This window comes from Pseudomonas sp. B1(2018), from assembly GCF_003097365.1.
GTDB classification, from domain to species: domain Bacteria; phylum Pseudomonadota; class Gammaproteobacteria; order Pseudomonadales; family Pseudomonadaceae; genus Aquipseudomonas; species Aquipseudomonas laurylsulfatiphila.
In genome coordinates, this window is record NZ_PYUK01000004.1 from 282,846 (window position 1) to 396,057 (window position 113,212).

Annotated in this window: 115 protein-coding genes and 1 pseudogene (2 of these 116 only partly in view); 81 read left to right on the top strand and 35 right to left on the bottom strand. The window is 60.7% G+C overall.

The window, feature by feature from the left end:
- Nucleotides 1–1,345, bottom strand: partial view of a hypothetical protein gene (locus C9422_RS08370; protein WP_116580312.1) — the 5' portion only. The gene continues 1,025 nt to the left of window position 1, outside the view; 1,345 of the gene's 2,370 nt are visible here — the first part of the coding sequence; the start codon lies at nt 1,343–1,345; its stop codon lies beyond the left edge, outside the window.
- Nucleotides 1,346–1,812: 467 nt separating this feature from the next.
- Here C9422_RS08370 and C9422_RS31990 point away from each other — a divergent pair, with 467 nt between their 5' ends.
- Entirely contained in the window at nt 1,813–2,832 is a 1,020-nt protein-coding gene (locus C9422_RS31990; RefSeq protein ID WP_133249000.1) for a hypothetical protein, read from the top strand.
- A gap of 57 nt (nt 2,833–2,889) precedes the next feature.
- Here C9422_RS31990 and lapD read toward each other — a convergent pair whose 3' ends face one another.
- The 4 genes from lapD to C9422_RS08400 form a co-directional block, all read right to left on the bottom strand.
- Nucleotides 2,890–4,830: a cyclic di-GMP receptor LapD gene (gene lapD / locus C9422_RS08385; RefSeq protein WP_116580315.1), complete on the bottom strand. Its 1,941-nt coding sequence runs from the start codon at nt 4,828–4,830 to the stop codon at nt 2,890–2,892.
- A gap of 22 nt (nt 4,831–4,852) precedes the next feature.
- Nucleotides 4,853–5,560 (bottom strand): cysteine protease LapG, encoded by a 708-nt coding sequence (gene lapG / locus C9422_RS08390; protein ID WP_116580316.1) that lies wholly within the window; start codon nt 5,558–5,560, stop codon nt 4,853–4,855.
- Nucleotides 5,561–5,783: 223 nt separating this feature from the next.
- Nucleotides 5,784–6,179 (bottom strand): YbaN family protein, encoded by a 396-nt coding sequence (locus tag C9422_RS08395; RefSeq protein ID WP_007975274.1) that lies wholly within the window; start codon nt 6,177–6,179, stop codon nt 5,784–5,786.
- 10 nt (nt 6,180–6,189) lie between these two features.
- Nucleotides 6,190–6,777, bottom strand: a complete 588-nt coding sequence (locus C9422_RS08400; RefSeq protein ID WP_007975277.1) for a YecA family protein — start codon at nt 6,775–6,777, stop codon at nt 6,190–6,192.
- 407 nt (nt 6,778–7,184) lie between these two features.
- On the opposite strand from C9422_RS08400, the gene recQ reads away from it, so the two are divergent.
- The 4 genes from recQ (at nt 7,185) to C9422_RS08420 (ending at nt 11,565) form a co-directional block, all read left to right on the top strand.
- On the top strand, nt 7,185–9,311 hold the full coding sequence (gene recQ / locus C9422_RS08405) for a DNA helicase RecQ (RefSeq protein WP_116580317.1): 2,127 nt from the start codon (nt 7,185–7,187) through the stop codon (nt 9,309–9,311).
- Nucleotides 9,312–9,430: 119 nt separating this feature from the next.
- Nucleotides 9,431–9,865: a MarR family transcriptional regulator gene (locus C9422_RS08410; RefSeq protein WP_007975279.1), complete on the top strand. Its 435-nt coding sequence runs from the start codon at nt 9,431–9,433 to the stop codon at nt 9,863–9,865.
- Nucleotides 9,866–9,993: 128 nt separating this feature from the next.
- Nucleotides 9,994–11,244 (top strand): hypothetical protein, encoded by a 1,251-nt coding sequence (locus C9422_RS08415; RefSeq protein WP_116580318.1) that lies wholly within the window; start codon nt 9,994–9,996, stop codon nt 11,242–11,244.
- Nucleotides 11,245–11,277: 33 nt separating this feature from the next.
- The gene (locus C9422_RS08420) at nt 11,278–11,565 is read left to right on the top strand and encodes a SelT/SelW/SelH family protein (protein WP_116580319.1); all 288 of its coding nucleotides are present in this window, start codon (nt 11,278–11,280) and stop codon (nt 11,563–11,565) included.
- Here C9422_RS08420 and C9422_RS08425 read toward each other — a convergent pair.
- Both C9422_RS08425 and C9422_RS08430 read right to left on the bottom strand, forming a co-directional pair.
- Nucleotides 11,559–12,452 (bottom strand): DMT family transporter, encoded by an 894-nt coding sequence (locus tag C9422_RS08425; RefSeq protein WP_116580320.1) that lies wholly within the window; start codon nt 12,450–12,452, stop codon nt 11,559–11,561. The genes C9422_RS08420 and C9422_RS08425 overlap by 7 nt on opposite strands.
- Nucleotides 12,453–12,523: 71 nt before the next feature.
- The gene (locus C9422_RS08430; RefSeq protein WP_116580321.1) at nt 12,524–13,288 is read right to left on the bottom strand and encodes an AraC family transcriptional regulator; all 765 of its coding nucleotides are present in this window, start codon (nt 13,286–13,288) and stop codon (nt 12,524–12,526) included.
- Nucleotides 13,289–13,422: 134 nt separating this feature from the next.
- Here C9422_RS08430 and C9422_RS08435 point away from each other — a divergent pair, with 134 nt between their 5' ends.
- Nucleotides 13,423–14,238 carry a UDP-2,3-diacylglucosamine diphosphatase gene (locus C9422_RS08435; protein ID WP_007984154.1) on the top strand — a complete coding sequence of 272 codons (816 nt, stop codon included), beginning with the start codon at nt 13,423–13,425 and terminating at the stop codon, nt 14,236–14,238.
- A 146-nt stretch (nt 14,239–14,384) separates the two neighbouring features.
- Here C9422_RS08435 and C9422_RS08440 read toward each other — a convergent pair whose 3' ends face one another.
- Together C9422_RS08440 and C9422_RS08445 are read right to left on the bottom strand one after the other, a co-directional pair.
- On the bottom strand, nt 14,385–14,975 hold the full coding sequence (locus C9422_RS08440; protein ID WP_116580322.1) for an HD domain-containing protein: 591 nt from the start codon (nt 14,973–14,975) through the stop codon (nt 14,385–14,387).
- A 27-nt stretch (nt 14,976–15,002) separates the two neighbouring features.
- A complete protein-coding gene (locus C9422_RS08445; RefSeq protein ID WP_116580323.1) occupies nt 15,003–15,314 on the bottom strand; it encodes a DUF962 domain-containing protein in 312 nt (103 codons plus the stop codon).
- A gap of 160 nt (nt 15,315–15,474) precedes the next feature.
- Here C9422_RS08445 and C9422_RS08450 point away from each other — a divergent pair, with 160 nt between their 5' ends.
- A complete protein-coding gene (locus C9422_RS08450; RefSeq protein ID WP_116580324.1) occupies nt 15,475–16,536 on the top strand; it encodes an AraC family transcriptional regulator in 1,062 nt (353 codons plus the stop codon).
- Here C9422_RS08450 and C9422_RS08455 read toward each other — a convergent pair.
- The gene (locus C9422_RS08455; RefSeq protein ID WP_116580325.1) at nt 16,493–17,947 is read right to left on the bottom strand and encodes a TrkH family potassium uptake protein; all 1,455 of its coding nucleotides are present in this window, start codon (nt 17,945–17,947) and stop codon (nt 16,493–16,495) included. The genes C9422_RS08450 and C9422_RS08455 overlap by 44 nt on opposite strands.
- Before the next feature lie 121 nt (nt 17,948–18,068).
- Here C9422_RS08455 and C9422_RS08460 point away from each other — a divergent pair, with 121 nt between their 5' ends.
- Nucleotides 18,069–18,635: an NAD(P)H nitroreductase gene (locus C9422_RS08460; RefSeq protein WP_116580326.1), complete on the top strand. Its 567-nt coding sequence runs from the start codon at nt 18,069–18,071 to the stop codon at nt 18,633–18,635.
- 79 nt (nt 18,636–18,714) lie between these two features.
- Here C9422_RS08460 and C9422_RS08465 read toward each other — a convergent pair whose 3' ends face one another.
- The 6 genes from C9422_RS08465 to C9422_RS08490 form a co-directional block, all read right to left on the bottom strand.
- Complete coding sequence (locus C9422_RS08465; RefSeq protein WP_116580327.1) at nt 18,715–20,058, bottom strand: HAMP domain-containing sensor histidine kinase; 1,344 nt, start codon at nt 20,056–20,058, stop codon at nt 18,715–18,717.
- 187 nt (nt 20,059–20,245) lie between these two features.
- Entirely contained in the window at nt 20,246–20,695 is a 450-nt protein-coding gene (locus C9422_RS08470; protein ID WP_116580328.1) for a Spy/CpxP family protein refolding chaperone, read from the bottom strand.
- Between the two features lie 237 nt (nt 20,696–20,932).
- Entirely contained in the window at nt 20,933–21,610 is a 678-nt protein-coding gene (locus C9422_RS08475; RefSeq protein ID WP_007975295.1) for a response regulator transcription factor, read from the bottom strand.
- Nucleotides 21,611–21,617: 7 nt separating this feature from the next.
- Nucleotides 21,618–22,031: a translation initiation factor 2 gene (locus tag C9422_RS08480; protein WP_116580329.1), complete on the bottom strand. Its 414-nt coding sequence runs from the start codon at nt 22,029–22,031 to the stop codon at nt 21,618–21,620.
- Between the two features lie 111 nt (nt 22,032–22,142).
- Nucleotides 22,143–22,442, bottom strand: coding sequence for a YciI family protein (locus C9422_RS08485; protein ID WP_007975297.1), 300 nt, complete (start codon nt 22,440–22,442; stop codon nt 22,143–22,145).
- A gap of 1 nt (nt 22,443) precedes the next feature.
- Nucleotides 22,444–23,040 (bottom strand): septation protein A, encoded by a 597-nt coding sequence (locus tag C9422_RS08490; protein WP_007975298.1) that lies wholly within the window; start codon nt 23,038–23,040, stop codon nt 22,444–22,446.
- An 87-nt stretch (nt 23,041–23,127) separates the two neighbouring features.
- Here C9422_RS08490 and C9422_RS08495 point away from each other — a divergent pair, with 87 nt between their 5' ends.
- The 7 genes from C9422_RS08495 to arfB all read left to right on the top strand — a co-directional run bounded on the left by C9422_RS08495 (nt 23,128) and on the right by arfB (nt 30,790).
- Nucleotides 23,128–23,991, top strand: coding sequence for a PHP domain-containing protein (locus tag C9422_RS08495; protein WP_116580330.1), 864 nt, complete (start codon nt 23,128–23,130; stop codon nt 23,989–23,991).
- 13 nt (nt 23,992–24,004) lie between these two features.
- On the top strand, nt 24,005–24,634 hold the full coding sequence (locus C9422_RS08500) for an L-threonylcarbamoyladenylate synthase (RefSeq protein ID WP_033047950.1): 630 nt from the start codon (nt 24,005–24,007) through the stop codon (nt 24,632–24,634).
- Between the two features lie 60 nt (nt 24,635–24,694).
- Nucleotides 24,695–25,453, top strand: coding sequence for a ScpA family protein (locus C9422_RS08505; RefSeq protein WP_172435665.1), 759 nt, complete (start codon nt 24,695–24,697; stop codon nt 25,451–25,453).
- Nucleotides 25,454–25,464: 11 nt separating this feature from the next.
- Nucleotides 25,465–26,421 carry an SMC-Scp complex subunit ScpB gene (scpB, locus tag C9422_RS08510; RefSeq protein WP_116580331.1) on the top strand — a complete coding sequence of 319 codons (957 nt, stop codon included), beginning with the start codon at nt 25,465–25,467 and terminating at the stop codon, nt 26,419–26,421.
- Nucleotides 26,422–26,657: 236 nt separating this feature from the next.
- Nucleotides 26,658–27,878, top strand: coding sequence for a 23S rRNA pseudouridine(2605) synthase RluB (rluB, locus tag C9422_RS08515; protein WP_116580332.1), 1,221 nt, complete (start codon nt 26,658–26,660; stop codon nt 27,876–27,878).
- A gap of 870 nt (nt 27,879–28,748) precedes the next feature.
- The gene (locus C9422_RS08520) at nt 28,749–30,161 is read left to right on the top strand and encodes an amino acid permease (protein ID WP_116580333.1); all 1,413 of its coding nucleotides are present in this window, start codon (nt 28,749–28,751) and stop codon (nt 30,159–30,161) included.
- 215 nt (nt 30,162–30,376) lie between these two features.
- The gene (gene arfB / locus C9422_RS08525) at nt 30,377–30,790 is read left to right on the top strand and encodes an alternative ribosome rescue aminoacyl-tRNA hydrolase ArfB (RefSeq protein ID WP_007984117.1); all 414 of its coding nucleotides are present in this window, start codon (nt 30,377–30,379) and stop codon (nt 30,788–30,790) included.
- Here arfB and C9422_RS08530 read toward each other — a convergent pair.
- The 6 genes from C9422_RS08530 to phhA form a co-directional block, all read right to left on the bottom strand.
- Nucleotides 30,787–31,986 carry an MFS transporter gene (locus C9422_RS08530; protein WP_116580334.1) on the bottom strand — a complete coding sequence of 400 codons (1,200 nt, stop codon included), beginning with the start codon at nt 31,984–31,986 and terminating at the stop codon, nt 30,787–30,789. The genes arfB and C9422_RS08530 overlap by 4 nt on opposite strands.
- 99 nt (nt 31,987–32,085) lie before the next feature.
- Nucleotides 32,086–32,283 (bottom strand): hypothetical protein, encoded by a 198-nt coding sequence (locus C9422_RS08535; RefSeq protein WP_102699463.1) that lies wholly within the window; start codon nt 32,281–32,283, stop codon nt 32,086–32,088.
- A gap of 74 nt (nt 32,284–32,357) precedes the next feature.
- Complete coding sequence (locus C9422_RS32495; RefSeq protein ID WP_007975308.1) at nt 32,358–32,489, bottom strand: hypothetical protein; 132 nt, start codon at nt 32,487–32,489, stop codon at nt 32,358–32,360.
- A 264-nt stretch (nt 32,490–32,753) separates the two neighbouring features.
- The gene (locus C9422_RS08540) at nt 32,754–33,947 is read right to left on the bottom strand and encodes an amino acid aminotransferase (protein WP_116580335.1); all 1,194 of its coding nucleotides are present in this window, start codon (nt 33,945–33,947) and stop codon (nt 32,754–32,756) included.
- Nucleotides 33,947–34,303 carry a 4a-hydroxytetrahydrobiopterin dehydratase gene (locus C9422_RS08545; protein WP_007975310.1) on the bottom strand — a complete coding sequence of 119 codons (357 nt, stop codon included), beginning with the start codon at nt 34,301–34,303 and terminating at the stop codon, nt 33,947–33,949. Before C9422_RS08545 ends, C9422_RS08540 begins: the two co-directional genes overlap by 1 nt.
- A gap of 106 nt (nt 34,304–34,409) precedes the next feature.
- Nucleotides 34,410–35,201, bottom strand: a complete 792-nt coding sequence (gene phhA / locus C9422_RS08550; RefSeq protein WP_007975312.1) for a phenylalanine 4-monooxygenase — start codon at nt 35,199–35,201, stop codon at nt 34,410–34,412.
- Nucleotides 35,202–35,611: 410 nt separating this feature from the next.
- Between phhA and C9422_RS08555 the strand changes: the two genes are divergently transcribed.
- From C9422_RS08555 to C9422_RS08805, 51 genes and pseudogenes are all read left to right on the top strand, one after another.
- Entirely contained in the window at nt 35,612–37,174 is a 1,563-nt protein-coding gene (locus tag C9422_RS08555) for a sigma-54-dependent transcriptional regulator (protein WP_116580336.1), read from the top strand.
- A 263-nt stretch (nt 37,175–37,437) separates the two neighbouring features.
- On the top strand, nt 37,438–38,178 hold the full coding sequence (locus tag C9422_RS08560) for a flagellar basal body rod protein FlgF (RefSeq protein WP_007975314.1): 741 nt from the start codon (nt 37,438–37,440) through the stop codon (nt 38,176–38,178).
- A gap of 45 nt (nt 38,179–38,223) precedes the next feature.
- A complete protein-coding gene (flgG, locus tag C9422_RS08565) occupies nt 38,224–39,009 on the top strand; it encodes a flagellar basal-body rod protein FlgG (RefSeq protein ID WP_007975316.1) in 786 nt (261 codons plus the stop codon).
- Between the two features lie 52 nt (nt 39,010–39,061).
- Nucleotides 39,062–39,757 carry a flagellar basal body L-ring protein FlgH gene (gene flgH / locus C9422_RS08570; RefSeq protein ID WP_007975317.1) on the top strand — a complete coding sequence of 232 codons (696 nt, stop codon included), beginning with the start codon at nt 39,062–39,064 and terminating at the stop codon, nt 39,755–39,757.
- An 18-nt stretch (nt 39,758–39,775) separates the two neighbouring features.
- Nucleotides 39,776–40,885 (top strand): flagellar basal body P-ring protein FlgI, encoded by a 1,110-nt coding sequence (locus C9422_RS08575; protein ID WP_095963833.1) that lies wholly within the window; start codon nt 39,776–39,778, stop codon nt 40,883–40,885.
- Between the two features lie 11 nt (nt 40,886–40,896).
- On the top strand, nt 40,897–42,183 hold the full coding sequence (gene flgJ, locus C9422_RS08580) for a flagellar assembly peptidoglycan hydrolase FlgJ (RefSeq protein ID WP_116580337.1): 1,287 nt from the start codon (nt 40,897–40,899) through the stop codon (nt 42,181–42,183).
- 23 nt (nt 42,184–42,206) lie between these two features.
- Complete coding sequence (flgK, locus tag C9422_RS08585) at nt 42,207–44,219, top strand: flagellar hook-associated protein FlgK (protein WP_116580338.1); 2,013 nt, start codon at nt 42,207–42,209, stop codon at nt 44,217–44,219.
- A gap of 13 nt (nt 44,220–44,232) precedes the next feature.
- Nucleotides 44,233–45,822, top strand: a complete 1,590-nt coding sequence (locus tag C9422_RS08590) for a flagellar hook-associated protein 3 (protein WP_116580339.1) — start codon at nt 44,233–44,235, stop codon at nt 45,820–45,822.
- 315 nt (nt 45,823–46,137) lie between these two features.
- Complete coding sequence (locus C9422_RS08595) at nt 46,138–47,067, top strand: ketoacyl-ACP synthase III (protein ID WP_116580340.1); 930 nt, start codon at nt 46,138–46,140, stop codon at nt 47,065–47,067.
- 252 nt (nt 47,068–47,319) lie between these two features.
- Nucleotides 47,320–48,753 carry a flagellin gene (locus C9422_RS08600; RefSeq protein WP_116580341.1) on the top strand — a complete coding sequence of 478 codons (1,434 nt, stop codon included), beginning with the start codon at nt 47,320–47,322 and terminating at the stop codon, nt 48,751–48,753.
- 75 nt (nt 48,754–48,828) lie between these two features.
- Nucleotides 48,829–49,179, top strand: coding sequence for a flagellar protein FlaG (locus C9422_RS08605; RefSeq protein WP_116580342.1), 351 nt, complete (start codon nt 48,829–48,831; stop codon nt 49,177–49,179).
- Between the two features lie 81 nt (nt 49,180–49,260).
- A complete protein-coding gene (fliD, locus tag C9422_RS08610; RefSeq protein WP_116580343.1) occupies nt 49,261–50,646 on the top strand; it encodes a flagellar filament capping protein FliD in 1,386 nt (461 codons plus the stop codon).
- A gap of 156 nt (nt 50,647–50,802) precedes the next feature.
- Nucleotides 50,803–51,192 (top strand): flagellar export chaperone FliS, encoded by a 390-nt coding sequence (gene fliS, locus C9422_RS08615; protein WP_116580344.1) that lies wholly within the window; start codon nt 50,803–50,805, stop codon nt 51,190–51,192.
- A gap of 24 nt (nt 51,193–51,216) precedes the next feature.
- Entirely contained in the window at nt 51,217–51,513 is a 297-nt protein-coding gene (gene fliT, locus C9422_RS08620) for a flagellar protein FliT (protein WP_077045766.1), read from the top strand.
- A gap of 172 nt (nt 51,514–51,685) precedes the next feature.
- Nucleotides 51,686–53,161: a sigma-54 dependent transcriptional regulator gene (locus C9422_RS08625; protein WP_007975331.1), complete on the top strand. Its 1,476-nt coding sequence runs from the start codon at nt 51,686–51,688 to the stop codon at nt 53,159–53,161.
- A gap of 128 nt (nt 53,162–53,289) precedes the next feature.
- Complete coding sequence (locus C9422_RS08630) at nt 53,290–54,495, top strand: PAS domain-containing sensor histidine kinase (RefSeq protein ID WP_165824759.1); 1,206 nt, start codon at nt 53,290–53,292, stop codon at nt 54,493–54,495.
- Nucleotides 54,496–54,500: 5 nt separating this feature from the next.
- Entirely contained in the window at nt 54,501–55,886 is a 1,386-nt protein-coding gene (locus C9422_RS08635) for a sigma-54 dependent transcriptional regulator (protein WP_116580346.1), read from the top strand.
- A 246-nt stretch (nt 55,887–56,132) separates the two neighbouring features.
- The gene (gene fliE, locus C9422_RS08640) at nt 56,133–56,459 is read left to right on the top strand and encodes a flagellar hook-basal body complex protein FliE (protein ID WP_008021337.1); all 327 of its coding nucleotides are present in this window, start codon (nt 56,133–56,135) and stop codon (nt 56,457–56,459) included.
- Nucleotides 56,460–56,475: 16 nt separating this feature from the next.
- The gene (gene fliF / locus C9422_RS08645; RefSeq protein WP_116580347.1) at nt 56,476–58,263 is read left to right on the top strand and encodes a flagellar basal-body MS-ring/collar protein FliF; all 1,788 of its coding nucleotides are present in this window, start codon (nt 56,476–56,478) and stop codon (nt 58,261–58,263) included.
- Entirely contained in the window at nt 58,256–59,275 is a 1,020-nt protein-coding gene (gene fliG / locus C9422_RS08650) for a flagellar motor switch protein FliG (protein WP_007983391.1), read from the top strand. Before fliF ends, fliG begins: the two co-directional genes overlap by 8 nt.
- 4 nt (nt 59,276–59,279) lie before the next feature.
- Complete coding sequence (gene fliH, locus C9422_RS08655; RefSeq protein ID WP_116580348.1) at nt 59,280–60,077, top strand: flagellar assembly protein FliH; 798 nt, start codon at nt 59,280–59,282, stop codon at nt 60,075–60,077.
- Nucleotides 60,067–61,425, top strand: a complete 1,359-nt coding sequence (gene fliI / locus C9422_RS08660; protein ID WP_007975340.1) for a flagellar protein export ATPase FliI — start codon at nt 60,067–60,069, stop codon at nt 61,423–61,425. The genes fliH and fliI overlap by 11 nt, the downstream gene beginning before the upstream one ends.
- 6 nt (nt 61,426–61,431) lie before the next feature.
- Nucleotides 61,432–61,881 (top strand): flagellar export protein FliJ, encoded by a 450-nt coding sequence (fliJ, locus tag C9422_RS08665; protein WP_102699429.1) that lies wholly within the window; start codon nt 61,432–61,434, stop codon nt 61,879–61,881.
- 138 nt (nt 61,882–62,019) lie between these two features.
- Entirely contained in the window at nt 62,020–62,319 is a 300-nt protein-coding gene (locus C9422_RS08670) for an STAS domain-containing protein (RefSeq protein WP_007975342.1), read from the top strand.
- Nucleotides 62,320–62,324: 5 nt separating this feature from the next.
- Nucleotides 62,325–64,031, top strand: a complete 1,707-nt coding sequence (locus C9422_RS08675; protein WP_116580349.1) for a fused response regulator/phosphatase — start codon at nt 62,325–62,327, stop codon at nt 64,029–64,031.
- A gap of 84 nt (nt 64,032–64,115) precedes the next feature.
- Entirely contained in the window at nt 64,116–64,415 is a 300-nt protein-coding gene (locus tag C9422_RS08680) for an Hpt domain-containing protein (RefSeq protein WP_116580385.1), read from the top strand.
- A gap of 100 nt (nt 64,416–64,515) precedes the next feature.
- Nucleotides 64,516–65,889: a flagellar hook-length control protein FliK gene (locus C9422_RS08685; protein WP_116580350.1), complete on the top strand. Its 1,374-nt coding sequence runs from the start codon at nt 64,516–64,518 to the stop codon at nt 65,887–65,889.
- Between the two features lie 235 nt (nt 65,890–66,124).
- Nucleotides 66,125–66,625, top strand: coding sequence for a flagellar basal body-associated protein FliL (gene fliL / locus C9422_RS08695; RefSeq protein ID WP_116580351.1), 501 nt, complete (start codon nt 66,125–66,127; stop codon nt 66,623–66,625).
- Nucleotides 66,626–66,634: 9 nt separating this feature from the next.
- Nucleotides 66,635–67,603 (top strand): flagellar motor switch protein FliM, encoded by a 969-nt coding sequence (gene fliM / locus C9422_RS08700; protein WP_015096242.1) that lies wholly within the window; start codon nt 66,635–66,637, stop codon nt 67,601–67,603.
- A 66-nt stretch (nt 67,604–67,669) separates the two neighbouring features.
- Complete coding sequence (gene fliN / locus C9422_RS08705; protein ID WP_015096241.1) at nt 67,670–68,116, top strand: flagellar motor switch protein FliN; 447 nt, start codon at nt 67,670–67,672, stop codon at nt 68,114–68,116.
- The gene (fliO, locus tag C9422_RS08710; RefSeq protein ID WP_116580352.1) at nt 68,117–68,572 is read left to right on the top strand and encodes a flagellar biosynthetic protein FliO; all 456 of its coding nucleotides are present in this window, start codon (nt 68,117–68,119) and stop codon (nt 68,570–68,572) included.
- Complete coding sequence (gene fliP, locus C9422_RS08715) at nt 68,572–69,330, top strand: flagellar type III secretion system pore protein FliP (RefSeq protein WP_116580353.1); 759 nt, start codon at nt 68,572–68,574, stop codon at nt 69,328–69,330. Before fliO ends, fliP begins: the two co-directional genes overlap by 1 nt.
- Nucleotides 69,327–69,596, top strand: coding sequence for a flagellar biosynthesis protein FliQ (fliQ, locus tag C9422_RS08720; protein ID WP_116580354.1), 270 nt, complete (start codon nt 69,327–69,329; stop codon nt 69,594–69,596). The genes fliP and fliQ overlap by 4 nt, the downstream gene beginning before the upstream one ends.
- 3 nt (nt 69,597–69,599) lie before the next feature.
- Nucleotides 69,600–70,385, top strand: coding sequence for a flagellar biosynthetic protein FliR (fliR, locus tag C9422_RS08725; RefSeq protein ID WP_116580355.1), 786 nt, complete (start codon nt 69,600–69,602; stop codon nt 70,383–70,385).
- Between the two features lie 3 nt (nt 70,386–70,388).
- Nucleotides 70,389–71,528, top strand: a complete 1,140-nt coding sequence (gene flhB / locus C9422_RS08730) for a flagellar biosynthesis protein FlhB (RefSeq protein WP_116580356.1) — start codon at nt 70,389–70,391, stop codon at nt 71,526–71,528.
- A gap of 348 nt (nt 71,529–71,876) precedes the next feature.
- Nucleotides 71,877–74,006 carry a flagellar biosynthesis protein FlhA gene (gene flhA, locus C9422_RS08735; RefSeq protein WP_007975358.1) on the top strand — a complete coding sequence of 710 codons (2,130 nt, stop codon included), beginning with the start codon at nt 71,877–71,879 and terminating at the stop codon, nt 74,004–74,006.
- 11 nt (nt 74,007–74,017) lie between these two features.
- On the top strand, nt 74,018–75,346 hold the full coding sequence (gene flhF / locus C9422_RS08740; RefSeq protein ID WP_116580357.1) for a flagellar biosynthesis protein FlhF: 1,329 nt from the start codon (nt 74,018–74,020) through the stop codon (nt 75,344–75,346).
- Nucleotides 75,347–75,462: 116 nt separating this feature from the next.
- Nucleotides 75,463–76,293: a flagellar synthesis regulator FleN gene (gene fleN, locus C9422_RS08745; RefSeq protein ID WP_007975361.1), complete on the top strand. Its 831-nt coding sequence runs from the start codon at nt 75,463–75,465 to the stop codon at nt 76,291–76,293.
- Nucleotides 76,290–77,030 (top strand): RNA polymerase sigma factor FliA, encoded by a 741-nt coding sequence (gene fliA, locus C9422_RS08750; protein WP_007975362.1) that lies wholly within the window; start codon nt 76,290–76,292, stop codon nt 77,028–77,030. The genes fleN and fliA overlap by 4 nt, the downstream gene beginning before the upstream one ends.
- 167 nt (nt 77,031–77,197) lie before the next feature.
- Entirely contained in the window at nt 77,198–77,569 is a 372-nt protein-coding gene (locus tag C9422_RS08755; RefSeq protein WP_003183998.1) for a chemotaxis response regulator CheY, read from the top strand.
- Nucleotides 77,570–77,590: 21 nt separating this feature from the next.
- Nucleotides 77,591–78,379: a protein phosphatase CheZ gene (locus C9422_RS08760; protein ID WP_104449902.1), complete on the top strand. Its 789-nt coding sequence runs from the start codon at nt 77,591–77,593 to the stop codon at nt 78,377–78,379.
- 46 nt (nt 78,380–78,425) lie between these two features.
- On the top strand, nt 78,426–80,693 hold the full coding sequence (locus tag C9422_RS08765; protein ID WP_116580358.1) for a chemotaxis protein CheA: 2,268 nt from the start codon (nt 78,426–78,428) through the stop codon (nt 80,691–80,693).
- 48 nt (nt 80,694–80,741) lie between these two features.
- Complete coding sequence (locus C9422_RS08770) at nt 80,742–81,872, top strand: chemotaxis response regulator protein-glutamate methylesterase (RefSeq protein ID WP_116580359.1); 1,131 nt, start codon at nt 80,742–80,744, stop codon at nt 81,870–81,872.
- Nucleotides 81,872–82,612 (top strand): flagellar motor protein, encoded by a 741-nt coding sequence (locus tag C9422_RS08775; protein WP_007980738.1) that lies wholly within the window; start codon nt 81,872–81,874, stop codon nt 82,610–82,612. The genes C9422_RS08770 and C9422_RS08775 overlap by 1 nt, the downstream gene beginning before the upstream one ends.
- Nucleotides 82,613–82,624: 12 nt before the next feature.
- On the top strand, nt 82,625–83,515 hold the full coding sequence (motD, locus tag C9422_RS08780; protein ID WP_008052273.1) for a flagellar motor protein MotD: 891 nt from the start codon (nt 82,625–82,627) through the stop codon (nt 83,513–83,515).
- Nucleotides 83,516–83,558: 43 nt separating this feature from the next.
- A complete protein-coding gene (locus C9422_RS08785; RefSeq protein WP_007980740.1) occupies nt 83,559–84,347 on the top strand; it encodes a ParA family protein in 789 nt (262 codons plus the stop codon).
- Between the two features lies 1 nt (nt 84,348).
- Nucleotides 84,349–84,462 (top strand): annotated as a pseudogene (locus C9422_RS32840) (outer membrane lipoprotein carrier protein LolA); the annotation flags it as partial.
- A gap of 11 nt (nt 84,463–84,473) precedes the next feature.
- Nucleotides 84,474–85,409: a CheW domain-containing protein gene (locus tag C9422_RS08790; RefSeq protein WP_116580360.1), complete on the top strand. Its 936-nt coding sequence runs from the start codon at nt 84,474–84,476 to the stop codon at nt 85,407–85,409.
- A gap of 73 nt (nt 85,410–85,482) precedes the next feature.
- Nucleotides 85,483–85,968 (top strand): chemotaxis protein CheW, encoded by a 486-nt coding sequence (locus C9422_RS08795; protein ID WP_007980742.1) that lies wholly within the window; start codon nt 85,483–85,485, stop codon nt 85,966–85,968.
- Nucleotides 85,969–86,361, top strand: a complete 393-nt coding sequence (locus tag C9422_RS08800; protein WP_116580361.1) for a DUF2802 domain-containing protein — start codon at nt 85,969–85,971, stop codon at nt 86,359–86,361. It begins immediately after the preceding gene.
- A gap of 290 nt (nt 86,362–86,651) precedes the next feature.
- Nucleotides 86,652–87,152, top strand: coding sequence for a hypothetical protein (locus C9422_RS08805; protein WP_116580362.1), 501 nt, complete (start codon nt 86,652–86,654; stop codon nt 87,150–87,152).
- Between the two features lie 60 nt (nt 87,153–87,212).
- Here C9422_RS08805 and C9422_RS08810 read toward each other — a convergent pair whose 3' ends face one another.
- A complete protein-coding gene (locus C9422_RS08810) occupies nt 87,213–87,542 on the bottom strand; it encodes an EscU/YscU/HrcU family type III secretion system export apparatus switch protein (RefSeq protein WP_116580363.1) in 330 nt (109 codons plus the stop codon).
- Nucleotides 87,539–89,113: a flagellar hook-length control protein FliK gene (locus C9422_RS08815; protein ID WP_116580364.1), complete on the bottom strand. Its 1,575-nt coding sequence runs from the start codon at nt 89,111–89,113 to the stop codon at nt 87,539–87,541. The genes C9422_RS08810 and C9422_RS08815 overlap by 4 nt, the downstream gene beginning before the upstream one ends.
- A 199-nt stretch (nt 89,114–89,312) precedes the next feature.
- Between C9422_RS08815 and ccmA the strand changes: the two genes are divergently transcribed.
- From ccmA to phnN, 11 genes are all read left to right on the top strand, one after another.
- On the top strand, nt 89,313–89,948 hold the full coding sequence (ccmA, locus tag C9422_RS08820) for a cytochrome c biogenesis heme-transporting ATPase CcmA (protein ID WP_116580365.1): 636 nt from the start codon (nt 89,313–89,315) through the stop codon (nt 89,946–89,948).
- Nucleotides 89,945–90,613 (top strand): heme exporter protein CcmB, encoded by a 669-nt coding sequence (ccmB, locus tag C9422_RS08825; RefSeq protein ID WP_007980754.1) that lies wholly within the window; start codon nt 89,945–89,947, stop codon nt 90,611–90,613. The genes ccmA and ccmB overlap by 4 nt, the downstream gene beginning before the upstream one ends.
- 73 nt (nt 90,614–90,686) lie before the next feature.
- Complete coding sequence (locus C9422_RS08830) at nt 90,687–91,442, top strand: heme ABC transporter permease (protein WP_046037680.1); 756 nt, start codon at nt 90,687–90,689, stop codon at nt 91,440–91,442.
- Complete coding sequence (gene ccmD, locus C9422_RS08835; protein WP_007980758.1) at nt 91,439–91,615, top strand: heme exporter protein CcmD; 177 nt, start codon at nt 91,439–91,441, stop codon at nt 91,613–91,615. Before C9422_RS08830 ends, ccmD begins: the two co-directional genes overlap by 4 nt.
- The gene (ccmE, locus tag C9422_RS08840; protein ID WP_116580366.1) at nt 91,612–92,067 is read left to right on the top strand and encodes a cytochrome c maturation protein CcmE; all 456 of its coding nucleotides are present in this window, start codon (nt 91,612–91,614) and stop codon (nt 92,065–92,067) included. Before ccmD ends, ccmE begins: the two co-directional genes overlap by 4 nt.
- A gap of 3 nt (nt 92,068–92,070) precedes the next feature.
- Nucleotides 92,071–94,059 (top strand): heme lyase CcmF/NrfE family subunit, encoded by a 1,989-nt coding sequence (locus tag C9422_RS08845; RefSeq protein WP_116580367.1) that lies wholly within the window; start codon nt 92,071–92,073, stop codon nt 94,057–94,059.
- Nucleotides 94,056–94,592: a DsbE family thiol:disulfide interchange protein gene (locus C9422_RS08850; RefSeq protein ID WP_116580368.1), complete on the top strand. Its 537-nt coding sequence runs from the start codon at nt 94,056–94,058 to the stop codon at nt 94,590–94,592. The genes C9422_RS08845 and C9422_RS08850 overlap by 4 nt, the downstream gene beginning before the upstream one ends.
- Entirely contained in the window at nt 94,589–95,062 is a 474-nt protein-coding gene (locus C9422_RS08855) for a cytochrome c-type biogenesis protein (RefSeq protein WP_116580369.1), read from the top strand. Before C9422_RS08850 ends, C9422_RS08855 begins: the two co-directional genes overlap by 4 nt.
- Nucleotides 95,055–96,257, top strand: a complete 1,203-nt coding sequence (gene ccmI / locus C9422_RS08860) for a c-type cytochrome biogenesis protein CcmI (RefSeq protein WP_116580370.1) — start codon at nt 95,055–95,057, stop codon at nt 96,255–96,257. Before C9422_RS08855 ends, ccmI begins: the two co-directional genes overlap by 8 nt.
- A 15-nt stretch (nt 96,258–96,272) precedes the next feature.
- Nucleotides 96,273–96,680 carry a hypothetical protein gene (locus C9422_RS08865; protein ID WP_007980770.1) on the top strand — a complete coding sequence of 136 codons (408 nt, stop codon included), beginning with the start codon at nt 96,273–96,275 and terminating at the stop codon, nt 96,678–96,680.
- Nucleotides 96,681–97,444: 764 nt separating this feature from the next.
- Nucleotides 97,445–97,996, top strand: a complete 552-nt coding sequence (gene phnN / locus C9422_RS08875; protein ID WP_116580371.1) for a phosphonate metabolism protein/1,5-bisphosphokinase (PRPP-forming) PhnN — start codon at nt 97,445–97,447, stop codon at nt 97,994–97,996.
- Nucleotides 97,997–98,107: 111 nt separating this feature from the next.
- Here the strand turns inward: phnN and C9422_RS08880 are convergent, their stop codons facing one another.
- Nucleotides 98,108–98,995, bottom strand: a complete 888-nt coding sequence (locus tag C9422_RS08880) for a LysR family transcriptional regulator (RefSeq protein WP_116580372.1) — start codon at nt 98,993–98,995, stop codon at nt 98,108–98,110.
- Between the two features lie 46 nt (nt 98,996–99,041).
- Complete coding sequence (locus C9422_RS08885; RefSeq protein WP_116580373.1) at nt 99,042–100,247, bottom strand: MFS transporter; 1,206 nt, start codon at nt 100,245–100,247, stop codon at nt 99,042–99,044.
- Nucleotides 100,248–100,482: 235 nt separating this feature from the next.
- On the opposite strand from C9422_RS08885, the gene C9422_RS08890 reads away from it, so the two are divergent.
- A complete protein-coding gene (locus C9422_RS08890) occupies nt 100,483–101,112 on the top strand; it encodes a hypothetical protein (protein ID WP_116580374.1) in 630 nt (209 codons plus the stop codon).
- 106 nt (nt 101,113–101,218) lie between these two features.
- Nucleotides 101,219–101,662, top strand: a complete 444-nt coding sequence (locus C9422_RS08895; RefSeq protein ID WP_116580375.1) for a hypothetical protein — start codon at nt 101,219–101,221, stop codon at nt 101,660–101,662.
- A 167-nt stretch (nt 101,663–101,829) separates the two neighbouring features.
- Here C9422_RS08895 and C9422_RS08900 read toward each other — a convergent pair whose 3' ends face one another.
- From C9422_RS08900 to gcl, 8 genes are all read right to left on the bottom strand, one after another.
- On the bottom strand, nt 101,830–102,828 hold the full coding sequence (locus C9422_RS08900) for a sulfate ABC transporter substrate-binding protein (protein WP_116580376.1): 999 nt from the start codon (nt 102,826–102,828) through the stop codon (nt 101,830–101,832).
- 180 nt (nt 102,829–103,008) lie between these two features.
- On the bottom strand, nt 103,009–103,833 hold the full coding sequence (locus C9422_RS08905; protein WP_007971419.1) for an ion transporter: 825 nt from the start codon (nt 103,831–103,833) through the stop codon (nt 103,009–103,011).
- A 21-nt stretch (nt 103,834–103,854) separates the two neighbouring features.
- On the bottom strand, nt 103,855–104,769 hold the full coding sequence (locus C9422_RS08910) for an urea transporter (protein WP_116580377.1): 915 nt from the start codon (nt 104,767–104,769) through the stop codon (nt 103,855–103,857).
- A 145-nt stretch (nt 104,770–104,914) separates the two neighbouring features.
- The gene (gene pyk, locus C9422_RS08915) at nt 104,915–106,330 is read right to left on the bottom strand and encodes a pyruvate kinase (protein WP_007971417.1); all 1,416 of its coding nucleotides are present in this window, start codon (nt 106,328–106,330) and stop codon (nt 104,915–104,917) included.
- Entirely contained in the window at nt 106,320–107,600 is a 1,281-nt protein-coding gene (locus C9422_RS08920) for a glycerate kinase (RefSeq protein WP_116580378.1), read from the bottom strand. Before C9422_RS08920 ends, pyk begins: the two co-directional genes overlap by 11 nt.
- 170 nt (nt 107,601–107,770) lie before the next feature.
- Entirely contained in the window at nt 107,771–108,664 is an 894-nt protein-coding gene (locus tag C9422_RS08925; RefSeq protein ID WP_095963879.1) for a 2-hydroxy-3-oxopropionate reductase, read from the bottom strand.
- 135 nt (nt 108,665–108,799) lie between these two features.
- Complete coding sequence (gene hyi / locus C9422_RS08935; protein WP_007971414.1) at nt 108,800–109,582, bottom strand: hydroxypyruvate isomerase; 783 nt, start codon at nt 109,580–109,582, stop codon at nt 108,800–108,802.
- A 48-nt stretch (nt 109,583–109,630) separates the two neighbouring features.
- Complete coding sequence (gcl, locus tag C9422_RS08940) at nt 109,631–111,406, bottom strand: glyoxylate carboligase (protein WP_007971413.1); 1,776 nt, start codon at nt 111,404–111,406, stop codon at nt 109,631–109,633.
- A 268-nt stretch (nt 111,407–111,674) separates the two neighbouring features.
- Between gcl and C9422_RS08945 the strand changes: the two genes are divergently transcribed.
- Nucleotides 111,675–112,115, top strand: coding sequence for a heme-binding protein (locus C9422_RS08945; protein ID WP_007971412.1), 441 nt, complete (start codon nt 111,675–111,677; stop codon nt 112,113–112,115).
- Nucleotides 112,116–112,308: 193 nt separating this feature from the next.
- Entirely contained in the window at nt 112,309–112,767 is a 459-nt protein-coding gene (locus C9422_RS08950; RefSeq protein WP_116580379.1) for a transposase, read from the top strand.
- 110 nt (nt 112,768–112,877) lie between these two features.
- On the opposite strand, the gene C9422_RS08955 is transcribed toward C9422_RS08950, so the two are convergent.
- Nucleotides 112,878–113,212, bottom strand: the 3' portion of a protein-coding gene (locus tag C9422_RS08955; protein WP_007971410.1) for a TetR/AcrR family transcriptional regulator. Its footprint extends 274 nt past the window's final position; only the last 335 of its 609 coding nucleotides appear in the window; the start codon falls outside the window, past its right edge; it ends in the stop codon at nt 112,878–112,880.

The window sequence follows — 113,212 nt, forward strand, 5'->3', positions numbered from 1 at the left end:
CGCCATTGAATAGCTGAATGCTCTCACCGGGCCGGGCCTTTCCAAGGATGAGCAACGGACTCTTGTTGGTGGTCTCACCTTCATCGACAGGGGTGCCGTCTTCGGATACGAGGACGTTATCCAGGCTCAGCGTGACGTCCAGCACCACGTGAAAGGTGTGGGGCGGGGTGGAAGTCTCGCCATTGCCATAAAGCGCCTCGACGGTAAGTTTGTAGGTGCGCGGAGTCACATCAAGTAAGATTTCCCAGTATCCGCTCTCCTCGTCGGTGGGTGTGATTGTTTCACCGATAGGCTTGTCATGATCGCGCAATTGCACACGTCTGCCTGGCCTGGCATAGCCGCTGATCTTTACCTTTTTCTCGTAGGTGGTGTCGCCGTCAAGGATCGGCCCCTTGGAGCCGACGACTTCATCCAGGCTCAGCTTGACATCCTCCTTCACGAAAAAGGGATAGGGCGGCTCGGAAATTTCACCCTCGCCATAAAGCGCCTTGGCTCTAAGGCGGTACTCATTGGGGGTGGGCACCTCAAGATCGATTTCCCAGAGTCCGTCTTCCTCCCGGGCGGTCCCTGTTGCTCCGTCGATAAGGGTGTCGTAATTGAGCAGCTGCACCTGTTCGCCGGGCCAGGCATTGCCGCGGACCGTAACCATTTCATCGTAGGTGTAGCCGTCTTCAGGGATCACCCTCTGGGAGTCGGAGACCTCATATAGAATCAGTTTTACATCCGATACGACACGGAAGTTGAACACATCGGACTCTTTACCATTGGCTGCCCTGATCTTGATCTTGTAGGTGCCAACGGCGAGTCCATCGAGGGTGAGTCTGAAAAAGCCGTCAGGCTTAACGTTGATTTTGTCGCCCGTGGTTGTGTCGCCATTGAACGCTTCAACTTCCATATCGGGAGGTGCGAAGCCGGAGAACTCCAGCGAGTCACCGGGGTAGGGATCGCCATCGTTAATCGGGCCATTCTCGCCGATGACTTTATCGATGATCGGCGTCTCGCTCGCCAGGACGATCTCATACGCTGGGCGGGAGAAGTTATAAGGCGGATCCAGCTCCGCAGCGATAAGTTTGTAGCGCTTGAAGGCCGACAGTGTGTGCGATTTGATCCAGCTTCCTGAACTTCCGCTGGTCACCTCAGTGAGGTGATCTATGTCATCGCGAATCTCGAGTTTCCTCACTGAGTTGCCCGTACCCTTGAAGGTCAGGGTTTTGGAATAAGTTATGGCGCCTCTGCCAACGGTGCTACCTTCTTCGTCCAGGACTGCTTCGAAGATTAATTCCGCTGTTGTTTCACTCTGTGTTTCTGACGTAATTGTGGAAGTATTCGGTGGTTTAGCAGTCATGATGATGACTCCGGGCATGAAAAGTGAATGTGCCCGAGTGATTTAAAACCTGGTCCGAAAGCTTGCCTACTGTCATAAATAACAGGTGCGAGGTGGTTTCCGATCAATGGTCGACATGCATTGGCTGCATTGGTTTCGGCAGCCCGATCAGTTGCCTCCCGTCCCGAATACAACCAGCTCCCGGATGAGACCACTTTTCCGTTCGGTGTTTTGCTGGATGTATTTAACTCCACTTGCTGTTGAGGGGGACGAAGTAGACTAAGGCTCAAGTATTCCGGGTGGCTGCTGTGATAGTTGCCAGGTGTTTGTTGTTTTTGGGGAGTGGCTGGCGTTACTGGCATGGAAAGATGTTTTCTTATTGCTATTTATTCTGATGTAACTGGTATTTTTGACAGTGACGCTTATGTGTATGTCTTTTTAGAGTGGTGTTTCTTCTTTTGGATGTATAGATTTTAAGAGGTGGCATCATGACGGCTGCAGCTGGTTTTTCAAAAACTAAAAGTTCTCCCTGGGAGGAGGCAATTTTTTGTATTAATGATGCAAACGTACCGTGGAACTCGCCAGGTATCGGACTTCGTCGCGGGCAGTCAAATAAATTAACCGTCCAAGCGCCCTGGCTTAACGGAACTCAAATCAATCTGGGGTTGGTGAGTGACGAAGGACTGGTCATCGGAGCCTCGCCTGAATTCGGTAAATGGGTGCCAGAGAACGGCGATAAAGCAGAGTGGGAACTGAAGCCTGATAATGTAAGCGGGCGTGTCAGACTGGTGTTTTTTAGCCGGAAGTTTGAGCAGATTCATGAGTTTCCGTGTTGGGTACTGTCGTCCAACCTGTCTGATGAAGGGTACGCTACATTGGGTAGTACCGTTACACCAATACCGGCAGACGCGAAAAAGTTTTGGCCGGGCACAGGCAGAACCCTCAATTTTCGGGCTAAACCCGGTAGCCCCATCGCAGGCTTTCCACTGATGTTGAAGGTGCAAGCCAAACAGCCCGGGGCCGATCCGGTGACCAGCAGACCCCTCGTGATGACACCCACCACGGATCAGGAGTGGTCTCTGACCGCCGTAACGGAAGCCCGAGAGGTCGCTTTTGATCTCATCATTTCGGGGCAAGGGATGACGCCCCTTACAGTATCGGACTGCTTCAGGTTCTCCTCAAACCTTTTGGATTACGCCACGATCAAGCTGAATGGCGTGGAGGTTCCTGCTGACGGAGCACGGTTCAAGGGCGATACACCAGGAACGCTGAGTGTCGCTGCTAAACCGGGCGGCCCATCACTGGATTCATTGTATTTATACTGGGAAAAAGGCGGTGGACAGCTCAATGGAAATTACTTCAAGAGCGATCCCGGCTTCACTTTTCCAAACGGCAGTATGACTTGGGATATAACTTGCCCAGAACGAACGAGTGGTGAGTTTGCATTGAGGATTAGAAAGGTTTTTGGTGCCACACAGACCAGCTTTCGTTGTTTGCTGGTGCCATAATCCATGTAGTTGATGCATTTGGGGATGGCTCCGTTGATTGGGGCATCCCCAAATACTTCACATCGGCTGCGGCGGTCCGATCAAACGCCCCATTACGCCAAATACCCCCAGCGCCCTGATCTCCTCCAACTCCCCTTGGGTTTCTACCTGCTCCGCAATCAACGGCAAATCAATGCTGTGGGTTGCGCGAAAGATCGCGTCGATGAACAGTCGTTTGTCAGGCTGTTCGTCGATGTTGCGAATGTACGCCCCATCGATTTTCAGGTACGCCAACCCCAATTGGGTGAGGTTGCCGATCTGGCTGAAGCGCCCGCCAAAGTGTTGCAGGCCGATGCGATAACCGGTGTTCAGCAGGCTGTGGCTCAAACGCTGCAGTTCTTCGGGGGAGGGCAACTGGCGCTCGTCGATTTCCAGGGTCAGCAGCGGTGCCAGCTCCGGAAGGGAGTCGAGCAGGTCGAGGATTGTTCGCCATTGCACCGGATCGCGCAGGGTGCTCCCGTACAGGCTCAGTGCCAAGGGCCTGCGGTTGACCACCAGCTCGTCCAGCGTGGCTTCGAGCATGGCCAGGTCGAAGCGTGCGGACCAGCCGAGACGCTCGATCCACGGCAGGAAATGCCCGGCGGCAATCGCTTCGCCCTGTGGATCGAGCAGGCGTGCCAGCACTTTGTTATGCAGCACCTGGCGGGTGTCGGCGCATTGCACGACGGGCTGGAAGTACAACTGCATCTTGCCTTCGGTCAAGGCGTCGTCGATCCAGGTGCGCCAGTCGTGCTGGGAGTGATTCGGCGCGGTGTCATGGTGGCCCAGATATACCCAGGGTCGCTCGGGACGCTGCCGGGATTCGGTCAATGCCTGATCAAGGCGCAGCAGTACGTTGCCCATCGGCTCTCCGGGGCGATAGGCGACAACGCCCAGATGGGCGACGGGCATGCAATCGCTGGCGCCGGTCAGGCGCAGGTTTTCCAGGCTGATGCTGACATCGGCGGCCAGGCGCGCGGCGCTTTCGGCGTCCAGACCCGGCGTCAGCAGGCTGAACTCCCCACCGCGATTGCGCGCCGCCAGCCAGGTGCGACGTTCCGGCAATTGAGTCAGGCGTCTGAGCAGTTCGCCGGCGGCGCTGATCAGTGCGTCCGTTCGTTGGCCCCCCAGTCGCTGGTTGAGCCCGTTCAGGTCATTGATCCGCAACATCAGCAGATGGCCATCGCGGCTCTGTTCGCACACTCTCAAGTGGTCGGCCAGTTGTTCGTCGAGCAGGCGCCGGTTGGCCAGGCCGGTAAGGCTGTCCAGATAGGATTCGGCCCGCAGTTTTTCGCTGCGTGCAGCCTCTTCGACAAATAGCGCCTTGAGCTTTTCGACCATCTGGTTCATGGCCAGCACTACCCGTTTCAGCTCCGGTGTGCGTGGCAGGTTGGGCAGGCTGAGAAACTCGCGTTTACTGATGGCTTCGGCTTGTCGGACCATGCTGTCGAGCGGGCGGAATTGCCTGCGCAGCATCCATCCTCCAATCACCGCACTGAGCAACCCGCATAACAGCAACCAGATCAGGCTGCCGAGGGTGCTGTCCCAGAGCTTGGCCAGGGCGAATTGCGGATTGCTCAGCACTTCGACCCGCGCCAGCTGTTCCCAGCCGCGCATGACCAAGGCGTCGCCACCTTCCGGGCGCAGGTTGACCAGGTTGACGAACCAGTCAGGCACGCCGTCGATTTTTGTCGGAGTGCTGCGCTCTACCAGGGTTTGTTGATCCTTGAGCCTGATCACGCGGATGCTGTTGAAATAGCCGCTGTCGAAAATCGAACTGACCATCAGCTCCATCATTGCCGGGTCATCGACCTGTGCCGTCAGCGACAGCCCCAGCGCGGTGGCCGCGTCCTGGGCGTGGGCACGCAGCTGACTGAGCGTTTGCTCGCGGGAGCTTTCGAGGCTGGAAAAAAAACTGCCGCTGAACGCCACCAGCAGGAACAGGCAGATGGCCAGGAACAGCTGTTTACGCAGTGTCATGTCTCGCTCCTTGCCATGGCGGTTAGCCGTCGCCGATGTCGAACCCTTCGCTCTGCATCTTTTTCAACACGTCCTGCCAGCGCGACAGCTTCTTCGAGTCGCTGCTGCGTTGCCCGCCGTTCTTGCCCGGCAGGTACAGGCCTTCGGCGTTGAAGGCGTACACCGGCAGCAAGTCTTTGCGTTGGGAGGCGGGGCGGATATCGCCGATCAGGTTGTCCAGCACCAGTGGATCGGCCGTGGGAGCGCTGTAGAACGTCAGCACCATGTGCGCCTGGTTCTGGCTCAGAGCCTTGACGTAGGTGATGCGCAGTTTTTCGCTGGGAAAACCGAGTCGGCGCAGGCTGAAATACTTCGCCAGCGCGTAGTCTTCGCAATCGGCGGCACCCTTGATCAGGGCTTCGACGGGCGTGGCCCAGTAATCGGTCTGTTGCCAGATGCGCGTGTCATCCTGGAAATTCAACTGCTGATTGAAGAAGCGGTTCACCGCGTTGAGCTGCTCACGTTCGGGTGCACCGCGTGCACTTTGCAGCATCTGACTCCACGCCTCGATCCGGTTCCGTGCCGGTCCCAGCGGGCCGTAGCGTTTTTCCACGGTTTGCAGGATCTGCGCAAAATCCCAGTCGGCCCGGACGCCACTGAAAACGGTCAGTAGCAAACCGGCCAGCAGCAACCAGCCGCCGAGCCGAAGTCGGAGCGCTGGCCATCCTGGACTACGCAGACTGCGGGCCATGTCTGGCTGCTCGAGTGTAGGTTCGTGGAGTTTAGGTGGAGATTGTGCAGGGGGAGGGCAGGTCGTCGGGTTGCCTACAGCACCTGTGGCGAGGGAGCTTGCTCCCGCTCGGCTGCGCAGCAGTCGCAGAACAGGTGAGCGCGGTGTACCAGGGGAACCTGGATCGAATGGTTTGGGGGTCGCTTCGCAACCCAGCGGGAGCAAGCTCCCTCGCCACAAGACTTCAGGATTTGCGCAGGGTTTTTTGCCTGAGGATATAGATCGTCACCAGCACCGCACTGGTCAGCATGAATCCCCGTGCCCAAGGCAGCGGCACCAGATAGCAGGAGAACAGGATGCTCGCCCACATCAGGCCGATGGCGTAAACCTTGCCCTTGAGCGGAATGCCGTTGCCGTCGAGGTAATCGCGAATCCACGGACCCAGCCGCGGATGCTCGACCAGCCATTGATAGAAGCGCGGCGAACTGCGGGCAAAACAGGCGGCCGCCAGCAGCAGGAAGGGGGTGGTGGGCAATACCGGCAGGAAAATCCCGATGACCCCCAACGCTACGCTCAGCCAGCCGATGGCCAGCAGCACGTAGCGCAACATCAGGGGGCGGTTGCCTATGGGGTTGTCCATAGGCAGAACCTTAGTGGTGACGGGGTTTGAGAATCGCCGGTTTTTCGTCTGGCGCGTTGCACAGCAGGTACAGCGCGGTCAGGGCTTCCGGGATCTGCACGATCATGTCGTCCATCAGGTTGGCGTCGGCGGCAATGTCGGAGAACTCCGGTTGCTCGTCGAACAGGCCCGAACCGACCATGATCGGCAGCAGCATTTCGCTGACTTCGTCTTCGGCGGTTTCAAACCAGGCTTCTTCGCGCAGGAACACGCCCTCCATGAAGCCGATGCACCAGCCGCGCAGTTCGGAATCGTCCGGGTCGTCGCCCAGGTCCAGGTCGCACGGCAACTCGAACTCCTCGTCGGAGGCCAGTTGGCGGGCGATGTGGGCCTTGAGGCCGATCAGCGTGGCTTCGATCTCTTCGCGCTGGGCTTCGCCACTGTAATGCGGCTCTTCGGCGAACAGTGCGTCGATCCATTCACGGTCCGGGACCACTTCGGAACAGATCGACAGCGCAGTGAGGTAGCCGTGGGCGGCCACGTAGTCCAGCGCCTCGTCATGCAGTTCATCAGCGTCGAGGAAGACTTGCAGGCGGGTTAGTTGCTCAGCGAAGGACATTAAAGGACTACCTTGGGGAATGTTCGATGCGGGAATTCTAGGCCTTCTTGAGCGCTTGGGCCAGCCGCACGGCATATTTGCCCATGGTCTCTCCCCGTAGGAGCTGCCGAAGGCTCGGTCCGCGCTCGGGCGATCTTTTGATTTTTCTTTTTAAAGACAAGATCAAAAGATCGCCCGAGCGCGGACCGAGCCTTCGGCAGCTCCTACAGGAATCATGTCCATTCCCTCTTATCAGCGGTGCCCAATGCCTGCCGGGGCTCGGGTATACTCGCGCGTTTTGTGATGCCCTGCTGGCTTCACGGCTGAAATGTGAAGCGTCATGCAATGCGCACTTACGATTTGTCGGTGCAGCATCGCGGGTTCTGAACCAGCCTTGCAGGGATGTTTCGGTGATTTTTGGAGTTTCTATGCTCGAACAGGCTCAACGCGTCCTCAAGGACATCTTCGGCTACGACAGTTTCCGTGGCCGCCAGGGTGCAATCATTGAGCGCGTGGCCAGCGGTGGCGATGCCCTGGTCCTGATGCCTACCGGTGGCGGCAAGTCATTGTGTTTCCAGGTTCCGGCTTTGCTGCGCGAAGGCCTGGCCGTGGTGGTCTCGCCGCTGATCGCACTGATGGACGACCAGGTCGCCACCCTCGAAGAGCTGGGCGTGGCCGCCGCCGCGTTGAACTCCACCCTCAGCGCCGAGCAGCAGCGCGACCTCGCCGCCCGCATCCGCCGCGGTGAAGTGAAAATGCTCTATCTGGCGCCGGAGCGTCTGGTCCAGCCGCGAATGCTGTCATTTCTGCAGGGACTGAACATTTCCCTGTTCGCCATCGACGAAGCGCACTGTGTGTCGCAATGGGGGCATGACTTCCGTCCGGAATACCTGCAACTGGGCCAGTTGGCGGAGATGTTCCCCGACGTGCCGCGCATCGCCCTGACCGCCACGGCCGACAAACGCACCCGGGAAGAAATCGTCACCCGGCTGCACCTGCAAGACGCCGAGCGCTTCCTGTCGAGCTTCGACCGACCGAACATCTTTTATCGCATCGTGCCCAAGGAGCAACCGCGCAAGCAGTTGCTGGCGTTCCTTGCCGAACGGCGCAGCGATGCCGGCATCGTGTATTGCCTGTCGCGCAAGAAAGTCGAGGAAGTCGCCGCGTTCCTCAGCGAGCAGGGTTTTCCGGCGCTGCCGTACCACGCCGGTCTGCCCAACGATTTGCGGGCTTACCATCAGAAGCGCTTCCTCAACGAAGAAGGTCTGATCATGGTTGCCACCGTGGCGTTCGGCATGGGCATCGACAAGCCCAACGTGCGTTTTGTCGCGCATCTCGATTTGCCGAAATCCCTGGAAGCCTACTACCAGGAAACCGGCCGTGGCGGCCGTGATGGCCTGCCGGCAGACGCCTGGATGGCCTACGGCCTGCAAGACGTGGTGATGCTCAAGCAGATGCTGCAGAACTCCGAAGGCGACGAGCGCCACAAACGCCTGGAGCAGCACAAGCTCGACGCCATGCTTTCCCTGTGCGAAGAAACCCGCTGCCGTCGGCAAACGCTGCTGGCCTACTTCGACGAGGACATGCCCCAGCCTTGCGGTCATTGCGACAACTGCGTCGACGGCGTGCAGACCTGGGATGCCACCGAGCCCGCGCGGCAGGCGCTTTCGGCGATCTACCGCACCGGTCAGCGCTACGGCGTCGGGCACCTGGTGGATGTATTGCTGGGCAAGGACAACGAAAAGGTCCGTAACTTCGGCCATCAGCATCTTTCGGTGTTTGGTGTCGGCAAGGTGATGGCTGAGGGCGAATGGCGCTCGTTGTTCCGCCAACTGGTGGCCCGTGGTCTGGCCGACATCGACCTCGAAGGCTACGGTGGCTTGCGCCTGAGCGACAGTTGCCGGCCGCTGCTCAAGGGTGAAGTGACCCTGGAGCTGCGTCGCGATCTCAAGGCGCAAACCGTGGCGAAAAGCAGCAAGAGCCAGGCGAGCCAACTGGTTCGGGGCGAGGAGCGCGAACAGTGGGAAGCCCTGCGCGCCCTGCGACGCAAGCTCGCCGAAGAACATGGCGTGCCGCCGTATGTCATCTTCCCCGACTCGACCTTGCTCGAAATGCTGCGCAGCCAGCCGACCTCGCTGGCGGAAATGGCCAGGGTCAGCGGCGTCGGCGCGCGCAAGCTGGAGCGTTACGGCGAGGCCTTCCTCGAAGTCCTCGGCGGCCAGGTCGAGGCGCCGAAACCGGTGGCCGACGTACGTCACGAACTGATCACGCTGGCGCGGGCCGGTATGACACCGGTGCAGATCGCCGGTCAGTTGCAGTGCTCGGAAAAGAACGTCTACACCATGCTGGCCGAAGCGATCGGCAAGCAGCAGTTGTCGCTGGAGCAGGCGCTGGATCTGCCTGAGGACCTGATGGGCGAAGTCCAGGACGCCTTCCTCGACGGCGAAGGCGAATTGCCGCCGGTTTCCGAGATCGCCGCGCTGTTCGCGGGCCGGGTACCGGAAGGGGTTTTGTACTGTGTTCGCGCTGCCTTGCAGTCGGAATTCGAGATTTGAGACATCCGTAGTGCTGATGTAACGATTCAGTACAGATCAAGCCTTGCCTCGGATCGAGGCTCATGCTTAGCTGACTAATAATTAGTTTTTATTTATTTCAGTCTAATCATGAGTGTTTTATGCCGTTAACCGATCAACACCGCTTTGGCATGCAATTGGCCCAGATGTCCCGTGGCTGGCGTGCCGAACTGGACCGCCGTCTGGCGGGCATGGGCTTGTCCCAGGCGCGCTGGCTGGTGCTGCTGCACCTGGCCCGTTTCGAAGAAGCTCCGACCCAGCGGGAGCTGGCACAAAGCGTTGGCGTTGAAGGCCCGACCCTGGCCCGTTTGCTCGACAGTCTGGAAAGCCAGGGTCTGGTGCAACGCCAGGCTGTGCTGGAAGACCGTCGTGCGAAGAAAATCGTGCTCTGCGCCCCGGCGCTTCCCCTGATCGAACAAATTGAAACCATTGCCACGCAACTGCGTCACGAACTGTTCGAAGGCGTCGATGAGGCGGATTTGAAGGTGTGCATGCGAGTTCACGGGCATATCCTGGGCAACCTTGAAAAGTCCTGAGGCATAACCGACTGCCAGGCTTTTTGAGAGACCGCATTGCGCAGACTATAAGAACTACTCGGCAATATCGTGTTCGTAACGGATGTACGAACGCGTACCGGTAATTTTTGTAGATCTCAAGGATGCTCATGCTCAAGTGTTGGCGGTTGGTTGTGCGCGGTTGTTCACAGGGGTTGCTGGCTGGGGCGGCGATCACTTACTCGGCATGGGCTCCGGCGCTGGGCCTGGGTGAAATCACCCTGCATTCGGCGCTGAATCAACCGCTGCGTGCCGATATCGCCCTGGTGGATGCGGCTGGCCTGGAGGAGGGCGAGCTGTCGGTGAGCCTGGCAACGGCAGACGCGTTCAGCCGTGCCGGGGTCGACCGGGTCTTTTTCCTCGACAATCTGAAATTCACCCCGGTCCTGCGCGGCAAGCGCAGCGTGATCCAGGTGACATCCAGCAAACCGGTCAGTGAACCCTTCCTGAATTTCCTCGTGCAGCTCAATCAGCCCGGCGCGCGCTTATTGCGCGAGTACACGGTGCTGATCGATCCACCGGGGTCGCCAGGCATTGTTGCCGCCCCCGATGAACCGGTTTTCCGTTCCCCGGCGTCTGCATTCCCCAGGGTTCAACCGGTCGAAACGCCGCCCCCCGTGGCAAGGACGACGCCAGCAACTGACGTCTCCTTGGTCGATCCCGCCGTGGAACAACTGGCTGCCAGCACCCTGCAAAACCACCAGCTGCAATCCACTGTCGATGACCTCAATGCGAAGCTGCAAAACCAGGATGAGCTGATCGACGGCCAGAAACAGCAGTTGGCCGAGCTGCAAACCCAGCTGGATGAGCTCAAGAAGGTTAAGGCGCAACCCATGGTTTCTGATGCAGTGGCACCGATCCCCGCCATTGCTCAAACTTCCGGGGTTGGCTGGTTGCAGATTGCCGGTGTGTCAGCGCTGATGGGGTTGCTGGCGCTGGGCTGGTTTGTTCGCCGTCGGCGCCAGCAACATCAGGCCACAGATTCAGAGGCTCTGCCGTCGCCACATGAGCCGTCGGCTGAGTTTTTTACCGAGCCAGTGATCTGGCCGCCCGTCACGCAATGGCCCACTGCGCAGCGCGACGGGGTGCCAGCCAATGATGAACTTGAGTGGGTCGATAACCGTCACACCATCCCGGTCGCTGCTGCCGTGGCGGCTCCGGGTTTGGCGATGTCCGGCGAATCCGCCATTGACGATGAGTACCGGCTCAACCTGGAGGAGCTGTCCATGGCGTCGAGTTGGGACGTGATCAGCCCAGGCGAGACCAGGCAACCAGTGGCTTTGGCCATGATCGAGCCTGCGTTCGGGTTGGAGACACCACCTGATCAGCCGACTCGACAGTCACCGGCCGGGCTATCATAGCGGCGTCGTCAAACTCTGGAGTCAAGCCCCATCATGACCGCCCACAAACCGGAAATCGTCATCACCTATTGCACGCAATGCCAGTGGCTGTTGCGTGCCGCCTGGCTGGCCCAGGAACTGCTCAGCACCTTTGGTGACGACCTGGGTAAAGTTTCCCTGGTGCCGGGCACCGGCGGGGTCTTCCATATTTTCTGTGACGCCGCGCAGATCTGGGAGCGCAAGGCGGACGGTGGCTTCCCTGAAGCCAAAGTGCTCAAGCAGCGGGTCCGCGACCGGATCGACCCGGACCGCGACCTGGGACACAACGACCGCACTCAGTGAGACGCCACCTCGGCGGTAACGGCCTTCTTGCTCGAACTGCCTGAGAGCCTGCTGGATACCACTATTGCCACAATGATCAACGCACCTCCCAGCAACATGCGCAGGGTCGGGTTTTCGTTGAACAGCAGCCAGGCGACGGTGATGCCATAGACCGGCTCCAAGGCGAACACCACGGCGGCGGTGCGTGCCTTGATCACCGCCAGGCTGGCGACAAACAGACTGTGGGCGACACCGGTACAGAACACACCGAGCAGGCCGATCCACAGCCAGTCGATGGCGCGTACTTCGCTCAATTGAGGCGCCGCCACCGGCAGCAGGCACAGGGCAACCACCACGTTCTGGCACAGCGCCGCCTGCACGGGCGGGACGCGCCCGGAGCTGGCACGGTTGGTCAGCGACAGCAGGGCGAACAACAAGCCGGAACCCACAGCCCACAGCAGGCCCGTGGTAGCGCCGCTGGCCAGGTCAAAATCAGGCGTGACCAGCACCAGGCCGACACTCACCAGCAGCACCAGCACAATTTCATTGGCGCGAATGCGCTCGCGGAAGATCAGCCCTTCGAGAATCACGGTAAAGGCCGGGAAACTGGCGAAGCCGAGCGTTGCAATCGCCACGCCTGCGACTTTCACCGCAATGAAGAAACTCACCCAGTGCCCGGCGAGCAACAAGCCGCTGAGCAGCAGCCGGCGCCAGTCCACGGCCTCGAGTTTCTGCCAGCGTGTCTGGCTGGCGAACCGTGCAAAAAACGCCAGTGCGAGCACGGCAAAAGCGGCACGGCCGAACACGATGATCGCCGGTGATGCGGCAGCCAGTTTGCCGAACACGCCGGTCAGGCCGAACATCAATGCGCCGATATGCAAGGCGCCAAGTGCGGTACGGGGAGTCATTGCAATCCTTGATGACAAACGAACAGAGGCCTCATTGAAGCGCGTAATGGCCCGTCAAGTCTGTCGGCAGACTAGCGTTTTTTGTCGCCAGCCTCGCGCCGCAGTTTTCCGGGCGATGCCCCGAATTCGCGCAGCACTGCCGCTGCGAAGGCACTCTGGGAGCTGTAGCCGACGCGGCTGGCAATCTCGCCGATGGGCAGCGCCGAGTTGCGCAGCATGCCCACCGCGATGTGCAGGCGTCGACTGCGGATGTAGTCCATCGGCGTCTGCCCGCATTCAGCCACGAACCGCGCATGCAGACGGGCACTGGAGAGGCCGGCCACCCGGGCCAGGTCGGCCACCTGCAGCGGGTACGCCGCGTACTGATCGATGTGTGCATTCAGCGCGGCATAGGGCAGGCGCCGACCGCCGACGGTGTCGGGCCTGGCGTTGTTCAGGCTGGCCAGCAACAGCACTGCACCTTGTTGTGCGATCAGCGGATCCTCGACCGGACTGTTCGCCAGCCAGCTGACCAATTGACTTTGTCCCGCGTCCAGGGGCAGGCGGCCGGCGTTGTCGAGCAAGCGTCGGCTGGACTCGGCGTGATCACCCAACGACTGCGAAACCCATTGTTCGCTGGGCACATCCAACACCAGGCAGCGACTGCCATTGGCGCTGCCACACGCGTGATGCGCACCGGAGGGCACCACCACGAAACTCTGCTGGACCACCTGGCTGCCGCGGCCGTCGACCTCGAAATCCAGGGCGCCCGAAAGCCCGAACACCAATTGCGCGTGTTCATGGCTGTGGACGATCAGGTCGTGGCTGTATTGGCGGAGCGTGAGGATCGGTCTCATCGCGGGTCTCCCGGTTCAGGGCGTCAGTCTACACCGAGCGGGCCCACTAGCGTTGTCACAGGACTGACTTGACGCTGTCATGGACCATTAACCGGGCCGGGGCAGACTTGGCAAAACTTGCCAGAGGGTTGCCCATGACCAGCGCCGAGCTCGCCAAACCCACCCGTAAGCAACGCGTACGGACGCTATGGATTTCCGACGTGCATTTGGGCACCCGGGATTGCCAGGCTGAACACCTGTCGCAGTTTCTCAAGAGCTACCACGCGGACAGAATCTACCTGGTCGGCGACATCATCGACGGCTGGAAACTGCGCGGCGGCATGTACTGGCCGCAGGCGCACACCAACGTGATTCGTCGCCTGTTGACCATGAGCAAACGTGGCACCGAGGTGATCTACGTCACCGGCAACCACGACGAGTTCCTGCGCCGCTATTCGAAGCTGATCCTGGGCAATATCCAGTTGGTGGACGAAGCGGTGCACGTCACCGCCGACGGCCGGCATCTACTGGTGATCCATGGCGACCAGTTCGATGTGATCACCCGCTACCATCGCTGGCTGGCCTTTCTCGGTGACTCGGCCTACGAATTCACCCTGACCCTCAACCGCTGGCTCAATCATTGGCGCGCGCGATATGGCTACGGCTACTGGTCACTGTCGGCCTACCTCAAGCACAAGGTGAAAACCGCGGTCAGCTTCATCAGCGACTTCGAGGAAGCCATCGCCCATGAATGCGTCAAACGCGAGCTGCACGGCGTGGTGTGCGGGCACATTCACCATGCCGAGATTCGCAAGGTGGGCGAGGTGGACTACCTCAATTGCGGCGACTGGGTGGAGTCGTGCACGGCGCTGATCGAGCATTGGGATGGTTCGATCGAGCTGTATCGCCTGGCGGATGCCCAGGCGCGGGAGGCGCAGTTGAAGGCGGCCAAGGTTGCAGAGTTGGCCTGACAGTCATTCGGTGTTTGTGCTGGCCTCTTCGCGGGCAAGCCCGCTCCCACAGGGTTATCTGGCGGCCACAAGTATTGTGCTCACCTCGCCCACTGTGGGAGCGGGCTTGCCCGCGAATGGACCGCGTAGCGGTCCCGCTGGATCTGTCAGGCCGGCGCGTGCTCTTCCATCGCCGCCTTGTAGATCGAGTTCCTGGGGTGCGCAAACAATCGCTCCATCATCGGTTCGAAGAAACTCAATGGCAGCGTGTCATACCCCGGATCAAACGCCGCCGCATCGTACTTGGCACAGAACTCGACAGTCGCCTGGTACTGCGGATGGTCCTGGAACTGCTCACGCAGATGCCGATCCATGCCCAGGTGATGAAAGAAGTAGTAGCCCTGGAAAATTCCGTGCTTTTCCACCATCCACAGGTTCTCGGCGCTGACGAACGGCTTGAGGATCGCTGCGGCGATGTCCGGGTGGTTGTAGGAGCCCAGGGTGTCGCCGATGTCATGGAGCAGGGCGCAGACCACGTATTCCTCGTCGCGACCATCACGAAAGGCGCGGGTGGCGGTTTGCAGGGAATGGGTCAGGCGATCCACCGGGAACCCGCCAAAATCCCCCTCCAGCAACTTCAGGTGCGCCACAATCCTTGTCGGCAGTTGTCGCGCGTAGGCAGTGAAGTCTGCGGCGATGATCGCCCAGTCTTCCTGCGTGCCGTCCTTCATGTGGGTGAAGCGGGCATTGGCATTCATAGGCAACTCTCTTGTGACGGATGTTCTCTAGAACGGAACGCGCCCCAGCACCATGTCCCGGTACATGACGAAATCGCCGAGCAGGCTATAGAAGGGGTGTTGGAACGTTGCCGGGCGGTTCTTCTCGAAGAAGAAGTGACCGGCCCAGGCAAAGCTGTAACCCGCTACAGGCAGGGCCCACAACAGCATCCAGGCTCCGCGACCAACGGTCAGCGCCAGTATCAAGATAACCAGCGTCGTGCCGATAAAATGCAATCGGCGGCAGTTACTGTTGCTGTGCTCGCTGAGGTAGTAAGGGTAAAACTCAGCAAAGCTGTTGAAGCGCTTGATGTTTTCCACGACTGCGATCTCTGTGGTTATTGTTCTGGCTGCAAGTTGTTCTGCGGGTAGCTTATTTGAGTCTAGAGTGATCAATGGCATCAGCCAGTGACAATAGGCGCCACTTTAGTATCCTTCGGTCAATAGCCGTCGCATGCGGCTCACCATGTAAGAAAACGCCATGAGCGAACGAACGACTTCTGCAAGCTGGGCGATGGGGATTGTCAAAGCGCTGGAGATGGACGGCCTGGATTGCCGGGTTCTGTTCAAGCAGCTGGGGCTCGACTACGCGGCACTGGATGATCCGGATGCACGCTTCCCGCAAGATTCCATGACACGGCTGTGGCAACGCGCGGTCGAACTGTCCGGCAACCCGGCCATCGGCCTGAACATGGGCAAGGTGGTGCGACCGGCGCAGTTCCATGTGACCGGTTATGCCTTGATGTCCAGCCAGACACTGGCCGAAGGTTTTCAGCGACTGGTGCGCTATCAGCGGATCATCGCCGAAAGCGCCGACCTGAGTTTCAAGCTGCTGGACGAAGGCTACGCGCTGATTCTGACGGTACATGGCGACCACCTGCCGCCGACCCGGCAGAGCGCCGAAGCTTCACTGGCCTGCGCCCTGGCGTTGTGCAGCTGGTTGACCGGGCGTACGTTGCAACCACGCAAAGTGTTGCTGCAAGGTGCCGAACCGGCCAATCCGGAACCCTATAAACAGGCTTTCCATGCACCGCTGGTGTTCAACGCGCCTTACGATGCGCTGATTTTCGAGCGTTCGGACATGGAAGCGCCCTTGCCGACGGCCAACGAAGCCATGGCGTTGCTGCATGACCGCTTTGCCGGCGAGTACCTGGCGCGCTTTTCCGAAAGCCGCGTGACGCACAAGGCGCGGCAGGTGTTGTGCCGCCTGTTGCCCCAGGGCGAGCCCAAGCGCGATACCGTGGCGCAGACGCTGCATCTTTCCCAGCGCACCTTGCAACGGCGTTTGCAGGAAGAGGGCACGAGTTTTCAAGCTCTGCTGGACGATACCCGGCGCGAACTGGCCGAGCAGTATCTGGCGCAACCGAACATGACCTTGCTGGAAATCGCTTACTTGCTGGGATTCGCCGATCCGAGCAACTTCTTCCGCGCTTTCCGCCGTTGGTTCGATGCCACACCCGGCGAATACCGGATGCGGCTGATGCAGGCACCTGAAGCGGTCAATGACGCCAAAATGCCGGAATACACAGCACAAACACAGTGATGATCTCCAGTCGGCCGAGCAGCATGCCGAACGACAGAATCCACTTGGCGGCATCGGGCAGGGTCGCGAAGTTACCGGCCGGGCCGATGGTCTCGCCGAGTCCCGGGCCGACACCGGACACGGTACTGGCCGCGCCGGTGAGGGCGGTCATCCAGTCCACGCCGAGCAGCGACAGCAGCAGCGCAATCACGCAGATGGTGATCGCAAAAAAGAACGAAAAGGTCAGGATCGAACGCACGATTTCTTCGTCGAGGCGGTGACCGTTGTACTTCTGCTTGATCACCGCGCGCGGATGAATCAGCTGGTTAAGGTTGGCCTTGAGCAGGATATAGGCCACCTGGAAGCGGAAAATCTTGATACCGCCGGCGGTCGAGCCGGAACAACCGCCGACAAATCCCAGGTAGAAGAACAGCATCAGCGAGAAATTGCCCCAGAGGCTGTAGTCCCCCAGCGCGAAACCGGTGGTGGTCACCACCGACGTCACGTTCAGCGCCACATGCCGCAACGCCTCCAGCCAATGCAGCTGGGTCGTCCACCAATACCAGGTGCCCAGCACCAGCCAGGTCACCAGCAGCATGCCGAGCAGGCCTTGAACCTGTTCATCCTTGATCAGCGCCCGACGGTTGCCCCGCAACGTGGCGACATACAGGGTAAACGGCAGGGCCCCGAGAATCATGATGACGATCGCGACCCAGTGCACCGCAGGCTCCGGCCACTTGGCCAAAGACTGGTCGGAGGTCGAGAAGCCGCCAGTGGAAATCGCCGACATCGCGTGGTTGATCGCGTCGAACAGGCTCATCCCGGCCCACCAGAACGCGAGGCTGCCGACAATGGTAATGCCGACGTAGGTCGCCACGATCAGGCGCGCCACCATGTGCGAGCGGGGCATGACTTTTTCCGAGCGGTCCGACGATTCGGTCTGGAACAGCCGCATGCCGCCGATGCGCAGCAGCGGCAGGATCGCCACCGCCATGCCGATGAAGCCGATGCCGCCGAGCCAGTGCAGCAACGAGCGCCACATCAGGATGCCGGGGGACATGGTGTCCAGGCCGCTGAGTACGGTTGCGCCAGTGGCGGTGATCCCGGACATGCTTTCGAAGAACGAGTCGGTGTAGCTGATGTTTTGGGTCAGCAGGAACGGCAGCGCGGCGAAGATGCACACCACCAGCCAACTGCTGACGGTCAGCAGGTACATGTCCCGGGGGCGCAGGTGAATGTGTTCGGGGCGCCCGGGAATCACCAGCGCCAACCCGGCGACAAAGGTGATCATGCTGGCCCAGAGGAACGACGGCAGATCGCTGGTGCGGTCGAAAATGACCAGCGTGGCCATCGGTATGACCATGGAGATCGCCAGCGTGATCAGGAAGATGCCGATGATGAAACCAATGATCCGTAAGGTCGGCAACGCCATGAGGTCCGCTCGGCTGATAGAGGAAAGGGCGCCATTCTACCCGTGAGGCAGGGCATGTAAACCGGCACTGCTGCGGCAGTTACAGCTAGAATAGCCGCACAAATTTTTCAGGAGGTGGCCGATGCAGGCTCTCGACGCTTTGCTCAACCGTGTTTCCGTTCCGCGACTGATTGACCCTGCACCCACTGCCGAGCAGCGCGAGGTGCTGTTCGGTGCCGCCATGCGCGCCCCGGATCACGGTCACTTGCAACCTTGGCGCTTCCTGACGGTGGAAGGCGCGGCACGCGAGCAAATGGGTGAGCTGCTGGTCGAAGCGGCGAAATTGCAGGACAGCGAAGTCAGCGAAGCGGCCATCGACAAGGCGCGTAACAATCCGCTGCGGGCGCCGTTGGTGGTGGTGGTGATTGCGCGGTTGCAGGATCACGTCAAGTATCCGAAGTCCGAGCAGTTGCTGGCGGCGGGCTGTGCGGCCCACGGGATCTTGCTGGCGGCCTATGCGCAGGGCATTGGCGCGGTATGGCGTACCGGTGACCTGGCGTACTCGCCGCATGTGGCCAAGGGGTTGGGCCTGGCGGAGGGGGAAGAGGTGATTGCTTTCCTGTACCTGGGCACGCCGCAGAAAGAACCGCGGGTGGCCGAGAAGGTCGACCTGGCCGAGTTTGTCAGCGCCTGGTCCGGGAAGGCTTGAAGATCAAAAGATCGCAGCCTGCGGCAGCTCCTATAGGGTTATCTGTGCCTCTGTAGGAGCTGCCGAAGGCTGCGATCTTTTACGGTTGTGCGACAGCCCCCGGCACCAACGGCAATTCCAGGCTGGCCATGAACCCGCCTTCAGGATGATTGGCCAGCACCAGGCTGCCGCCATGGCGCTCCGCCGCTCGCCGGGCGATGGCCAGGCCCAGGCCGTGTCCGGCCGCTGTCTGCCCCGGTGCTCGATAGAACGGCTCACCGAGCTGGTTCAAGTATTCGGCACTGACCCCCGGTCCATGATCGCGCACGGTCACGACGATCCGCTCGCCCTGGCGCAGCGCCTGCATTTCGATCGGCAGGCCACCCACCGGATTGAAACGCTGGGCGTTGCGCAGCAAGTTGTCGACGGCCCGTTCGATCATGGTCGGCCAGCCCTTCAGATTCAGTTGCGACTCGGCCTCGAGGTGTACCAGCTGCTCGGGTGAAGCGAGTTGAGCATCCTTCTGCAAGGTGTTGAGCAAGGCATTCAGATCCACCTCTTCGGCACTGGCGTTATCGGAGTCGACCCGCGCCAGCACCAGGATTTCGCTGATCAGCGCTTCCAGTCGGTCGCACTCGCGGGTCAGGCGCGGCCATAGCTGTTCCCGTTCCTGTGGGCCGGCCCGTTCGGCGAGCGCCAACGCGATACGCAGACGGGCCAGGGGCGAGCGCAGTTCGTGGGAGACATCGCGCAGCAGTTGCCGCTGGCTGCCAATCAGACTCTGCAGGCGCGCACCCATGCGGTTGAAGTCATTGGCCAGGACGCCAAACTCATCGCGACGGTTGGCCAGCTTGACCAGGCTGTTCTGTTGATACGTGGTTTGTCCAAGGTCATGCACCGCTCCGCGCAGACGGCTGAGCGGGCGAGTGATGGAAAAGGTCACCAGCAGGCTGAACAGGGTCAGCACCACCAGGGCGATTCCCAGGGCACTGAGCGGCCAGAGCAGGCTCTCGCGGTGCCAGGCGTCCAGTTCCGGGTGGGGAATGCGGTAGATGAACAGGAAGGTGTCACCGGTTTTTTCGCTGGTGAATTCATCGGTCAGACGCCGCCATGGCAAGCGTCGGTCATCATTGTTCTGGCGCGCCTCAAAGGCCGCCGCACGTCTGGGGAAGGTGCCGCGCACCACTGGATCGCCGCTTTCGTTAAGCACCTGAACGTCGATGTGATACTGGCGTTTGCGTTGCTGGAGAATGTCCTGGGCGGCGTCTTCACCCTGACTTTCGTAAGTCTGCGTCCACTGTTCGGCCAGCGTGTTGAGGCCGGGGTGGCGGCTGAGAATCCAGGCGTCCTGGTTGAGCATGTGCCCGAGCAGGATGGAAAGCCCTGCAACCAGAGCGATGGCCAGCCAGAAGCTGGCCAGGATACGCCAGAACAATGAACGCACGGAAAGTCCTCGAACAAACACAGAATCCCATGTAGGAGCGAGCTTGCTCGCGAAAAACGCATAGACAACACGGGCTGCCTGATGCCGCGCGTTATCGTTGACGTCCATCGCGAGCAAGCTCGCTCCTACAGTAGATCAAAAGCATCAGACCCAACGGTGATGAGCCGTCGGGTCCGGGGTTAACGCATTATTGCGCTTTTTGCGGTTGTTGCGCTTTCCAGGCTTTGAATTCGGCCCACTCGGCGCGACGTTCAGCCTGTTTTTTCTGGATCTCGTCGAATTTCTTCTGTTGATCCGGTTTCAGCACCGCACGCACATCGGCTTCGGCTTTCTGGTGCTTGGCAGTCATTTCATCTTTCATGGCTTTCTGGTCGGCTGGCGAGAGTTTCTCCAGGTACTTATCGACCAGTTGCTTACGCTCGTGCATCTGCTCGCCCATGATCTTGCGGATCTGCTCGCGCTGTTCGCGGCTCAGGTCGAGTTGACTGTACGGGCCTTTGCCGTGCATGCCGTGCATCTGACCGCCGTGGCGCGAACCGTCCATCGGCCCATCCATGGGGCCGGTGCCTTCAGGCATGGCCATGGCAACGGTCGGCAGGGCAGCAGCGAACATCAGAGCGATAAGAGTCTTGCGCATGGTGAATCTCCTTGTCTCGTTCCCGGTACGTTCCGGATGAGTGCAGATTACGCAGATCAAGGTCAGCGGCGGTCAGCGGAGGGTAAAGCTTGGGTAAAGACGGTTTCCCGTCGACCTGACAAAACTCCCGACCTGTAGGAGCTGCCGCAGGCTGCGATCTTTTGATTTTGATCAAAAAGCAAGATCAAAAGATCGCAGCCTGCGGCAGCTCCTACATGGATCGCGTGTCGTCAGGGGTCAGAGGCTGTAATAGTAGCCGCGGCTGCGCAGGGCCACGATGCGCGGACGGCCATCGGGGTGTGGGCCGATCTTCTTGCGCAGGTTGCTGACGTGCATGTCCAGGCTGCGGTCGTACAGGGTCAGCTTGCGGCCGAGGGCAATCTGCGCCAGTTCCTGTTTGTCCAGGGGTTCGCCGGGCTGCTTGAGCAGGGCTTCCAGCAGGCGGCTTTCGGAAACGGTGAGGGTGAACTCCTGCTCGTCGATGCTGACCACGCCGCGCACCGGGCTGAAACACAGGTCGCCCAGTTCCAGCTGGCTGGACACCGCAGCCGGGTGGCTGCGGCGCAGGACGGCGCGCAGGCGGGCGGTCAGTTCCCGTGGATCGCAGGGTTTGGCCAGGTAATCGTCGGCGCCCAGTTCCAGGCCGAGGATACGGTCCAGGGGCTCGCCCCGGGCCGAGAGCATCAGCACCGGCAAATCCGGGTGATCGCTGCGCAACTGCTTGAGCAGCTCCAGGCCGCTGCCATCGGGCAACATCACATCCAGTACCACGGCCGCCGGCGCGGTTTCGGCCAGCGCACGGCGAGCGCTCTGGCCGTCGTGACAGGCTCGTACCTGAAACCCTTCCTGGCTCAGCCAACTGCTCAGGAGCTCACACAGCTCCTGGTCATCATCAATCAGTAACAGCTCGCTCATGACTCACTCAATTTAGCCATTGTCGACGTTTTCGACTTGCTCCACTCGCGAAGATACCGCAGAGCAGCGCCAATAGCGCTACCCCGGCGCCAACGACAAACCATTGTTGCTGGTCGGTCAGCAGACGCGGCAGCGGACTGCTGGCCTGGGCTTCCTTGAGTTGCAGCTTCAAGCGCTGATTCTCCTGGCGTAACCGGGCCAGCAGCGGGCTTTCGCGTTCGCCATCGACAGTTTGCAATTGTTTGTTCAGTTCTTCCCGTTGCCGTTCGCTTTCTTTCAAGCGTTGCTGCAGCTCGGTGATCTGGCTGCCGGCGCTCAAGGAAAGGGGCGTCGAGTTTCCACCCTCGGCGTATTCTTCACCGTGGGCGGGCGCCACGATCGACAACGTGACCAACATCAGACACAACGGACCCTTGCGCATCGCGACTCCTGATTCCAATACGAGTATTGGGCAAGTTGTCGGCCGATAAACAGGAATAATGAGCGATTGAGAACGCGATGAACCGACAAGGTTCATCGCGTGGGGGATTTGTTACGGCAGGACTTGCTTGAACGGCTTGACCAGAACGTTGGCGTAGACGCCTGCGGCGATGTACGGATCGGCGTCGGCCCAGGCCTGGGCGGCGCCCAGGGAATCGAATTCGGCGACGATCAGGCTGCCGGTGAAACCCGCCGCGCCCGGATCATTGCTGTCGACGGCCGGGTGTGGGCCGGCCAATACGATGCGACCTTCGCCCTTGAGCACTTGCAGGCGCTCGAGGTGCGCAGGCCGTGCGGCCAGGCGGGCTTCCAGGGAGTTGGCGACGTCTGTGGCAATGATTGCGTAAAGCATGTCAGTCCTCGGTTTTTGGCGTAGTGGTGTCGGCATCGTGCAGATGGCGGGACAGGTAAATGCCCTGGCCGACCAGGAACAGCAAAGTCATGCCCAGGCTGCCGAAGACCTTGAAGTCGACCCAGTAGCTCTGGAAGGTGAACGCGACAAACAGGTTGGCGGCACCGCAAAACAGGAAGAAGGCGATCCAGGCGATGTTCAGGCGCGTCCAGACCGGCTCCGGCAGGGTCAGCGCGTGGCCCATGATGCGTTTGATCAGCAGACTGTCACCGACGAAGTGGCTGCCGATGAACGCCAGGGCGAACAGCCAGTTGACCACCGGGGCTTTCCACTTGAGGAACGTCTCGCTGTGAAAGGCCAGGGTCAGGCTGCCGAAGACCAGGCAAGCGATCAGGGTCAGCCACTGGCTCTTCTCCAGCTTGCGCTGCTTGATGAACAGCGTGCCGTAGACCACCAGGGAACTGACGATCAGCATCGCGGTGGCGCTGTAGATACCGCCTACGGTGACCTCATGGCCGGCGATGTCGACGACCCGTGGATCGATTTTGAAGACGATGAAAAACAGCAGGAGCGGGATGAAATCGATGAATTGTTTCACAGTGGCAGCCAGAAGCAGGATGTGGCGGCATAATAACAAACATACGGGCGCGCGATAGCGCCAGCTGATTTGAGGTTACAAAGCCCTGTGAATGTTGATTTGCACTGCCATAGCACGGCCTCCGATGGCGCCCTGGCGCCTGCGGTTCTGGTGGCGCGGGCGTTCGAGAAAGGCGTGCGAGTCCTGGCCTTGACCGATCACGACACCCTTGAGGGCCTCGACGAGGCACGGGACGCGGCTACCGCGCTGGGGATGCAACTGGTCAACGGCGTCGAATTGTCATGCACCTGGGGCGGCGCGACCATTCATGTGCTGGGCTACGGTTTTGACGTGAACGCCGCGCCGTTGGTCGAGGCCATCGCCAGATTGCATGATGGCCGCTGGCTACGCTCCGAGGAAATCAGCCGCAAACTGGCGCTCAAAGGAATGCCGGGGGCGCTGGATGGCGCCCGGGAGATCCAGCAGGCGCTGGGCGACAGCGGCAACGCGCCGGCCCGCCCGCATTTCGCCGACTGGATGGTGCAAGAAGGTTTCGTCAAGGATCGCGCCGAGGCGTTCCGCAAATGGCTGGGGGCCGGCAAGCTGGGCGACGTCAAGCAACACTGGCCGACCCTGGAAGAAACCGTCGAAACCCTGCGCGCGGCCAAGGCCTGGGTCAGCCTGGCACACCCCTGGCACTACGAATTCACTCGAAGCAAGCGACGTCGCCTGATTGCCGACTATATTCAAGCAGGGGGCCACGCCATCGAAGTGGTCAATGGTTACCAGCCTGCCGAACAAGTGGGCAGCCTGGCCATTCTGGCCCGCGAGTTCGGTCTGCTGGTCAGCGCCGGCAGTGATTTTCATGGCCCCGGAGGCTGGTCGGAGATCGGTGAATACCGGCCACTCCCGGAGGATCTGCCACCGCTATGGTGTCGATTCAAACATGACCCAGTTATTGCCGCCGTCTGAACAGGTAGAGAATGTGAGTCAATTTTTCCAGATTCATCCGGAAAACCCGCAAGCGCGCCTGATCAAACAGGCAGTCGAGATCATCCGCAAGGGCGGGGTGGTGATTTATCCTACAGACTCTTCCTACGCCATTGGTTGCCAGATCGGCGACAAGGTGGCTGTGGAACGCGTGCGACGTTTGCGCGGGCTGGATGAGAAGCACAACTTCGCGCTGATTTGCTGTGATCTGTCGCAACTGGGCCTGTTCGCCAAGATCGACACCGGCACTTTCCGCCTGCTCAAGGCCCACTTGCCGGGCCCGTACACCTTCATTCTCAACGCCACCCGCGAAGTGCCGCGACTGTTGCTGCATCCGAAAAAACGCACCATTGGCCTGCGGGTGCCCAGCCATCCGATTGCCCTGGCATTGCTGGAGCAGCTCGGCGAGCCGTTGATGAGCGTGAGTCTGATCATGCCCGGTGAAACCGACCCGATGTATGACCCCCATGAAATGCGCCAGTTGCTCGAGCACCAGGTCGACCTGATCATCGATGGCGGCTTTGGCGGGATCAAGGCGTCCACCGTGATCAACCTCGCCGACGGCGAACCGGAAGTCATCCGCGTCGGTTGCGGCGACCCTGCGCCGTTCATGGTCGAGGCCTAGATGTCCGCAGTAGAACCCGTCGACAGTCAGGCCGGAGCCCAGCAGGAACTGCCCTTCGCCATGGTCTATGGCCAGGCGGTCATGGAAATGCCGCTGGACCTGTACATCCCGCCGGATGCACTCGAGGTCTTCCTCGAAGCTTTCGAAGGCCCCCTCGACCTGCTGCTGTACCTGATCCGCAAACAGAACATCAACATCCTCGACATCCCGGTGGCGGAAATCACCCGCCAGTACATGGGCTACGTCGAGTTGATGCAGTCGGTGCGCCTGGAGCTGGCCGCCGAGTATCTGGTGATGGCCGCGATGCTGGCCGAGATCAAGTCGCGGATGCTGCTGCCGCGGGCCGAAACCATCGAAGACGAAGAGGATGACCCGCGCGCCGAACTGATCCGCCGCTTGCAGGAGTACGAGCGTTTCAAGGCCGCCGCCGAAGGCATCGATGGCCTGAGCCGCGTCGGTCGTGATGTGGTGGTGCCCAAACTCGACGCCCCGGAAGCCCGGGCACGCAAGTTGTTGCCGGACGTGCGCCTGTCCGAGTTGCTGTTGTCCATGGCCGAGGTTTTGCGCCGTGGCGACATGTTCGAAAGCCATCAGGTCAGCCGCGAGGCGCTGTCTACCCGCGAGCGCATGAGCGATGTGCTGGAGCGGCTCAAGGGCGGCGGTTTCGTGCCGTTTGTCGAGCTGTTCACCGCTGAAGAAGGGCGCCTTGGCGTGGTGGTGACCTTTATGGCGATCCTTGAACTGGTCAAGGAATCCCTGGTCGAGCTGGTGCAGAATGAGCCATTTGCCGCGATCCACGTGCGAGCCCGAGCCGAATAACGAGTCGAAACATGAACCTGACTGAACCCCGTGACCTGGCACCCTTGCTTGAAGCCTTTCTGTTGGCCTCGGGAAAGCCGCAATCCCTGGAAAGCCTGTTCGAGCTTTTCGAGGAGGGCGAGCGCCCGGAGCCACCGGTCTTCAAGAAGGCCCTGACGATTCTCGCCAAGTCTTGCGATGGCCGCGCTTTTGAACTCAAGGAGGTGGCCTCGGGGTATCGCCTGCAAATTCGCGAGAAATTTGCGCCGTGGGTCGGGCGTCTGTGGGAGGAGCGCCCGCAGCGTTACTCCCGCGCCATGCTCGAAACCATGGCTCTGATCGCCTACCGCCAGCCGATCACCCGTGGCGAAATCGAAGACGTGCGGGGGGTGGCGGTCAACAGCAACATCGTCAAGACCTTGATGGAGCGTGAGTGGATCCGCATCGTCGGCTACCGCGACGTACCCGGCAAACCGGCGATGTTCGCCACCACCAAGGCGTTTCTCGATCACTTCAACCTGAAAAACCTCGACGACTTGCCACCGCTGGCGGAACTGCGCGAGCTTGAACCGGACCCGGTGCTCGATTTCGACGACGCCCCCGTACCCGCCGGGTTGCAGGAGCTGGCCGACGCCAGCGCGGAACCGGAAGAACCGAAGGAAGAAACCAGTTTCCACACGCTGTTGCTGGAGCTGGACAGCATGGAGGAGGGGATCAAGACCGACTTCGATGATCTGCTGCGTGATGGTGCGGTGACTGAGTTTGATTCGGAACAGCCCGACATTGAGCCTGAGCCTGAGCCTGAGCCGGAAATGGAGCCGGAGCTGGAAGACGACATCCTCGGCGTGGCCGAAGCCCGGGAAAAACTCCTGGCCGCTGTTGCCGCCCTCGAACCACCGAAACCCGAACCGGAGTTGTCCGAGGAAGAGGCTGAAGCCCTCGCCCTGGCTGAAGCCATCGAAGCCGAACGCCGCGAATCCGAGGATTGAAGCGTCAATAGATCGCAGCCTACAGATGTATGCGATTCCCCTGTAGGAGCTGCCGCAGGCTGCGATCTTTTGATCTTGACCTTCGCCACGTCACCGTTCGGCGCAAAAACCCATAACCTTGCCTTGATCAGCTAGTCTGTGATGCGCAATCGTCCGCATGCGCGTATGATTCGCGACCCTTCGGCGATCCCTTCGCCAAAGTACCCAGATTTCAGACCACACCGGGAGGTGCCCAGATGAGTATCAAAGACCAGCAAGACGACCAGCCAATCGGCCCAGCAGGCGAAAAACTGCAGAAAGTCCTCGCCCGTATCGGCGTCGGCTCGCGCCGTGACGTGGAAGCCTGGATCAGCCACGGCCGCATCAAGGTCAACGGCAAAGACGCTACCCTTGGCCAGCGCGTCGACATGCACGACGCCATCACCATCGATGGCAAGGTGATCAAGCGTGAAGAGGCCGCCGAATCGGTGCGCCGCGTGATCATGTACAACAAACCCGACGGCGAAATCTGCACCCGTGTCGATCCGGAAGGCCGTCCGACCGTGTTCGACAAGATGCCGCGTCCGAAAGAAGGTCGCTGGATCAACATCGGTCGCCTGGACATCAACACCACCGGTCTGCTGATGTTCACCACCGACGGTGAGCTGGCCAACCGCCTGATGCACCCTTCCTACGAAATGGACCGTGAATACGCGGTGCGTGTGCGTGGCGAAGTCGATGACGAGATGATCGAGCGTCTGAAGGCTGGCGTTGTCCTTGAAGATGGCCCGGCCAAGTTCACCGATATCAAGCAGGCGCCAGGCGGTGAAGGTTTCAACCACTGGTACCACTGCGTGGTGATGGAAGGTCGTAACCGCGAAGTTCGTCGCCTGTGGGAATCCCAGGGCCTGGTGGTCAGCCGTTTGAAGCGCGTGCGTTTCGGTCCGGTGTTCCTCAACTCCGACCTGCCGATGGGCCGCTGGCGCGAAATGAGCCAGTACGAAGTCGACATTCTGAGTGCCGAGGTCGGCCTGACGCCGGTCGCGATGCCGCAGATGAACGCCAAGAGCAAAGACAAGCTTGACCGTATGCAGCGCAAGTCGTCGCGTCCGATGGCCAAGACTGAGCGTGTGCGTACCCTGCGTCCAGCCACTGCCGCCCCCGCCGCGCCACGTGCCAGCCGCGAGCCGCAGATCGAAGGCGAGCGTCCAGGTCGCAAGCCTGTTGCGCGCCAGGACGGCGAGCGCAGCGAGCGCGGTCCACGCACGCCACGTCCGGCCAATGGCCGTACCGAGCGTGGCGAAGGTCGTGGTACGCCGGTAGCCGATCGCCCGGCCGACACCAAGCGCCCGGCCAAGCCAGCGCCGAAGCGTCCGGGGATCAAGCTGGTCGACGGTGACACGCCATCAGGCAAGCGCCGTGGCGCACCGGCCGGTTCCGGCCAGCGTCCGGGCTTTGGTCGTCGTAAGCCGGAGTGAGGCAGCGGTAAGCTTCAAGCTGTAAGCGACAAGTTAAAAACGCCAACCTTCGGGTTGGCGTTTTTTTTCGTCTGGATTCATGTCCGTATCGTTTTTGAGTACGCCATCGCGAGCAAGCTCGCTCCCACATTTTGATCGCGATTCTCCGAGCAAACTCATTTCCCTGTGGGAGCGAGCTTGCTCGCGATGGCGTCAGTCGCCGCACTGAGCACTCCAATATGGAAACCCGGGTTTACGCGCTGTAAAGAAATGCTGACGAAATACACGGATTAACCCCGTGAAATCGCCATTTCTCGAATGTCGTAAGAAAATACTTACGCGCTATTGCCTTGTGGCCTTCTCCCCGCGCTCTAGCCTGCTTGTTTCACCGCTCCATGCAGGGTGTCATGCGCGCCATGCCTGTCGTGCAGGTGCATAACAAAAAGGAGGCGCAATGAACGCCGTATTCCATCTCCATCTCTCTGCGAGGGGCGGTTTTCCTGCCCTTCCCATCGATGATCCGCAAGGATCTGACCCATTTTTTGCAGCCGCCCGGGCCTCCCGGGGCGGACACAGGCAATCCCGGCCATAGACACGCTTGTCCAGCGGGTCTGGCAGCAGGGGGTTACAGGTGTACAATGCGCCGCGTTTTACCTGTGACCTCCTGCGCATCTGCGCAAACCTCAAGGCTATCCGCCTTGTTCACTCCGTCGCGTCACGAGCGTGTCGGGTTCGATTTCGTCACAGATAAAAACAAACAGGTGACGCATGACCGTTGTAAATACGCTGAACTCCTGGTGCCTGCGCTGGGGTTTGATCGGTGCCGCTTAACGCCTTTCTTGAGCAGCAACGTCTACTGAACATCATCAAACCTTGCGTGAGACCCTTTTCATGAGTGGACAAAACCCGCAATCAGGCGAGCTGAAACGCGGCCTGAAAAATCGCCACATTCAATTGATTGCCTTAGGTGGCGCGATCGGTACCGGTCTGTTCCTCGGCTCGGCCGGGGTACTCAAGTCCGCCGGCCCGTCGATGATCCTCGGCTACGCCATCTGCGGCTTCATTGCTTTCATGATCATGCGCCAACTGGGCGAAATGATCGTCGAAGATCCGGTGGCCGGCTCCTTCAGTCACTTCGCCCACAAGTACTGGGGCGGCTTTGCCGGTTTCCTGTCGGGCTGGAACTGCTGGATTCTGTACATCCTGGTGGGCATGTCGGAGCTGACCGCGGTCGGCAAGTACATCCACTACTGGGCCCCGGACATCCCGACCTGGGTCTCCGCAGCGGGCTTCTTCGTGCTGATCAACGCCATCAACCTGGCCAACGTCAAAGTGTTTGGCGAGGCCGAGTTCTGGTTCGCGATCATCAAGGTCGTGGCGATCGTCGGCATGATTGCCCTGGGCAGCTACCTGCTGGTCAGCGGCAATGGCGGCCCGCAAGCGGCGGTGAGCAACCTGTGGTCCCACGGTGGCTTCTTCCCGAACGGCATCAGCGGTCTGGTGATGGCCATGGCTTTCATCATGTTTTCCTTCGGTGGCCTGGAAATGCTCGGTTTCACCGCCGCCGAAGCCGACAAGCCGAAAACCGTGATCCCGAAAGCGATCAACCAGGTGATCTACCGGATCCTGATTTTCTACATCGGTGCCCTGGTGATCCTGCTGTCGTTGACCCCGTGGGACAGCTTGCTGACCACCCTGAACGCCTCCGGTGATTCCTACAGCGGCAGCCCGTTCGTGCAGGTGTTCTCGATGCTGGGCAGCAACACCGCGGCACACATCCTCAACTTCGTGGTCCTGACTGCGGCGTTGTCGGTGTACAACAGCGGCACCTACTGCAACAGCCGCATGCTGCTGGGCATGGCCGAACAGGGTGATGCGCCGAAAGGCCTGGCGAAAATCGACAAGCGCGGCGTGCCGGTGCGTTCGATCCTGGCCTCGGCCGCCGTGACCCTGATCGCGGTGCTGCTGAACTACCTGATCCCGCAAAACGCGCTGGAACTGCTGATGTCGCTGGTCGTTGCCACCCTGGTGATCAACTGGGCGATGATCAGCTACTCGCACTTCAAGTTCCGCCAGCACATGAACAAAACCAAACAGACGCCGCTGTTCAAGGCCCTGTGGTATCCGTACGGCAACTACATCTGCCTGGCGTTCGTGCTGTTCATTCTCGGTGTGATGCTGTTGATTCCGGGGATCCAGACATCGGTGTACGCGATTCCGGTATGGCTCGTGTTCATGTGGGTCTGCTACGGCATCAAGAACAAGCGCAGTGCACAACATGCGTTGCAGGCGGCAGTGAAGTAACTCCGCGCGAAAACAACAAACCCGGCCATGTGCCGGGTTTGTTGTTTTTACGCATCCGCCCTGTGTAGGAGCTGCCGAAGGCTGCGATCTTTTGATCTTGCCTTTTAAAGATCAGGATCAAAAAATCGCAGCCTTCGGCAGCTCCTACAGGGTTGGACCGGCAGTCAGTCCGTCATTCGCGGTATCCTGCACGTTCTGAATACGGACGCTTTTCCATGCTGGTGATTTCCAACAATGTGCATCTGCCGGATGCCGAGATCGAGTTGACGGCCATTCGCGCCCAAGGCGCGGGCGGGCAGAACGTCAACAAGGTGTCGAGCGCGGTGCACCTGCGCTTCGACATTCCGGCGTCGTCCTTGCCCGAGTTCTACAAGGAGCGCCTGCTGGCACTGCGCGACAGCCGCATCACCAGCGACGGTGTGTTGATCATCAAGGCCCAGCAATATCGGACGCAGGAGCAGAACCGCGCCGATGCGCTGTTGCGCCTGACCGAGTTGATCCAGAGTGCCACCAAGGTCGAGAAAAAGCGCCGTCCGACCAAGCCGACCCTCGGCTCGAAAACCCGTCGCCTCGAATCCAAGAGCAAGCGTGGCAACATCAAGGCCGGGCGCGGCAAGGTCGACTTCTAGCGGGCGTCCCGCGCCTCGCGTTGCTTCGGTGCCTGCCGGTACAAATAAAGGCTGAGTATCAATCCGCTCAACGCGGCGAGGGCGGCGAACAGGAAGATCGAAGCAAAACCAAAGCCCGCCGCAATGGCCCCGGCCAGCGGCCCGGTGATCCCCAGCGACAAATCGATGAACAGCGAATAGGCGCCGACGGCTGCGCCACGGCTGGAGGCGGGCACCAGGTTGACCGCTTCCACGCCAAGCGCCGGAAACACCAGCGAAAAGCCGAAGCCGCTCAGCGCCGCGCCTGCCAGCGCCCAATGCGCATCCGGTGCCAGCCACAGCAGCAACAGGCCCAGGGTTTCCACCGACAGGCAGGCAATGGCGACGCGAAAGCCGCCGAGACGGTTGATCAGGTTGCCGAACAGCAGGCGCGCGCCGATGAAGCTGGCGCCGAACAGGCTCAGGCACAGCACTGCGTTGTCCCAGTGTTGCGTGGCGTAATACAGGGTAATGAAGGTGGCGATGGTGCCAAAGCCGATGGAACCCAGGGCCAGGCCGCAGCCGTGGGGAAAGACACGCCCGAGCACATGCATGAACGGCAGGCGCTCGCCGGCAACGATCGGCGCGGCGGTTTTCGGCCAGGCCAGCAGCAGGCCGAGCACGGCCAGCAGCACAATGCTCACGCCCATGCTCCACAAACCCAGTTGATGGACGATCAACACACCCAGAGGCGCGCCGACGGCCAGTGCGCCGTAGCTGGCGATCCCGTTCCAGGAGATGACCTTGGCTGTGTTCGCCGCACCGACCCGGCCGATGCCCCAGCCAATCGAACCCGAACCCACCAGGCTTTCCGCGCTGCCGAGAACCAGGCGGCCGATCAACAGGCTGATCAGGCTCAAGGTCGGCAGGCTCTGGGTCCAGGCCGAGATCAACATGAATACGCCGCTCAGGCCGCATCCGGCCAGGCCATACATCACCGCCAATTTGCTGCCCTTGTTGTCGATGATCTTCCCGGCATAGGGGCGGCTGAGCAGGGTGGCCAGGTATTGCACGCTGATCACCAGGCCGGCGATCACCGCGCCGAAGCCCAGGTCGCTGTGGACGTAACCGGGCAATACGGCCAGGGGGATGCCGATGTTCAGGTAGCCGATGAAGGTGAAAAGGACGATGGAAACGACTTGCAGCGTGACCGCCAGGGGGCGCTGGTTTTCAGGCATGGGTAAAGGTCCACGGTAAAGCAGGATAGATAGGCTGCTTATGATAGCGGTGTGGACGGTCGTTGTTTGTGAAAAAGTAAAACTATTTGCCGGGCGGTGTCATTCAGCTTTGACGGGTGCAACCAGTTGCGTAGTGACCAGGGCGGCCAGCGCATTTTCCTGGGTGCCGAAGCGGGCGAGCAAGGCGGCTTGTTTCTCGGGGGAGAGGCGATTCCAGATCTCGATCATTTTCTCGGCGGTGCCAATCAGGACGCTGGCCTGCTTTTCATCAAAGGTTTCGCTGAGTTCATCGGTCATGGTGCGGGCTCGCGTTTCAGGCAGTGTGGAAAGCGCATGTTAGCGCTTTCCACACGGTCTGTACGGCGGGTGTTTCAGTCTTCGCTGTCAGCCTGGCGGCGGTCAGTGGCTTCTTTCGGCTCGGGCTGTTGGGCACCGGCTTGTTGCGTGGTCGTCTGCTCAGGTTCGTGCAGGCTTGGGAAGGGGAGATTAGGAATCTCGTGCATAGTCGCGCTCCTCGCTAAGTCTGTTGATAGATCTGGTAGATCCGCGCTTTTAAAAAGCCTGGGCAGGATACAGCACTGAAAATGACAAACAGACTTTTATATCCATTTGTTTCGACGGATGGGATTGTCTATACAGGTCGGTAGCAGCGACGCAGAGCAAATGTGGGAGCGAGCTTGCTCGCGATAGCGGCCTGGCAGTCAACAGAGATGTTGAATGTTATGGCCTCATCGCGAGCAAGCTCGCTCCCACAGGGTTTGGTGGTGTTATTTGCAGACTTTGGCGATTGCTTCGGCCAGCAGGTCCAGACGTGTGGCATCGATGCCTGCGACGTTGGCCCGGCCGGAGTTGACCATGTACACGCTGTGATGATCCCGCAGGTTCTTCACTTGCTCTGGTGACAGGCCTGTGTAGGAAAACATCCCGCGTTGCACGCCAATGTGCGCAAAGCGCTCGCGCAAACCGTGAGGCTCCAGTGCTTCCACCAGACCGCTGCGCAGTTGGGCGATACGCAGGCGCATGCCTTCCACTTCGTCAGCCCAGAGGTTTTTCAACTCCGGGTCGCCGAGGATGGTCGCGACCACCGCCGCACCATGATCCGGCGGCGTCGACCACAGGTTGCGGGCAATGTTGGCCAGTTGGCTGCGGATATCGGTGAGCTTGTCGGCGCTTTTCGCGCAGACAATCAGCGCGCCGGTACGGTCGCGGTACAGGCCGAAATTCTTCGAGCAAGAGCTGGTGATCAGCAGTTCCGGCAACTCGGCGGCAAATAGCCGGGTCGACCAGGCATCCTGCTCCAGCCCATCGCCGAATCCTTGATACGCAAAGTCGATCAGTGGCAGCAATTCGCGCTTGCGTACTACCTCCAGCACCCTCTGCCAGTCGTCGTGGGACAGATCGAAACCGGTCGGGTTGTGACAGCAGGCGTGCAGCAACACTACGTCACCCTTGGGCGCTTCGTTGAGCACTGCCAGCATGCCGTCGACATCCAGACGGTTGTCGCTGCCGACGTAGGGGTAATGGCTGACCTTGACCTTGGCGGCCGCGAAAATGCTTTCGTGGATCGGCCAGGTCGGATTGCTCAACCAGACGCCGCGCCCCGGCAGGCACTGGGCGATGAAGTCCGCGCTCAGGCGCAAGGCCCCGGTGCCGCCCGGAGTCTGGGTGGCGCCGGCGCGTTGTGCGCTGATCAGCTTCGAGTCGGCGCCCAGCACCAGCTCATTGATCGCCTTGCCGAACGCCGGTTCGCCGTGACCACCGATGTAGGTCTTGGTGGACTGGCCGTCCACCAGGCGCTGCTCGGCAAGTTTCACCGACTCGAGAATCGGCGTCAGGCCCTGGGCGTCCTTGTAGACACCCACGCCCAGATCGAACTTGCGCGGGTTCGGGTCCTGCGCGTAGGCCTCCATCAAGCCCAGAATCGGGTCGCCGGGCACTCGGCCGATGGCGTCGAAGTGCATTACTTGCGCCCCTCGGCGTCCTTCGCTACTTCGTCGGTGCGCGCAGCCATGATGAAGTCGTTGCGGTGCAGGCCCTTGATCGAGTGGCTCCACCAGGTCACGGTCACTTTGCCCCACTCGGTCAGCAGGCCCGGGTGATGGCCTTCAGCCTCGGAGATCTCGCCGACGGCGTTGGTGAAGGCCAGTGCATGTTTGAAGTTCTTGAACAGGAAGACCTTTTCCAGCTGCATGATGCTGTCGCGTACTTCGATGTTCCAGTCCGGGATCTGCTTGATCAGGATCGGCAGTTCTTCGTCGCTGACTTGTGGGGCGTCGGCGCGGCAGGCTTCGCAATGGGCTTGGTTCAGAGTGGACATGGTGTGTTTCCTGTAATCGAGTGTTTTTTATATCGGTCGACAGTGCCGTCACGCTAAACCAAAGCGACGGTGACTGACAGACTCACTTGTCAGCAAAAGTCGCGGTTCACGCAGCTTTTGGTTTTGGCGGAAATTTCGGAGTGTGCAGACCCATCTGCATCGCTTGCTTGACCATGCCCATGATGTCTTCGTGGGCCAGGTCGAACAGGCGCTTGAGGTTCGGCAGAGCGAAATACAGGGGTTGCAGGATGTCGATGCGGTACGGCGTGCGCATGCATTCCAGCGGGTCGAAGGCTTGGTGTTCAGGCTCGTTCGACAGGCAGTAGACGGTCTCTTTCGGTGAGGACAGGATGCCGCCGCCGTAGATGCGCTGGCCTTGCGGGGTGTCGACCAGGCCGAACTCGATGGTCATCCAGTACAGGCGCGCCAGGTACACGCGTTCTTCCTTGGACGCCTTGAGGCCGAGCTTGCCGTAGGTGTGGGTGAATTCGGCGAACCAAGGGTTCGTCAGCAGCGGGCAGTGACCGAAGATCTCGTGGAAAATGTCCGGCTCCTGCAAGTAATCAAGCTCTTCGCGGGTACGAATGAAGGTCGCCACCGGAAACTGTTTGCTGGCCAGCAATTCGAAAAAGGTCTGGAAGGGAATCAGTGCGGGAACCCGGGCAACCTGCCAGCCGGTGGTTTCACCGAGGACCTTGTTGATTTCGCCGAGTTGAGGAATGCGGTCGTGGGGCAGACCGAGTTTTTCGATACCGTCCAGGTACTCCTGGCACGCACGCCCTTCGATCACTTTCAGTTGGCGAGTGATCAGCGTGTTCCACACCGCGTGTTCTTCGGCGGGGTAGTCGATAAAACCTTGCGCATCGGGCTCGCGAGCCACGTATTGCGTCTGCTTCATACTGCTCTCCTGCTAGGGGATTTCGTTCTTGTTATGTACAGCTATGGACCTAGAAATACCCCAAGGATTGCGGCATTGCAGCAGGTGATCGGCGCATCGAGCAGGAAAAACCCTCAAGAATCGTAAAGTTTTCGTTACGTATTGGCTGCTGTCGCGCAGGTTGTGGGATTTGCAGGTTTGAAAAGCGCGCTGGCTGTCACATAATCTTGACGACTATCTGGGCGCCTCGAAAGAAAAATGCGATCGAGCGCCCTCCGCAATACCCTCTGTGGGAGCGAGCTTGCTCGCGATAGCGGTAGACCAGCCAACATAGATGTTGAATGTGAATCTGCTATCGCGAGCAAGCTCGCTCCCACAGGGATTGCGTTGATACCAACTTTATTCACCGCATTGCATTTCAGGCCTTTTTCATGCGTATCAAAGTCCACTGCCAGAACCGCATCGGCATCCTGCGCGACATTCTCAACCTGCTGGTGGAGTACGGGATCAACGTGGCCCGCGGTGAAGTGGGGGGTGAGCATGGCAACGCCATCTACCTGCATTGCCCGAACCTGATCAACATTCAGTTCCAGGCCTTGCGACCGAAATTCGAAGCGATTGCCGGGGTCTTCGGCGTCAAGCGTGTAGGGCTGATGCCCAGCGAGCGTCGGCACATGGAGCTTAATGCCTTGCTCGGTGCGCTGGAGTTTCCGGTGCTGTCGATCGACATGGGCGGTTCCATCGTCGCGGCCAACCGGGCAGCAGCGCAGTTGCTGGGGGTGCGGGTCGACGAGGTGCCGGGTATTCCCCTGTCGCGCTATGCCGAGGATTTCGATTTGCCGGAACTGGTGCGCGCCAACAAGTCGCGAATCAACGGGCTGCGGGTCAAGGTCAAGGGTGATGTGTTTCTGGCCGACATCGCGCCCTTGCAGTCGGAGCATGACGACAGCGAGGCCATGGCCGGTGCTGTGCTGACGTTGCACCGCGCCGACCGGGTGGGTGAGCGCATCTACAACGTGCGCAAGCAGGAATTGCGTGGCTTCGACAGCATCTTCCAGAGCTCGAAAGTGATGGCCGCGGTGGTGCGCGAAGCGCGGCGCATGGCACCGCTGGATGCGCCGCTATTGATAGAAGGCGAAACCGGCACCGGCAAAGAGTTACTGGCACGAGCCTGCCACCTGGCCAGTCCGCGTGGGCAGTCGCCGTTGATGGCGCTCAATTGTGCCGGGCTGCCGGAGTCCATGGCCGAGACGGAATTGTTCGGTTATGGCCCCGGTGCCTTTGAAGGGGCGCGGGCCGAAGGCAAGCTCGGGCTGCTGGAACTGACGGCGGGCGGTACGCTGTTTCTCGATGGCGTCGGGGAAATGAGCCCGCGCTTGCAGGTGAAATTGCTGCGCTTTTTGCAGGACGGCTGCTTCCGTCGTGTCGGCAGCGACGAGGAGGTCTACCTCGACGTGCGAGTGATCTGCGCGACCCAGGTCGACCTGTCCGAATTGTGCGCGCGCGGCGAGTTCCGCCAGGACCTCTATCACCGCTTGAATGTGTTGTCGCTGCACATCCCTCCACTGCGCGAATGCCTCGACGGCTTGACGCCGCTGGTGGAGCACTTCCTTGATCAGGCCAGCCGGCAGATCGGTTGCCCATTGCCCAAACTCGCCCCGGCGGCCATGGAGCGGCTCAGCCACTACCACTGGCCGGGCAACGTGCGGCAACTGGAGAACGTGCTGTTCCAGGCAGTTTCCCTGTGCGATGGCGGCATGGTCAAGGCCGAGCATATTCGTCTGCCGGATTATGGCGTGCGTCAGCCCCTTGGCGACTTTTCGCTGGAGGGTGGGCTGGACGAGATTGTCGGGCGTTTCGAGAAAGCGGTGCTGGAGCGGCTGTATTCCGAGCATCCGAGCAGTCGGCAACTGGGCAAGCGGTTGGGGGTTTCGCATACCACCATTGCCAACAAGTTGCGTGATTATGAGGTGGGCAAGGACAGCAGCACTTGAGATCAAAAGATCGCAGCCTTCGGCAGCTCCTACAGAGATCAATGTAGGAGCTGCCGCAGGCTGCGATCTTTTGATCCATTGCCGCGAAGCGGCATGACACCGCCGGTTTTTCGTCTTTGACACAATTCAAGAATCCTCTCTGATCTCCTCAAGTCCTTTGTTTGCCGGGCCTCGTGCCGCCAAAAACAAGTTGGTCTGCAAATTGCTTATGGCTCAGCAACACAGCAGTGGGCGGCAAACGTCCGGCAGGCAGAGGAAAGAGTGTGGACAAGTACCTTTATGTGGCAATGACCGGCGCCAGCCAGAATGCACTGGCGCAAAAGGCGCATGCCAACAACCTCGCGAACATCTCCACCAACGGCTTCCAGAAAGACCTGGAGCAGGCCCGTTCGATGCCGGTGTTCGGTGACAGCTTTCCGGCGCGTGCGTTTGCCATGTCCGAACGCCCGGCCACGGATTTCTCCCCGGGCTCACTGGTGGAAACCGGCCGCGACCTCGACGTTGCCGTGCAAGGCGGCGGCTGGATTGCCGTGCAGAATCCCGATGGCGGTGAAAGCTACGTGCGCACCGGCAGCCTGAACGTTGACGCCCTGGGCGTGCTGCGTGCCGGCAACGGCATGCCGGTCATGGGCAATGGCGGGCCGATTGCCGTGCCGCCGGAGCAGCAGATCGAAGTCGGCGAGGACGGCACCATCAGCATCCGCGCAATGGGCGAGGGGCCTCGGGTGATGGCTGAAGTGGACCGCATCAAGCTGGTCAACCCGGACCTGAAGAACATGACCAAGGGCCTGGATGGTTCGATCCACACCAAGGACGGCCAGCCGGCGCAGGCCGATGCCGGCGTCAAGCTGGTGTCCGGGTTCCTCGAGTCGAGCAACGTCAATGCCGTGGAAGAGATGACCTCGGTACTGGCCTTGTCCAAGCAGTTCGAGCTGCACATCAAGATGATGAACACCGCCAAAGACGATGACCAGGCCATGGCTCGGGTCTTGCAGATCAGCTAATTACCAGAACGTCGCGCCGTAAAACAGGCGCACGAGGAGAATCGAATGCTTCCGGCTCTATGGGTTGCCAAAACCGGTCTGTCCGCCCAGGACACCAACCTGACTACCATTTCCAACAACCTGGCGAACGTCTCGACCACGGGTTTCAAACGTGACCGCGCCGAGTTCCAGGACCTGCTCTACCAGATCAAGCGTCAGCCTGGCGCCCAGTCGACCCAGGACAGCGAACTGCCGTCGGGTCTGCAACTGGGTACCGGTGTGCGCATCGTCGGCACCCAGAAGAACTTCACCGCCGGCAGCCTGCAAACCACCGAGCAGCCACTGGACATGGCCATCGACGGTCGCGGTTTCTTCCAGATCCTGCAACCGGACGGCACCACGTCCTACACCCGTGACGGTACCTTCCACCTGGACTCCAACGGCCAGATCGTCAACGCCAGCGGCTTTGCCCTGGAGCCGGCGATTGTCATTCCGAACGATGCGCAGACCTTCACCGTCGGCCGCGACGGCACCGTGTCCATCACTGTTGCCGGCAACCCGGCTGCCCAGGTGATCGGCAACCTGCAGACCGCCGACTTCATCAACCCGGCCGGCCTGCAGGCAGTGGGCAACAACCTGTTCCTGGAAACCGCCGCCAGTGGCGCGCCGCAAGTCGGCACACCGGGCCTGAACGGTTTTGGCACCACGCTGCAGAACACCCTGGAAACGTCCAACGTCAGCACCGTTGAGGAGATGGTCAACATGATCACCACCCAGCGCGCCTACGAGATGAACTCCAAGGTGATCTCCACCGCCGACCAGATGCTCTCGTTCGTAACGCAGAATCTGTAATCAAGTCTATGGGGCGGCCATGAGGCCGCCTGCAACACCGTGAGGTAGGGTCATGAATCGCTATGTATCTGTTCTGGCACTGAGTGGGATCACCGCGCTCGCAGGCTGCGTGCCTTCGACGCCCAAGCCCAATGACCCTTACTACGCTCCGGTGTTGCCGCGCACGCCGTTGCCGGCGGCCGCGAACAACGGCTCGATCTATCAGGCCGGTTTCGAACAGAACCTCTACAGCGACCGCAAGGCGTTCCGGGTCGGTGACATCATCACCATCACCCTGAACGAAAGGACCCAGGCCAGCAAAAACGCCAACTCGCAAATCGGCAAGAACAGCAAAGCCAACATCGGCCTGAGTTCGCTGTTCGGCAGCAGCGCCACCACCAACAACCCGTTCGGCGATGGCGACCTGAGCCTGAGTGCCAGCTACGAAGGTGACCGCGCGACCAAGGGCGACAGCAAGGCGGCGCAGGGCAACACCCTGACCGGTTCGATCACCGTGACCGTTGCCGATGTGTTGCCCAACGGCATCATCGCAGTGCGCGGCGAGAAATGGATGACGCTCAACACCGGCGATGAGCTGGTGCGGATCGCCGGCCTGGTTCGCGCCGATGACATCTCGACCGACAACACCGTGTCGTCGACCCGTGTCGCCGATGCGCGCATCACCTATTCGGGCACCGGCTCGTTTGCCGATGCGAGTCAGCCAGGCTGGTTCGACCGTTTCTTCCTCAGCCCGCTGTTCCCTTTCTAGGTGGCTTTCCAGTTGAGCATGTTGAACTTCAAACACCTTATGGTGGCTGCCCTGATGCTGTCGGCAGCCTTCAATGCTCAAGCCGAGCGCCTGAAGGACATCGCCAGCATTTCCGGCGTGCGTTCCAACCAGTTGATCGGCTACGGCCTGGTGGTCGGGCTTAACGGCACCGGCGACCAGACGACGCAGACCCCGTTCACCCTGCAGACCTTCAACAACATGCTGTCGCAGTTCGGCATCAAGGTGCCGCCGGGTTCGGGCAACGTGCAGTTGAAAAACGTGGCGGCCGTGTCGATCAGCGCCGATCTGCCGGCGTTCGCCAAGCCGGGTCAGCAGGTCGACATCACTGTTTCCTCCATCGGCAACTCCAAGAGCTTGCGCGGCGGTACCTTGCTGCTGACGCCGCTCAAGGGGATCGACGGCAACGTCTATGCGGTGGCCCAGGGCAACCTGGTGGTTGGCGGTTTCGATGCGGAAGGGCGCGACGGCTCGAAGATCACCGTCAACGTTCCGTCAGCCGGGCGCATCCCCGGTGGTGCATCGGTGGAGCGCGCGGTGCCGAGCGGTTTCAACCAGGGCAACAGCCTGACGCTGAACCTCAACCGTTCCGACTTCACCACGGCCAAGCGCATCGTCGACAAGATCAACAACATGCTCGGCCCTGGCGTGGCCCAGGCCATCGACGGCGGTTCAATTCGCGTCACCGCGCCGCTCGATCCAAGCCAGCGGGTCGACTACCTGTCGATCCTGGAAAACCTCGAGATCGATCCGGGCCAGGCGGTGGCGAAAGTCATCATCAACTCCCGTACCGGCACCATCGTGATCGGCCAGAACGTCAAGGTTTCTCCGGCCGCCGTGACCCACGGCAGCCTGACCGTGACCATCACCGAAGACCCGATCGTCAGCCAGCCCGGCCCTCTGTCCAATGGCACGACGGCGGTGGTACCGCGTTCGAAGGTCAATGCCCAGCAGGAAGCCAAGCCGATGTTCAAGTTCGGCCCTGGCACCACCCTCGACGAGATCGTGCGGGCGGTGAACCAGGTCGGCGCGGCACCGGGTGACCTGATGGCCATCCTCGAAGCGCTGAAGCAGGCCGGCGCCCTGCAAGCCGACCTGATCGTGATCTGAGGACGGCTATCGTGGATATGCGCAAGAGCGGTCTGGTCAGCAGCAGCGATTCGGGTTCCTACTCGGACCTCAATCGTCTGAATCAGCTCAAGGTCGGCGACAAGAACAGCGACGGCAACCTGCGCAAGGTGGCGCAGGAATTCGAATCGCTGTTCCTCGGGGAAATGCTCAAGTCCATGCGTTCGGCCACCGAAGCGCTGGGTCAGGACAATCCGATGAACACCCCGGCGGCCAAGCAATATCAGGAAATGTATGACCAGCAACTGGCCGTTTCCATGTCCCGCGAGGGCGGTGGTATCGGCCTGGCTGACGTGCTTATGCGCCAGATGTCGAAGAACAAACCGCTGGCGCCGGGTGAAGCCGCCGCAGCGTCTCTGGCCAAGCAAGAGGCCGCGAAAGCCGCCGTGCAAACGCCGGTGGCGGCCGGCACGACGGCAATCAACGGACCGCTGTCGCGGGTCAATGGCCAGCGGCCGTTGTGGGCTTCGCGCTCGGTCCATGCGCCGCAAGAGGCGGGTGAGGGTGGTCATCGCAATGACATGGCGCTGATCAATCAGCGACGCCTGGCATTGCCGCCGAAGCTGGCTGATCGTCTGTTGGCCGGGTTGGTGCCTTCGGCGACGCCCGCTGCCACGACGATCAACAAGACACCGTTGCCTGAGCGCGCGACGAGCACCGGCACGGGACCGCTGTACAACGGCGACTGGCTGGCGACTGCGCAGCAATCCTCCTCGGGCGGCATGCAGATCTACGGTCGCGCCATGGCGCAGATTCCGTTGGCGCCCCCGAAGAAAGCCTTCAGTTCCGCCGACCAGTTCGTCAACACCATGTTGCCGATGGCCAAGGAGGCGGCGGCGCGGATTGGTGTCGATCCGCGTTACCTGGTGGCCCAGGCGGCGCTGGAAACTGGTTGGGGTAAATCGGTCATGCGCCAGCAGGATGGCAGCAGCAGCCACAACCTGTTCGGCATCAAGGCCGGCAACAGTTGGCAGGGAAATTCGGCGCGGGCGATCACCAGCGAATTCCGGAACGGGCAGATGGTCAAGGAGACGGCCGAGTTCCGTTCCTACGACTCCTACAAGGACAGTTTCCATGACCTTGTGACTTTGCTGCAGACCAATAATCGCTATCAAGATGTCGTGAAGTCGGCCGATAACCCGGAACAGTTTGTACGCGAGTTGCAGAAGGCCGGTTACGCAACCGACCCGGACTACGCGAGCAAGATTTCGCAGATAGCCAAGCAGATGACGAGTTACCAGAACTACGCTGCGGCGGGCGTTTCCACTACGCCTTTATAGGCACAAGGAATAAGGTCTGAACCATGAGTTTGCTCAATATCGGGATGTCGGGGCTCTCTGCTAGCCACGCTTCGCTGGTGACTACCGGTAACAACATTTCCAACGTCGATACCGTCGGGTACTCGCGCCAACAAACTGTACAGGGCACCAAAGGCTCTATTCAGTACGGCAATGTGTTCATCGGCACCGGCACGACGCTGGCCGATGTGCGTCGGGTGTACAACAGCTACCTCGATGCACAGTTGCAGACCACCACCTCGCTCAACGGTGATGCGCAAGCTTATCTGGGGCAGGCCACTCAGGTGGACAAACTGCTGTCCGACAGTGGCACCGGCATCACCAAGACACTGCAGTCCTTCTTCTCGTCGTTGCAGACGCTGTCCGCGAACTCCAACGACAACGCTGCACGCCAGGCGCTGTTGACCAATGCCCAGGGTTTGAGCAGCCGCTTCAATGCCATATCCCAGCAGTTGACGCAGCAGAACACCTACATCAACGATCAGTTGGGCTCGATGGCCGAACAGGTCAACAAGCTGGCGTCGACTGTCGCGGCGTACAACAAGAGAATCAGTGAAGTCAGCAGTTCGAGTGGCACGCCCAACGAACTGCTGGACCAGCGCAACGAAACCATTCGCCAGCTCAACGAGCTGGTCGGTACTCAGGTCACCGAAACCGAAGGCCGACTGGATGTCTACCTGGGTAGCGGCCAGCCGTTGGTTGTCGGCGACACGGTCAATAAATTGCGTATGGCGGCAGACCCGACCGACCCGACCCGTTCCTCGATCATCATGGATCGTGGCAGTTCGTCGATCGACATCACGGGTGTGATGAGCGGCGGCCAGATGGGTGGACTGTTGCGCTATCGCTCTGAAGTGCTGACGCCGGCGGTCAATAGCCTGGGCCGCATCGCCATGGTTGTGGCGGATCAGGTGAACAAGCAGTTGGGGCAGGGCCTGGACCAGAACGGCAACTTCGGCGCCGCGCTGTTCAACAACATCAACAGCGCTGCAGCCATCAGTCAGCGCAGCATCGCCAATGCGAACAACGACCCGGCCTCCGGCAACCTGAACGTCACCATCAAGGACACCAGCAAGCTGCAGGCCAGTGACTATCAGGTGACCATCACGGCCACGGGCTACAACGTGCGTCGCTTGTCGGATAACACCGACATGGGCAACTTCGCGTTCGCTACACCTCCTGCTGCCGAGCCGGTCATCGATGGCTTCAGCCTGAGCCTGAACGCAGGTTCGGTCACCGCCGGCGACAGCTTCAAGATTACCCCGACGCGCAGCTCCGCCGCGGACATGACCACGGTCATGACCGACGCCAAAACCCTGGCCACGGCCGCTCCGCTAACCTCTTCCAAGGCCTCGGGCAATGACGGTACCGGTGCTGTCAGTCAGCCGACACTGAACACTGCCCTGGATATCTACGATCCGGTCCAGCGTCTGGAGGTGCAGACGGCGGTCAAGGCATCGATGCCGGTTCGCATGCTCATGACCAGCGCCACGGCCTACGAGGTGTTCGACGCCAAGGGCAACAGCGTCGGTACCGGCAACATCGTGCCAGGCCAGAACAACGACCTGAACATTGCCGTGCCTTACACCGATGCCGGTGGCAATGCCAAAACCTTCAGCGTGGGGATGACCGTCAGCGGCAGCCCGGCTTCGGGTGACAGTTTCAATATTTCCATGACCGCGGCCGGCAGCACCGACAACCGCAATGCTTCGGCCTTGCTCGGTCTGCAAACCAAGGCAACGGTGGGGGCCACTGCCACGAGCCCGGGTGTGAGTTTTACCGAGGCTTATGGTGGCCTGGTGTCGAGCGTCGGCTCCCAGACCAAGCAGGCTCAACTGGACGGCACCGCCACTGACACCATCCTGACCGGGGCGCGAAACGCCCGTGACTCGCTGTCGGGGGTCGATCTCGATGAAGAGGCCGGCAACCTGACCAAGTATCAGCAGTACTACACGGCGTCTTCGCAGATCATCAAGACTGCGCAGGAAATTTTCAGCACTCTGATCAATGCCCTTTAAGGAGCCGTAGAACATGCGCATTTCTACAGCACAGTATTACGCCACGACGGCTGCCAACTACTCTCGCAACCTCAATAACGTGATGAAGACCGCCGAGCAGGCCAGCAGCGGCGTCAAGCTTGAGACGGCAGCGGATGATCCGGTCGGCGCGGCCCGCCTTCTGCAACTTGAGCAGCAAAAAGCCATGTTGGGTCAGTACACCACCAACATCAACTCGTTGAACACCGCTCAAGCGCAAGAAGAGAGCGTGCTCGACAGCATCAACAACGTGTTGCAGAAAGTCAGCGAGTTGGCGGTACGTGCCGGTGGCGGCTCGTTGAACGACGATGACCGCAAATCCATTGCCGCAGAACTCAAGCAATCCGAAGAGCAATTGCTGAGTTTGATGAACAGCAAGGACGCCAACGGCAAGTACATCTTCTCTGGCGCCAGCAACAATACCCAGCCGTTTGTGCGCAACAGTGACGGCACCTACAGCTACCAGGGTGACCAGACTCAGCTGGAGCTGAAGATCGGTGACTCGATGTCGCTGGGCCTTAACGATACCGGCTGGGACGTTTTCCAGCAGGCGATCAACGCCGCTCGCAGCTCGACCACCATGCTCACGCCGCCCGTCGATGACGGACGCGTCAGGCTGTCGCCAGGCCTGGTGAACTCCGGTCCGGCCTTCGATGCGAACTTCCGCGGCGGCGAGCCTTACAAGTTGCAGTTCACCAGCAGCACCCAGTTCGTGATCACCGATGCCACCGGCGCCGACAGGACCGCCGAGGCGACTGGCGGCGGGGTGTTCGACCCGAATGCCAAGGGCGGCTCCGACATCAACTTCCGCGGCGTGACGTTCAAGCTGGACATCACCCCCCAGGCTGGCGATAACGCCACCAATATCGATGGCTTCATCGCCACTCACAGTTTCGAGTTGTCGGCCAAACCGGACAGCTTCGTCAGCAACCGTGCCCCGAGCAACGTATCGACGGTGGTCGTGAGCAATGCAGCGGTGAGCAATGCTGCTGATTACAACAGCTTTTTCCCGGAAGGCGGGGCGGTCCTGAAGTTCACCGGTCCCGGGACCTTCGACCTGTACGCTCGTCCGTTGACCAGCGGCAGCACGCCGGTAACCTCCGGGACCGTGGTGGCTGGCGTGGCGACAGCCGCCGGTGTCGACTTTACCCTGAGTGGCGGCACTCCTCCCGGCGTGCTCAATCCGGGCGACCAGTTCGATATCGCGGTCAATACGCACCAGACCCAGAACGTACTCGACACCATCAGCCAGCTGCGTTCGGCGCTCGACGCACCGACCCAGGGCAATCCGGCCGCCCAGCGTTTTCTGGAGAACACGGTAGCCTCCTCCATTGCCAACCTGAACAACGGCAAGAACCAGGTCGATCTGGCGCGTGGCGCGATCGGTGCCCGGGGTAACGTGATGGACATGCAGAAGGACCAGAACTCCAGTGCCGGCCTGATCAACGAATCGACGGGCAACTCGATCAAGAACGCCGACCCGGCGGAAGTGCTGACGCGTCTGACCCTGCAGCAAACCATGCTGCAGGCCGCGCAACTGGCCTTCGCCAGGGTTTCCCAGTTGAGCCTGTTCAACAAGCTTTGAGTCGGTCTTGACCGCTCGCGGCCAGCCCCTGTCACAGGGGGCTGGCTTTTTTTTTGCTTTTTATTGGGGGGAGGGCGAGGCCGGGCAGGGCGGGATCCGGACCACAAAATCAAATAAAGCAGCGATGCCTGAGTGACCTGTCAGTCAAAACGCGCATCTTCACTGTATCCTGTCTGCGGGCGGTGAAGGTGGCGGGCTGTTCAAGGTGTATTTCTTGAGCCCCGATGTTGCCTCCTCTGGGGGCCAGGCCCTGACTGTAGACGCCCTCGATTCAGCGAGCGGCGATGTTCAGCTGTTTATTATTGGGAAGCCATAATGATTGGCATAAAAAATATAGCGAGTTACGTGCCGGCAGCCGGGATTGATAATTACGCCCAGGGTGCAAAGTTCGACAAGGACGAAACCTTTATCCTTGGCAAAATCGGTTCTGCGTTTTTGCCGCGCATGGGTGCCGATCAGGAAACGTCCGATCTGTGTGTCGAAGCAGCCAATGCGCTGTTCGCCGCCAGTCCAGAACTCAAGCGTGAATCCATCGACTGCTTGATCGTCGTTACCCAGAATGGCGATGAGGAAGGGTTGCCGCACACTGCTGCGATCGTTCAGGACAAACTGGGCTTGCCGACCCATGTCGCTGCTTTCGATATTTCCCTGGGTTGTTCTGGCTACGTCTACGGCATCTATGCGATCAAAGGCTTCATGGAAGCGGCAGGGCTGAAAAATGGCCTGCTGATCACTGCCGATCCTTATTCGAAGATCGTCGACCCGGAAGACCGCAACACCACGATGCTGTTCGGTGATGCCGCTACCGCCACCTGGATGGGCGAAAACGCTGTCTGGCAACTGGGCAAGTCGAAGTTCGGTACCGACGGTTCCGGCGCACCGCACCTCAAGGTCAGCGACGGTGTGTTCTTCATGAATGGTCGCCAGGTGTTCAACTTTGCCTTGTTGAAAGTCCCTGCGCATTTGCATGAGTTGTTGGATGAGTCCAATTTGCAGGCGAGCGACATCGATGCCTTCTGCATTCACCAGGGCAGTGCGGCCATCGTCGATGCCGTGGCGCGCCGCTTCGAAGAAGGTGAGCCGGAGAAGTTCGTCAAGGACATGCTTGAAACCGGTAACACGGTGTCGTCGAGCATTCCGCTGCTGTTGCAGAACCACGTCTTCGACTCCAAGTGGACTCGAGTTGCCATCAGCGGCTTTGGCGTGGGCCTCTCGTGGGGTTCGGCCATTCTCTATCGCGGTTGATCGACTGACTCGATGCTACAAAAAAACAACGCCCGGAAATTTAAACTTCCGGGCGTTTTGCGTTTTTCTGACGCCGACTTTCTGGCTCTAAAGCCTTGAAAATAAAGGGCTGGCAAGCTGCCACTAAAAAATTCGAAAAAACCGCTCAAGCAAAGCCTCTTCACGACGATAACTATTACGTAGGTTCTCTAGGCCACACCAGGCGGTTGCCAGGGCCGGAAGCCGCAGTATCCATCCAACGAGGATTTCGTCATGGCTTTAACCGTAAACACCAACCTTGCTTCCTTGACCGTTCAGAACAACCTGAACAAAGCTTCCGGTAATCTGCAAACCTCCATGCAGCGCCTGTCCTCCGGCCTGCGTATCAACAGCGCTAAAGACGACGCTGCCGGCCTGCAGATTTCCAACCGTCTGACCAGCCAGATCAACGGCCTGGGCGCGGCTATCAAGAACGCCGGTGACGGTATCTCCATCGCGCAAACCGCTGAAGGCGCGATGCAGGAATCCACCAACATCCTGCAGAAAATGCGTACCCTGGCTCTGGCTTCCGCGAACGGCTCGCCAAGCGATGACGACCGTAAGTCGAACAACGCCGAATACTCTGCACTGACTGCTGAACTGACTCGTATTGCTACCACCACTACCTTCGGTGGTCGTAACCTGCTGGACGGCTCCTTCGGTACTACCCAATTCCAGGTAGGCGCCAACGCCAACCAGACCATCAACATGACTCTGGGCGACGTATCGGCCAACAACATCGGCTCCCAGCAGCTGAAAAGCCTGGCGATCGCGCCGAGCGCAACCGGTGTAGCTGGTGGTGCTGTAACTCTCGTTGGTGGTGGCCAGACCGCAAACTTCACCATTACAGCGGGTGATTCGGCCAAGACCACCGCTTCGCAGATCAACAAAGCCGCTGTTGGTGGCGTGACCGCGACTGCCAGTACTGAAGCTCAATTCACTGTCAACAGTGCTGCCATCACTACCAGCGCCAACTTCACCATTAAAGTCGGCACCGGTGCCGCGGTGAGCATGGTGGGTGTGACCAACACCGGTGAACTGGCTGACCAACTGAAATCCAACGCCGCCAAACTGGGCATCAGCGTTAACTACGATGCCAAGGCTGGTACCCTGTCGGTTAAATCCGATACCGGTGAGAACATCACTCTGGACAACGGTGACGCAGACGCAATCGCCGGTATCTCGGTTGCAGCCAAAGACGGTTCCGGTGTCTATGGTGCTCCAGTTGCCGCCCTTGCTGGTCCTCTGCAGATCACTGGCGCTGTTTCCCTGAACTCCGCCAACAGCTACTCGATGAGCGGCGCGGGCGTGACCAACCTGTTCAACGCCGGTACTGCTGCCAGCTCGGTTAAAACCACTGTCGCGGCCACTGACGTTACCACTGCAGCCAACGCTCAGAACGCTATCGACGTGATCAGCCAGGCGATCTCGGCTATCGACTCCCAGCGTGCTGACCTCGGTGCGGTACAAAACCGTTTCGACAGCACCGTAGCCAACCTGCGCAGCATCTCGGACAACTCCACTTCTGCTCGTGGCGTGATCCAGGACGTTGACTTCGCAGCAGAAACTGCTCAGCTGACCAAGCAACAAACCCTGCAACAAGCTTCTACTGCGATCCTGTCGCAGGCTAACCAGCTGCCATCGGCTGTACTGAAGCTGCTGGGTTGATTCCAGCGCTTGGTAACTGACGGAAGGGCGCGTTTACGCGCCCTTTTGTTTTTTTTCATGATGAGGAGATAAGGCATGGACATGAGCGTCAAATTGAACCAGTCCTATCCCGCGGTTGCCCTTCAGGGCGTAACGCCGAATGTCACTGGAAAACCGGAACAGCCCAAGACTGAAGCGCTCAAGGCCTCGAGCCCCGAGCCAAAGCGTGACGAGCTGGAAAAAGCGGTTACCGATATTCAGGAGTTTGTCCAGGCTGCCCAGCGCAATCTGGATTTTTCCATTGATGACTCCACTGGCCGGGTCGTGGTCAAGGTCATCGCCACCGATACGGGTCTGGTGATTCGTCAGATCCCGTCGGAAGCTGCACTAAAACTGGCCCAGAGCCTGTCGGACGCCAGTAGTTTGTTGTTTGACGGCAAAGTCTGAACTGGCATGAATTTTGTTGCTGTCGCTGTTTAAGACGTTCCTGGTCAAGAAAACGGCAGCCACTGGATAAGGAGAGAGATGATGGCGGGTACAACGGTCAGCGGTATTGGTTCGAACATCGATACCCAGGCGATTGTTAAGTCTTTGGTGGACTCCGAAAGAGCGCCAAAACAGACGCAAATCAACAATCAGACGCTGAAAGCAACCACCTCGCTGTCGTCGATCGGCAAAATCCAGGCGGCGCTGGATGCCTTCCGTGGGGCGTTGGATAACATGAAAACCACCGCCAGCTTCAGCGGGTTGAGCGGCACGTCCTCCGATGAAAAAGTGGCCACGGTGACCACCGGTAACGGTGCGGCGGCGGGCAATTTCTCGCTGCTGGTCACCCAGTTGGCAACCGCATCGAAAATTTCCACCAAGGTTTACGCCGATGGCGCTTCCTCGGTGGTCAATGCCGGGGCGGTGCCGTCCACGCTGAGCATCAAGCAGGGCAGCGATACTTTCGACGTCAGCATTCCCGCTGGCGCGACGTTGCAGCAGGTGCGCGACTCGATCAACTCCCAGTACGCGAACCAGGGCTTGAGTGCCAACATCCTGACCGATGCCAACGGTTCTCGAATGGTGCTGACGAGCAGTAAAACCGGGGTCGGTTCGGACTTGACCCTGTCGGGCAATTCCGGTCTGGAAACCGGCACCTCGATCCTCACCACACCGCAGAACGCCAAGTACACGCTTGACGGTGTGGCGATGGAATCGAAGAGCAACACCATTGCCGATGCCGTGAGCGGTATTACGCTGAAATTGACAGGTGTTTCTCCGGTCCCGTCTGGCGGCGGTGCGGCAACACCAACCACTATCACCGTGTCGGCCGACACTACGACGCTGAAGTCTTCGGTCAAGGGGTTTGTCGACACCTATAACGCGCTGATCAAGGCTGCCAACACCGAGACACAGGTCACGACCAATGCCGATGGTTCGTTGACGACAGGTGCGCTCACGGGCGACGCGTCGCTGCGTTCATTGCTATCGTCGGTACGTACCGAATTGAACGCCATGGGTGGCACCGGTCAGATGAAATCCCTCGCTCAGTTTGGTGTCGAGACCGACCAGAAGACCGGATTGCTGTCGATCGACGATAAAGTGTTCAGTGCTGCGGCAAAGACCAATGCCGCCGATATCAACGGGATTTTTACGGGCGATACCGGTTTGCTTGCGCGCATGAAGACTGCTACCGACACCTTCGCGCAGAAAACTACCGGGGTCTTTGCCGCGCGTTCGGCGAGCTTGAGCGATAGCCTGAACGACCTGAAGAAACAGCAGGACTCCCTCGATGCACGGATGGTCAGCCTGCAAACAAGTCTGACCGCCAAGTACACCGCGATGGACTCCCTGGTGGCCAGGCTGCGCGCCCAGAGCGACAGCATCATGACTACGCTCAATGCGCTGAACAATCCCAAAGACAGCTGATTTGGATCAGGCATGAAAAACCCGGGTTGCCTGTAAAGTCAGCGCCAGGGTTTTTTCACGGGGCGGCGGGTCTGCATTAAAGTTATGTGTCGACCAGTCGACATAAAGATCAGAGCCTTCCCAATTTCAAGCTGTTGTCTGTCACGAGGTAGAAACATGAACCCCATGAGAGCCCTTCGCCAATACCAGAAGGTCAATTCCCATGCCCAGATCTCGGAAGCCAGCCCTCATCGCCTGGTGCAGATGCTGATGGAGGGCGGGCTGGACCGCATGGCCCAGGCCAAGGGCGCCATGGAGCGGGGCGACACCGCACTCAAGGGGTTGATGTTGGGCAAGGCCGTGGACATCATCATCGGCCTGCGTGATGGCTTGAACCCGGAAAAGACCGATGATCCGGCGTCGCTGCAGCAGCTCGACAATTTGTACGCCTACATGATGACCCGCCTGATGGAAGCCAATCGCGATAACAACGCGGCGATCATCGACGAGGTATCGGGTTTGCTTGAAACCCTGAAAAGCGGTTGGGATGCAATTGCCAATCAATAGGCCCGAGGGTCTGAGGATGACGTCATGAGTCAAGCACTGCGGCGCATAGAAGAAACCCGCGAAGCCCTGATCGACGCCCTGGCGGCGCGTAACTGGGACGCGATCGGCGAACTGGATTCGACCTGTCGTGAATGCGTCGACGAGGTGCTCAGTGAAGCGCCGATCGACGAAGATGCGGTGCGGAGCAATCTGGAAGGGTTGCTGGCAGTGTACAAAGAGTTGCTGACGGCGACGATGGGCGAGCGTCAGGCAATAGTCGATGAGATGTCGCAGATCAACCAAGCACAAAAGGCATCAAAGGTTTACCATCTGTTTGGTTAATTGACGCCGGTTAATCCAAACATAGTGCGCCATAAATTTGACTGTGCACGGTTTTTTGACTTAACTAGTGGCTGGTTCCAGAATTCAGTCGTCTTCAGGCATATCAGGCCTGCAAGCGTTTAGCTTGCCCCAGCATTTTGGGCATTGAGTTGACTAGGGAAGTTGCTATTGCATGTGGCGTGAAACCAAAATTCTGCTGATTGATGACGATAGCGTCCGCCGCCGCGACCTGGCGGTGATTTTAAATTTTCTCGGCGAAGAAAATTTACCCTGCGGTAGCCATGACTGGCAGCAGGCTGTCGGCTCTTTGTCGTCAAGTCGTGAAGTAATCTGTGTCCTGATCGGGACGGTCAATGCTCCTGGTGCACTTCTGGGCTTGCTAAAGACACTCTCGACCTGGGATGAGTTCCTTCCGGTTTTGTTAATGGGCGATAATTCTTCCATTGACCTGCCGGAGGACCAGCGTCGCCGGGTGCTTTCGACCCTCGAAATGCCGCCCAGCTACAGCAAGCTGCTCGACTCGCTGCACCGTGCCCAGGTCTATCGCGAGATGTACGACCAGGCCCGCGAGCGCGGTCGTCATCGCGAACCCAACCTTTTCCGCAGTCTTGTCGGCACCAGCCGGGCGATCCAGCACGTCCGCCAGATGATGCAGCAAGTCGCCGATACCGATGCCAGCGTGCTGATCCTCGGCGAGTCCGGCACCGGCAAGGAAGTGGTTGCGCGCAACCTGCATTACCATTCCAAGCGCCGCGAAGCGCCGTTCGTGCCGGTCAACTGCGGGGCGATCCCGGCCGAGTTGCTGGAAAGCGAATTGTTCGGTCATGAGAAGGGCGCCTTCACCGGGGCAATCACCAGCCGTGCCGGTCGATTCGAGCTGGCCAATGGCGGCACGCTGTTCCTCGATGAAATCGGCGACATGCCGCTGCCGATGCAGGTCAAGCTGCTGCGCGTATTGCAGGAGCGCACTTTCGAACGCGTGGGCAGCAACAAGACCCAGAGCGTCGACGTGCGCATCATTGCCGCGACCCACAAGAATCTCGAAAGCATGATCGAGATCGGCACTTTCCGCGAAGACCTGTACTACCGCCTGAATGTGTTCCCGATCGAGATGGCGCCGCTGCGCGAGCGCGTCGAGGACATTCCGCTGCTGATGAACGAGCTGATCTCGCGCATGGAGCACGAGAAGCGCGGTTCGATCCGTTTCAACTCGGCGGCGATCATGTCGCTGTGCCGGCATGGCTGGCCGGGTAACGTTCGTGAACTGGCCAACCTGGTGGAGCGCATGGCGATCATGCATCCATACGGCGTGATCGGCGTGGTCGAGCTGCCGAAGAAATTCCGCTACGTCGACGATGAAGACGAGCAAATGGTCGACAGCCTGCGCACTGATCTGGAAGAGCGCGTGGCCATCAACGGTCATACCCAGGACTTCACGGCCAACGCCATGTTGCCGCCGGAGGGTCTGGACCTGAAGGACTACCTCGGTGGCCTGGAGCAAGGGTTGATCCAGCAGGCGCTGGATGATGCCAACGGCATCGTGGCGCGCGCGGCTGAGCGCCTGCGTATTCGTCGTACCACGCTGGTGGAAAAGATGCGCAAGTACGGCATGAGCCGTCGTGATGGAGATGAACAGGCGGAGGATTGACGCCTGTTTTTCAACCCATTCATTTATAAGAAGTTTTTTTTAGGCATGGGTATTGCTTTGTCCCTCGCAACGTTCCGTTTCACTGACGGTCAGCCAAGCGAGAGAGCACCATGCCCCTATCCGCCCAGATATCTCCTGCCTCAGATGCTTTTGGGGATGCTTCGCGGCAGCCGTCGTCCGTAGAGCAGGCGAGCCGTCTGGGTCTTGAGCAGGCATTCGCGCTGTTCAATCAGATGTCCAGTCAGTTGACCGATTCCTACAGCATGCTTGAAGCCCGGGTCACCGAGCTCAAGGGTGAACTGGCGGTGGTCAGCGCCCAGCGCATGCAGGAACTGGCGGAAAAAGAACGCCTGGCCAACCGCCTGCAAAATCTCCTTGATCTATTGCCTGGCGGTGTCATCGTCATCGACGCCCAGGGCATCGTGCGCGAAGCCAATCCGGCGGCGTGCGAGTTGCTGGGCCTGCCGCTGGAAGGTGAATTGTGGCGCCACGTCATTGCCCGCTGCTTTGCGCCGCGCGAAGACGATGGCCATGAGGTCTCCCTCAAGGATGGGCGGCGCCTGTCGATCGCCACGCGCTCGCTGGACGCCGAGCCTGGCCAGTTGGTGTTGCTCAATGACCTGACCGAAACCCGCCATCTGCAGGATCAGTTGGCTCGGCATGAGCGCCTGTCGTCGTTGGGGCGCATGGTCGCTTCCTTGGCTCATCAGATACGCACGCCGTTGTCCGCCGCGTTGCTGTACGCCAGTCATTTGACCGAGCAAGCGCTGCCGGTCGCTACCCAGCAGCGTTTTGCCGGGCGTCTCAAGGAGCGCCTGCACGAGCTCGAGCACCAGGTGCGCGACATGCTGGTGTTTGCTCGGGGTGAGTTGCCGCTGACCGACCGCGTAACCCCTGGCCAACTGATGCAATCGCTGCAGGCGGCCGCACTGACCCATGTGCAGGATCTGCCGATCCGCTGGCAGTGCGACAGTCATTCGGGGGAGTTGCTGTGCAATCGCGACACTCTGGTCGGCGCGATCCTCAACCTGATCGAGAACGCCATTCAGGCCAGTGCCGGTCACTTGCGCCTGAAGATTCACCTCTACACCCGCGGCAACACCTTGCGCCTGTGTGTCAGTGACAGTGGCTCGGGCATCGATGCCGCGGTTCTGGCGCGATTGGGCGAACCTTTTTTTACCACCAAAACCACCGGAACAGGTCTTGGCCTGACCGTGGTCAAGGCGGTGGCCCGTGCGCATCAGGGAGAATTGCAGCTGCGTTCGCGGCTCGGTCGCGGCACTTGCGCGCAGGTGATCCTGCCGCTGTTCAGTAACGCTCAGGGAGCGGAGTGACAGAGATGGGCATCAAGGTTCTGTTGGTCGAGGACGACCGTGCGTTGCGCGAGGCACTGGCTGATACGCTGTTGCTCGCGGGGCACGATTACAAGGCGGTGGGTTCGGCGCAAGAGGCGCTGGTAGCTGTCGGCGGCGAGGCTTTCAGCCTGGTGATCAGCGACGTCAACATGCCAGGCATGGACGGCCACCAGTTGCTGGGCCTGCTGCGAGCGCGGCAGCCGCAGTTGCCGGTGTTGCTGATGACGGCTCACGGTGCGGTCGAGCGTGCGGTCGATGCGATGCGCCAGGGGGCGGCGGACTACCTGGTCAAGCCATTCGAACCCAAGGCGTTGCTCGACCTGGTGGCGCGCCATGCCCTGGGCAGTCTTGGCCTGGCCGAGGGTGAGGGGCCGGTAGCGCTCGAGCCGGCGAGCGCCCAGTTGCTCGAGCTGGCGGCGCGGGTGGCGCGCAGTGATTCCACGGTGTTGATTTCGGGTGAATCGGGCACGGGCAAGGAGGTGCTGGCGCGTTACATCCATCAGCATTCTCATCGCGCCAGTCAGCCGTTCATTGCGATCAACTGCGCCGCGATCCCGGACAACATGCTCGAAGCGACCTTGTTCGGTCACGAAAAGGGTTCCTTTACCGGCGCCATTGCCGCGCAAGCCGGCAAGTTCGAGCAGGCGGACGGCGGTACCCTTCTGCTCGACGAAATATCCGAAATGCCCCTGGGGCTCCAGGCCAAATTGCTGCGTGTGCTGCAGGAGCGCGAGGTCGAGAGGGTGGGGGCGCGTAAACCGATCGCGCTGGATATTCGCGTGGTCGCAACCACCAACCGCGACCTGGCGGGTGAGGTGGCGGCGGGGCGCTTTCGCGAAGACCTCTATTATCGCCTGTCGGTGTTTCCGCTGGCCTGGCGTCCGCTGCGTGAGCGCACCGCTGACATTCTGCCGTTGGCCGAGCGTCTGTTGGCCAGGCACGTCAATAAAATGAAGCATTCGGCTGCCAGGTTGTCGCCCGAGGCTCAGGCGTGCCTGATCGGTTATCCGTGGCCAGGTAACGTGCGTGAACTGGATAACGCGATTCAGCGCGCGCTGATTTTGCAACAGGGCGGTCTGATCCAGCCGCAGGACTTTTGCCTGGCCGGGCCGGTGGCCTGCGCTCCGTTGCCTGTGTCGGTTGCGGCGCCGCTGCGGTCCATGGAGGCTGAGTCCGAGTCGGCCGGTGCGCTGGGGGATGACCTGCGTCGCCGTGAGTTCCAGATGATCATCGATACCCTGCGCGCCGAGCGTGGTCGGCGCAAAGAGGCGGCCGAGCGCCTGGGGATCAGCCCGCGAACCCTGCGCTACAAGCTGGCGCAGATGCGCGATGCCGGCATGGATGTGGAAGCCTATCTGTTCGCCACTTGACCGCTAGCCTGCGCCTGAGCCCTGTAGGAGCGAGCCTGCTCGCGATGGTCGTTAACGATAACGCGGGGTTTCAGGATAAACACGTCGTTCTTGGGTCCATCGCGAGCGAGCTCGCTCCTACAGAAGATTGCGAGCTGATGAAGGCGTTTTGTTCAGCGTGGCCACGGAGCTGGCACCCTTGTTGCTAACACCTCATTACCCGCCGAGTGAGTGTCAAAAAATTGCGGGTCGTCAAAGAGAGAGACCATGAGCCAAGGTATTGAATTCAATCGGTTGATGCTGGATATGCGCGCCATGCAAATGGATGCCATGTCTGCGCCGAAATCGACTGCCGTCCCTGAAGTGGCGGGCAGCAGCTTTTCCGACATGCTCGGCCAGGCCGTCAATAAAGTGAACGACACCCAACAGGCTTCCACTCAGTTGGCCAGCGCCTTCGAAATCGGCAAAAGCGGCGTCGACCTGACAGACGTGATGATTTCCTCTCAGAAGGCCAGTGTGTCATTCCAGGCGTTGACCCAGGTGCGCAACAAGCTGGTTCAGGCCTACCAAGACATCATGCAGATGCCGGTTTAAAGGACGAGATTGAGTCATGGCAGAAGCAGTCGCCGATAATGTTCCGGCCAAGGCCACTCCAATAGACGGCAAACCGCCGCTGTTCGGGTTGTCCTTCCTGGAAAACCTCTCCGAGATGACCATGTTGCGTCAGGTGGGCCTGTTGGTCGGTCTGGCGGCGAGCGTGGCGATTGGTTTTGCCGTGGTGCTGTGGTCTCAACAGCCGGACTACCGGCCTCTGTACGGCAGCCTTGCCGGCATGGACGCCAAGCAGGTCATGGATACCCTGGCCTCCGCCGATATTCCGTACACCGTCGAACCCAATTCCGGTGCCTTGCTGGTCAAGGCCGAGGACCTGTCCCGTGCGCGGCTCAAACTCGCAGGCGCTGGTGTCACTCCCAGCGACGGCAACATCGGTTTTGAAATCCTCGACAAGGAACAGGGGCTGGGCACCAGCCAGTTCATGGAAGCGACCCGCTATCGTCGCGGCCTCGAAGGCGAGCTGGCCCGCACCATTTCCAGCCTGAACAACGTCAAGGGCGCCCGCGTGCACCTGGCGATCCCGAAGAGTTCGGTGTTCGTGCGCGACGAGCGCAAGCCGAGCGCTTCGGTACTGGTTGAACTCTATTCCGGTCGCTCCCTCGAGCCAGGCCAGGTCGTGGCGATCATCAACCTGGTGGCGACCAGCGTTCCCGAACTCAGCAAGTCGCAGATCACCGTCGTCGACCAGAAGGGCAACCTGCTCTCGGATCAGGCGGAAAACTCCGAACTGACCATGGCCGGCAAGCAGTTCGACTACAGCCGTCGCATGGAAAGCATGCTCACCCAGCGCGTGCACAACATCCTGCAACCGGTGCTTGGCAATGATCGTTACAAAGCCGAAGTGTCCGCCGATGTGGACTTCAGTGCGGTCGAGTCGACTTCCGAGCAGTTCAATCCGGATCAACCGGCGTTGCGCAGCGAACAGTCGGTCAACGAACAACGTACCGCCAGCAATGGTCCGCAAGGCGTGCCGGGTGCCTTGAGCAACCAGCCGCCATCGCCGGCCTCCGCGCCGCAAACCACCGGTGGCGCGACTGCATCGGCCGGCATGGTGCAGCCAGGGCAGCCTCTGATCGACGCCAACGGCCAGCAAATCATGGACCCGGCCACCGGCCAGCCGATGCTGGCGCCGTACCCCGCAGACAAGCGTCAGCAATCGACCAGGAACTTCGAACTCGACCGTTCCATCAGCCACACCAAACAGCAGCAGGGTCGGTTGAATCGCCTGTCGGTGTCGGTGGTGGTCGACGATCAGGTCAAGATCAACCCGGCCAACGGCGAAACCAGCCGTGCGCCGTGGACCGCCGATGAATTGGCGCGCTTCACCCGTCTGGTGCAGGACGCCGTCGGTTTCGACGCCAGCCGTGGCGACAGCGTCAGTGTGATCAACATGCCATTCTCCGCCGAGCGCGGCGAAGTGATTGCCGATATTCCGTTCTACTCCCAGCCGTGGTTCTGGGACATCGTCAAGCAAGTGCTGGGTGTGCTGTTCATTCTGGTGCTGGTGTTCGGTGTCCTGCGTCCGGTGCTCAACAACATCACCGGTGGCGGTAAAGGCAAGCAGCTGGCCGGTATCGGCAGCGACGTCGAGTTGGGTGGCATGGGCGGTCTGGATGGCGAACTGGCCAACGACCGTGTCAGCCTTGGTGGTCCGACCAGCATTCTGCTGCCGAGCCCGAGCGAAGGTTATGACGCTCAGTTGAACGCAATCAAGAGTCTGGTGGCCGAAGACCCGGGTCGTGTGGCCCAGGTCGTGAAAGAGTGGATTAACGCAGATGAGTGATAACCGAGCCGTTGCCGCCAAACTGTCCAAGGTCGACAAAGCCGCAATCCTGTTGCTGTCCCTGGGCTCCACCGATGCGGCCCAGGTGCTGCGCCACATGGGCCCCAAAGAGGTTCAGCGCGTGGGCGTGGCCATGGCCCAGATGGGTAATGTGCACCGCGAGCAGGTCGAGCAGGTGATGAGCGAGTTCGTCGATATCGTCGGCGACCAGACCAGCCTGGGCGTCGGCTCCGACGACTATGTGCGCAAAATGCTCACCCAGGCCCTGGGCGAAGACAAGGCCAACGGCCTGATCGACCGCATCCTGCTGGGTGGCAACACCAGCGGCCTCGACAGCCTGAAGTGGATGGAGCCGCGCGCCGTCGCCGACGTGATCCGTTATGAGCACCCGCAGATCCAGGCAATCGTGGTGGCCTACCTCGATCCGGACCAGGCCGGTGAAGTGCTCGGCAACTTCGACCACAAGGTGCGACTGGACATCATCCTGCGCGTGTCCTCGCTGAACACCGTGCAACCGGCGGCCCTGAAAGAACTCAACCAGATTCTCGAGAAGCAGTTCTCCGGCAACTCGAATGCCTCGCGCACCACCCTGGGTGGCATCAAGCGGGCGGCGGACATCATGAACTTCCTCGACAGCTCGATCGAAGGCCAGCTCATGGATTCGATCCGCGAAGTCGACGAAGACCTGTCCGGTCAGATCGAGGACCTCATGTTCGTGTTCAACAACCTGGCCGATGTCGACGACCGCGGCATCCAGGCGCTGCTCCGCGAGGTGTCCTCCGATGTGCTGGTGCTGGCCCTCAAGGGGTCGGACGAAGGCGTCAAGGAGAAGATCTTCAAGAACATGTCCAAACGTGCCGCCGAACTGCTGCGCGACGACCTGGAAGCCAAGGGCCCGGTGCGCGTCAGCGACGTGGAAACCGCGCAGAAGGAAATCCTCACCATCGCCCGCCGTATGGCCGAAGCCGGAGAAATCGTTCTCGGCGGCAAGGGCGGCGAGGAAATGATCTAACACCATGGTCAAGAATGATGATGCACCCACTGACCTGATCCGGGCCAGGGATGTCAGTGGCTTCGACACTTGGGCGCTGCCCAGTTTCGACCCGCCTGCACCCGAGCCGGAGCCTGAACCGGAACCCGAGCCGCCGGAAATGGAGGAAGTGCCGCTGGAGGAAGTCCAGCCACTGACCCTCGAAGAACTCGAAAGCATTCGCCAGGAAGCCTACAACGAAGGTTTCGCGGTGGGTGAGAAGGAAGGTTTCCACAGCACCACGCTCAAGGTCCGCCAGGAAGCCGAAGTGGCCCTGACCGCCAAGATCGCGGCGCTGGAGCAATTGATGGGCCATCTGTTCGAGCCTATCGCCGAACAGGACACCCAGATCGAAAAGTCCCTGGTCGACCTCGTGCAGCACATCACCAGGCAGGTGATCCAGCGCGAACTGGCCATCGACTCGACGCAGATCGAACACGTCATGCGCGAAGCGCTCAAGCTCCTGCCGTTGGGCGTGGGCAATGTGCGGCTGTACATCAACCCGCAGGATTTCGAACAGGTCAAAGCCCTGCGCGAACGCCATGAAGAAACCTGGCGAATCGTCGAAGACGAGTCGTTGTTGCCTGGCGGTTGCCGGGTCGAGACAGAACACAGCCGTATCGATGCCACGGTGGAAACCCGCGTCGCACGGGTGATGGACAAGCTGTTTGATCAGTTGCACGAGCAGGCCTTGCACCCGGCTGCACCGGACCTGAGCCTGGAACTGCCGATCGAAGGCAAGCCTGCGGTCGCTCCGGCTCCGGATGTCCCCGATGCGCCTTGAACGCACCAGTTTCGCCAAGCGCCTGGGCAGCTACGCCGAGGCCACGGGACTGGAGGGCGCACCGATCCTCGAAGGCCGCCTGCTGCGCATGGTCGGCCTGACCCTCGAAGCCGAAGGCCTGCGTGCCGCCATGGGCAGCCGCTGCATGGTCATCAATGACGACAGCTATCACCCGGTGCAGGTGGAAGCGGAGGTCATGGGCTTCTCTGGCAGCAAAGTCTTTCTGATGCCGGTCGGCAGTGTCGCCGGCATCGCACCCGGCGCCCGAGTGGTGCCCCTGGCCGATACCGGTCGCCTGCCCATGGGCATGAGCATGCTCGGAAGGGTGCTCGACGGTGCCGGTCGTGCACTGGACGGCAAGGGCGGGATGAAGGCAGAAGACTGGGTGCCGATGGACGGCCCGACCATCAACCCGCTCAAGCGCGAGCCCATCAGCGAGCCGCTGGACGTGGGCATCCGTTGCATCAACGGCATGTTGACGGTCGGCCGCGGCCAGCGACTCGGCCTGTTTGCCGGTACCGGTGTCGGTAAATCGGTGTTGCTGGGGATGATGACGCGCTTTACCGAGGCCGACATTATCGTCGTCGGTCTGATCGGTGAGCGGGGCCGTGAAGTCAAGGAATTCATCGAGCATATCCTGGGTGAAGAAGGACTCAAGCGTTCCGTGGTCGTGGCATCCCCGGCTGACGATGCGCCGCTGATGCGACTGCGCGCCGCCATGTACTGCACGCGCATCGCCGAATATTTCCGCGACAAGGGCAAGAATGTCCTGTTGCTCATGGATTCCCTGACCCGTTTTGCCCAGGCGCAGCGGGAAATCGCCCTGGCCATCGGCGAACCACCGGCGACCAAGGGCTATCCGCCATCGGTGTTCGCCAAACTGCCGAAGCTGGTGGAGCGCGCCGGTAACGCGGAGAAGGGCGGCGGTTCGATCACCGCGTTCTACACTGTGCTGTCCGAGGGCGATGACCAGCAGGACCCGATTGCCGACTCGGCACGGGGTGTACTCGACGGACACATCGTGCTCTCCCGGCGCCTGGCCGAGGAAGGGCACTATCCGGCCATCGATATCGAAGCGTCCATCAGCCGGGTCATGCCGGCGGTGGTGTCGCCGGAGCACATGACCCGTGCACAATACTTCAAGCAATTGTGGTCGCGTTATCAGCAGAGTCGTGACCTGATCAGCGTCGGCGCCTATGTCGCCGGCGGTGATCGCGAGACCGACCTGGCGATTTCCCTGCAACCGCAACTGGTCAAATACCTGCGTCAGGGCCTCAACGACAGCATCAGCCTGGGTGAAAGCGAAGCGTATCTCGCCTCGATCTTCGCGCCCGCGGCGGGCGGATAAGCGGTCATGGCCCAGAGTCGGGCAGGCAGGCTGGCGCCGGTGGTGGAAATGGCCGAAAAGGCCGAGAAAACCGCGGTCCAGCGCCTGGGGCACTTTCAAGGGCAGGTTCGCCTGGCGGAAAGCAAGCTCGCCGACCTCGAAGCCTTCCGTCTCGACTATCAGGAACAATGGATCGTACGCGGCAGCGGCGGCGTCTCGGGCCAATGGTTGCTGGGTTATCAGGGCTTCCTGGCGCAACTGGGCACGGCCATCGACCAGCAGCGGCAAAGCCTGGCCTGGCATCAGAACAACCTGAACAAGGCCCGGGAAACCTGGCAGCAGGCATTTGCCCGGGTCGAAGGCCTGCGCAAGCTGGTTCAGCGCTATGCCGATGAGGCGCGGGCGCTCGAAGACCGGCGCGAACAGAAATTGCTGGATGAACTGTCCCAGCGCTTGCCACGGCAGGATCAGTATTGAATCGGGTGGACCGCGTTATCGTTCATCGCGGGCAAGCCACGCTCCCACAGGATTCGCGCCGCTTCCAGCCTTGCCCCAACCTCTACCAACTGCTAAACCTTGTACAAGCAGGTTTACAAATGACAAGGAAGCCATGACATGCCAGTTGTTACAGAAGTCTCACCCGATGGGCAAAAGCTGACGATATCGGTCAAGGGTCGTTTCGATTTCGCCAAGCATCAGGAATTTCGTCAGTCCTACGAAGATAAACAGCTATCGGCGGTTGTGGTCGACCTGAAAGACGCCACTTACCTCGACAGCTCGGCCTTGGGCATGCTGCTTTTGCTGCGCGATCACGCCGGTGGCGATGATTCCGACATCCGCGTGGTCAACAGCAGTACCGACGTGCGCAAAATCCTCGCCATTTCCAACTTCGACAAACTGTTCGACATCAGTTGATTGCCATGCAGCCACTGGAGCCGCTGACGATCCTGATTGCCGAGGACAGCGCCGCCGATCGCCTGCTGTTGGCGAGCATCCTGCGCCGCCAGGGGCACCAAGTGCTGACGGCGGCCAACGGCGCCGAAGCGGTCGACGCGTTTCGCGAGCAACAGCCGCACCTGGTGTTGATGGATGCGATGATGCCGGTCATGGACGGCTTCGAGGCGGCCCGGCAGATCAAGGCCCTGGCCGGGGAAACCCTGGTGCCGATCATCTTCCTCACGTCCTTGTCCGAAAGCGAGGCGCTGGCCCGTTGTCTGGAGGTCGGCGGCGACGACTTTCTGGCGAAGCCTTATAACCAGGTGATTCTCGCGGCCAAGATCAAGGCGATGGATCGCTTGCGGCGCTTGCAGGACACCGTTCTGCAGCAGCGTGACCAGATCGCCAGGCACCACGACTACCTGCTCAACGAACAGCGCGTGGCCAAGGCGGTTTTCGACAAGGTGGCGCACGCTGGCTGCCTGAACGCCGCGCCGAATATCCGTTATCTGCAATCGCCCTATGCGCTGTTCAATGGCGACCTGTTGCTGGCCGCGTTCACCCCGGCCGGCGACATGCACGTAATGTTGGGTGACTTCACCGGCCACGGTCTGCCGGCGGCCGTGGGTGCCATGCCACTGGCCGAAGTCTTCTACGGGATGACCGCCAAGGGCTATGGCCTGGCGGAAACCCTGCGCGAAATGAATGCCAAGCTCAAGCGCATCCTGCCGGTGGACATGTTCTGCTGTGCCACGATGCTGTGCCTGAGTTTTCAGCGTCGTTCGGTGGAGGTCTGGAACGGTGGAATGCCCGACGGTTACCTGCATCGCATTGCCAGTGGCGAGCGTACGCCTCTGCCGGCGCGGCACCTGCCTTTGGGGGTGCTGAGCCCGGAATCCTTCGATGAGCGCACCGAAGTGTTTCCCATGGCGCGCGGGGATCGGGTGTTCCTCTTGTCCGATGGGGTGATCGACACCTGCGGCGCCAATGAACAGTTGTTTGGCGTGCAGCGATTGCAGCAGGTGTTCGCCGCCAATCGTCAGCCGGATGTGCTGTTCGAAGAGATCGAGCAGGCGCTGCGCGATTTCGGTGGTGAGGCACGCGACGATGTCAGCATGGTCGAAATCAGCCTGCTGGAGCCGGAACAAATCACGCCGCCGGCGTTGGTCTACTCCGACAGCGGCCAGTCGTGCCCGCTGGACTGGTCGGTAAGCTTCGAGTTCCGCGCCGCCACGCTCAAGCGATTCAATCCCTTGCCCTATCTGCTGCAGTTGCTGCTTGAGGTGCATGGCCTGCGAGCTCAGAGCGGTGCGCTCTACAGTGTATTGGCGGAGCTTTATTCCAACGCGCTGGAGCACGGCGTGCTGGGGCTGGATTCGAGCCTCAAGCGCAATGCCTCGGGTTTTGCGCGATATTATCAAGAGCGCAATGCCCGGCTCGGCGAGCTGCAGGAAGGCTATGTGCGGGTCCATTTGCAGGTGGCGCCGACAGACGACGGCGGTTGCCTGACGATTCAGGTCGAAGACAGCGGCGAGGGGTTCGATGTCGAGCGGGTGATGGAAAGGCCATTGGACGCCATCCGCCTGTCGGGACGCGGGATCAGTCTGATCCGCCAGTTGGGGCGTAATGCCCGCTGGACCGACAATGGTCGAAGTGCACGCGTGGAGTTTATCTGGGAGGCTCTGGCATAATCCGCGCATTCTTGATCAAGGAGTGAGCAAGTGGACGACGACACACATGTGGATCGCAGCGTGCTGAGTGCATTGCGGGAAGTGATGGAAGAGGGTTATCCGGATCTGCTGGATATCTTTCTTGCGGACTCCGAAGAGCGCCTGAAAGTCTTGAGAGCGACTGACAGTGCCGCACGGCTCGTTGAAACCGCCCATAGTTTCAAGGGCAGCAGCAGCAATATGGGCGCCCTCAAGCTGACCGAACTCTGCCATCAACTTGAACAGCGGGCCAACGATTTGCCATGGGCCGCCATTCAGCAACTGGTCCGCGAAATCGACGGCGAATTCGCCGGTATCCGCCCTCTGTACGAAGCTGAGCGACAGCGTTGTCCGGCGAAAATCTGAGCAAGCGCTGCTTTTGGTCTCTGTCGAGTGAAACTGGCTCGACCTTTGCAGATATCTAACCCAACTGTACTTACGAGCCCTGTGCAGCGGAGACCGTTTCATGCCCGTTACCCCCAATATTCTGCTTCAGGCCTCCAGGCAGGCCAAGACTCAGGCTGCCTCCGCCAATCCCCCGGCAGTGGCCGCAGAGCCTGGGGACAAGGCCGCAAGCTTTGCCCATGTCTACGCCAATCAGGCCCCAAACAAGGCCAGTGCACTGGCGGATGCTCCGATCAAGCCTGATCGTGACAAGACCTCCGGTGTCGGCGCAAAGAAAGACGCTGGCGACGACAAGTCTGCCGCCGGGGAGCCGGTGGTTGCCGATGGCGGCAAATCCTTGCCTGCCGACCCATCGGTGCAAGCTGGCGACAAGGCCGCCGGCGATGATGCGGCAGAGGTCGACCCGGCTCAGGTCGTCGATGCCGCGCCGGTTGATCCGGCGCTTGATCCTGCGGTGCTGCAAGCCATGCAGCCAGTGGTGCCAGCGCCAGTAACACCGGCGCCAGCAGCGCCTGCCGTAGCCGATGCGGTGCAGCCAGCGGTTGAAGCGCCGGTTGCTGCGGCGATCACGGCTACAAGCGTTCCGGCGCCGACCAGCGCTGACGGCGACTTCGATCCCGAGGCCGATCCACTCGACGCCCTGCCGGCGTTACGCCTGGCGATGGAGCAGAGCGGTCACGTGTCGGCTTCCAGTCAGGCGCAGCCAAAGGCCGCACCGACACAGGCGCAAGCCCAGGCTGACGGTGAGCTGACGTCGGCGCAAAGCTTTGCCGCCGGCATGTCGACCATGCTGGATGTCCAGGCCGACAAGGACAGTGCAGGCAAGGGTGACGACAAGGCTTTCAGCGGCTTGATCGACGGCGGTCTGAAAGATCTCAAGTCTGCCGGCAGCGACACCCGTGTCGATGATTTCGCCAACCGTCTGGCAGCGCTGACACAGGCGGCCACACCGAAGACAGCCAATGCCTTGCCGGTGAACCAGCCGATCGCCATGCACCAGAACGGCTGGACCGAAGAGGTGGTGAACCGGGTCATGTACCTGTCCAGTGCCAACCTCAAGGCCGCGGACATCCAGTTGCAGCCCGCTGAACTGGGGCGTCTGGACATTAGGGTGAACATGGTTCCCGATCAGCAGACCCAGGTCACGTTCATGAGTGCGCATCCGGGCGTCCGTGAGGCGCTGGACAGCCAGGTCCATCGCTTGCGCGACATGTTTGCGCAGCAGGGCATGGGGCAGGTCGATGTCAACGTTTCGGACCAGTCCCGTGGTTCGCAACAAGGGCAGGAACATGCCCGGCAAAGCCAGGCCGGACGGGCCAGTGCTAGCGGCGGCCGTATCGATTCAATGGATGACGACCTGACCGCGGGCGTCGCTGAAGTGGCTGCCACTACCACCAGCGTGATCGGCTCCAGCGCAGTCGATTATTACGCCTGATCCCGGCAGACATATAACCCTGTGGGAGCGGGCTTGCCCGCGAAGGCGTCGGCACAGTCAGCATCAATGTTGAATGTTCCGTCCTCTTCGCGGGCAAGCCCGCTCCCACAGGGGGTTGCAGTGTTCTTCAAATCGCGCCCCTCCCCACCCATGCCTCTCCCGACACTTCTGGCATAACACTTGCTCTTGCCTTGCCGTGCGACTGTGAAAACCCGAATAGTGACGGATTATTGGCATGGCGAAGAGCGACGCAGCAGTAAAAGACCCCGCATCCAAAGGCAAACTCAAGCTGATCATCCTGATCGTGGTGGCCCTGCTGCTGGCGATCGGTGTGTCCGTGGGCGCGACCTGGTACTTCATGCACAGCGCTCAGAGCAAGCCTGCCGCCGTAGCGGAAACCGCTCCCATCGGCAAACAGCCGGCGATTTTCGAGCCGATGGCGCCGGCATTCGTGGCCAACTTCAACCAGAACGGCCGCCAGCGCTACATGCAGGTGAGCATCACCATGCTCGCGCGCAACCCGGCGGATCTGGAGGCGCTCAAGGTCCACATGCCGGTGATCCGCAACAACCTGGTGATGCTGTTCTCCGGGCAGGACTTTGCGACCCTCGCGTCGCCGGTCGGCCAGGAAATGCTACGGCAGAAGGCCACCGCCAGCGTCCAGGAAGTGGCGCAGAAAGAGCTCGGCAAAGTGGTGGTCGAACAGTTGCTTTTCACTAATTTCGTACTGCAGTAGGAACACGACATGGCCGTGCAGGACCTGCTGTCCCAGGATGAGATCGATGCGCTGCTGCATGGCGTCGACGATGGTCTGGTACAGACCGAAAATGCTGCCGAACCCGGCAGCGTAAAAAGCTACGACCTGACCAGCCAGGATCGCATCGTCCGTGGACGCATGCCGACCCTGGAAATGATCAACGAGCGTTTCGCCCGTTATACCCGCATCAGCATGTTCAACATGCTGCGTCGTTCGGCAGACGTGGCGGTCGGCGGCGTGCAGGTGATGAAGTTTGGCGAATACGTGCACTCGCTGTACGTACCGACCAGTCTCAACCTGGTCAAGATCAAACCGCTGCGCGGCACCGCGCTGTTCATCCTCGACGCCAAACTGGTGTTCAAACTGGTGGACAACTTCTTCGGTGGCGACGGCCGGCACGCCAAGATCGAAGGGCGTGAATTCACCCCGACCGAACTGCGTGTGGTGCGCATGGTGCTGGAGCAGGCGTTCGTCGATCTGAAGGAAGCCTGGCAGGCGATCATGGAAGTCAACTTCGAGTACATCAACTCCGAAGTGAACCCGGCCATGGCCAACATCGTCGGCCCGAGCGAAGCCATTGTGGTGTCGACCTTCCACATCGAACTCGATGGCGGCGGCGGCGACCTGCACGTGACCATGCCGTATTCGATGATCGAGCCGGTGCGCGAGATGCTCGACGCCGGCTTCCAGTCGGACCTCGACGACCAGGACGAGCGCTGGGTCAACGCCCTGCGCCAGGACGTGCTGGACGTCGACGTGCCGATCGGTGCGACGGTGGCCCGTCGTCAACTGCGCCTGCGCGACATTCTGCACATGCAGCCGGGGGATGTGATCCCGGTCGACATGCCGGAAGAAATGATCATGCGCGCCAACGGCGTGCCGGCCTTCAAGGTCAAGATGGGTTCGCACAAGGGCAACCTGGCGTTGCAAGTGATCGAGCCGATCGAGCGCCGTTGACCGGCGCTCCTACTCATTCGTGATTAACCGAATTCTGAACTTTTGCTCGCCGAGGACACTGACAATATGAACACGCAAGACGACCAGGCCCTGGCCGATGAGTGGGCCGCAGCCCTGGAAGAAACCGGTGATGCCGGTCAGGCCGACATCGACGCATTGCTTGCCGCCGATTCCGGCAATTCGGCGTCCAACCGGCTGCCAATGGAAGAGTTCGGCAGCGTGCCGAAAAACAACGATCCGGTGAGCCTCGAAGGCCCGAACCTGGACGTGATCCTCGATATCCCGGTGTCGATTTCCATGGAAGTGGGCAGCACCGACATCAACATCCGCAACCTGCTGCAACTGAACCAGGGCTCGGTGATCGAACTGGATCGCCTGGCCGGCGAGCCGCTGGACGTGCTGGTCAACGGCACGCTCATCGCCCATGGCGAAGTGGTGGTGGTCAACGAGAAGTTCGGCATCCGCCTGACGGACGTGATCAGCCCAAGCGAACGCATCAAGAAGCTGCGCTGAGTGAAAAAGTTTCTCGGAGCTGTGGTCGGGGGCGCGCTGGCCATGTCGTTCAGCGTGCTGGCGGCCGAACCGGTTGCAACGGCGACCACGGCTGCCGCGCCGGTGGTGAGCAGCGGGGTGGGTGGCCAGCTGACGCAACTGGTGTTCGGCCTGCTGCTGGTGCTCGGGCTGATCTTTCTCCTCGCCTGGTTGCTGCGTCGGGTCCAGCAGGCCGGTCCGGCCGGCAAGGGGCAGGTGATCGAGATTGTCGGCTCCCGCGCGCTGGGGCCTCGCGACCGCCTGATGCTGGTGCAGGTCGGCAACGAGCAGATTCTGCTTGGCCTGAGCCCTGGCAGCATCACTGCGCTGCACGTCCTCAAGGAGCCGGTGCAGGTGCCGAGCACCGAGAAGTCGACGCCGGAGTTTGCGCAGCGCCTGCTGGAAATGCTGGGTAAAGATCAGAAGGATAAGAAGTAATGGGTGCGCTACGCATCGTCTTGACGCTGGCCCTGATGCTGGCCGCGCCGCTGGCATTCGCCGCCGATCCGCTGTCGATCCCGGCCATCACCCTGGGCACCAACGCGCAGGGTGCGCAGGAATACTCGGTCAGCCTGCAAATCCTGCTGATCATGACCGCGCTGAGTTTTATCCCGGCGTTTGTCATGCTGATGACCAGCTTCACCCGGATCATCATTGTCTTCTCGATCCTGCGCCAGGCCCTGGGCCTGCAGCAGACGCCGTCGAACCAGATCCTCACCGGCATGGCGCTGTTCCTGACCCTGTTCATCATGGCGCCGGTGTTCGACCGGGTGAACCAGGACGCCTTGCAACCGTATCTGGCAGAAAAACTGACGGCCCAGGATGCGGTCGCCAAGGCGCAGGTGCCGATCAAGGATTTCATGCTCGCCCAGACCCGCACCAGCGACCTGGAGCTGTTCATGCGCCTGTCCAGGCGCACTGACATCGCGACACCGGATCAGGCGCCGCTGACCATCCTGGTGCCGGCCTTCGTGACCTCCGAGCTGAAAACGGCGTTCCAGATCGGCTTCATGATCTTCATTCCGTTCCTGATCATCGACCTGGTCGTGGCCAGTGTGCTGATGGCCATGGGTATGATGATGCTCTCGCCGCTGATCATTTCCCTGCCGTTCAAGATCATGTTGTTCGTGCTGGTGGATGGCTGGGCGCTGATCATCGGCACCCTGGCCAGCAGCTTTGGCGGTGTCTCGCCATGACGCCGGAAGTTGCGGTCGACATCTTTCGTGACGCGCTGTGGCTGACCACGTTGATGGTGGCCGTGCTGGTGATTCCAAGTTTGCTGGTGGGGCTGTTGGTGGCCATGTTCCAGGCGGCCACCCAGATCAACGAACAGACCCTCAGTTTCCTGCCGCGTCTGTTGGTGATGCTGGTGACGCTGATCGTCGCCGGCCCGTGGCTGGTGCAGACCTTCATGGAATACATCCAGCAGTTGTACGGCAGTATTCCGCAGGTCATCGGCTAAGCCATGTCATCGCTGCTGCAGTTGACGGATACCCAGATCAGCACTTGGGTCGCGACGTTCATGTTGCCGCTGTTTCGCATCGGCAGCTTGCTGATGGTCATGCCGGTGTTCGGCACCGCCCTGGTACCCAAGCGCATCCGACTGTATTTCGCCCTTGCCATCACCGTGGTCATCGCGCCGGGGCTGCCACCGATGCCGCCAGTGAACGCGCTGGATTTGAGCGGGCTGCTGCTGATTGCCGAGCAGATCCTGGTCGGCGCGATACTGGGCTTCTCGCTGCAGTTGTTTTTCCAGGCTTTCGTGGTGGCGGGGCAGATTGTCGCGATCCAGATGGGCATGGGCTTTGCCTCGATGGTTGACCCTACCAACGGTGTGTCGGTGGCGGTGATCGGGCAGTTCTTCACCATGCTGGTGACACTGATGTTCCTGGCCATGAACGGCCATCTGGTGGTGTTCGAGGTGCTCACCGAAAGCTTCACTACGCTGCCAGTCGGCAGCGGCTTGATGGTCAATCATTTCTGGGAACTGGCCGGCAAACTCGGCTGGGTGCTCGGCGCGGCGCTGTTGCTGGTGCTGCCGGCGATCACCGCGCTGCTGGTGGTCAACATCGCGTTTGGCGTGATGACCCGCGCCGCGCCGCAGTTGAACATCTTCTCCATCGGCTTCCCGCTGACCCTGGTGCTCGGGCTGTTTATCGTCTGGGTCGGGCTGGCGGACATCGTTAATCAGTATCAACCGCTGGCCACGGAGGCCCTGCAGTTTTTACGCGAACTGGCAAAGGCGCGCTGAGTCATGGCTGAGAGCGAAAGCGGTCAGGACAAAACAGAAGACCCCACGGAGAAAAAGAAAAAGGACGCCCGTGAAAAGGGCGAGATTGCCCGCTCCAAGGAGCTCAATACCCTGGCGATCATGCTCGCCGGTGCCGGTGCGCTGCTGGTCTTCGGTGGGGCGCTTGCCCAGGAGATGATGGAGCTGATGCGCCTGAACTTTTCCCTGTCGCGTGACGTGGTGCTGGATCAGCGTGCGATGGGAACCTATCTGCTGCACTCGGGACAGATTGCCTTGCTGGCGATTCAGCCGGTGATGATCACCTTGCTCTTGGCGGCGTTGATCGGGCCGATCTCCCTGGGAGGCTGGCTGTTCTCCGCCGGCACCATGGCGCCGAAATTCAGCCGCATGAACCCTGGTGCCGGCCTCAAGCGTATGTTCTCGGGCAAGGCTGTGGCCGAGCTGCTCAAGGCGCTGGCGAAGTTCTTCATCGTCCTGTTCGTGGCCCTTGTGGTGTTGTCGGCGGATATCGACGATCTGTTGCGTATCGCTCATGAGCCACTGGACCGGGCAATCACCCACAGCCTGCAAGTGGTTGGCTGGAGCACGCTGTGGATGGCCTGCGGGCTGGTTATTATCGCCGCCGTGGATGTGCCGATACAGCTGTGGGAAAGCATCAAGAAACTGAAGATGACCAAGCAGGAAGTGCGCGACGAGCACAAGGATCAGGAAGGGCGGCCGGAGGTCAAGCAGCGGATTCGACAGCTGCAGCGTGAGATGTCCCAGCGGCGAATGATGGCCGCCATTCCCGAGGCCGACGTGGTCATCACCAACCCGACCCACTACGCCGTGGCGCTCAAATACGATCCGGATAAGGGCAATGCGCCGGTGTTGCTGGCCAAGGGCAGTGACTTCCTGGCCCTGAAGATCCGCGAGATCGCCGCGGCCAACGAGATCCTGTTGCTGGAGTCACCGGCGCTGGCGCGCTCGATTTATTACTCCACCGAGCTGGAGCAGGAAATCCCCGGCGGGCTTTATCTGGCGGTTGCGCAGGTACTGGCCTACGTCTATCAGATTCGACAGTACCGGGCGGGCAAGGGCAAGCGGCCTGACCCGCTCAAGGACGACCTGCCGATTCCGCCGGATTTGCGCCGCGATTCCTGATTTTAGAATCAAAAGATCGCAGCCTTCGGCAGCTCCTACAGGTTCATACCGATCTCCTGTAGGAGCTGCCGAAGGCTGCGATCTTTTGTACCTGCGAAAACCTCTATTCCAGGCCTTTGCAAAAGTTGGAAAGCTTCTTGCCGTAGCCGCCCTGTGCCTGATCGCAGCCTTCGGCAGCTCCTACAGGTTCACGCCGATCCCCTGTAGGAGCTGCCGAAGGCTGCGATCTTTTTTACCCGCGAAAACCTCTATTCCAGGCCTTTGCAAAAGTTGGAAAGCTTCTTGCAGTAGCCGCCCTGCGCCTGCTTCAGGCGTCAAAAGTTTGCTTTAAAGGAACGGGGAAAACCGGTGGATCGCTCTCAGTTAATCAACAGTGCCCGCAGCAACATTGCCGACCTCAGTCGAGGCAATCTGGGCGTGCCGCTGTTGCTGCTGGTCATGCTGGCGATGATGATGTTGCCGGTGCCGCCGTTCCTGCTCGACGTGTTTTTCACCTTCAACATTGCCCTGTCCATCGTCGTGCTGCTGGTGTGCGTCTATGCCTTGCGCCCGTTGGATTTCGCGGTGTTCCCGACCATCCTGCTGGTGGCGACGCTGTTGCGCCTGGCATTGAACGTGGCCTCCACGCGGGTGGTGATGCTCCACGGCCAGGACGGTCACGCCGCCGCCGGCAAGGTGATCCAGGCGTTCGGCGAGGTGGTGATCGGCGGCAACTACGTGGTCGGTATCGTGGTCTTCGCGATCCTGATGATCATCAACTTCGTCGTGGTGACCAAGGGTGCGGGTCGGATTTCCGAGGTGAGCGCGCGTTTCACCCTCGATGCGATGCCCGGCAAGCAAATGGCGATCGACGCCGACCTCAACGCCGGCCTGATCGATCAGGCCCAGGCCAAGGCCCGCCGCTCGGAAGTCGCCCAGGAAGCCGAGTTCTACGGTTCCATGGACGGTGCCAGCAAGTTCGTCCGTGGTGACGCGATTGCCGGCCTGTTGATCCTGTTCATCAACCTGATCGGCGGCATGGCGGTCGGTATCTTCCAGCACAATATGACGTTTGCCGATGCCGGCAAGGTTTACGCACTGCTGACCATCGGTGACGGTTTGGTGGCGCAATTGCCATCACTGTTGTTATCGACAGCGGCCGCGATCATGGTGACCCGTGCTTCCGGTTCTGAAGACATGGGCAAGCAAATCAATCGCCAGATGTTCGCCTCGCCTAAAGCCTTGGCCGTTTCGGCCGGCCTGATGGCGGTCATGGGCCTGGTGCCCGGCATGCCGCATTTTTCCTTCCTGACCATGGCGGCACTGGCGGCCGGTGGCGCGTACCTGTTCTGGAGAAAGCAGAACGTCGCCAAGGTTCAGGCCCTGCAAGAGGTCAAGCGCCAGCAGGAACTGCTGCCGTCGCCGGCCCGCGCCCAGGAAACCAAGGAGCTTGGCTGGGACGATGTGACGCCCATCGACATGATCGGCCTGGAAGTGGGCTATCGCCTGATTCCGCTGGTGGACCGCAACCAGGGCGGCCAGTTGCTGGCGCGGATCAAGGGTGTGCGCAAGAAGCTGTCCCAGGATCTGGGCTTCCTGATGCCGACCGTGCATATCCGCGACAACCTCGACCTGGCGCCGAGTGCCTATCGCCTGACCCTGATGGGGGTGATCCTGGCGGAGGCGGAGATTTACCCGGATCGCGAACTGGCGATCAACCCGGGGCAGGTCTACGGCACGCTCAACGGCATTACCGCCAAAGATCCGGCTTTCGGCCTGGAGGCGGTCTGGATCGAAATCAGCCAGCGTGCCCAGGCGCAGTCCCTTGGTTACACGGTGGTCGATGCCAGTACAGTGGTGGCCACCCACTTGAACCAGATACTCTACAAGCATTCCAGTGAACTGATCGGTCACGAAGAAGTGCAGCAACTCATGCAATTGCTGGCCAAAAGCTCGCCCAAACTGGCGGAAGAGCTGGTGCCGGGCGTGGTTTCGCTGTCGCAGCTGCTCAAGGTGCTGCAAGCGCTGTTGGCCGAGCAAGTGCCCGTTCGCGATATCCGCAGCATTGCCGAGGCCATCGCCAACAATGCCGCCAAGAGTCAAGATACCGCCGCGCTGGTGGCTGCCGTGCGGGTTGGCGTATCCCGTGCAATCGTGCAAAGCATTGTAGGCACTGAGTCGGAGCTGCCAGTTATCACGCTGGAGCCAAGGTTGGAACAGATATTGCTCAATAGTCTGCAAAAGGCAGGACAAGGCTCGGAAGAGGGCGTTCTGCTGGAGCCAAGCATGGCTGAGAAACTGCAACGCTCGCTGATTGACGCGGCGCAGCGCCAGGAGATGCAAGGTCAGCCGGTGATTCTGCTGGTGGCCGGTCCGGTTCGCGCGATGCTCTCGCGATTCGGCCGGCTCGCAGTCCCGGGTTTGCACGTGTTGGCTTACCAGGAAATCCCTGACAACAAGCAAGTGACCATCGTTGCGACAGTAGGGCCCAACGGCTGAGGTAGTGGTTTATGCAAGTTAAGCGTTTTTTCGCCGCCGATATGCGTCAGGCCATGAAGCTGGTTCGCGATGAGCTGGGCGCTGATGCAGCCATTATCGGCAACCGCCGGATTGCCGGGGGCGTCGAGCTGACGGCTGCGCTGGATTACAAACTGTCGGCGCTGGCACCGCGTGTTCCGAACATGGAGCTCGAGGACGAGCTGCGCAAGACTCAGTCGCGGATTGTCACCGCCCAGGCCGAATTGAGCCTGCGCAGCGATGGCGAGAGCGACAATGCGACCAACCGCCAGTTGTTCGCCGGCCTGCCGTTGACCGCCGCCGAGCCGCTGATCGAACCGACGTACGACGAACCCCGTCGCCCCGCACCGGTTGCCGCGCCTGCGTCCGGTGGCGTGGACCCGCGTGCGTTCGACTCGATGCGCTTCGAACTCAACAGCCTGCGCGAACTCATGGAAGTGCAACTCGGGTCCCTGGCCTGGAACCAGCTGCAAGGCAGCCGTCCGGACCAGGCCAACCTCTGGCGTCGCCTGCAGCGCATTGGCCTGTCCGGCCCGCTGTCGCGCGACCTGCTGGCACTGATCACCGAAATCCAGGAGCCTCGTCAGGCCTGGCGCATGTTGCTGGCGCACCTGGCGCGCATGATCGTTACCCCCGACGTGGAGCCGCTGGAAGAGGGCGGGGTCATCGCCATGGTCGGCCCTGCCGGCATGGGCAAGACCACCACCCTGGCCAAGCTGGCTGCCCGTTACGTGCTCAAGTACGGCGCGCAGAACATTGCGCTGGTGAGCATGGACAGCTTCCGCATCGGTGCCCAGGAACAACTCAAGACCCTGGGACGCATTCTCAATGTGCCGGTGACCCACGTCGATCCGGGCCAGTCCCTGGTGCAGGCGCTGGATCCATTGCTGCGCAAGCGCGTGGTGCTGATCGATACCGCCGGCCTGCAGGCCAGCGACCCGGCCCTGCGCATGCAGCTTGAAAGCCTGGCCGGTCGTGGCATCCGCTCAAAAAATTATCTGGTCCTGGCAACCACCAGCCAGAAACAGGTTCTAACCGCCGCTTATCACAGTTACAAGCGTTGCGGGCTCGCCGGCTGCATCCTGACTAAACTGGATGAAACGGCAAGCCTGGGCGAGGTGTTGAGCCTGGCCATCAGTCATGAGCTGCCAGTGGCGTACCTGACCGATGGCCCGCGGATTCCGGATGACCTCCATCTGCCGCGCCGTCATCAGTTGGTCAGTCGCGCCGTCAGCGTGCAAATGCAGGAAGAACCCAGCGAAGAAGCCATGGCTGACATGTTCGCTGACATCTACCACAGTCCGACCAAGCAGGTTGGCTGAGGTAATAATGAATCGTTTTTGTACCTACATCGATGGTCTGCCATGCATTGTTCCGTTTGTGAACGCGCAGCCAGTAATGTGGCCTCCGTCTATGCAAGACAAGGTAAAGAAATAACATGGGCAGCATGCATCCCGTACAGGTGATCGCGGTGACCGGCGGCAAAGGTGGCGTCGGGAAAACTAACGTGTCAGTGAACTTGTCCCTGGCTTTGGCTGAGCTTGGCCGGCGCGTCATGCTGCTGGACGCCGACCTGGGGCTGGCGAACGTCGACGTTCTGCTGGGGCTGACACCCAAACGTACCCTGGCCGACGTGATCGAAGGCCGCTGCGAACTGCGCGATGTACTGCTGCAGGGGCCAGGCGGCATCCGTATCGTTCCGGCCGCATCCGGCACACAGAGCATGGTGCATCTGAGCCCTGCGCAACACGCAGGCCTGATCCAGGCCTTCAGTGATATCGGCGACAACCTCGACGTATTGGTGATCGACACCGCTGCGGGCATTGGTGAGTCGGTCGTCAGCTTCGTTCGTGCAGCCCAGGAAGTGCTGCTGGTGGTGTGCGACGAGCCGACCTCGATTACCGATGCCTACGCCTTGATCAAGTTGCTCAATCGCGACTACGGCATGAATCGCTTCCGCGTCCTGGCCAACATGGCCCAGAGCCCGCAGGAAGGGCGCAACCTGTTCGCCAAGTTGACCAAGGTCACGGATCGCTTCCTCGACGTCGCCCTACAATACGTCGGCGCGGTGCCTTACGACGAAAGCGTGCGCAAGGCCGTGCAGAAGCAGCGCGCCGTCTACGAGGCCTTTCCGCGTTCCAAGTGTTCGCTGGCGTTCAAGGCCATCGCGCAGAAGGTCGATACCTGGCCGCTGCCGGCCAACCCGCGCGGGCACCTGGAGTTTTTCGTCGAGCGTCTCGTGCAGCAGACAGCAGGACCTGTGCTATGACAGCCAGCGGTTACAACCTCTACAAAAAATCGGCTCGTGATGCGCAGTACGAGCTGATCGAGCGTTACGCGCCGCTGGTTAAACGCATTGCTTACCACTTGCTGGCGCGTTTGCCGGCCAGTGTCCAGGTCGAAGACCTGATCCAGGCCGGGATGATCGGCCTGCTTGAGGTATCGACCAAATATGACGCCAGCAAAGGCGCCAGTTTCGAGACGTACGCGGGCATTCGAATCCGCGGCGCCATGCTCGATGAAGTGCGCAAGGGGGACTGGGCGCCACGCTCGGTTCACCGCAATACGCGCATGGTCAGCGATGCCATTCGCTCGATTGAAGCGAAAACCGGCCGTGACGCTAAAGATCACGAAGTTGCGGCCGAACTCCAATTGAGTCTCGACGATTACTACGGAATTTTGAACGACACCCTGGGCAGCCGGTTATTCAGTTTCGACGATCTGTTGCAGGACGGCGAACACGAAGGGCTGCACGAGGATGGCGCGAGTGCTCATACCGAGCCGTCACGCGATCTGGAAGATGAACGCTTCCAGGCTGCGCTGGCGGATGCGATTGCCAATTTGCCGGAGCGTGAGCGACTGGTGTTGGCGCTGTACTACGACGAAGAGTTGAACCTCAAGGAAATCGGTGAGGTCCTGGGAGTCAGCGAATCTCGGGTCAGCCAGTTACACAGCCAGTGCGCGGCCCGCTTGCGGGGGCGTTTGGGGGAGTGGCGAGCGCGCTGAAGGCAGTGTGGGGACACTGCGAAAGAGGCTGGTGTGGTGTTGAACTGCGCCGGTCCCGATCTGTTGTGCTCCAGACAGTCATTGAGTGCTTTGCCGGATTGATTGAAATGGCGCGTCCAGGTGCTGGGCGCGTTTAAGACTGCTTGGAGGTCGAATTGGACAAGAACATGAAAATCCTCATCGTTGATGACTTCTCAACGATGCGGCGGATCATCAAGAACCTGCTGCGTGACCTTGGGTTCACCAACACCGTCGAGGCCGACGATGGCACTACCGCCATTCCGGTGCTCAACAGCGGAAGCATCGACTTTCTGGTAACGGACTGGAACATGCCGGGCATGACCGGTATCGATCTGCTGCGCCACGTGCGTGCCGATGAAAAGCTCAAGCACCTGCCGGTACTGATGGTGACCGCTGAAGCCAAGCGTGAGCAGATCATCGAAGCGGCCCAGGCCGGCGTTAACGGCTATGTGGTCAAACCCTTCACGGCCCAGGCGTTGAAAGAAAAAATCGAGAAGATTTTCGAACGCATTGGTTGATGACTGCGCCACGGGGGAGCTATGGGCAATAACGAAACTTCATTGGGCGATTTTGAATCGACCCTGAAAAAACACGCCGTCGAATTGGTCGAGAGCCTTGAAAAAGGCAAGTTCGGCGACGCGGTGCAATTGATCCATGAGCTCAACCAGACCCGTGACCGCGGCCTGTATCAGGAAGTGGGAAAGCTCACTCGCGAACTGCATAGCGCGATCGTCAATTTCCAGATTGACCCGCACATGCCGCAAGCCGAAGAAGTGTCGCAGATCACCGACGCCACTGAACGTCTGGGCTATGTGGTCAAGCTGACCGAGGCCGCGGCCAACCGCACCATGGATCTGGTGGAGAATGCCACGCCGCTGGTCAACAGCCTGGCGGATGAAGCCCAGGCCTTGAGCACGGACTGGGGACGCTTCATGCGTCGCGAAGTCGGCGCTGAAGAGTTTCGTGAACTGGCCCGGCGGGTCGACGGTTTCCTGGTGCGCAGCGGCACGGACAATCGCGCGGTGTCGGGCAACCTGAACGACATCCTGCTCGCCCAGGATTACCAGGACCTCACGGGGCAAGTGATCAAGCGTGTGACCCAGTTGGTCACCGAAGTTGAAAGCAACCTGCTCAAGCTCGTGCTGATGGCCAGTCAGGTGGACCGCTTTGCGGGCATCGAACATGACCGTGAAGCGATGCTTGCTGAAAAAGATCCACAAAAACATCTCTCTCAGGGTGAAGGTCCGCAGATTCATGCCGATAAAAGAGAAGACGTTGTGTCCGGTCAGGACGATGTGGACGATTTGCTATCCAGCCTGGGATTTTAGAGTTTCAGGTTTTTTGGGTTTTTAGACCTTTAGGAGCACCCCCCTGATGAGCTTCGGCGCCGATGAAGAGATCCTTCAGGATTTCCTGGTTGAGGCCGGCGAGATTCTAGAGCAACTGTCCGAGCAACTGGTCGAGCTGGAAAGCCGTCCGGATGATGCGGATTTGCTCAATGCAATTTTTCGCGGTTTTCACACTGTAAAAGGGGGCGCCGGCTTCCTCCAGCTCAACGAGTTGGTGGAGTGCTGCCACATCGCCGAGAACGTGTTCGACATCCTGCGCAAGGGTGAGCGTCGCGTCGATTCGGAACTGATGGACGTGGTTCTCGAAGCGCTGGACGCGGTGAACAGCATGTTCAGCGAAGTCCGCGAGCGCAGCCCGATCACGGCTGCGACACCTGAGCTGCTGGCGGCGCTGGCTCGTCTGGCCGAGCCGCAATCGGCTGACGAAGTAGTTGCTGCGCCTGTTGCCGCCGTGGTCGAAGCGCCGGTGGCGGAAGCCGATTCAGGCGATATTACCGATAACGAATTCGAGCAATTGCTGGACTCGCTCAATGCCGTCAAGGCACAGGCCGAGGCGCCGGCGGTTGCCCACGCACCTGCAAGCGCGGCACCTGCAAGCACTGCGGCCGCCAGCGACGAAATCACTGATGCCGAGTTCGAGTCGTTGCTCGATCAGTTGCACGGTAAAGGCCAGTTTGCCGTCGATGCGATTGCGCAGGCTCCGGCTGCGCCAGAAGCACCGAAAGCGCCGGGTGACAGTTCCGATATTACTGACGACGAATTTGAAGCACTGCTCGACCAGTTGCATGGCAAGGGCAACTTTGCTGTCGAGGCACTGGAGTCGGCCATTGCGTCGGTGCCTGCACCTGCTGCCCCAAGCGCGGCGGCGGCTGGCAGCGATCTGATTTCCGATCACGAGTTCGAAGCGCTGCTCGACGAATTGCACGGCAAAGGCAAGTTCAGCGAAGTCGGCACCGCGACAGCGGCCAACGGTTCGAACGCTGCGGTTGCGGCACCGGCAGCCAAGGCGGCGCCGAAACCTGTGGCCAAGGCCCCCGAGCCAAAAGCCGAAGCCCCGGCCGCCGCTGCACCGGCTGCTGCCCGCGCCCCGGCCGCGCCACCGGCGGAAAAACCGGCGAGCGAAGCCGAGACCACCGTACGGGTCGATACCGCGCGTCTGGACGAGATCATGAACATGGTCGGCGAGCTGGTGCTGGTGCGTAACCGCCTGGTCCGCCTGGGACTCAACAGTGGCGACGAAGCCATGTCCAAGGCCGTGTCGAACCTCGACGTGGTCACCGCCGACCTGCAAACCGCGGTCATGAAGACCCGGATGCAACCGATCAAGAAAGTCTTCGGACGCTTCCCGCGCCTGGTTCGCGACCTGGCTCGCCAGCTCAAGAAAGAGATCAACCTGGAACTGGTCGGCGAAGAAACCGACCTCGACAAGAACCTCGTCGAGGCCCTGGCCGACCCGCTGGTCCACTTGGTGCGCAACGCGGTCGACCATGGCATCGAGTCGCCGGAAGAGCGCGAAGCCTCGGGCAAGGCCCGTGGCGGCAAGGTGATCCTGGCGGCCGAACAGGAAGGCGATCACATCCTGCTGTCGATTTCCGATGACGGTAAAGGCATGGACCCGAATGTCCTGCGTTCCATCGCGGTGAAACGCGGCGTGATGGACAAGGACGCGGCCGATCGACTGAGCGACACCGAGTGCTACAACCTGATCTTCGCCCCGGGTTTCTCGACCAAGACCGAGATCTCCGATGTGTCGGGTCGCGGCGTGGGCATGGACGTGGTGAAAACCAAGATTTCCCAGCTCAACGGTTCGATCAACATCTACTCGACCAAGGGCCAGGGATCGAAGATCGTCATCAAGGTGCCGCTGACCCTGGCGATCATGCCGACGCTGATGGTCATGCTCGGCAACCAGGCGTTCGCGTTCCCGCTGGTGAACGTCAACGAAATTTTCCACCTCGACCTGTCGACCACCAACGTCGTGGACGGCCAGGAAGTGGTGATCGTGCGGGACAAGGCGCTGCCATTGTTCTACCTCAAACGCTGGCTGGTCAGCTCCGCCGCTCACGAAGAGCAGCGCGAGGGCCATGTGGTGATCCTTTCGGTGGGCACGCAGCGGATCGGCTTTGTCGTCGATCAACTGGTGGGCCAGGAAGAAGTGGTCATCAAGCCATTGGGCAAAATGCTCCAGGGAACGCCGGGCATGTCCGGCGCCACCATCACCGGTGACGGCCGCATCGCGCTGATTCTCGATGTTCCGAGCATGCTCAAGCGTTACGCCACCCGGCGTATTTGATTCTGGTGGAGCGGGGCGCCTGGCCTCGCTCCATCTAATGGAGTGTTTATGGCAGTCAAAGTCCTGGTGGTGGACGATTCGGGGTTTTTCCGCCGCCGCGTCTCGGAAATTCTTTCAGCGGATTCGAATATCCATGTCGTCGGCACGGCGACCAACGGCAAAGAGGCGATCGATCAGGCGCTGGCCCTCAAGCCCGACGTGATCACCATGGATTACGAGATGCCGATGATGGACGGCATCACGGCCGTGCGGCACATCATGCAACGCTGTCCGACCCCGGTCCTGATGTTCTCCTCGCTGACCCATGAAGGCGCCAGGGTCACCCTCGATGCGCTGGATGCCGGTGCGGTGGACTTCCTGCCGAAGAATTTCGAAGACATCTCGCGCAACCCCGAGAAGGTCAAGCAACTGCTGTGCGAGAAGATTCTCAGCATCTCGCGCAGTAATCGTCGTGTCAGTCACTACAGCGCTCCGGCGCCTGTCGCTGCACCAGCGCCGACGCCTGCGCCTTCCAGCGTGGGCAGTTTTGCCAGCAGCGCGCCCGCGCGTCCGGCACCGGCACCGATCCCGGTGCGTACGCATGCCCCCGCTGCGTCGTCGCCCGCGCCAAAACGCAAGGCCTACAAACTGGTGGCCATCGGCACGTCCACCGGCGGCCCTGTTGCCCTGCAACGGGTGTTGACCCAATTGCCGGCCAATTTCCCGGCCCCGATCGTGCTGGTTCAACACATGCCGGCCGCCTTCACCAAGGCCTTCGCCGAGCGCCTGGACAAGCTCTGCCGCATCAGCGTCAAGGAAGCCGAGGATGGCGACATCCTGCGTCCAGGCCTGGCGCTGCTGGCGCCGGGTGGCAAGCAGATGATGATCGACGGTCGCGGCGCGGTGAAAATCCTCCCGGGTGACGAGCGCCTCAACTACAAGCCGTGCGTGGACATCACCTTCGGTTCGGCAGCCAAGTCCTACGGTGACAAAGTTCTGGCGGTCGTCCTGACGGGCATGGGCGCCGATGGCCGTGAAGGCGCGCGCCTGCTCAAGCAGGGCGGCAGTTCGATCTGGGCGCAGGACGAAGCCAGTTGCGTGATCTACGGCATGCCGATGGCCATCGTCAAAGCTGAACTCGCCGACGCGGTGTACAGCCTCGACGACATCGGCAAGCACCTGGTCGAGGCGTGCATCTGATGGATGTTCTAAGCCTGATCGGCATCATCATGGCTTTTGTCGCCATCATCGGCGGCAATTACCTTGAAGGCGGTCACTTGGGCGCCCTGGCCAACGGCCCGGCAGCGTTGATCGTGCTTGGCGGCACCATCGGCGCGGCGCTGCTGCAATCACCGATGAGCGCCTTCAAGCGCGCCATGCAGATCCTCGCCTGGATCCTGTTCCCGCCTCGCGTCGACCTGGCCGGTGGCATCGACCGCGTGGTGAACTGGAGCCTGACCGCCCGCAAGGAAGGCTTGCTGGGTCTTGAAGGTATCGCCGACGCCGAGCCTGACAATTACGCCCGCAAAGGCCTGCAACTGCTGGTCGACGGCGCCGAGCCGGAAGCGATCCGCAGCATTCTGGAAGTGGATTTCTACACCCAGGAAAGCCGCGATATCGAAGCGGCCAAGGTCTTCGAAAGCATGGGCGGTTATGCGCCGACCATCGGCATCATCGGTGCGGTGATGGGCCTGATTCACGTCATGGGCAACCTGGGTGATCCGTCGCAACTGGGTAACGGCATCGCCGTGGCCTTCGTCGCCACCATCTACGGCGTGGCCAGTGCCAACCTGGTGCTGCTGCCGATTGCCGCCAAACTCAAAGCCATCGCGCTGCGCCAGTCGCGTTATCGCGAAATGTTGCTGGAAGGACTGCTGTCGATCGCCGAAGGTGAAAACCCTCGCTCCATTGAGTTGAAGCTTCAGGGCTTCATGGATTAAGGGACTAGGCTCATGGCACGTCGCCGCCAACATGAAGAGCATGTAAACCATGAACGTTGGCTGGTTTCCTATGCCGACTTCATCACTTTGCTGTTCGCCTTTTTCGTGGTGATGTACTCCATCTCGTCGATCAACGAAGGCAAGTACAAGGTCATTTCCGAAGCCCTGATCGGGGTCTTCACCGATTCCGATCGCGCGCTCAAGCCGATCCCCATCGGTGACGAGCGGCCGAAGACCGTGACCCCGGCCAAGCCGCTGGTCAAGGACAGTGATCAGGTCGATGCCGGTGTCTCCGGCGCCAGCGATCCGCTCAAAAGCATCGCCGACGACATCAGCGCGGCGTTCGGTGACCTGATCAGCTCCAACCAGATGACCGTGCGCGGCAATGAGTTGTGGGTCGAGATCGAGCTCAATTCCAGCCTGCTGTTCGGCAGCGGCGATGCCATGCCCAGCGACATCGCGTTCAGCATCATCGACAAGGTCGCGGCGATCCTGAAGCCGTTCGACAACCCGATCCATGTCGAAGGTTTCACCGACGATCAACCGATCCGCACTGCGCAGTACCCGACCAACTGGGAGCTGTCCTCGGCCCGCTCGGCCAGCATCGTGCGCATGCTGGCGATGCAAGGGGTGAATCCCGGTCGCCTGGCGTCGGTGGGCTACGGCGAATTTCAGCCGGTGGCCAACAACGCCACCGCCGAAGGCCGCGCACGCAACCGTCGCGTGGTGCTGGTGGTGTCGCGCAACCTCGATGTTCGCCGCAGCCTGACCGGTACCGGAACCGCCCATGCGCAACCGGATGCCGCATTGAAGCGTGCTGGCACACAAACTGCACCGACCCCGGTCAAGTCGCCGGTACGAGAGAACGCCGTCAATTCTCCGTCACCCGCATTAACACGTTGAGCTATTTCTCGGTCGATCCGTGCGGCCGGGAGGAACAATCCGAATGAGAGTCTGGGCAGTCGCCAATCAAAAGGGTGGTGTCGGTAAAACCACTTCCTCCATCGCTTTAGCCGGGTTGCTGGCCGAGGCGGGCAAGCGCGTGGTCGTGGTCGATCTTGACCCCCACGGCTCCATGACCAGCTACTTCGGCTACGATCCCGACAGCCTGGAACACAGCAACTACGATCTGTTCCTGCACAAAGGCAACGTGCCGCAAGGCCTGCCGGGTCAACTGTTGCTGTCGACCAGCGACGAACGCATTTCCCTGTTGCCGTCCAGCACCGCGCTGGCCACCCTCGAGCGCCAGTCGCCAGGGCAGAGTGGTTTGGGCCTGGTGATTGCCAAGAGCCTGGCGCAACTGTGGCAGGATTTCGATTACGCCGTGATCGACAGCCCGCCCTTGCTCGGCGTGCTGATGGTCAATGCCTTGGCGGCAAGCCAGCAACTGGTGATCCCGGTGCAGACCGAACACCTGGCGGTCAAGGGCCTCGAGCGCATGGTCAACACCCTGGCGATGATCAACCGCTCGCGCAAACAGGCATTGCCATTCACCATCGTGCCGACCCTGTTTGACCGCCGCACGCAGGCGTCCCTCGGCACCTTGCGCGTGCTGCGCGACAAATTCCCCGACGAAATCTGGCAAGGCTACATCCCGGTGGACACGCGCCTGCGCGATGCCAGCCGTGCCGGGCTGACGCCTTCGCAGTTCGACGGCAAGAGTCGTGGCGTTCTCGCTTACCGTGCGTTGCTCAAGCATCTGCTGGCGGCGCAACTTGTTGCGCAGGTGGCGTGACATGACCTCGATCCCTGTAGGAGCGAGCCTGCTCGCGATGGTCGTCAACGATGACGCGGGAAACCTGGCACCCCGTGGCGCTCTCAGGTTCATCGCGAGCAAGCTCGCTCCTACAGGTGAGCGCTCATGAATCGACTGGTAAAGACAACATCGCGTCCACAACTGGCGTTGCAGTCGTATCTGGATAACTTGCTGCAAGACGCAACCGAGGAGATGGCCGAGGTTGTCGAAGCGCTGAGCGTCGTCGAAGAGCAAGGCGTGCTGGACGAGTTCCAGGCTGCCGTGCTCGAAGAACAGGCCCGGGATGCGCAGCAAGTCGCGCTGGCAGCCACTGCGGTGACTGCGCCTTTGGCCAGGACTTCCGTCGTCGTGATCGAAGCACCGGAGCCCGTTCTGGCACCGATATCGACCATTGCGCCGCTGTTGCAAACCCTGGTGGCGCCGATCGAAGAGACCGATGTGCTGGAGACTCCTGTTATCGAGGAGCCTCAGGTACTTGTGCCGCCCGTCGTCGAAGTGCATCGGCCACCGAGCAATACGCCGCCACCGGTGGACACCGAGGGTCGTCCGTCCTGGGCCGCCGAGCCTTTCGAATGCCTGTTGTTCGATGTCGCTGGCTTGACCCTGGCGGTGCCGCTGGTGTGCCTGGGATCGATCTACTCCCTGGCCGGTCACGAGCTGACGCCGTTGTTCGGCCAGCCGGAATGGTTCCTGGGCATCCTGCCGAGCCAGGCCGGCAACCTCAAGGTGCTCGATACCGCGCGTTGGGTCATGCCCGACCGATACCGCGACGATTTCAAGCAGGGCCTGCAATACGTGATTTCGGTCCAGGGCTATGAATGGGGCCTGGCGGTGCATCAGGTCAGCCGCTCGTTGCGTCTGGACCCGAATGAAATCAAATGGAGAAGTCACCGGGGTCAGCGGCCATGGCTCGCCGGCACGGTGATTGAACACATGTGCGCCTTGCTCGACGTCGCCTCGTTGGCCGAGTTGATCGCCAGTGGCGGGGCAAAGCACATGTCCGGCAGCAAGCCGAACCACAAACCGACAAACATCAAATAAACAACAGGCGACGTCACTCGATGGCGTTGCACGGAACACACACCGCCAGGGCGGTTTCTTGAGGGGTCAGGGTATGAATGACAAGGCAACGGCGGCAAAAGGTTCCGAAGATCCGATCCTGCAATGGGTCACCTTCAAGCTGGACAACGAGACCTACGGCATCAACGTGATGCGCGTCCAGGAAGTCCTGCGCTACACCGAAATCGCCCCGGTCCCGGGTGCCCCGAGCTACGTGCTGGGCATCATCAACCTGCGCGGCAACGTCGTCACCGTGATCGACACCCGTCAGCGCTTCGGCCTGATGAATGCCGAGATCAGCGACAACACCCGTATCGTCATCATCGAAGCCGACAAGCAGGTTGTCGGGATCATGGTCGACAGCGTGGCCGAAGTGGTTTACCTGCGTCAGTCGGAAATCGAAACCGCGCCGAACGTGGGTAACGAAGAGTCCGCCAAGTTCATTCAAGGCGTGTGCAACAAGAACAACGAATTGCTCATCCTGGTCGAGCTGGACAAGATGATGAGCGAAGAAGAATGGTCGGAACTGGAGAGTATCTGATTGATTCTCGAGGTTGCGGTCATTGTCCTGTTCCTGTTCTGGGCAGGCACGCTGGCAATGTTCCTGGCGTACATTCGCGCCCAGAAGCAGATCGCCGCGCAACAGGCCCAGGGTGATGCGCTGCGCGACCAGCGCATCAAGGACCTGGGCAAGCGCGTTGACAACTACCAGAACGGCAACGTGCGCATGGGCGAAGACCTGCATGAACTGCGAGCGATCGTTGCGCCGTTGCCGGACAAACTCGCTCAGCTGGAACAGCGCGACCCGACCAGCCTGTCGTTTGCCCAGGCAGCACGATTGGTCGGGATGGGCGCTAGCGTCGACGAACTCACCCAGTCCTGCGGCTTGACCCAGGCTGAGGCGGAGTTGATGAGCAAAGTGCACAAGAACTGATTCTTGCGATTGGCCTGAGATCCCCTTCGCGGGCAAGCCCGCTCCCACACTGGATCAATGTCGTACACAAAATTTGTGTTCACAGAAGACCGAATGTGGGAGCGGGCTTGCTCGCGAAGGCGTCCTCGAATGCGCAGCAATCTTCCCCGCGCTCCGACTCTCTATCCTCAGACAGGGATTACGCTGTCGTAGTCTCCTGCCTATAACATTCTCAGATCCCACCGTCTTGTGATCGCATCCAGCGATCAGTAGTTTGATCTGCTCAAACATACACACTGCCAGGAAGGCTTATGATCGACATTTTGCGTGGTACACCGCTGTGGGTTTATGCGGTGTTTTTTATTCTGAGTTACTACGGCGTCATCGCCTGTTTCAGGAGCCACGTATCGAAAAGGTCATTGCAGATATCACCCGTGATATTCGTGGCTTTGTCCCTCGCATCGCTCAATCCCTCCCAGGAAATTGCAATCCAGCATTCAGTCTATGCATTGGGATTGCTTGCGGGGTGGTTGCTGGCACTGCGTTTTTTCTCGTACAACAATGTGCAGTGCGAGGGGCAACATCTGGTTCTACCCGGTACGATCAAGGTACTGATTGTGTATTGGGGCTTTTTTGCCTGGCGTTATTACGAAGGTTACCAGGCGGCCATGTACCCGGAACTGGCCAATGAAATGTCGGCGGTTGCAGGGGCGGCGCTGGGGGCAGGGTTCATCAATGGTTTGATTGTTGGTCGCAGTTTCAAGCTATTGCGTTTCGTAGGTGCCGGCTTGTCAGCGAAGGCGGCTAAATGATCGGTGCAATATTCAAGTTCGCATTCGCCGGCAAGCCGGCTCCATAACGGGTTCGTAAGCTCAATAATCATCCCCGCGTTCGGTGACGTCCTTCTCGACCATCAACGCATCCGGACCCATCCCCACCGGAAATTTCCCCTTCAAACTCCACGCAAACGCAATAATCTCGGCAATCGTCAGATACAGCTCCTGCGGAATGCTGTCCCCCAGTTCCATGCGCGCCAGCAGCCTCACCAACTCGGCATTTTCGTAGATCGGCACTTCGCAGTCGCGGGCGATCCGCAGGATTTCTTCCGCCAGTTCTTCGTCGCCCTTGGCGGTGAGGGTGGGGGCTTGGGTGCCGTCGTACTTGAGGGCGATGGCCTGGCGTGGGGCGTTGGGGTTTTTCATGCGGTTTCGTCGACCCAGCGTTGTTCGAGGCGGGTTTGGGGGCCTTGGGGTGGTCTGCCGAGGTGGCAGTCCAGGTCGCCGACGTTCAGGCCGGCGGACAGCAGGCGATCACGCAGCCCGGCCAGATTGCTTTCGATCAGGCTGGCGGTGTACGGCCGTTCGGCCCAGAGCTGGCCGCAGAGGCTGCCCTTGATCAGTTGCGCCTGGATTTGCAGGGGGCCCAATGGCTCCATGGCGAAGGCCAGTTCGACTCGCCACAGCTGTTGCTTGGGTTCGCGTTCTTCGCGACGCTCCTTTGGCTGTTCTTTCTCGGGGGAGTCCTCGCGCTGGAACTTGACCTGCAAAGGCACGATGTCCTGCAGGTTGCGCATCGGGATTTCCAGCTGCCAGGTGCTCATCAGCCGTCCGTCGGCGGTGACGCCGGTCTGTTCCAGGCTCGACAGCTGATGGCTTTGCAGGCGTGAAACCGCAGCGGCGGCCAGGCGTAGCAAGTGTTCGAGGTCGTCTTCACCCTCGGCGCTTTGCAGCAGACGTTCGGGTAGCGGGAAACCGCCCGGCGACGGTTTGGCACTGACTTGGCCAAGCATACCCAGGGCATTGCGAACAAAATTCGGCATGGCCTGGGCCAGGGTGTTGGCGGCGATGGTCGCGCCGAAGTTGGTGTGGGCGGGCAAGCCCTGGCTCAACTGCGCAACCAGTTTGAGCAGGTCGCCTTTCATGTCCGGCGCGAGTGTCGGGTTTTGCCCGTTCAGCAGTTTGCTTTCGAGGAACGCACCACTGCTGGCCAGCGCCAGGGCCAGGCCCTTGGGGGTGCTCAGTTGCTGGACATCCGGCAGGCCGGAGAGCAATCGGGCAGCGGCGCTGCGCAGTTCGGTGGAGGTCTGGTCCGAGGGTGGAAGGTTCTGCAGGAGTTTGAGCAAGCCATCCAGCGAGCCTTGGCGGCTTTGCTGGTCGACCAGTTGCCGGGTGACCGCCAGTTGTTCCTGGCGGCTGCTCAGTGGTACGAATTTCAATGTCTGGCTGTCTTGCACCTGCGCGCTCAACAAGGTGCCGATGCGCAAGGGCTGCGGACTGTCGATGCTCAGGGTGCTGCCGCTCAACGCGGTGTTGAGCAGGCTCACCATCGAGCGAAACACCATGGGCTGGCCGGGGACCTGCGGCAGCACTTGCGAGGTCAGCACCTTGCCCTGCAGCAGGGTGCCAACGGGCAGTTGCGCGGTGTCGAGGCGGGTGAGGGTGGCGACGCTGGAGGCGATGGCCTGTTGCACCGTCACGGCCAGGTTGCCGGCCGAGGGCTGGGTCACGACCAGCGTGGTGCCCTGGGCCAGCGGTTGATTGCCGGTGGTCTGGACCGTGGTCTGGCGGCCGCTGTCGAGGGTGACCTTGAGCAGCATCTGGAAAGTCTGGTCCGCCTGCTTGAGCGACAACACTTCGGCCTGGGCGGTTTGACCGACGCTGATCAGCCCCTCCACCGGCGTCAGCAACTTGAGCAACTCACCGCTGAGCACCTGCGGGCGTGAGGTGGCCGGGAGGGTCTGCGGTAGCGGGAGGATGTTCATTTCGCCTGTCATACGCGGTCACAACCTGAGGAAAATGCACTCTTTAGAGTAGGGCCTGGCATGTATAATGCCGCGCCGTTGTATCCAAAAATGGCGAAAACTTTGCAATTGTTTGACGCAGCTCTCTAGAACAAGACGTCATTGCATCTATGCTGCATCTCTTTAACGGCCGCGCCCGTGCCGACTTGAACCGTATAAGGCCCGTGAACCCTTGACCAGTCCTGTCCTGCAAACCGTTGCCCTTGCCTGTGAGCGAGACCTTCGGCTGCTCTTCGAAAATCTCGATTTGAGACTGGCCAGTGGCGAAATGATTCAAATCAGTGGCCCCAACGGCAGTGGCAAGACCAGCCTGTTGCGCCTGCTCTCGGGGCTGATGCAGCCGACCGCCGGTCAAGTGCTGCTCAACGGCCAGCCGCTGAGCGAGCAACGGGGCGAACTGGCGCGCAACCTGCTGTGGATCGGCCACGCGGCCGGGATCAAGGATTTGCTGACACCGGAAGAGAATCTGAGCTGGCTGTGTGCCTTGCATCAGCCGGCGACCCATGAGGCGATCTGGCAGGCGCTGGCCGCGGTCGGGCTGCGCGGATTCGAGGATGTGCCTTGTCACACCCTGTCTGCCGGTCAACGGCGCCGCGTCGCGCTGGCGCGTCTGTATCTGGATAGCCCGCCGCTGTGGATCCTCGATGAACCCTTTACCGCCCTCGACAAACAGGGCGTGGCGCAACTCGAAGAGCACCTGGCCGGCCACTGCGAACGCGGCGGCATGGTGGTGTTGACCACTCATCACACGCTGAGCCGGATGCCGGCCGGTTATCGCGACATCGATCTGGGGAGATGGGCCGTATGAGTGTGTTCGGCCTGTTGGTCGCCCGCGAGGCGCGTCTGCTGTTCCGTCGCCCGGCGGAGCTGGCCAATCCGCTGGTGTTCTTTGCGATCGTCGTTTCGCTGTTCCCTCTGGCGGTCGGACCCGAGTCTCAATTGTTGCAAACCTTGTCTCCGGGGCTGGTCTGGGTGGCGGCACTTTTATCGGTTCTGCTCTCGCTGGACGGGCTTTTCCGCAGTGATTTCGAAGACGGATCGCTTGAGCAGTGGGTCCTTTCGCCGCACCCCCTGGCTCTTCTGGTTTTGGCCAAAGTACTGGCACACTGGGCTTTTTCCGGCCTGGCACTGGTTTTGCTGGCACCCTTGCTGGCGCTGATGCTCGGTTTGCCTGCCGCCTGTCTGCCGGTGTTGCTGCTTTCGTTGCTGCTCGGTACACCGGTACTGAGCCTGCTCGGTGCAGTGGGTGCGGCGCTGACGGTCGGTTTGAAGCGCGGTGGCCTGTTGCTGGCCCTGCTGATTCTGCCGTTGTACATCCCGGTGTTGATCCTTGGCAGTGGCGCCTTGCAGGCAGCCTTGCAAGGGATGCCGGCGACCGGTTATCTCCTGTGGCTTGGCAGCCTGACCGCCCTGGCGATAACCCTGACACCTTTTGCAATAGCCGCTGGCCTGAAGATCAGCGTCGGCGAATAATGAGGTCTGGTTAAAAAACAACCAGTAAAGACCCTCGCTCTTCACAGTAAAGAGCAACCGTGATGGAAACAGTATGAACTGGACGTGGTTTCACAAGCTCGGCTCGCCCAAATGGTTTTACGGCATCAGCGGCAAATTGCTGCCCTGGCTGAGCGTCGCGGCGTTGCTGCTGATCAGCGTTGGCGTGGTCTGGGGCCTGGCCTTCGCGCCGCCGGACTACCAGCAGGGCAACAGCTTCCGCATCATCTATATCCACGTTCCGGCCGCCATGCTGGCGCAGTCCATCTACGTGATGCTGGCGGTGTGCGGCATCGTCGGGCTGGTGTGGAAGATGAAACTGGCCGACGTCGCCCTGCAATGCGCGGCGCCCATCGGCGCCTGGATGACGGCGGTTGCGCTGGTCACCGGGGCGATCTGGGGTAAACCGACCTGGGGCTCGTGGTGGGTCTGGGATGCACGCCTGACGTCCATGCTTATCCTGCTGTTCCTGTACTTCGGTCTCATTGCGCTGGGCAACGCGATCAGCAATCGTGACAGCGCGGCCAAGGCCTGTGCGGTGCTGGCGATTGTCGGCGTGATCAACATCCCGATCATCAAGTACTCGGTGGAGTGGTGGAACACCCTGCACCAGGGCGCGACCTTCACCCTCACCGAAAAACCGGCAATGCCAGCCGAAATGTGGCTGCCATTGCTGCTGACGGCGTTGGGTTTCTACTGTTTCTTCGGCGCGGTCCTGCTGCTGCGCATGCGCCTTGAAGTGCTCAAGCGCGAAGCCCGGGCCAGTTGGGTCAAGGCCGAAGTGGAAAACAGCCTGGAGGTCGCTCGATGAGTTTTGCTTCATTCGGCGACTTCATCGCCATGGGTCATCATGGCCTGTATGTCTGGTCAGCCTATGGCATCTGCCTGGCGGTGTTGGCCCTCAACGTGGCGGCGCCGATCCTGGCCCGCAAGCGGTATCTGCAACAAGAGGCGCGTCGTCTGCGCCGGGAGAACGGCAAGTGAATCCGCTGCGCAAAAAGCGTCTTATCATCATTCTCGCGATCCTGGTCGGGGTCGGCGCTGCCGTCGGCCTGGCCCTGAGCGCCCTGCAGCAGAACATCAACCTGTTTTACACACCGACCCAGATCGCCAACGGCGAAGCCCCGCATGACACGCGCATCCGCGCCGGTGGCATGGTCGAGAAGGGCTCGCTGGAGCGTTCCAGCGATTCCCTGGATGTGAAATTCGTCGTCACCGACTTTAATAAATCCGTGACCATCACCTATCGCGGCATCCTTCCGGACCTGTTCCGCGAAGGGCAGGGCATCGTCGCCCTGGGCAAGCTCAATGCCGATGGCGTGGTGGTGGCCGATGAAGTGCTGGCCAAGCACGACGAGAAGTACATGCCGCCGGAAGTGACCAAGGCGTTGAAAGACAGCGGTCAATCGGCTCCAACGCCCGCGAAGGAGGGTTGATCCATGACATCCGGCATCTTTATTCCCGAGCTGGGTCATCTGGCGATGATCCTGGCCCTGTGCTTCGCCCTGGCCCAGGCCGTGGTCCCGCTGCTCGGTGCCTGGCGCGGTGACCGGCTGTGGATGAGCCTGGCCCAGCCGGCCGCCTGGGGGCAGTTCAGCTTTCTGCTGTTTGCCTTCGGTTGCCTGACCTACGCCTTCATGGTCGATGATTTCTCCGTGGCCTATGTGGCCAACAACTCCAACAGCGCCTTGCCGTGGTACTACAAGTTCAGTGCGGTGTGGGGTGCCCACGAGGGTTCCCTGCTGTTGTGGGCCTTGATTCTCGGTGGCTGGACCTTCGCGGTGTCGGTGTTCTCCCGGCAGTTGCCACAGGTCATGCTGGCCCGCGTGCTGGCGGTGATGGGCATGATCAGCACCGGTTTCCTGCTGTTCCTGATCATGACCTCCAACCCGTTCAAGCGCATCCTGCCGCAAATGCCCAGCGACGGTGCCGACCTCAACCCGCTGCTGCAAGACATCGGCCTGATCGTGCACCCGCCGATGCTGTACATGGGCTACGTCGGTTTCTCGGTGGCCTTCGCCTTCGCCATCGCCGCGCTGATGGGCGGTCGCCTGGATGCCGCGTGGGCGCGCTGGTCGCGTCCGTGGACCATCGTGGCCTGGGCGTTCCTCGGCATCGGCATCACCCTCGGTTCGTGGTGGGCGTACTACGAACTCGGCTGGGGTGGCTGGTGGTTCTGGGATCCGGTGGAAAACGCTTCGTTCATGCCTTGGCTGGTGGGCACTGCATTGATTCACTCGTTGGCGGTCACGGAGAAACGTGGGGTGTTCAAGAGCTGGACGGTGTTGCTGGCCATCGCTGCGTTCTCGTTGAGCCTGCTGGGTACTTTCCTCGTGCGCTCCGGTGTGCTGACTTCGGTACACGCCTTTGCCTCCGATCCGGAACGCGGCGTGTTCATCCTGATTTTCCTGCTGTTCGTGGTCGGCGGTTCATTGACGCTGTTCGCCCTGCGCGCGCCGGTGGTCAAGAGCCAGGTTGGCTTCAACCTGTGGTCCCGGGAAACCCTGTTGCTGGGCAACAACCTGGTGCTGGTGGTGGCCGCCTCGATGATCCTGCTGGGCACCTTGTACCCACTGATTCTCGATGCCATGACCGGCGCCAAGCTGTCGGTCGGCCCGCCGTACTTCAACGCGCTGTTCATTCCGTTGATGGCGTTGTTGATGGTGGTGATGGCGGTCGGCGTGATCGTGCGCTGGAAAGACACCCCGGTAAAATGGCTGCTGAGCATGCTGACGCCGGTATTGCTCGGCAGTGCGGCCATGGCCGTGGTGGCTGGCGTAGCCTACGGCGACTTCAACTGGGCAGTGCTCGCGACCTTCATGCTCGCCGCCTGGGTGCTGTTGGCCGGTGCGCGTGACATTGTCGACAAGACCCGCCACAAAGGCCTGATCAAAGGCCTGCCAACCCTGACCCGCAGCTACTGGGGCATGCAGATCGCTCACCTCGGTATTGCCGTGTGTGCGCTGGGTGTCGTGCTGTCGAGCCAGAACAGTGCCGAGCGTGACCTGCGCCTGGCGCCGGGCGAGTCCATGGACCTGGCCGGTTATCACTTCATCTTCGAAGGCGCCAAGCACTTCGAAGGCCCGAACTTCACGTCCGACAAGGGCACCGTCCGGGTGATCCGCAACGGCAAGGAAGTCAGCGTGCTGCACCCGGAAAAACGCCTGTACACCGTGCAGAACTCGGTGATGACCGAAGCGGGCATCGACGCCGGATTCACCCGCGACCTCTATGTCGCCCTCGGTGAACCGCTGGGTAACGGCGCCTGGGCTGTGCGCGTACACGTCAAACCCTTCGTGCGCTGGATCTGGTTCGGTGGTTTGCTGACAGGCGCAGGTGGCTTGCTGGCGGCGCTGGATCGGCGTTATCGGGTCAAGGTCAAAAGCCGCGTGCGCGAAGCACTGGGTATGTCGGGAGCCACTGCATGAAGCGTTGGTTGATGTTGTTGCCACTGGCGATTTTTCTGGTGGTTGCCGTGTTTCTCTACCGTGGGTTGTATCTGGATCCGGCCGAGCTGCCTTCGGCCATGATCGGCAAGCCGTTCCCGGAGTTTTCCCTGCCAGCGGTGCAGGGCGACAAGACCCTCACCCGCGCCGACATTCTGGGCAAGCCGGCACTGGTCAACGTCTGGGGCACCTGGTGCATTTCCTGCCGGGTCGAGCACCCGGTGCTGAACAAACTGGCCCAGCAGGGCGTGGTGATCTATGGCATCAACTACAAGGACGTCAACGCCGATGCCTTGAAGTGGCTGACGGACTTCCACAACCCGTATGTACTGGACATCCGTGACGACCAAGGCTCGCTGGGCCTGAATCTCGGTGTGTACGGAGCGCCGGAGACCTTCTTCATCGACGCCAGGGGCATTATCCGTGACAAGTTCGTCGGCGTGATCGACGAGCAGGTCTGGCGCGAAAAACTGGCGGGCAAGTACCAGGCGCTGGTCGACGAGGCCAAGCCATGAAGCGCTGGATTGCTGCCGCTGTCCTGGGCTTGAGCATGGCCGGTGTGGCCCACGCGGCCATCGACACCTATGAGTTTGCCAAGGAAGGTGACCGCGAGCGTTTTCGTGAACTGACCAAGGAGCTGCGTTGCCCCAAGTGCCAGAATCAGGACATTGCCGATTCCAACGCACCGATTGCCGCCGACCTGCGCAAAGAGATTTTCCGCATGCTCGGCGAGGGCAAGGACAACCAGCAGATCATCGACTTCATGGTCGACCGCTACGGTGACTTCGTCCGCTACAAACCTGCGTTGAACGCCAAGACTGCCTTGCTCTGGTTCGGCCCTGCCGGCCTGCTGCTGGGGGGTGTCGTGATCATCGCGGTGATCGTCCGCCGTCGTCGCGTGCAACGCGCCGGCACCCCGGACTCGCTGTCTGCCGAGGAGCGTTCGCGCCTCGACCACCTGTTGGATAAAACCAAGAATGATTGATTTCTGGCTCGCTGCAGGTCTGCTGCTTCTGGTTGCCCTGAGTTTTCTGTTGATCCCGGTTTTGCGCAGCCGTCGTGCCCAGCGTGAAGAGGATCGTACCGCCTTGAACGTCGCGCTTTATCAGGAGCGCGTGGCTGAGTTGCAGACTCAGCAGGAAGAGGGCGTGCTCGATGCGGCGCAAATGGACGCCGGTCGCGCCGAAGCCGCCCGTGAGTTGCTGGCGGACACCGAAGGTGTCGACGCGCCGCGGGTGTCGCGACTGGGCAAACCCCTGCCGTTGCTGGCCGCCGTTCTGGTGCCGGTGCTGGGCCTGGGGCTGTACATGCATTACGGCGCCAGCGACAAGGTCGAACTGACCCGCGAATTCTCCCAGGCACCCAAGTCGATGGAAGAAATGACCCAGCGCCTGGAGCGTGTGGTCGCCGCTCAACCGGACTCCGCCGAAGGCATGTACTTCCTCGGCCGAACCTACATGGCTCAGGATCGCCCGGCGGACGCGGCGAAGATGTTCGAGCGCACGGTGAACCTGGCCGGTCGTCAGCCCGAATTGCTCGGTCAATGGGCCCAGGCCCAGTACTTCGCCGATGGCAAGAAGTGGTCGGACAAGGTCCAGGCCCTGACCGACGAAGCGCTCAAGGCCGATCCGAAAGAAGTCACCAGCCTCGGCCTGCTCGGCATTGCCGCGTTTGAAGGCGAGCGTTATCAGGACGCCATCGATTACTGGAATCGCCTGTTGGCGCAGTTACCGCCGGACGACCCGTCCCGGGAGGCGCTGCAAGGCGGGATCACCCGGGCCACGGAGAAACTGGTGGCCAGCGGTGGCAAGGTTGCGCAAGCACCGGCGGCCAAGAGCGCGGCGTTGCTCAAGGTCAGCGTCGATCTGGCGGCGGAGCTCAAAACCAAGGTCCAGCCGGGCGACAGCGTGTTCATCTTCGCCCGTGCGGTCTCCGGTCCGCCGGCCCCGCTGGCGGTCAAGCGCATGACCGTGGCCGACCTGCCGGTGACCGTCGAGCTGAGCGATGCCGACGCGATGATGCCGCAATTGAAACTGTCGAACTTCCCTGAAGTCCAACTGGTTGCGCGCATTTCCCGTGCCGGCAAACCAACCGCCGGCGAGTGGATCGGTCGCAGCCAGCCTTTGGCCAGCAGCACCACCGCGCCGCAAACACTGACCATCGACAGCCCGGACAAATAACAGGAAAACGCTACCATGACCGCCATCGCTCGTATTGCCCTGCTCAGCGTCGTTTTGGGGTTAAGCGCTTGTGCGGTCCAGCGACCACCGGAGCAAACGGCTCCACCGCCGATTCCGCGGTCGCAGCCCAGCCCCACGCCATCGACGTCGCCGGTACCGAGCAAGCCGTCTGTTCCGGTAAAACCCTCCAAGCCGCTGCCACGCACGTCCGCCAGCTTTGCGCCACCACCGGGGGGCAATAGCCATTGGGATCCGAAGCTTGGGGTTTATGTGCTTGATGATCAGCCCAATACCTTTTATCGCCAGCGTACCTATTACCGTTGGGATAACGGCTGGAGCCGGTCGATCAGTCCGAAGGGGCCGTGGGAGGAGACTGATATTCACGGTGTACCGGGTGGGCTTGGGCGGCAGTTCGGGCAGTGAGGCACTAAGGCGACTATCGGGTCGCTTTTTTGTGCCTGCCGAATGCGATTGCCGGGCTGATGCTGAACCCCTGTGGGAGCGGGCTTGGTCCGGGCGGCGATCCGACGAAGGCGGCCTGACAGCCGACCTGTCTTTTGTTGACTGTGTACATATCCGTTTTTTGGGTAACGGCGGCTTATGGTTTCGCCCTTACGGCGACTCCCTTTTTTACAAGCGCCTAAAAAAGGAAGCAAAAAACGCTCGCCCCGAACGTACGGCCCCTCGCTGAGGCTCGGGGTTCCTTCGCTCCGGCATTCATCCGGGGGCATTGCCCTCCGGTCGGCTTCGCTTCGACCTACATGCAATGAGTTCGACTGCGTCGAACGGCGCTGCGCGCCCATCCCCGGATGAACACCTGCGCTCAGCCTGCCGAGGGGGCGGGTGGATCAAGATCAAGAGCTGCAGGCGAGCTAACGCTCGGCCTGTTGAGTGGTGAAGAGCGTCTGTGTACGCCGGCCCCCTGTAGGAGCTGCCGCAGGCTGCGATCTTTTGATCTTGATCTTCCGCCCCTTCGACATGGTCAAAAATCAAAATCAAAAGATCGCAGGGTATGACTCAGTCGAACACCCTGAACCTATACCGTGATCGGGTGGAAAACCTGCTGGTGCAACGGATGCAGGTGATGGATCATTCGCCGGGCCAGCGGGGTTGATCGGGTGCAAGCGCAGTCAGGATGGTTTGCCGGTGCTCCAGCAAGTGTGGCGACAAATGAAGAGGGTGTTTTGATGGCGGGCAGGTTGATCTATCTCATCGGGCCTTCAGGTTCGGGCAAGGACAGCCTGCTGGATGCCGCGCGAACGCGGTTGGCCGAACGCGGCTGCCGTATCGTGCGCCGGGTCATTACCCGCTCGGCCGAAGCCGTGGGCGAGGCGGCGCTGGGTGTCAGCGCGCAGCAATTCGCCGATATGGAAGCCCAGGGCGCGTTTGCCCTGAGCTGGCACGCCAATGGGTTGTCCTATGGCATCCCGCGGGAAATCGACGATTGGCTGGCCGCCGGGCAGGACGTGCTGGTCAATGGCTCGCGGGGGCATTTGCAGAACACACGCCAGCGCTATCCAGACGTATTGGTGCTGTTGTTGACTGTGGATCAAGCGGTACTGCGCCATCGCTTGCTGGAGCGCGGGCGAGAATCGTTGATCGAGATCGATCAGCGCCTGGCGCGCAATGCCCGCTTCAGCGAGCAACTTCTGGCGGACGACCAGACCGTACACATGCTCGACAACTCCGGGCCAATTGAGCAAACGGTCGAGCGTTTGCTGGTCTGCATTGACGAGTGACACCGATTTACCTGACATTGCCGGGAACGGACGACGAGCAATTACCTTCGTATGCGGCCAATGCAGGCAATGGCGCAGCCTGTGATCTTTTGATCTTGATTGAGCTGCCTGTCAGGCTTTCGTGCCCAACAACCCGTGCACATACTCCACAAACGCCCGAGCCTTGGCGCTGGGCATTCTGCCTGTAGGGAACACCGCCCACAGGTCCTGGTTCGCCAATGCCCAGTCCTTCATCACTTCCCGGACCGAACCGTCGGCCAGTTCTGGCGCAAACATCCATTGCGAAGCCATGGTCAGTCCTTGATGGGCCAGCACGGCTTCACGCAGGCCTTCGGCGGCGTTGACACGGATCCGGCCACTGGCGATCACCGATTGCTTCTCACCGGCCTTGTTGAATTGCCAATTGGCGCCGTCACCGAGGGTGTAGACGATTGCCTGATGCTTGGACAGGTCGGCGGGGCAGGTGGGGTCGCCGTGTTTTTCGAAGTACGCTGGCGTACCCAGTACCATGCGCCGACATTCGGCGATCTTGCGCGCGGTAAGGCCCGAGTCGCTCAACGCGCCCATGCGCAGGGCGATATCGACGCCTTCTTCCACCAGATTGACGTTGCGATCGTCGAGCATCAGGTCGATGTTCAGCTCCGGGTGTTGCTCCAGGAAGGGGCCCAGGTGCGGAACGATGTGCAGCCGGCCGAAGGTGACCGGCGCGCAGATACGCAGGTTGCCACTCAGCCCACTGGCGGAACCGCGTGCGGCGTTGTCGGCCTCGTCGGCTTCTTCGATGGCACGCTTGGCACGCTCGAAAAAGGCCAGCCCTGCTTCGGTGGGCATCAGGCCGCGAGTCGAGCGCAGCAACAACCGCACCGCCAGACGCGATTCGAGTTGCGCGATGGTTTTCGACACGGCCGGCTGGCCGATGTTCAGGCGTCGTGCCGCGGCGGAAAACGAGCCGGTTTCCACCACGTAGACGAAGGTTTCCATTGCGCCGAGGCGGTCCATTGAGGGTCCTTGTGCAAAATCTTGAGGATGTCGCAAGTCAACGCTGTTAAGCCGTCGCCAACGATGCCTTCGGCGAAACACTCAGGAACCGCAACAACGCCAGCAGTGGAAACGCGCTGCCGACGATCACGATCCACAACCAGCCGCCCTGTTCGTACACTGCGCTGGCCACCGAAGAGCCAAAGGCGCCGCCGATGAAGATGCTGGTCATGTACAGCGCATTCAGGCGGCTGCGGCTTTTGCCGTCGAGCGCGTAGACCGCACGCTGGCCGAGGACCATGTTCATCTGCACGCAGAAGTCCAGCACCACGCCGGTCACGGCCAGGCCGATGACGCTGTAGGCCGGATGGATGAACGCCGGCATAAAGCTCAGGCTGGCGAACAGCAGGGCCAGCAACGATGCGATGCGGGTGTGGCCGGCATCGGCCAGGCGTCCGGCGATCGGGGCGGCGATGGCGCCGATGGCACCTACCAACGCGAAAATCGCGATCTCGCTTTGCGACAAGCCGTGATTGCGCGCCAATTCCAGTGGCACGGCGGTCCAGAACAGGCTGAACGTGGCAAACATGCAGCCCTGGTAAAACGCCCGCTGACGCAGCACCGGTTGCTTGCGCAGCAGCGTCCACAGCGAGCCCAGCAATTGGCCATAGGAGGCGCTGTGATCAGGTTCACGCTTGGGAATGGTCACGGCCAGCACGATGCTGATGGCCCCCATCAACACGGCGGCAATCACAAACATCGCGCGCCAGCCGAAGTGGTCGGCCACCACGCTGGACACCGGCCGGGCCAGCAGAATACCGAGCAGCAAACCGCCCATGATCCCGCCCACTACACGGCCACGGGTTTCTTCCGGCGCCAGGTGTGCGGCCAGTGGAATCAGGATCTGCACCGATACCGAGCTGAACCCCACCAACAGCGAAATCAGCAGGAACAGGTTCGGCTGATCGGTGAGCGCAGCACCCAGCAGGCTGGCAATCGCCACCAGGGTGGTGATGATCATCAACCGGCGGTTCTCCAGCAGATCCCCCAGCGGCACGAGGAAAAACAGCCCCAGCGCATAGCCGATCTGGGTCAGGGATACGATCAGGCTGGCCATGGTGTTGCTCAGGCCGATGTCCGGGGCGATCAGGCCGATGATCGGCTGGGCGTAGTAGATGTTGGCGACAATGGCGCCGCAGCAGAAGGCGAACAGCAGCACCATGCCTCGGGTCATTGTCGCGGTGCCGTGGGGCACTTGGGTCGCTGGGTTCATAACGGGTCTCGCTGTACGGAAAGGAATGCGCGCAGGCTATCGGGCAGGCTGAAACGGCGGAAGCGGGATTGGAGTGATAGCTATCATTCCATTGCGGAATGACTGACGGACGCGTGTGTCGTCCGCCTGATGGCGTTGCGTCAGAAGATCGAAGGTCAATGATACATTCACTTACATCTTGTTCGATAGCGTGCTTATGTTCTCTCTCCACGTCTCATGACCCGAGGGCCGCTCCATGAATGTGAAGTTTCGTCAGCTGATTCGCCGGGTTTCAGTCGTCACCTTGATCAGCGTATTCAGCGCTGGCCTGGCGCAGGCCGAAGATGCGCCGGGCACGCGCATCGGTGTACGCGGCGAAATCACCGGTGTCAGTCCGGACGTTGTGAAAGTCCACGCCAACAGCGGCGACAACCTGGTGATCAACCTGACCCAGGACACCAAGGTCCGCGCCGTGACCCTGGCCAACATCGAGGACATCAAGCCTGGCAGCTACATTGGCTCCGCAGCGATTCCCCAGGAGGATGGCACGCTCAAGGCCCTGGAGGTCCATGTGTTCCCGCCGGAACTGGCCGGCAGTGGCGACGGTCATCGGCCCTTCGATCTGGTCAAGGGCAGCAGCATGACCAACGGCAGCGTCGGCGACCTGGTGGTGAGCAATGGCCGGGTGCTGACCGTCAACTACAAGGGTGGCCAACAGAAGATCCTGGTGCCCGAAGACGTTCCCATCGTCAACCTGATGCCGGCCGATCGCAGCCTGTTGAAGGTGGGCGTGAAGATCGTGACTTTTGTCACGCAGGGCGCTGACGGCACGCTCACCGCTCAATCCATCTCGGCGGGCAAGGATGGCGTGACGCCGCCGATGTAGCCGACGCATGGCAACCGGCCATCTGAAGAAACGCCCGCACAGCCCCGGCGGCTAGAATCTACTGGGGGGATCACTTCAATGTGTCCTTACAAGCGGGAGTATCACGATGAAAATCGTATCTTCGCTGGCGTTAGTGGTAGCGGTCGGTTGGATCTCTGGGTGCTCGACAGTGCCTGACAGTCAGGTCACCAGCGTTCCCCTGAATGCTACATCCGATAATCCCGGGAACATTGCCCGGTTGATCATGATGCCCGGTGATAACGCAACAACGTTCTGGGTTGAGGTCAGCGGCGAGGGCATAGGCAGCACATTGCCGGGTCGGTTGACGGCCTACATCTATCCGGGAAGCTGTGGGAACCTGGGTTCGAAACCCGCCTATGACATGAATGACGGTCCAAATGCCCGGTTCTATTCGCAAGCGTCGAACCAGCGCTTCTGGAAAAGCGCGCCGGTCGCCGTCGAGACCCTTAGAGCCGGCGGCTACGCCCTGGTGGTGCGTCAAAGCCCGGTCGATGGTCACCAGGCTATTTTCTGCGGCAATTTGACCTAGAGGTGCACCCTTGTAGGAGCTGCCGCAGGCTGCGATCTTTTGATCTTGATGTTAAAAAAAAGGATCAAGATCAAAAGATCGCAGCCTGCGGCAGCTCCTACAGTCGTTCGGGGTGTTCACAAAAAAGGCGACCTGCACAGGTCGCCTTGTTCATTGCCGCTCAGCGATCACTTACCGCTGTAGATCTGGTCGAAAATCCCGCCATCGTTGAAGTGGGTCTTCTGCACGGTACGCCAGTCACCGAAGGTCTTCTCGACGGACAGGAAGTCCACTTTCGGGAAACGGTCGGTGTACTTGGCCAGCACGGCCGGGTCACGCGGGCGCAGGTAATTGGCGGCAGCGATCTCCTGGCCATCCGGCGACCACAGGTACTTCAGGTATTCCTCGGCGGCGGCGCGGGTGCCTTTCTTGTCGACGGTTTTGTCGACCACCGACACCGGTGGCTCGGCTTCGGCGGAAACGCTTGGGTAGATGACTTCGAACTGATCACGACCGAACTCGCGGGCGATCATTTCCGCTTCGTTCTCGAAGGTCACCAGCACGTCGCCGATCTGGTTGGTCATGAAGGTGGTGGTGGCGGCGCGGCCACCGGTATCGAGTACCGGCGCTTGCTTGAACAGCTTGCCGACGAAGTCTTTGGCCTTGTTCTCGTCACCGCCGTTTTTCAGCACGTAGCCCCAGGCCGAGAGGTAGGTGTAGCGACCGTTCCCCGAAGTCTTCGGGTTCGGCACGATGACTTGCACGCCATCCTTGAGCAGGTCCGGCCAGTCTTTCAGGGCTTTCGGGTTGCCTTTGCGCACGATGAACACGGTGGCCGAGGTGAACGGCGCGCTGTTGTTCGGCAGGCGCGTGACCCAGTTTTCCGGGACCAGTTTGCCGTTGTCCGCCAGGGCATTGATGTCGGTGGCCATGTTCATGGTGATGACATCCGCCGGCAGGCCGTCGATCACCGAGCGTGCCTGTTTGCTGGAGCCGCCGAAGGACATCTGCAGGGTGATGTTTTCGTTGTGCTCGGCTTGCCAGTGTTTCTGGAACGCAGTGTTGTAGTCCTTGTAGAAGTCGCGCATCACGTCGTAGGAAACGTTGAGCAGCGTCGGTGCCGCCTGGGCGATGTTGCCCAGGGCCAGGCCAGCGGCGAGAAGCGAGGCGCCAAAGAGTTTTTTCACTGCGAATTCCCTGTTCTATGTAGGAGCTGCCGCAGGCTGCGATCTTTTGATCTTGCTTTTAAAAAACGAAAAATCAAAAGATCGCAGCCTGCGGCAGCTCCTACAGGTTATTTGTTGGTTTTAAAGCACGCGACTATAGCCGGGGTCGTTTAGTCCTTTAAAGATTAAAAAGCTCTTTGCTTATTCCAGTTTCTTGAACAGTGCGTTGCCGCAACGGGAGCAGAATGCAGCGCCGTGTTCGTGGCTGTTTTTCTTGCACACCGGGCAATCGTGTTGAAGTTGATCGCCGCGCATGGCGTTGGCCAGTTCGGCGGTGAAAATCCCGGTCGGCACGGCGATGATCGAGTAACCGGTGATCATCACCAGCGACGATATCACCTGGCCCAGCGGCGTCTTCGGCACGATGTCGCCGAAGCCCACGGTGGTCAGGGTCACGATAGCCCAATAGATGCCTTTGGGAATGCTGGTGAAGCCATGTTCGGGGCCTTCGATCACATACATCAGCGTGCCGAATACCGTCACCAACGTACAGACGCTGACCAGGAACACCACGATTTTCTGCTTGCTGCCGCGTAGCGCCGACATCAGGTAGTTGGCTTGCTTGAGATAAGGGCTGAGCTTAAGCACACGGAAAATCCGCAGCATGCGGATGATCCGGATTATCAGCAGATACTGCGCATCGGCGTAATACAGCGCGAGGATGCCGGGCACGATGGCCAGCAGGTCCACCAGTCCGTAAAAGCTGAAGGCGTAGCGCAGGGGTTTGGGCGAACAGTACAGGCGCAGGATGTATTCGCCGAGGAAAATCACCGTGAAGCCCCACTCGATATAGGCGAGTACATCGGCGTAGTTGCGGTGAACGCTGTCGATGCTGTCGAGCATCACGATCACCAGGCTGGCGAGGATGATCAACAGCAGGATGCCGTCGAAGCGCCGACCCGCCTGGGTGTCGGTCTGGAAAATCATGACGTAAAGGTCTTCACGCCAGTGTTTGTTGCTGTCCATGGATAACGCCTGACTCGATGATCAGCGCAGCCTAGGTTGATTCTCCCCGGTAGCGCAAGGCGCGCTTTCGACCCTGGCTTTGCCGAGCACCTGAATAACCGTGCGGATCAGCCAGCAGGCAAGAATGAACGGCGCGGTCAGCGTGGGCAGGCCGAAGGCGGCGAACACCGGTGTCAGCAACAGCGCCAGGCCGATGCCGACCAGCGGCAGCCAAGGTTGGCGACGCTGCGAACTGAAAGCGAGGGCAGCGAGTACCGCGTTGTAGCCGCCGAGGCCCAGCAGTGCGGTGTAGAAGTCGTGCTGCAGCAGGCTCCAGCCCATGCCCGCACCAGACGCCAACAACGCCCAGCAGAAGGCGCGGCGATCAGCGATGAGCAAGCCGGCGGCAATCATCGCACCGGCCAGCGGATGACCGAGGAACATCACCTGACCGATGCCTTTGAAAGGGGCGGCGAGCATGTTCAGGGTGCTGACCTCGATCAAATGCGCCTCTGTCGAGGGCGCGGCGAAGCACAGCAGCACCCAGCTCAGCACCACGAATGGCGTGGTGTAGGCGGGGAGGTATTGGCTGAACCGGACGCGCTTGAGCCACTGTTGGGTGAACATCGCGCTCAGGCCACCGGCGGCCAGAATCAGTGGCGGCATCATCGCCGACCAGGGGAAGTACAGGCTCAGCAACAGACCGAGCAGAACGCCGTTGTAGCTGAACAATCCGGCCTGACGGTCAGCCTTGGCGTAGTTGCGACGTTGCGCGGTGAGCAACCCGGCGACACCGCCGAGCAAGGCGCCGCCCAGCAAGGCGGGCGCAGTGAACAGGATTGCCAGGAGGCACAGCAGGCCGCACAGCGGATTACGCTGGAGAAAGATCTGGCTGAAGCCGTTGAGCAAGGCTTCGGCCCAGTCGGGGCAGTGGGTGTTGAAGTGGTTGGCAGGCATGGCAGGTCTGAGAGTCAGTGAAACCGAGTTGCCTGCATCGCGAGCAAGCTCGCTCCCACACTGAATCTTTGTTCAGTCTTGGTTCTGTAAACGACACAAAACCAATGTGGGAGCGAGCTTGCTCGCGATGAGGCCGGTATGGGCGCTAGATCAATGTCTCGATACGCAGAGAGTTAGTCGATCCCGGCTGCCCAAAGGGCACACCGGCGGTGATCAATAAGGTGTCGCCACGCTGCGCCATGCCTTGGGCCTGGGCGATCTCCAGTGCTGTGGAGCAGACTTCATCGACCTGGCGCAGGCGATCGTTGACCACCGAGTGCACACCCCAGGCCACGCTCAGGCGACGGGCGGTCTGCAGGTTCGGCGTCAGGTTGAGGATCGGCACGGTCGGCCGCTCCCGCGCCGCACGCAGGCTCGACGCACCGGATTCGCTGTAATTGACCAGCACCGCCACTGGCAGCACGTTGCTGATACGGCGAATGGCGCAGCTGATCGCGTCGGAAACGGTGGCCTCGGCTTTCGGTCGGCTGACGTCCAGTTGGGTCTGGTAGTCCGGACCGTTTTCCACCTGGCGGATGATCTTGCTCATCATCTGCACGGCTTCGAGCGGGTATTCGCCGGACGCGGTTTCCGCCGACAGCATCACCGCGTCCGCACCTTCGGCCACTGCGTTGGCTACGTCTGTGACTTCGGCGCGGGTGGGCGCCGGCGAGAAGCGCATCGACTCCAGCATCTGCGTGGCCACCACCACCGGTTTGCCGAGCTGACGGCAGGTGCTGATGATGTTCTTCTGGATCTGCGGCACGCTTTCGGCCGGCACTTCCACGCCCAGGTCACCCCGGGCGACCATGATCGCATCGCTCAATTCGGCGATCTCGCGCAGTTGTTCGACAGCCGAGGGCTTCTCGATCTTGGCCATCAGGAAGGCTTTGTCGCCGATCAGGCTGCGGGCTTCGCGGATGTCGTCGGGGCGTTGCACGAACGACAGCGCGACCCAGTCAACGCCCAGCTCCAGACCGAAGGTCAGGTCGCGGCGATCCTTGGCGGTCAGCGGGCTCAGGTCGAGCACCGCTTGCGGCACGTTCACGCCTTTGCGGTCCGACAGTTCGCCGCCATTGAGCACGGTGGTGTCGATGGCGTCGGCGTATTTGGTCACGACCCGCAGGCGCAACTTGCCGTCGTCCAGCAACAGGTCCATGCCCGGCTCGAGCGCGGCGATGATTTCCGGGTGGGGCAGGTTGACCCGGCGCTCATCGCCCGGCGTGGCGTCGAGGTCCAGGCGCAGGGCCTGGCCACGTACCAGCTGCACCTTGCCTTCGGCGAACTTGCCGACCCGCAGTTTCGGGCCTTGCAGGTCCATCAGGATGCCCAATGGATAATTCAGTTGGCGCTCGACTTCACGAATCCACTGGAAACGCTGGGCGTGGTCGGCGTGATCGCCATGGCTGAAGTTCAGGCGGAAGATGTTGACCCCGGCCAGCACCAGCTCACGGATGTCGTCGATGCCGTCGATGGCCGGGCCGAGCGTGGCGAGGATTTTGACCTTTTTGTCAGGCGTCATGTTTAGTGCTCTCAAGGATCAGAATGGCGCGGAAGTCGTTGACGTTGGTTCGGGTCGGCTCGGTGACGATCAGGGCGTCGAGTGCCTCGAAATAGCCGTAGCCATTGTTGTTGTCCAACTCGTCGCTGGCGCTCAGGCCCTTTGCGGCGGCGCGGGCGTAGCTGTCCGGGGTCATGATTGCGCCGGCGTTGTCTTCCGAGCCGTCGATGCCGTCGGTGTCACCGGCCAGTGCGTAGACGCCGGGCAGGCCTTTGAGGCTGTCGGTCAGGCTCAGCAGGAACTCGGCGTTGCGCCCGCCACGGCCATTGCCGCGCACGGTGACGGTGGTTTCACCGCCCGAGAGAATCACGCAGGGCGCCGCCAGCGGCTGACCGTGCAGGACGATCTGGCGCGCGATGCCGGCGTGGACCTTCGCCACCTCGCGGGATTCGCCTTCGAGGTCGCCGAGGATCAGCGGGCTGAACCCGGCCTGACGGCATTTCACCGCCGCAGCTTCAAGGGATTGCTGCGGACGGGCGATCAATTGGAAATGACTGCGTGCCAGGCTCGGGTCGCCGGGTTTGACGGTTTCCGACTCGGGGCTTTGCAGCCAGGTGCGCACCGAGGCCGGAACCTCGATGGCGTAGCGTTTGAGGATCGCCAGGGCTTCGGTTGAGGTGCTCGGGTCGGCCACGGTAGGGCCGGAGGCGATGACCGTGGCGAGGTCGCCCGGTACATCGGAAATCGCATAGGTGTAGACAGTGGCCGGCCAGCAGGCTTTGCCCAGGCGGCCGCCCTTGATCGCCGAGAGGTGCTTGCGCACGCAGTTCATCTCGCCGATGGTCGCGCCGGACTTGAGCAGGGCTTTGTTGATCGACTGCTTGTCCGCCAGGGTGATGCCTTCGGCCGGCAGCGCCAGCAGGGCAGAGCCGCCGCCGGAGAGCAGGAAGATCACGCGGTCGGATTCGTTGAGGTCGCTGACCAGCTCCAGCACACGCTTGGCCACGGCCAGACCTGCAGCGTCCGGTACTGGATGTGCAGCTTCGACCACTTCGATTTTTTCGCAAGGTGCGCCGTGACCGTAACGGGTCACCACCAGGCCTGACACTTCGCCCTGCCAGCAACGCTCGACCACCTGGGCCATGGCGGCCGCGGCTTTGCCGGCGCCGATGACGATCACGCGACCGCTGCGGTCGGCAGGCAGATGGGCTTCGAGGACTTGTTGCGGATGCGCCGCGTCGATGGCTGTGGCAAACAGCTCGCGCAGCAATTGTTGCGGATCGACCGACATGGCGGGCTCCCGGAATTCTTGTTATTGGGATAAGACGACAGCAGGTGTTGCGACTCGGTCCTGTGGGAGCTGGCTTGCCAGCGATTCAGGCGCCGCGGTCATTCAGGAAAACCGCATCGATGCCATCGCGGGTAAGCCCGCTCCCTCAGGGGGCGAGCCAGAGGCGCAGATTATTTTTTGTCGCGAATCGAGAAGTTCGCCATGTGTTCCAGGCCCTTGATCAGCGCCGAGTGGTCCCAGTTGCTGCCGCCGATGGCCGCGCAGGTGCTGAACACTTGCTGGGTGTTGGCGGTGTTCGGCAGGTTGATGTTCAGCTCCTTGGCGCCTTGCAGGGCCAGGTTCAGGTCCTTCTGGTGCAGGCTGATGCGGAAGCCCGGATCGAAGGTGCCCTTGATCATGCGCTCGCCGTGCACTTCGAGGATCTTCGAGGAGGCGAAACCGCCCATCAGTGCTTCACGCACCTTGGCTGGATCGGCACCGTTTTTCGAAGCGAACAGCAGGGCTTCGGCCACCGCCTGGATGTTCAGGGCCACGATGATCTGGTTGGCCACCTTGGCGGTTTGACCGTCGCCGTTGCCACCGACCAGGGTGATGTTCTTGCCCATGGCCTGGAACAGCGGCAGGGCGCGTTCGAAGGCGTCGGCATCGCCGCCGACCATGATGCTCAGGGTCGCCGCCTTGGCGCCGACTTCACCACCGGAGACCGGGGCGTCGAGGTATTGCGCGCCTTTTTCGTTGATCTTCGCGGCGAAAGCCTTGGTGGCGGTCGGCGAGATCGAGCTCATGTCGATCACTACTTTGCCTTTGCCCACGCCGGCAGCGATACCGTCGGCACGGAACAGCACGTCGTCGACCTGCGGGGTATCCGGCACCATGACGATGATGAACTCGGCTTCCTGGGCGACTTCTTTCGGGTTCGCCAGAGCAACGGCGCCAGCGGCGACCAGGTCGGCAGGGGCGGCGTCGTGGTGCGCCGACAGGAACAGGCTGTGACCGGCTTTCTGCAGGTTCAACGCCATTGGGTGGCCCATGATGCCGGTGCCGATAAATCCGATTTTAGCCATGAGAAAATCCTCTTGTTTTTGTGTGCCCCCCTGTAGGAGCTGCCGAAGGCTGCGATCTTTTGATCTTGATCTTGAAAGGCAAGATCAAAAGATCGCAGCCTGCGGCAGCTCCTACACAGGGTTGCCCGTGTCTTGTTAGATTGCGTTGTGGGTTTTGAGCCAGCCCAGGCCTGCTTCGGTGGTGGTCAGCGGCTTGTATTCGCAACCGACCCAGCCCTGGTAACCGATGCGGTCCAGGTGTTCGAACAGGAAGCGGTAGTTGATTTCACCGGTGCCTGGTTCGTTGCGCCCCGGGTTGTCCGCGAGCTGCACATGGTTGATCTCGCCCAGGTGCGATTGCAGGGTGCGGGCCAGGTCGCCTTCCATGATTTGCATGTGGTAGATGTCGTATTGCAGGAACAGGTTGGCGCTGCCGACCTGCTCGCGAATCGACAGGGCTTGCGCCGTGTTGTTCAGATAGAAACCTGGAATGTCACGGGTGTTGATCGCTTCCATCACCAGCTTGATCCCTGCCGCTTGCAGCTTGTCGGCCGCGTACTTGAGGTTGGCGACGAAGGTTTTCTCCACGGTGGCATCGTCAAAGCCCTGCGGCCGGATACCGGCCAGGCAGTTGACCTGGGTATTGCCCAGCACTTGCGCGTAGGCGATGGCCAGATCGACACCGGCACGGAACTCTTCAACCCGGTCCGGCAGGCACGCGATACCGCGCTCGCCCTTGGCCCAGTCGCCGGCCGGCAGGTTGAACAGCACTTGGGTCAGGCCGTTGGCGTCGAGCTTGGCCTTGATTTCGGCGGAGCTGAAGTCGTACGGGAACAGGTACTCGACACCACTGAAGCCGGCTTTGGCGGCCGCTTCGAAACGGGCAAGAAAGTCCTGTTCGGTGAACAGCATGGACAGGTTGGCTGCGAAACGCGGCATGGTGGTCTCCCGTATATGTATGAGGTCCCTTGTGGGAGCGGTCAGCAGTTAGTCCAGCAGCGAAATCGCAGTCGGTGCGTCGTCGCCGACCAGCGCCAGGTCTTCGAATTCGTTGACGGCGTTGATCTCGGTGCCCATGGAAATGTTGGTCACGCGCTCCAGGATGATCTCGACGATCACCGGAACCTTGAACTCTTCGATCAGTTCCTGAGCCTTGCGCAGGGCAGGCTGGATCTGAGCCGGTTCGAACACACGCAGAGCCTTGCAGCCCAGGCCTTCGGCCACCGCGACGTGGTCCACACCGTAGCCGTTGAGTTCCGGTGCGTTCAGGTTGTCGAAGGACAGCTGTACGCAGTAGTCCATGTCGAAACCGCGCTGTGCCTGGCGGATCAGGCCCAGGTACGAGTTGTTCACCACGACGTGGATGTACGGCAACTTGAACTGCGCGCCCACCGCCAATTCCTCGATCATGAACTGGAAGTCATAGTCCCCCGACAGGGCCACGACTTTACGGTTCGGATCAGCCTTGACCACACCCAGCGCTGCCGGAATGGTCCAGCCCAGAGGGCCTGCCTGACCGCAGTTGATCCAGTGACGCGGCTTGTAGACGTGCAGGAACTGCGCGCCGGCAATCTGCGACAGACCGATGGTGCTGACGTAGCAGGTGTCCTTGCCGAACACCTGGTTCATCTCTTCGTAAACGCGCTGCGGCTTGACCGGCACGTTGTCGAAGTGAGTCTTGCGCTGCAGGCTGGCTTTACGCTGCTGGCAGTCTTGCAGCCAGGCGCTGCGGTTCTTCAGCTTGCCGGCGGCTTGCCATTCGCGAGCGACTTCGATGAACACGGTCAGCGCGGCAGCGGCGTCGGACACGATGCCCAGGTCCGGGGTGAACACGCGGCCGATCTGCGTGCCTTCGATGTCGACGTGGATGAACTTGCGGCCTTCGGTGTAGACGTCGACCGAACCGGTGTGACGGTTGGCCCAACGGTTACCGATGCCCAGCACCACGTCAGACTTGAGCATGGTCGCGTTGCCGTAGCGGTGCGAGGTCTGCAAGCCAACCATGCCTACCATCAGCGGGTGATCGTCGGGAATGGTGCCCCAGCCCATCAAGGTCGGGACAACCGGAATACCGGTCAGCTCGGCGAACTCCACCAGCAGATCGCTGGCGTCGGCATTGATGATGCCGCCACCGGCCACCAGCAATGGACGCTCGGCCTGATCCAGCAAGGCCAGGGCCTTCTCGACCTGAACCCGGCTGGCGGTCGGCTTGGCCAGCGGCAGTGGCTGGTAAGCGTCGATGTCGAATTCGATTTCCGCCATCTGTACGTCGAACGGCAGGTCGATCAGCACCGGGCCTGGACGGCCGGAGCGCATTTCATAGAAGGCTTTCTGGAACGCGTAAGGCACCTGGCCCGGTTCCAGAACGGTGGTCGCCCACTTGGTGACTGGCTTGACGATGCTGGTGATGTCGACAGCCTGGAAGTCTTCCTTGTGCATACGGGCGCGGGGTGCTTGCCCTGTGATGCAGAGGATTGGAATCGAGTCGGCCGAGGCGCTGTAGAGCCCGGTGACCATGTCGGTGCCGGCAGGGCCGGAAGTGCCAATGCACACGCCGATGTTGCCGGCCTTGGTACGGGTGTAGCCCTCGGCCATGTGCGAGGCGCCTTCAACGTGGCGAGCGAGTACGTGATCGATGCCGCCGACCTTTTGCAGGGCGGAGTACAGCGGGTTGATGGCGGCACCCGGGATGCCAAAAGCGGTATCGACCCCTTCACGGCGCATCACCAGAACGGCGGCTTCGATTGCTCTCATTTTGCTCATGGTTTTGTGCCTCTTTACGTTTTGTAATTGTATACAAGTGGCTTTGCGCAGAGTGTATTCACGGCGGACGGCGCAGGTCAATCCATTTTCTCAAGCGCTTGTTTCATTCGTCGGAAGCCAGTTCTACTGTGGCTTTTCGTCGCATGTGGCGCCTTTCGAGAATTATTGTATACAAAAAAATAATTCATTGTGTTCTATTTGTGGCATCGGGCTGCGGCACAAAAGCGCAGCCCCACGACTTTCCCTATAACAAAATGAGGACGGCACCATGAGCGCTTTAACCTTGAAAGTCGCAGTCAACCTGGTCAACGAGGCCATCAACGCAGGGCGTGCAATCGCCGCGGCACCCTTGACCATCGCGGTACTGGATGCCGGCGGGCATCTGATCACCCTGCAACGCGAAGACGGCGCGAGCCTGCTGCGCCCGCACGTCGCCATCGGCAAGGCCTGGGGCGCCATTGCGCTGGGCAAGGGCTCACGCCTGCTGGCGCTGGACGCCCAGCAACGCCCGGCGTTTATCGCCGCGTTGAACAGCCTGGGGCAGGGCAGTGTCGTGCCGGCACCGGGTGGTGTGCTGGTGCGGGATCAGGACGGGAATGTGCTGGGGGCGGTGGGGATCAGCGGCGATCTTTCGGATGTTGACGAGCAGTGCGCGATCAATGCCATCGAGGCGTTGGGGTTGGTGGCGGATGCGGGGGTGGCTGCTTGATCTTCGCTGACTGATCTACCGCTTTCGCGAGCAAGCCCGCTCCCACACTGGATCTACGGTGTTGCAAATCCCCTGTGGGAGCGGGCTTGCTCGCGAAAGCGATCTCCCAGACACATCCAGCTAAAGCTCTACCCCATTGGTCCGTGGCCCTGAACTAGCCTTTTCATGACTTCAACATGAGAGAGGGCAAGGAATGCCTGAGCTGTCAGCATCACACCGCCTGCGCATCGGCCGCTACGCCGAGCAAAATCGCATCTATCTACTGACTGCCAATACCTTGAAACGAGAACCTGTTTTCAGGGATTACACCCTTGGCAGACTGGTTGTTCACCAATTCAGGCAAGCACAGGATGACGGCTTTGCCGACACACTGGCCTGGGTGGTCATGCCGGATCATTTTCATTGGCTGATTCAGTTGCAAAAGGGGACGTTGGCGCAATTGATGTGTCAGGCGAAATCCCTGAGCACTCGTGCGGTCAATTCGGCGCTCAGTAGAACAGGCAGCCTTTGGCAGCAAGGCTTTCATGATCATGCACTGCGGAAAGAGGAAGACCTGGTAAAGCTGGCTCGATATGTCGTAGCTAACCCATTGCGGGCAGGACTGGTCGGGAAGCTGGGTGACTATCCATTGTGGGATGCGATCTGGGTTTGATCTAAAACCGGGTTGCCGCCATTCGCGAGCAAGCCCGCTCCCACATTGGATCCATGGTGTTGCAAATTCCCTGTGGGAGTGGGCTTGCTCGCGAATAGCCTTGATGCGGTCTACCGCTCCGGCTCACACCCCTTGAGCACCAACCGGATAATCGTCTGCGCCGCCGCTTCGTAATCTTCTTCATCCAGCTTCGCCTTGCCGGTGATGGCGGTGATCTGCCAGTCGAAGTCGGCGTAGGTCTGGGTGGCGGCCCAGATGCTGAACATCAGGTGGTTGGGGTCGATGGGGGCGATTTGTCCGCGGTCGATCCAGGTCTGGATGCACTCGATGTTGTGTTTGGCCTGGCCATTGAGCTGTTCGACCAGGTCGGTGCTCAGGTGGGGTGCGCCGTGCATGATTTCGCTGGCGAACACCTTGGAGGCGAAAGGCAGGTCGCGGGAGATGC

What these genes read in the sequence shown, in the direction of transcription:
- C9422_RS08545 (WP_007975310.1), bottom strand. Translation starts at nt 34,303, where the DNA reads ATGTCCACTCTGAACCAAGCCCATTGCGAAGCCTGCCGCGCCGACGCC.
- gcl (WP_007971413.1), bottom strand. Translation starts at nt 111,406, where the DNA reads ATGAGCAAAATGAGAGCAATCGAAGCCGCCGTTCTGGTGATGCGCCGT.
- C9422_RS31990 (WP_133249000.1), top strand. Translation starts at nt 1,813, where the DNA reads ATGACGGCTGCAGCTGGTTTTTCAAAAACTAAAAGTTCTCCCTGGGAG.
- C9422_RS08470 (WP_116580328.1), bottom strand. Translation starts at nt 20,695, where the DNA reads ATGCGCAAGACTCTTATCGCTCTGATGTTCGCTGCTGCCCTGCCGACC.
- C9422_RS08455 (WP_116580325.1), bottom strand. Translation starts at nt 17,947, where the DNA reads ATGGCGTTGCCGACCTTACGGATCATTGGTTTCATCATCGGCATCTTC.
- fliF (WP_116580347.1), top strand. Translation starts at nt 56,476, where the DNA reads ATGGCAGAAGCAGTCGCCGATAATGTTCCGGCCAAGGCCACTCCAATA.
- C9422_RS08505 (WP_172435665.1), top strand. Translation starts at nt 24,695, where the DNA reads ATGGTCTATGGCCAGGCGGTCATGGAAATGCCGCTGGACCTGTACATC.
- C9422_RS08430 (WP_116580321.1), bottom strand. Translation starts at nt 13,288, where the DNA reads ATGAGACCGATCCTCACGCTCCGCCAATACAGCCACGACCTGATCGTC.
- C9422_RS08635 (WP_116580346.1), top strand. Translation starts at nt 54,501, where the DNA reads ATGGGCATCAAGGTTCTGTTGGTCGAGGACGACCGTGCGTTGCGCGAG.
- flgG (WP_007975316.1), top strand. Translation starts at nt 38,224, where the DNA reads ATGCTTCCGGCTCTATGGGTTGCCAAAACCGGTCTGTCCGCCCAGGAC.
- C9422_RS08850 (WP_116580368.1), top strand. Translation starts at nt 94,056, where the DNA reads ATGAAGCGTTGGTTGATGTTGTTGCCACTGGCGATTTTTCTGGTGGTT.
- fliS (WP_116580344.1), top strand. Translation starts at nt 50,803, where the DNA reads ATGAACCCCATGAGAGCCCTTCGCCAATACCAGAAGGTCAATTCCCAT.
- phhA (WP_007975312.1), bottom strand. Translation starts at nt 35,201, where the DNA reads ATGAAGCAGACGCAATACGTGGCTCGCGAGCCCGATGCGCAAGGTTTT.
- C9422_RS08790 (WP_116580360.1), top strand. Translation starts at nt 84,474, where the DNA reads ATGAATCGACTGGTAAAGACAACATCGCGTCCACAACTGGCGTTGCAG.
- ccmB (WP_007980754.1), top strand. Translation starts at nt 89,945, where the DNA reads ATGAGTGTGTTCGGCCTGTTGGTCGCCCGCGAGGCGCGTCTGCTGTTC.
- fleN (WP_007975361.1), top strand. Translation starts at nt 75,463, where the DNA reads ATGGGCAGCATGCATCCCGTACAGGTGATCGCGGTGACCGGCGGCAAA.
- scpB (WP_116580331.1), top strand. Translation starts at nt 25,465, where the DNA reads ATGAACCTGACTGAACCCCGTGACCTGGCACCCTTGCTTGAAGCCTTT.
- flhF (WP_116580357.1), top strand. Translation starts at nt 74,018, where the DNA reads ATGCAAGTTAAGCGTTTTTTCGCCGCCGATATGCGTCAGGCCATGAAG.
- recQ (WP_116580317.1), top strand. Translation starts at nt 7,185, where the DNA reads ATGCTCGAACAGGCTCAACGCGTCCTCAAGGACATCTTCGGCTACGAC.
- C9422_RS08410 (WP_007975279.1), top strand. Translation starts at nt 9,431, where the DNA reads ATGCCGTTAACCGATCAACACCGCTTTGGCATGCAATTGGCCCAGATG.
- C9422_RS08590 (WP_116580339.1), top strand. Translation starts at nt 44,233, where the DNA reads ATGCGCATTTCTACAGCACAGTATTACGCCACGACGGCTGCCAACTAC.
- C9422_RS08520 (WP_116580333.1), top strand. Translation starts at nt 28,749, where the DNA reads ATGAGTGGACAAAACCCGCAATCAGGCGAGCTGAAACGCGGCCTGAAA.
- flhB (WP_116580356.1), top strand. Translation starts at nt 70,389, where the DNA reads ATGGCTGAGAGCGAAAGCGGTCAGGACAAAACAGAAGACCCCACGGAG.
- C9422_RS08830 (WP_046037680.1), top strand. Translation starts at nt 90,687, where the DNA reads ATGAACTGGACGTGGTTTCACAAGCTCGGCTCGCCCAAATGGTTTTAC.
- C9422_RS08625 (WP_007975331.1), top strand. Translation starts at nt 51,686, where the DNA reads ATGTGGCGTGAAACCAAAATTCTGCTGATTGATGACGATAGCGTCCGC.
- fliI (WP_007975340.1), top strand. Translation starts at nt 60,067, where the DNA reads ATGCGCCTTGAACGCACCAGTTTCGCCAAGCGCCTGGGCAGCTACGCC.
- fliQ (WP_116580354.1), top strand. Translation starts at nt 69,327, where the DNA reads ATGACGCCGGAAGTTGCGGTCGACATCTTTCGTGACGCGCTGTGGCTG.
- C9422_RS08440 (WP_116580322.1), bottom strand. Translation starts at nt 14,975, where the DNA reads ATGAATGCCAATGCCCGCTTCACCCACATGAAGGACGGCACGCAGGAA.
- C9422_RS08795 (WP_007980742.1), top strand. Translation starts at nt 85,483, where the DNA reads ATGAATGACAAGGCAACGGCGGCAAAAGGTTCCGAAGATCCGATCCTG.
- C9422_RS08910 (WP_116580377.1), bottom strand. Translation starts at nt 104,769, where the DNA reads ATGCCTGCCAACCACTTCAACACCCACTGCCCCGACTGGGCCGAAGCC.
- fliG (WP_007983391.1), top strand. Translation starts at nt 58,256, where the DNA reads ATGAGTGATAACCGAGCCGTTGCCGCCAAACTGTCCAAGGTCGACAAA.
- C9422_RS08755 (WP_003183998.1), top strand. Translation starts at nt 77,198, where the DNA reads ATGAAAATCCTCATCGTTGATGACTTCTCAACGATGCGGCGGATCATC.
- C9422_RS08480 (WP_116580329.1), bottom strand. Translation starts at nt 22,031, where the DNA reads ATGCGCAAGGGTCCGTTGTGTCTGATGTTGGTCACGTTGTCGATCGTG.
- C9422_RS08685 (WP_116580350.1), top strand. Translation starts at nt 64,516, where the DNA reads ATGCCCGTTACCCCCAATATTCTGCTTCAGGCCTCCAGGCAGGCCAAG.
- C9422_RS08450 (WP_116580324.1), top strand. Translation starts at nt 15,475, where the DNA reads ATGAGCGAACGAACGACTTCTGCAAGCTGGGCGATGGGGATTGTCAAA.
- C9422_RS08885 (WP_116580373.1), bottom strand. Translation starts at nt 100,247, where the DNA reads ATGAACCCAGCGACCCAAGTGCCCCACGGCACCGCGACAATGACCCGA.
- fliT (WP_077045766.1), top strand. Translation starts at nt 51,217, where the DNA reads ATGAGTCAAGCACTGCGGCGCATAGAAGAAACCCGCGAAGCCCTGATC.
- C9422_RS08950 (WP_116580379.1), top strand. Translation starts at nt 112,309, where the DNA reads ATGCCTGAGCTGTCAGCATCACACCGCCTGCGCATCGGCCGCTACGCC.
- C9422_RS32495 (WP_007975308.1), bottom strand. Translation starts at nt 32,489, where the DNA reads ATGCACGAGATTCCTAATCTCCCCTTCCCAAGCCTGCACGAACCTGAG.
- C9422_RS08575 (WP_095963833.1), top strand. Translation starts at nt 39,776, where the DNA reads ATGTTGAACTTCAAACACCTTATGGTGGCTGCCCTGATGCTGTCGGCA.
- fliJ (WP_102699429.1), top strand. Translation starts at nt 61,432, where the DNA reads ATGGCCCAGAGTCGGGCAGGCAGGCTGGCGCCGGTGGTGGAAATGGCC.
- C9422_RS08810 (WP_116580363.1), bottom strand. Translation starts at nt 87,542, where the DNA reads ATGAAAAACCCCAACGCCCCACGCCAGGCCATCGCCCTCAAGTACGAC.
- flgK (WP_116580338.1), top strand. Translation starts at nt 42,207, where the DNA reads ATGAGTTTGCTCAATATCGGGATGTCGGGGCTCTCTGCTAGCCACGCT.
- arfB (WP_007984117.1), top strand. Translation starts at nt 30,377, where the DNA reads ATGCTGGTGATTTCCAACAATGTGCATCTGCCGGATGCCGAGATCGAG.
- C9422_RS08680 (WP_116580385.1), top strand. Translation starts at nt 64,116, where the DNA reads ATGGAAGAGGGTTATCCGGATCTGCTGGATATCTTTCTTGCGGACTCC.
- C9422_RS08905 (WP_007971419.1), bottom strand. Translation starts at nt 103,833, where the DNA reads ATGGACAGCAACAAACACTGGCGTGAAGACCTTTACGTCATGATTTTC.
- C9422_RS08925 (WP_095963879.1), bottom strand. Translation starts at nt 108,664, where the DNA reads ATGGCTAAAATCGGATTTATCGGCACCGGCATCATGGGCCACCCAATG.
- C9422_RS08855 (WP_116580369.1), top strand. Translation starts at nt 94,589, where the DNA reads ATGAAGCGCTGGATTGCTGCCGCTGTCCTGGGCTTGAGCATGGCCGGT.
- C9422_RS08540 (WP_116580335.1), bottom strand. Translation starts at nt 33,947, where the DNA reads ATGCACTTCGACGCCATCGGCCGAGTGCCCGGCGACCCGATTCTGGGC.
- pyk (WP_007971417.1), bottom strand. Translation starts at nt 106,330, where the DNA reads ATGACGCCTGACAAAAAGGTCAAAATCCTCGCCACGCTCGGCCCGGCC.
- fliN (WP_015096241.1), top strand. Translation starts at nt 67,670, where the DNA reads ATGAACACGCAAGACGACCAGGCCCTGGCCGATGAGTGGGCCGCAGCC.
- fliP (WP_116580353.1), top strand. Translation starts at nt 68,572, where the DNA reads ATGGGTGCGCTACGCATCGTCTTGACGCTGGCCCTGATGCTGGCCGCG.
- C9422_RS08770 (WP_116580359.1), top strand. Translation starts at nt 80,742, where the DNA reads ATGGCAGTCAAAGTCCTGGTGGTGGACGATTCGGGGTTTTTCCGCCGC.
- fliM (WP_015096242.1), top strand. Translation starts at nt 66,635, where the DNA reads ATGGCCGTGCAGGACCTGCTGTCCCAGGATGAGATCGATGCGCTGCTG.
- C9422_RS08760 (WP_104449902.1), top strand. Translation starts at nt 77,591, where the DNA reads ATGGGCAATAACGAAACTTCATTGGGCGATTTTGAATCGACCCTGAAA.
- C9422_RS08845 (WP_116580367.1), top strand. Translation starts at nt 92,071, where the DNA reads ATGACATCCGGCATCTTTATTCCCGAGCTGGGTCATCTGGCGATGATC.
- C9422_RS08555 (WP_116580336.1), top strand. Translation starts at nt 35,612, where the DNA reads ATGCGTATCAAAGTCCACTGCCAGAACCGCATCGGCATCCTGCGCGAC.
- lapD (WP_116580315.1), bottom strand. Translation starts at nt 4,830, where the DNA reads ATGACACTGCGTAAACAGCTGTTCCTGGCCATCTGCCTGTTCCTGCTG.
- C9422_RS08400 (WP_007975277.1), bottom strand. Translation starts at nt 6,777, where the DNA reads ATGTCCTTCGCTGAGCAACTAACCCGCCTGCAAGTCTTCCTCGACGCT.
- C9422_RS08460 (WP_116580326.1), top strand. Translation starts at nt 18,069, where the DNA reads ATGCAGGCTCTCGACGCTTTGCTCAACCGTGTTTCCGTTCCGCGACTG.
- C9422_RS08670 (WP_007975342.1), top strand. Translation starts at nt 62,020, where the DNA reads ATGCCAGTTGTTACAGAAGTCTCACCCGATGGGCAAAAGCTGACGATA.
- hyi (WP_007971414.1), bottom strand. Translation starts at nt 109,582, where the DNA reads ATGCCGCGTTTCGCAGCCAACCTGTCCATGCTGTTCACCGAACAGGAC.
- C9422_RS08785 (WP_007980740.1), top strand. Translation starts at nt 83,559, where the DNA reads ATGAGAGTCTGGGCAGTCGCCAATCAAAAGGGTGGTGTCGGTAAAACC.
- C9422_RS08765 (WP_116580358.1), top strand. Translation starts at nt 78,426, where the DNA reads ATGAGCTTCGGCGCCGATGAAGAGATCCTTCAGGATTTCCTGGTTGAG.
- C9422_RS08880 (WP_116580372.1), bottom strand. Translation starts at nt 98,995, where the DNA reads ATGGACCGCCTCGGCGCAATGGAAACCTTCGTCTACGTGGTGGAAACC.
- C9422_RS08945 (WP_007971412.1), top strand. Translation starts at nt 111,675, where the DNA reads ATGAGCGCTTTAACCTTGAAAGTCGCAGTCAACCTGGTCAACGAGGCC.
- C9422_RS08595 (WP_116580340.1), top strand. Translation starts at nt 46,138, where the DNA reads ATGATTGGCATAAAAAATATAGCGAGTTACGTGCCGGCAGCCGGGATT.
- C9422_RS08920 (WP_116580378.1), bottom strand. Translation starts at nt 107,600, where the DNA reads ATGTCGGTCGATCCGCAACAATTGCTGCGCGAGCTGTTTGCCACAGCC.
- C9422_RS08675 (WP_116580349.1), top strand. Translation starts at nt 62,325, where the DNA reads ATGCAGCCACTGGAGCCGCTGACGATCCTGATTGCCGAGGACAGCGCC.
- fliE (WP_008021337.1), top strand. Translation starts at nt 56,133, where the DNA reads ATGAGCCAAGGTATTGAATTCAATCGGTTGATGCTGGATATGCGCGCC.
- C9422_RS08395 (WP_007975274.1), bottom strand. Translation starts at nt 6,179, where the DNA reads ATGGACAACCCCATAGGCAACCGCCCCCTGATGTTGCGCTACGTGCTG.
- C9422_RS08605 (WP_116580342.1), top strand. Translation starts at nt 48,829, where the DNA reads ATGGACATGAGCGTCAAATTGAACCAGTCCTATCCCGCGGTTGCCCTT.
- C9422_RS08485 (WP_007975297.1), bottom strand. Translation starts at nt 22,442, where the DNA reads ATGCTTTACGCAATCATTGCCACAGACGTCGCCAACTCCCTGGAAGCC.
- C9422_RS08415 (WP_116580318.1), top strand. Translation starts at nt 9,994, where the DNA reads ATGCTCAAGTGTTGGCGGTTGGTTGTGCGCGGTTGTTCACAGGGGTTG.
- phnN (WP_116580371.1), top strand. Translation starts at nt 97,445, where the DNA reads ATGGCGGGCAGGTTGATCTATCTCATCGGGCCTTCAGGTTCGGGCAAG.
- C9422_RS08420 (WP_116580319.1), top strand. Translation starts at nt 11,278, where the DNA reads ATGACCGCCCACAAACCGGAAATCGTCATCACCTATTGCACGCAATGC.
- motD (WP_008052273.1), top strand. Translation starts at nt 82,625, where the DNA reads ATGGCACGTCGCCGCCAACATGAAGAGCATGTAAACCATGAACGTTGG.
- C9422_RS08890 (WP_116580374.1), top strand. Translation starts at nt 100,483, where the DNA reads ATGAATGTGAAGTTTCGTCAGCTGATTCGCCGGGTTTCAGTCGTCACC.
- fliR (WP_116580355.1), top strand. Translation starts at nt 69,600, where the DNA reads ATGTCATCGCTGCTGCAGTTGACGGATACCCAGATCAGCACTTGGGTC.
- fliH (WP_116580348.1), top strand. Translation starts at nt 59,280, where the DNA reads ATGGTCAAGAATGATGATGCACCCACTGACCTGATCCGGGCCAGGGAT.
- C9422_RS08775 (WP_007980738.1), top strand. Translation starts at nt 81,872, where the DNA reads ATGGATGTTCTAAGCCTGATCGGCATCATCATGGCTTTTGTCGCCATC.
- C9422_RS08425 (WP_116580320.1), bottom strand. Translation starts at nt 12,452, where the DNA reads ATGACTCCCCGTACCGCACTTGGCGCCTTGCATATCGGCGCATTGATG.
- C9422_RS08535 (WP_102699463.1), bottom strand. Translation starts at nt 32,283, where the DNA reads ATGACCGATGAACTCAGCGAAACCTTTGATGAAAAGCAGGCCAGCGTC.
- C9422_RS08895 (WP_116580375.1), top strand. Translation starts at nt 101,219, where the DNA reads ATGAAAATCGTATCTTCGCTGGCGTTAGTGGTAGCGGTCGGTTGGATC.
- fliA (WP_007975362.1), top strand. Translation starts at nt 76,290, where the DNA reads ATGACAGCCAGCGGTTACAACCTCTACAAAAAATCGGCTCGTGATGCG.
- flgH (WP_007975317.1), top strand. Translation starts at nt 39,062, where the DNA reads ATGAATCGCTATGTATCTGTTCTGGCACTGAGTGGGATCACCGCGCTC.
- ccmI (WP_116580370.1), top strand. Translation starts at nt 95,055, where the DNA reads ATGATTGATTTCTGGCTCGCTGCAGGTCTGCTGCTTCTGGTTGCCCTG.
- C9422_RS08475 (WP_007975295.1), bottom strand. Translation starts at nt 21,610, where the DNA reads ATGAGCGAGCTGTTACTGATTGATGATGACCAGGAGCTGTGTGAGCTC.
- lapG (WP_116580316.1), bottom strand. Translation starts at nt 5,560, where the DNA reads ATGGCCCGCAGTCTGCGTAGTCCAGGATGGCCAGCGCTCCGACTTCGG.
- C9422_RS08530 (WP_116580334.1), bottom strand. Translation starts at nt 31,986, where the DNA reads ATGCCTGAAAACCAGCGCCCCCTGGCGGTCACGCTGCAAGTCGTTTCC.
- fliD (WP_116580343.1), top strand. Translation starts at nt 49,261, where the DNA reads ATGGCGGGTACAACGGTCAGCGGTATTGGTTCGAACATCGATACCCAG.
- C9422_RS08805 (WP_116580362.1), top strand. Translation starts at nt 86,652, where the DNA reads ATGATCGACATTTTGCGTGGTACACCGCTGTGGGTTTATGCGGTGTTT.
- rluB (WP_116580332.1), top strand. Translation starts at nt 26,658, where the DNA reads ATGAGTATCAAAGACCAGCAAGACGACCAGCCAATCGGCCCAGCAGGC.
- fliL (WP_116580351.1), top strand. Translation starts at nt 66,125, where the DNA reads ATGGCGAAGAGCGACGCAGCAGTAAAAGACCCCGCATCCAAAGGCAAA.
- ccmD (WP_007980758.1), top strand. Translation starts at nt 91,439, where the DNA reads ATGAGTTTTGCTTCATTCGGCGACTTCATCGCCATGGGTCATCATGGC.
- C9422_RS08815 (WP_116580364.1), bottom strand. Translation starts at nt 89,113, where the DNA reads ATGACAGGCGAAATGAACATCCTCCCGCTACCGCAGACCCTCCCGGCC.
- C9422_RS08865 (WP_007980770.1), top strand. Translation starts at nt 96,273, where the DNA reads ATGACCGCCATCGCTCGTATTGCCCTGCTCAGCGTCGTTTTGGGGTTA.
- C9422_RS08435 (WP_007984154.1), top strand. Translation starts at nt 13,423, where the DNA reads ATGACCAGCGCCGAGCTCGCCAAACCCACCCGTAAGCAACGCGTACGG.
- C9422_RS08600 (WP_116580341.1), top strand. Translation starts at nt 47,320, where the DNA reads ATGGCTTTAACCGTAAACACCAACCTTGCTTCCTTGACCGTTCAGAAC.